The organism is Nocardia sp. NPDC049737 (genome assembly GCF_040674755.1).
Taxonomy (GTDB): domain Bacteria; phylum Actinomycetota; class Actinomycetes; order Mycobacteriales; family Mycobacteriaceae; genus Nocardia.
Map to the genome: position 1 here is coordinate 1 of NZ_JBFANH010000026.1, position 113420 is coordinate 113420.

A 113420-nucleotide genomic window follows, 5' to 3' on the forward strand; every position below is an offset into this window, starting at 1 on the left:
GTGTTCGCGGCCCCCTGGTGTCTCGCGTCCGAGCCGACGAGACTCGCGCCTACGGCGCATGCGCTTCGACGACTCGGACGCGAGACGGGCCGCGAACGGTCGCTCGTAAGACTCGCTCCGTGGTGCTTGCGTAGGGCATAACAGTGGCAGGCGCCCACGACAGCACGTCTTCAACAGAGTAATCCGCTGACAGCGTCTACTCTGTCTGATTTGCGACGTCTGATGGCTCTCGTCCGAGTGGCGCCACCACCGCGGTATCAGACCAGAAGCGACGCGTTATCAGACCTTGTACTGGTAGAAACCTGCGCCGGTCTTCTTGCCGAGTAGACCGGCCTCGACCATGCGCATCAGCAGCGGCGGCGCCGAGTACAGCGGCTCCTTGAACTCCTGGTACATGGAGTCGGCAATGGATTTCACGGTGTCGAGGCCGACCAGGTCGGTGAGCGCCAGCGGACCCATCGGGTGGGCGCAGCCGAGCACCATCGCCTTGTCGACGTCTTCCTTGGTGGCGAAGCCGGATTCGACCATCCGGATGGCCGAGAGCAGGTACGGAACCAGCAGCGCGTTCACCACGAAGCCGGAGCGGTCGGCCGAGCGCACGACCTGCTTGCCGAGCACCTCGCCGGCGAAGGCCTCGGCCCGCGCGGACACGGCCGCGCTGGTCTTCAACGTGGTGACCAGCTCAACCAGCGGCAGCACCGGCACCGGGTTGAAGAAGTGCATGCCGACCACGCGCTCCGGGTTGGCGGTGGCGACGGCGATCTTCATGATCGGGATGGAGGAGGTGTTGGAGGCCAGCACGGCGTCCGGATCGGTGACGACCTTGTCGAGTTCGGCGAAGATGGCGGTCTTCACCTTCTCGTCCTCGAGCACCGCCTCGACCACCAGCTGGCGGTCGGCGAAATCGCCGAGGTCGGAGGTGAACCGCAGCCGCCATGCGGCCTGTTCGCGCTCGCGCTCGGTGATCTTGCCGCTACTCACGCCGCGATCCAGCGAGCGCAGGATGCGAGCGCGGCCCGCGGCGGCTAGCTCCCGGGTCTGTTCGTAGACGAGCACATCGATATGCGCCCGCGCACACACTTCCGCGATTCCGGCACCCATCTGTCCGGCACCGATGATGCCGACGCGCTGAATCTTCTCGCTGCTCACGTCCCGCTCCTGCTGTTTTTGTCTGGCTGTCGGGTGGCTGATGACGAAGGGTGCTCCGATAAGAGTCGGCCTTCGATGGTCCAAGGTATAGGGATGCCCTCCCGGCTGGGGCTGTTCAGCCGGGAGGGCGGTGTTGGATGGCCGCGCTCCGCGCGGCATGTTCGCGGCCCCCTGATGTCTCGCGTCCGAGCCGTCGAGACTCGCGCCTACGGCGCATGCGCTTCGACGACTCGGACGCGAGACGGGCCGCGAACGTCGCTCGTAAGACTCGCTCCGTCGGGGTCGGTTCAGCGTCGAACGCTGGTACACCCCGGTGTTCGACCGACTCAGACCGAGCGATGGCCATCGTTCACTTCAGCTCAGTGGAACTGGCCCTCTTCGGTGGAACCCTTCAGGGCCGCCGTCGAGGTGTTCGGGTCCACGGTGGTGGCGATGGTGTCGAAGTAGCCGGCACCGACCTCACGCTGGTGCTTGATGGCGGTGAATCCACGCTCGGCGGCGGCCTTGAACTCGCGCTCCTGCAGGTCGACGAAGGCGGTCATGCCCTCGCGGGCGTAGCCGTGGGCCAGGTCGAACATGCCGTAGTTGAGCGAGTGGAAGCCGGCCAGGGTGATGAACTGGAACTTGAAGCCCATCGCGCCGAGCTCACGCTGGAACTTCGCGATGGTCGCGTCGTCCAGGTGGGCCTTCCAGTTGAAGGACGGCGAGCAGTTGTAGGCCAGCAGCTGGTCCGGGAACTCGCTGCGGACGGACTCGGCGAACTTGCGGGCGACCTCGAGGTCCGGCACGCCGGTCTCCATCCAGATGAGGTCGGCGTAGGGGGCGTAGGCCTTGGCGCGCGCGATGCAGGGCTCGATGCCGTTCTTCACACCGAAGAAGCCCTCGGCGGTGCGGGTGCCGTCCAGGAACTCACGGTCGCGCTCGTCCACGTCCGAGGTGATCAGGGTGGCGGCCTCGGCGTCGGTGCGGGCGATGATCACCGACGGCACGTCGGCGACGTCGGCGGCCAGACGCGCGGAGGTCAGGGTGCGGATGTGCTGCTGGGTCGGGATCAGCACCTTGCCGCCCAGGTGGCCACACTTCTTCTCGGAGGCCAGCTGGTCTTCCCAGTGCACACCGGCGGCACCGGCGGCGATCATGGCCTTCTGCAGTTCGTAGGCGTTCAGCGCGCCACCGAAGCCGGCCTCGGCGTCGGCGACGATCGGGGCCAGCCAGTTGGAGACGGAGGTGTCGCCCTCGACCTTGGCGATCTCGTCGGCGCGCAGCAACGCGTTGTTGATGCGGCGGACCACGGACGGAACCGAGTTGGCCGGGTACAGCGACTGGTCCGGGTAGGTGTGGCCGGACAGGTTCGCGTCGCCGGCGACCTGCCAACCGGACAGGTAGATGGCCTTCAGGCCGGCACGGACCTGCTGAACCGCCTGGTTACCGGTGAGGGCACCGAGGGAGTTGATGTAGTCCTCGTTGTTGACCAGATCCCAGAGGATCTCCGAGCCACGACGGGCGAGGGTGGCCTCTTCGACGACGGTGCCCTGCAGCTTCGACACCTGCTCGGCGGTGTAGTTGCGGGTGATGCCCTTCCAGCGCGGGTTGGTGTCCCAATCCTGCTGGATCTCCGCAGCGGTCTTCGGGGTGCCGGCGTTCGACATCTCTGACTCCACTTCTTCGTTTCGGTGCCCCACGGTCGAGCATCGCTCGAACTGCTGTGGCGGCAATTTGCAGGCTTGCTAGGCCAATGGGGTGTACTTCCACACGATTGCACACCAGGAAATAGCCGTCTACCTGTTGCAAGTGTGAATCGGAGCTAGGTTTCGACCGGCCTTTGCTAACCTTGCGAAATTTGCCTGCGAATTGCAAGCATGCAACCTACCCGCCGGTAGCTCTGACGTGCGGTTTTAGCGTAACGCTCGTACTGTTTGCGATCGCTCCCCGGCCCGCCATCCGACGCGCTCGGCATTCCGGGTTGTGAGCACCTTCACAAGCGTCTGTGTGGTCCCCGCCACCTCGAGATGGGCGCGATGGTTCGATTGACGGACCGAGTCCATCGGGGAGAGACGCTCAGCGTCCGAGAGGAGCTTTTTATGCGGAAACTGTGGCTCGCCGTTGCCGTCGTATGTGGCCTTGGCGTGCAGTCGCCCGCGGCGAGCGCCGATCCGAGCACGGTGGAATCCGTCGCGCCGCTGGCCGCGGTGGCGACGCTGCCCGGGTCGGTGGATTCCAGCCGCATCTTGTATGCGACGACCACCACGAACGATGCGCCGACGGTGGCCAGCGCCGCGGTCTATTTCCCGCCCGGGGAGGCACCCGAGGGTGGCTGGCCGGTGATCGCGTGGGCGCACGGCACCGTCGGGCTCGGCGACAATTGCGCCTACAGCATCGCCGGACCCAGCGCGGTCGAACGGGACTGGGCGTATCTGGGGACCTGGCTGCGACAGGGATACGCGATCGTGGCCGCGGACTATGCCGGACTCGGTACGCCGGGCGACCATCCCTACCTCGATGGACGCGTGGAAGCACACAATGTCGTCGACGCGGTCAAGGCCGCGACCAGACAGTACTCGTCGCTGGCGAAGAGGTGGATGGTCGTCGGGCAGTCACAGGGCGGCGGTGCGGCCGTGTTCACCGCCCGGTACGCGACCGAATTCGGCGGACCGGAACTCGATTACCGCGGCGCGGTCGGCACCGGCGTACCCGCGTATATCGAAGACATACTGCAGCTGCTCGGGCCGCAGGTGCCAGCTGTCGAGTTGAACCACCACAGCACCGCGTACCTGCTCTACATCCTGAACGGGTTGCGCACGACCTATCCGCAGCTTGACATCGAGTCCGTCCTGACCGACTCCGGCCGCGAATGGCTCGGCCGGGCCCGCGAGATGTGCGTCACCCCGCTGGCCGACGCGCTGGGCGCGAACGACGTGCTGGTCGGCGACCTGTTCGCACGGCCGCTCGCACAGATTCCGAACCTGCACGGACTGTTATCCGGGTATATGGGCCTGCCCGAATCCGGTTACGACAAGCCACTGTTCCTGGGCCAGGGCCTGCTCGATACGGATGTGATCGCCCCGCAGACACTGCGGTTCGCCGCAGTGCTCGCGGCCAATCAGCAGCCGGTCACGTTCTACGTCTACCCCTACGATCACGACGGGACGGTCAACGCGTCATTGGCGAATTCGCTGTCGTTCGTCCGCAATCAGTTTGCCTGACGCGATCCGAACGACCTATCCGTAACCGCCTTCGGTGTCATCACCGCGGAATTTGCGCGGTTGTCGGGCACACTCGCTGCCGCTAGTCGCGGCCGATCGGTTGGTGGGTACGGTGCCAGTGTTCGGCGATATCGATGCGTCGGGTGATCCAGACATCGTTATGAGACTGGACATGGTCGAGGAAGTGCTCGAGGGCGGCTATGCGAGCCGGACGGCCGACCAGACGACAGTGCAGACCGATCGACAGCATCTTCGGACTGCCCTCCGCGCCTTCGCGATAGAGCACATCGAAGGCGTCGCGGAGGTGGGCGAAGAATTGTTCGCCGCTCGGGAAGCCCGCGGGTGAGGCGAAGCGCATGTCGTTGGTGTCGAGGGTGTACGGGACGACCAGGTGGTTCCTGCCACGCACGGTGACCCAGTACGGGAGATCGTCGGCGTAGGAGTCCGAGTCGTAGACGAAACCGCCGTGTTCGACCACCAGTTCCCTGGTGTGCGGTGAATCGCGGCCGGTGTACCAACCGAGCGGGGCCGCGCCGGTTAGTTCGGTGAGGATGCGCACGGCCTCGGCCATATGCTCGCGCTCGATGTCGCGGTCGGTGAGTTGGTAGGACTGCCAGCGCAGGCCGTGACTGGCGATTTCGTGACCGAGTTCCTGAAAGGCCGCCACCGCCTCCGGATTTCGCTGCATAGCGTGGGCGACGGCGAAGATGGTCAGCGGTAGGTCGCGGCGTGCGAAGACGCGCAGTACGCGCCACAGTCCGGCGCGAGAGCCGTATTCGTAGAGCGATTCCATGCTCATGTGGCGATTCGGAAACGCTTGCGCGGGAGTCATTTCCGAGAGAAAAGTCTCCGAATGCGGATCGCCGTCGAGCACATTGTGCTCCGCGCCCTCTTCGTAATTGAGGACGAACTGGACCGCGATCTTCGCACCATCGGGCCACTGCGGATCCGGTGGCGTCGCGCCGTAGCCGACGAAATCTCGTTCACCCATGCCACTCAGCCCCCGAGTTCGCCGTAGAGGCGCAGCCGTGCGAGCCCGCCGTCCGGGTATATATCCAGTCGGACCTCCTCCACCGAGGCCGCCATCGGCGCAATCACGAAGCGGTGCCTGGTATCGGGCAGCAGTTCGGTGCGCGGGAGCAATTCGAGTTCGGTGCCGTCGGTGGTGCGGCCGGTGAGTCGGGCCGAGCCTGGGCTATTACCGAGGAAGTACGACGTATCGATCTCCGCGAGGCGGATGAGGCCGGGTCCGGCCAGCCGGATCCGCACCCAGTCGTTGCTGTCGTCGCGGCGGCGGGCGGTTTCCCAGCCGTCACCCATTTTTCGCGCGAGACCCGGGTAGAGCAGTTGGTTCGGCGAACTGTAGAAGCGGTTGGAACAGTCGAGGACCAGGGCGCCGTTTTCCAGGGCGGCCAGGTCCAGTGGGCCAAGGCCGAGCAGATTCGGGTCGGGCCTGCCCTCGCCGTGCACGCGCAGCCGGGCGACGCCGCCGTCCGGGTGCATGGTGAGTTTCACATGGGTCCAACGGTTTTCGTTCTCGATCGAGAATGGATTGCGGCTGTCACCGGTTACCGGGGCCCGGTCGATCAGGGTCACCCAGTCGTCGCGCTCGGCGATGGTTTCCGCGGATGGATAGCCGTCGATCTCGAGTGCTGAGAGCGAAACCGCGGGCGGATAGTTGCCCTTGAACCAGGCGGTGTCCACCACGATGCCGCGGATCACGCCGGGTACGCCCAGCCGCACGATGGCGCAATCGTCGCCGGGGCGGCCGCGGTGCCTGCGGGTTTCCCAGCCGTCGTAGATCTGGCCCTTGTGTCCGAAGGTCGACGGTCGGTATTCCGACGGTCCCGGATTGATCAAATTCTCTTTCTCGGCGAAGAATTCGTCGTTGGCCCAGATGACCGAGCCGCCGAGCGCCCGGACGGCAAGGTCGGGCAGCAGCGTGAAAACTGCGGCGTCGGGCCCACCCGTCGCCCGCCGATCACCGTCCACGGAATCGCTACGCGATGCTCCACTCATTACACCTCCTGCGTAGTTCACAGCGTCTCCTGCGGAATCGGCTCGCGCGCGACGAGTGCCCGCAGCACCCCGGGAGTCAGTACCGGTGCGAGCGCGCGCAGCTCATCGGCGGTGCGTGCGCCGCAGTTCAGGCCGCGTAAAACGGTGGCCGCCAAGGCTTCCGCGGTGGCGGGCTCGTCCATGACGCCGCCGCAGCGCCGGTCGAGGTAGGCGACCAGACGTGGCACCGCGACGTCGATGGCGCGACGGAAGAATTCGTAGGTGGCCAGCCAGCGGGTGATCAGGTGGCCCGGATGCATGTCCCAGCCCTGGTAGTAACCCAGGCGCAGCGCCCGGCCGACAAGCCGATGATGGTTGCGCAGTGCGGATTCCGGATCGCGGTCCGGCACGATCTGGGTGGAGCCGTCACAGATCCACACACCCGTCTGGGCCGCGGCCACCTGCATGATCGACTTCGCGTAGTCCGCCGTCGGATGGTCGAGCGCCTGATCGGGTGCGGCGATACCGCACGCTGCGGTGTAGTCATAGGTGCCGAAATGCAAAGCACTGCAACGGCCTTCGGACATGCGAAGCATCTTGGCGACCGGGACGCTGCCGTCGGCGGCGATAATCGCCTGCGGGCTCTCGATCTGCAGTTCGAATCGCAGGGTGCCCGCATCGAGCCCGCAGCCGCGCTCGAGTCCGTCACACAGGGTGACCAGCGCCGCAGCCTGGTGCGCCGCACGGATTTTCGGGACGGTGAAGACGAAACCCCGCGGCACACCGCCCGCGGCATCCAAGACCAGCTCGAGGGTGCGCAGGGCGCGAGTGCGTTCGATACCCGCCAAGCCCTTCATCCGGATGCCGAAGCTGGTCGGCCCACCGGGTTGCTGCGCCCACGCGGCGAGTGTCGCGCCGGCATCGGTGGCGGCCTGGTCCTCCTCGGCGTCGGCGCGGAATCCGTAACCGTCTTCGAAGTCGATGCGCAGATCCTGGATCGGCCGCTGCTCGAGTTGGCTGCGCACGGCGGGCAGCGCGGCTGTGCCGTCGATTCCGGCGAGCAGATCATGGTGGCGATCGAGCAGTTCTATCGCCGCCGCACCCCATTCGACGGGGGTCGTGGCCGTGGCCCGGTCGGCGGGGACGTAGGCGGTGTGGATCGGCTGGACCCGGCCGTCGGAGCCCGGATACCGGGTCCGCAACTCGGCGTCGACCGTGTCGAGCATCGCGTCGATGCGAGCGCGGGCGTTCTCGGGTAGCCGTGTCGAATTTGCGCCGCTCGCCGGCGCTGTGTTTCCCGGACCCGGGTGGTTACGCACGCTGCCTCCTCCGGGCCTGACGCTCACGTCGCTGAGTGCTCACCCCTGGTCTCCTTCCTGAAGGGCGCGCCAGATCCGGTCCGCCGTCATCGGCAAACCGGTCTGTCGTACCCCGACAGCATCGCGGATGGCATTCGCCAAGGCGGGGGCGACCGGGTTGTACGGGGATTCGCTCATCGACTTGGCGCCGAGCGGGCCCAGGTCATCGGCGGTTTCGGCGAAGTAGACCTCGGTGTGCGGCAGATCGGCGAACTGCGGGATGTGATAGTGCCGCAGCGTCCGCGTGGTTACCTCGCCTTGCGCGCAGCGCATGTCCTCGTAGAGCGCGGTGCCGATGGCTTGCGCCACGCCGCCGACCACCTGGCCGCGGCATTGCACCGGATTGAGCACCGTGCCCGCGTCGGCGGCCTGGACGGATTGCAGGATGCGCACCAACCCGGTCTCGGGCTGCACGGCGACCCGGAATGCCTGCACATTGAAGCTGACCGATCGCGGGCTGCCCGCGTGTTCGCCGTGTCCGGACAACTCGCCGTCGGCCAGGAGCTCGGTGGCGCCGATCAGTCGATCGCCGCAGCGGACGCCATCGGCAACCAGGACGCACTCCGCTTCGGCGCGACCGGTCAGCTTGGCGGCCCGGACCAGGATGTGCTCGCGCAATGCCACGGCTGCGGCATAGGAGGCCTTGCCCGCGACGGTGATGCCGGTGGATCCGAAGGCGCCGGTGTCGTGGCCGACGACATCGGTGTCCGATTGCCGGATCACAATGCGGCGCATGTCGGTGTGCAGTGCCGTTGCCGCGAGTTGGGCGTGCACTGTTGTGGTGCCGTTGCCGAATTCGACTGTGCCGACCCGGAGTTCGTAGCGTCCGTCGGGGAGCAAGGCGACGGTTGCCTCGGAGCGGTGGCCGCGCGGTGGGATGGTGGCGATCATGGCCAGCGCCATACCGGTACCTACGCGCCATTGCGGACCGGGAGCGCGAACACCATTGCCGCGCAGCAAGGATCGTTCGGCGAGGTCGAGGCATTGATCGAGGCCGTAGCTGCCGAAGTCCAGATCGCTGTCGCCCACTTCCGCGCCGACGAATGCGTCGCCGGGGACGATGACATTGCGGCGGCGGAATTCGAACGGGTCGATATCGAGCGCGCGCGCCAGTTCATCCATGGCCGATTCGACGCCGAAGATGATCTGGCCGAGGCCGTAGCCGCGGAATGCGCCGGAGGGAATGTTGTTGGTGTAGACCGTCTTCGCCTCGACGCGCTTATTGGCGCAACGGTAGACCTCGATGGATTCGCCGACGCCGTGGAACAGCACGCCCGCACTGTGATTGCCGTAGGCACCGGCATCGGCGAGCACGTCGATCGACAGTGCGGTCAGCACGCCGTCGGCATTCGCGCCCGCGGTGACCGCCACCCGCATCGGATGACGGCAAGTGGCGCTGGTGAATTCATCGGAGCGGGTGAATTCGTATTGCACGGGACGACCGGTGCGCAGTACCGCCAGCGCTATCAGGTCCTCGGCCAGCATCTCCTGTTTGGCGCCGAATCCACCGCCCACGCGCTTGGCGAATACGCGCACCCGGTCACGCGGTAGCCCGAATATCTGGCACACCTCGTCGCGCACCAGGAACGGGACCTGTGTGCTGCAGCGGATGACCAGCCTGCCGTCCGCGTCCAACCAGCCGATACCGCCGTGGGTTTCCAGATGTACGTGCTGGGCCCGCGGGGAGTGCCAGACACCACTGACCACCTGTGCCGCCGCGGCGAGGCCCGCCTCGACGTCACCGACCGCACCGTTGATCTCGGCGATCAGATTGCGTTCTGGATCGGCGATACGAGCCGAATCCGGTTTATCGGCATGCAGTTTCGGCGCGTCCGAAAGCAATGCATCGGCCGGATCGAATACCGCCGGCAGGATTTCGTATTCGACCTGTAGTGCTCGGCAACCTGCGCGGGCGATATCCAGGCTCTGCGCCACCACGGCGGCGACCCGCTGTCCGATGAATCGCACCGTGCGATCCAGCACATAGGTGTCATCCGGATCGTCGACTCGCAGTTCGTGGCGTGCGGTGGAAAAGGCGAGATCGGGGGCGTCCGCGTAGGTGAGCACCGCATACACGCCCGGCAGGTTTTCGGCGGCCGAGGTGTCGATGGAGACGATTCGCGCGTGGGGGTGCGGGCTCGGCAGGACGGCGATATGTAGCGGGGCCGTCGGAGGTGCGTCCTCGCCCTCGGGGCTGACGTCGAAGGTGAAGGGTTCTGCACCCGTGACAATTCGAGGTCCGGCGGGCGCGCCGACACCGGTGCCCGCTCGTCCAGTGGCCTCCTCCGATGAGACGTGCCGAGCAGCAGGGTTCAGGTATATGGTCGCGTCCGCACCATGCGCCGATACGCCATCAGGATCCGAGGGGGAAGCAGCGCCCAGGGCATCGGCAATCGTGCTATATCCGGTGCAGCGACAGAGATTTCCCTTCATGAGCTCTGGCAGTGCCTCGGGATCCGGGGCGCTCCGGCCACCGCAGCCGAGACCCGCGGCGGTGACCACCATGCCCGCGGTGCAGAAACCGCATTGGAAGGCCGCCGAGTCCACGAACCGCTGCTGGACGGGGTGCGGCTCTTCGGCGGTACCGAGGCCGGAAGCGGTGGTGATGGAGCGGTCCGCGGCACGATAGGCGGGAATGATGCACGAGTGCACCGGCACACCGTCCAGTTGCACGGTGCACGCACCGCAATCGCCCGCATCACAACCTTTTTTCACCGCGAAATGGCCGTGTTCGCGCAACAGCGAACGCAGGCATTGCCCCGGGCGAGGTTCGGCCCGCACCAAGTGACCATCGACCTCGAATCTCATTGCCTATCACCGGCTTCGGCGCGTAGCTCGGCCGCGACCTCGCGAGCGAGCACACCGGCGACATGGCGACGCCAGTCCGGTGCTCCGTGCGGATCGTCGAACCACAGTGTCGGATCGATGGCTGCTACCGCACCCCGCACCTCCGCATCACCGGGCGTCCCATCGAAATCCAGCACTATGGGGCGGGTCGTCGCCGCGGTTATGGTCAGTGCGCAGCGGCCGTCCGCCTCGCGCCGACCCATCACAACCGCACCGGAGCGACCGAGCGGAGCCAGCGCGATCTTCCGGAATGCGGTGCGCGCGTGCAGACTTCGAGTCGGAACGGTGATCGACCGCAACACCTCACCGGGACCGAGCACATTGCGTCCCGGCCCGAGCACGAACTCCCGCAAGGGAATCCGCCGATCATCGCCATCCGGCGACCACACCAGCGCGACGCCGTCCAATGCCACCAGCGCCCCCAACACCGCCCCGGCGGGCAACGACAAACACACATTCCCGCCCACCGTCGCCGTCCGCCATATCTTGTGCGAGGCCACCAACGCCCGACACGCACGCGCGAACAACGCCGTCCCCGGCCACTCCACCCGCAACACCGCCACCCCCAACTCCCGCCCGACCCCAGCCCCGGCCAACTCCGCCAACGTGCAGGTAGCCGCGATCTCCAACCCCTCCCCCGTCTCCGTCAGAGCAGCCCACCCGAGCGCGGTTATATCGACCAGCCGATCCAGCTCCTGCTGCGGCTCCGAGAACAAGAACGTCCCCCCGGCGAGTACCGCACAACCCCCGCCCACAACAGCCAGGTCGGCCCGCCCCCGCGCCACAATCACATCTCGAATCGTGTCCAGATCCACACCACACCTCGCTCCACTACCGCTACCGCCACAGTAGAAGCCGTGGGTTGCCGCGATGTTGCGCGACACCCGTCCCAGGTTGCGCGGTCGTTACCCACGGAACCGCGCAGTCCGCGACGTCTGTAGTTCCAGTATCCAGCAATACCGTCTGATCAGGACATTCGTCTTAACCACGGCAACTCGCCCGACCCACTGAATACGCGTTTGCCCCCGAAGACCAGCCAGGTCCGGTCTGCACACGACGGACCGGGCCCGGCGATCGGGTTGTGTATCCGGGTACAGCCGTCGCACGACTGGATCCGTCGCAGAAACCAAGGCGTTGCGGCATCGGAGCGCCGAACCGGATCCGCGTGGCGCTGCCGGGATACGGGTTGGTGGAGGTCGGCGCAGCGAGAGCCAAACCGGGCTGCAAACACACGTATCGACTTCAGTGACATCAGCAACGACTCAAGATTTCCGGTGGCACAGGCACTCTCGGCACATTGCGAGCTCGGGATACCGCGTGCGACCGTATACACCAGCTCAGACTTTCAGTCCTTTCCTGGTGACGTAGACGGTGTGAAAGGTCCACACCCCGGCAAGGACTACCAGCCATTGCAGGCTGCTCACCAGCGGGACCGAGTCGATCGGGAGCGTGTAGGCGAGCACAACGCGTACCAGTGCGTCTCCGGAGAAGGTTGACCCCCAGACCGCGGTCAGCACTCGCAGCTGGCGGCGGAATTGGGAGTCGTTATCCCAGCGTGCATCCCACTGCCGGTAGCCCTCCTCGCCGATCTTCGCCGTGACGATCGCGCGGGAAGTTGTGCGTATGAAGGGCTGCTGGGTGAACAGGGTGGCCAAGATCCACAGGCCTAGCACGCCGAAGATCCAGCTGTCACGCACCATCAGCGTGCGGGGATCACCGGTCACCAGCGACATCACCGCGCCCACCACGATCATGGTGAGAGTGAACAGCGCCACCGTGTCGACGCGGCGCTGCCGGATCGCGTGGTAGGTGAGGAATGGCACGGTGAGCGCGGCGGGCGCGATCAGCGCCAGCCACGGATTCACTCCCGCCGCACGCAAGCCGTAGTAGCCGCCGATCGGCAGCACCAGTTCCACGATCAATTGTCGCGCGACGAGGCGGCGCGCAGCGGCATTTTTCTGTCGCGACGTGCGATCCGCCGCAATCGACTGCTGCTGGTTCATCTCGGCTCGGGACGTGATCACGATTGCCTCCGTGTGGCGTAATCGAATAGGTCGGCCAGTTCGCGTGCGCAGGCCGCGGTATCGAAGTCGGGGTCGAGGCCGGCTCGGGTAATGGCCGCCTCCCGCGCGCCCCGGATGGCCAGCACCATGATGGCGGGATCGAAGTCGCGAAATGCGCCGGCCCGCTGCGCTTCTCGCATCCACCGCTCCTCGGCACGGGTGATCTCGGCCAGATGCTCGACCAGGCCGAACTTCTGCGGGTCGTCGGGACGGATGTTGGCGATGATGCTTGCCAGCGCCCGCTGATGTCGGGGGTACTCGCCGAGCAGTGCCAGGTTGGCCGTGAACCAGGTGCGTAATTGAGCGGTATATCCGGACTCGGCGTCGAGCTTGGCGACGACGAATTCCGTATTCACGCGCACGATCTCGGTGGCCACCTCGCGGATCAGATCATCTTTGCCCTCGAAGTGGTAGGAGATCATGCCGGTACTACTCAGCCCCGCCTGGTTGGCGATCTTCGCAAACGACGCATTCGGATAGCCGGCCTCGGCGATCACCTCGATCGCGGCCTCCACGATCTGCGCGCGGCGCGCGGTCTCGGTGAAGGTCCGCGCCTCACGCTTACCTGAGCCACTCCTTGCTTGCATAAGCAAAACATTAGTGCGTCTTGCTCAGCTAAGCAATATTCGGAACAGACGAGCAAACTCCGATGGGTATTGGTCGTAGTGTCTGCGCAGCGCCGATCGCCGCGCGCATCAAGCTCGCTCGATACGAAGGCGACAGCCGTGACGGCGCTATCCCGCCTTCGCGACGAGCGCCGCCTGCGCCCGCGCGACCTCGCCGCCGACCTTCGCCTCGTCCACCGTGCGCACCTCACCATCTCGAACGACCATGCGCCCGTTGACGATCAATGCCGCCAGTGGCGGTGCCGAGCCGAGAATCAATGCGGTCACCGGGTCATCGATGCCCGCGTGTGCGGGTGTATCGAGGCGCCACAGGGCGAGATCGGCAAGCTTGCCCGGTTCGATCGACCCGATTTCGGCTTCTCGCCCCAGCACCCGCGCACCACCGATAGTGGCCAGCTCCAACGCTTTTCGAGTGCTGATCGCACGCGGTCCGCCCTTGGCCCTCGCATAGAGCAGCGCATTGCGCGGCTCCTCGATCATCGAACTGGATTCATTGCTCGCCGCACCGTCCACGCCGAGGCCGACCGGCACGCCCGCCGCGACCAGATCCGCCGTGCGCGCCGTACCCGCGCCGATCCGCGCATTCGAGGTGGGGCAATGCGCCACTCCGGTACCGGTTTTCGCCATGGTGTCGATGGCAGCGTCGTCCAGGTGGATGCCATGTGCGTACCAGACATCCGAGCCGAGCCAACCGAGTCGCTCCATGTACTGCGCGGGTGTGCAGCCGAACTTATCCGCACAGAACTGCGCTTCATCGATCGTCTCGGCCAGATGGGTATGCAGGCGTACGCCGAGATCGCGTGCTAGTACCGCGGATTCGCGCAGCAACTCCGTGGTCACCGAGAACGGCGAACACGGTGCGAGTGCGATCCGCAGCATCGAGTCGAATGACGGATCATGCCAGCGGGCAACGGCATCCGCGCTCGCGGTGAGAATGGCGTCGAGGGTCTCCACCACCTCGTCGGGCGGCAAACCACCTGAGCTCTGCCCGAGATCCATCGAGCCGCGCGTCGGATGGAATCGCAAGCCGACCTCGGCGGCCGCGGCGATCTCCGCGCCGAGCAGGTCGCCACCTTCGCGCGGGAATACGTAGTGATGGTCGGTGGAGGTGGTGCAGCCCGTCCGGGCCAGCGCGGCGAGCGCACCGGTCGCGGCGACGCGAACCGCATCTTCATCGATACCGGCCCAGATCGGATAGAGCGTGGTGAGCCATTCGAACAGCGTGTTATCCGCGGCCAGACCCCGAGTGACCCACTGGTAGAGATGGTGATGGGTGTTCACCAGTCCGGGCGTGAGCAGGCAGCCGCGGCCATCGATGCGGTGCGTGTCCGCGCCGAGATCGGGCGCGTCACCCGCACCGACCGCGGTGATCCGGTTGCCCTGCACCGTCACATACCCGCGACGGTATTCGGTGCCGTTCGGATCGACGGTCGCCACGGCGCACCCGTCGATGACCGTCGTTGTCGTCATAGTGCCTACGGTAGCCATGCGGGCCCGGCTTCCGGGGCATCTTCCCGCTGCACAGTGGCATGGATGAGCCCGTAGGGCCGGTCATCGGCGTGAAAGACCTCGCCGTGGTTCGCGATGCCGAATCGAGCGAGGTCGTAGTCGAAATGATGCTTATTCGGCGCGGCCAGCCGGATTTCGGCGAGCACCGGAAAGGCCTCGAGTGCGGCCTTGCCCATTTCGAAGAGCGTCTGCTGCATAGCCTTCGAATGCAGCGTCGCGAAGACCTCGACCATCCGCTGCCGGACGCCCGCGTACACCGCATCCCAGTCCACGTCGGTCGTAGCGGCGAATCGCCACTGCGCGACGAGGGATGTCGCGAGCATCCGGTCGCTCGTCGGCGCGAGCACGGTGAAATCGTCGGTGAGGAAGTCGGCGAATTCCGAGCCGGTCGACTTGAGGATCACCAGATCCTTGACCCCGCCGATCACCCAGGCCTGCTGCCGCTCGCCCTTACCCGCGACCGTGACCGTCGCGGTCCGCACCTCTGGCCCCTGCCGCACCCAGGTGTGATCGTGCTCGCTGCCGTCGACGGTAACGCGCTGCCAGGCATACTCTTCGACCTCGATGCGCGCGCTGTCGACCGGTGCGATCTCGTCGACAAAATGTGCGGCGAGCGTTAGCGCATAGTCTTCGATCGGTTGCAGCCCAGGCTTTTTCGCGTACGCGTAGGCGGTCTGCTTCTGGCTATCGGTGGGCAATACCTTCGACTGGTCACCGGCGACATACGCATTGGCGAAATCGCCACGCAGCACCGTGGATACGTTCACATCGCGGATCTCGTGACGCGGCTGGTCCCGATAAATCCGGACGATGCGATTCTCCGCCTTTCCATACCGGTTGTCGGACAGCACGATCGGTCCGGTCAGCTCCATAGCCGGCTCAGCTCCCTCGGTAGGTGGAAAAGGCGAAGGGCGACAACAACAATGGGACGTGGTAGTGCCGCTCTTCGATGACGACGAATGTGACGCAGACCTCCGGATAGAACGATTCGATCTCCCGCTCGGCGAAGTATGCGCCGGTATCGAACACCAGCCGATACGTCTCGGGTGGCAGTGAAGTACCGAGGGAAGCGATCCGGCCGTCGTCATCGGTTGTTCCGGAACCGAGCACCTCGGTGTCCCGATAGAGCACCACTGCGATACCGGCAGCCGGCGCGCCGGCGGCGGCATCGAGCACATGTGTACTAAGCGTGCTCATTCGGCATCCCCGACCAGCAGCCGCGCCAACCGAATCCGATTGATCTTCGCCAATTCCCTTCGCATAACCAGCCTTTCGGTCTCCGGATCATTTCCGAGCCGGGCACTGAGCAATTCCAGCAGCTCGTCCCCGGACTTACCGGTCGCGCACACCAGGTAGATATGGCCGAACTTCTCCTCATAGGCCAGATTGCCCTCGGCCAGCCGCACCCGCACGGCATCCTCGGCCCCGGCGACCCCGGCCTGCTCCCGCGCGGATGCCGCAGTATGGGGCCGGGCACCGATACGCGGATGTCCGTCGAGTGCGCGATCGACCTCCGCCTCCGACAATTCCGCCAGCACCGCGTCGGCAGCATCGAATACGGCATCAGTATTCGCGTACGGCCGTCCGGCGACCAGAGCCCGCGCCCATTCCGGCGAAGCGCAACACACGAGCAAGGCCGCATTCGCCTTCGCTTCGGGCAATGCGTTGAATTCCGCGAGGCCCAACCCGTCGTGTGTCATCGGACCAGCATCGAATACGACCGACCCGGTCGCCAGTCGAATAGGGATAGATCACTTCCGGCGTGTCGTCGGCGTCCGGCCGTCGACGTCACAGCACTTTTCCGTAACCCATCAGCTACGCGGCCGGGCTACCGTCTGCTCATGGCTGTATCACCCGAACCGGTCTGCGCGGGCATCGTCCTGGCCGCGGGCGCCGGGACGCGCTACGGGATGCCCAAGGCATTGGCCGAGGGCGGCGCCTGGCTGCGGTCGGCGCTAGCGGCCCTGCGCGACGGCGGCTGCGATCCGGTGATCGTGGTGCTCGGCGCGACCGGACCGTCACCGGATGCGGTCGATCTACCCAAGGGTGTCGATCATGTGTGGGCAGCGGACTGGGCGACCGGCCTCGGGGCCTCACTGCGGGCGGGTTTGCGAGCCGTCGCGCATACGCCCGCCGAGTACGTCGCGATCATGCCGGTGGATACCCCCGACGTCGGAGCCGATGTGGTCGCCCGAGTCGTCGCCGCGGCCTTCGCGGCACCGACCGGCTTGGCGCGGGCTGTGTTCCACACCACACCCGGGCATCCCGTCGTGATGTCCCACAAGCATTGGACCTCGGTGTATCAGGCAGCCGTTAGAGATTCCGGCGGGCGCACCTATTTGGCCGGTAATAACGATATGGTGTGCGTCACGTGCGACGATTTGGCGACAGGCGATGATCGTGACTTCCCGGCCACGCCGCACGCGTGAGCGGAGCTGAACAGATGCGGGACATCGTCGACGACCTATTGCGGGTGTGGCATTCGGGCCGAACAGGTGGACTGGCCACCGTCGTGCGAACTGTTGGTTCCGGACCGCTGCCGGTCGGGACATCGATCCTGGTAGATGCCAATGGCGCGGTCTACGGTTCGCTCCTCGGCGGCAGCGTCGAGTCGACAGTGATCGAGGCCGCCGCCGATGCCGCGCGCAGCGGTCGACGCGGACTGCACCGCCTCGGTGTCCCGCCGGGCGAGCCCGGATTGGACTCCGGCGGCATGGTCGATGTTTTCGTCGAGCCGTTCTCACGCCGGGACTTTCCGGAATTCCCCTCCATAGCCGCCGAAATCGCCGCGCACCGCAGAGTTAGCCTGTTCACCGTGGTGTGGAATCCGGATCCGGATCTGATCGGACAGCATCTGATCACCCCGCAGCGGCATGCGACCGAACTGGTAGCGCTGCCCGAATCCGATGTGTTCGTGGCCTCGTTCCCGCCGCCGCCACGGCTGATCATCTTCGGCGCCAACGCCTTTGCCGCAGCACTGTCCGTACAGGCCAAACTGCTCGGCTACCGCGTCACGATCTGCGATTCCCGCGACACCTTCGCAACACCCGAAGCCTTCCCGGGCGCCGAGGTGGTCGTCGACTGGCCGCACCGGTACCTGAATACGCTCTCGGCGGCGGGCGAAATCGATGGCAGCACGGCGATTGTCGTCCTCGGGCACGATCCGACGTTCGAAATCCCACTGCTCACGGTGGCACTTCGGCTACCCGAACTGGGTTACCTCGCCGCCAACGGCTCCTGGTCCGCACACCTGAGACGCATCGAGGATCTGAGGGCGGGCGGTTTCGATGACGCGACTCTGGCCCGCCTGCACTCCCCCGCCGGTCTCGATATCGGGGCACGCACCGCCGCCGAAGTCGCCGTTTCGATCGCCGCCGAACTGCTTGTCGCCCGCTCCGGAGCCGGGCGTCAGATCACCGAAAACCGGAGCGCCGAACCGCAATTCAGGGAATTCCCGGCCAGCGCCCCGGTGGCACTTTAGCGCTACTTCAGGCCAGGATTCTCCGCGTACACCTCGCGCAGCACCGAGAGGTCGAACAGCTGGTCGGCCTTGATATCGATCTTGGCATTGCGCAGTGCGGCGATATTCTGCTCGATCAACTGATCAGTCATGGTCAGCAAACCATTGGCGGTCGAATCCGCGGAAACGACGAGGCCGTTCTGCGCGGTCGCCTCCTGAGTCTGTTCGTTCAGATCGAGTTTCTGATCCTTTCCGTACACCTCGACCGCCAGGCGCCCCGATTCGGCCGGATTCGCCACCGCATCCTTCCAGCCCTTGATCTCGGCGATCAGGAAGGCCTTCAGCTTGTCGCGTTCCTTATCGATGGTGGACTGCTTGACCGTCAGGGTCTCGGCCACCAGCGGCAGGTTGTAGTCCGCGAAGAGGAAATTGACATTCTGAAATCCCTTGGCGGTCAACGTGATCGGCTCATTGGTCACATAGCTGACCCAGCCGTCGACCTCGCCGTTGGCCAGCGGGGTCGGATCGTATTGCGCGGGCACGATGGTCACATCGCTGGGCTTCATACCGTTGGCGTTCAACAGGGCGTTGAAGATCAGCTGATTGGTGTCCTGGACGCCGATCTTGCGGCCCTTCATATCCTGCGGGGTCTTGATCGGCTTGGCGGCGGAGCTGACGATGCAGAACGGGTTCTTCTGATAGGTGGTCGCGACGATCTTGGCGGGTAGGCCCTCCAGGATCGCGGGGGCGGTGGTCTGCGGGGCCGAGGTGCCGAGCCAGACCTTGCCGGTGTCCAGGCCTGCCTCGACCGAGGTGCTCGCCGCACCACCGGCAATCAGATTCACCGAACCGAATCCGGCCTCCTTGTAGTAGCCCTTCGAATCGGCGAAGTATTCGCCCGCGAATTCGATGTTCTTGAGCCAGGACAGCTGGATCGCGACGGAACCGTACTTGGATCCGTCCGCCACCGACCCGCCCGACGAGTCTTTCGAATCATCGCCGCATGCGGCCAGCAGGCTCGCGCCGCCCAATGCTGCGCCGGCCAGCGCGGAGTAACGAAGCAGGGATCGCCGGTTCAGGTGCGGCCCGAACGAAGAGCGTTGTACGGGGTTCATGGGCCGAATCTAGGGGGATTCCGTTTCGATTTCTTTACTTTGGCGTTCCGAGCACTGATTTTACGAAAACTGACCGGTCAGCGGCGGCCCGCTTCGGGCCCGAAGCGCGCCAGTACCAGATTCTCGATGACGCCGACGATCGCGTACAGCAGCACCGAAACAATGGTCACGATAACGATCGAGGCCCACAGCTTGCTGTATTGGAAGGTCGGGATAGCGCGAATCAGACTGGCCCCCAACCCGGTTCCACTACCCAACCATTCACCGAGCAATGCGCCGATCAACGCGCCGGGCACCGAGATTCGCGCCGCCGCGAAGACCGAGGGCAGGGCGGCGGGCACGGCGACCATGCGCAGTCCGGTCCAGCGGGAGCCGCCGTATGCGGCCACCAGGTCCATCGCTTGCCGCGGTGCATTGCGCAAACCGGCCATGATCATGACCAGTGCCGGGAAAAACACCACGATCGCCGCGAGCACCGTCACACCGGCCAGTCCGCGACCGAACACCAGCACGATGATCGGGGTCAGCGCCACCAGGGGCACCGAACGCAAGAGCATGGCCACGGGCATGAATGTCTGCTCGACCACCGAGAACGAGACGAACAGCGCCGCGACGACGAGAGCCGCCAGCATGCCGACGCCGAAACCGATCGCGGCGTCACGCAGGGTGATCTGCAGGTCGTCGAAGATCGCCTGGCGTGCGGTGTGTGCGCCGGAAGAGTTGAACAGGTACTTCCAGATATCGCTGGGTGTTTTGCCTACTCGGGGGCCGACTTGAGGGAAGGCCTTCAGGAAGACGTACCAGATCACCAGCATCAGCAGCAGCGCGGTGACCAGGGGGAACAGGAAGCGGCCGATGCGGGTGAGGACGGCGAGGGCGGCGGCGCTGCGCTGGGGCCGCGTGCTCGCCTCGACGGGTGGCGGCGCGGCGGCAGTCACGTTGTCCATCGGCACGAGTTCGTCGGTCATCGCACTCCTCCAAACGGGCCGCGCGCGGTCTTGCCCAACGCGCACTGCTTTGCCCGACGTACGCCAACTCGCTGCGGAGTTCCGCCGAGCGGAGTCAAATGGTGGTCGCCCACGCCGTATTCGACCGCCATATCACTACAGTCGGCGAGCAAGCTATCTGGACGCGGCGCTAGTGCGCGGCTCATCTCGCCTCCTGGCCGGTCCACGGGGTGACCAATCGAGCGACAATCGCGACAATCGCGTAGCCGAGCCCTGCGAGTGCGGCGGCAGCCAGTGCCATGCCCCAGGTGCGCGGCACGTTATAGGCGGATTGCGCGGCGGTCAGTGCGACACCGATGCCGCTGTCCACCCCGCCGAGGTACTCGCCGATGATCGCACCGAGCACGGCCGACGGGGCGGCAATCTTCAACGCCGCGAACATATTCGGCAGCGCCGCGATCGCCTGCACCCGATAGAGCTGCTGCCAGCGACCACCGCCGTAGGCGCGGATCAAGTCGAGGCTCGTGACATCGGCCGAGCGCAGTCCGGTGACCGTGCCGACCATGGTGGTGAAGAAGCAGTACATCGCCGCGAGGAATACCGTCGGGGTGCGACCGCCGAAGACCACCAGGATGATCGGCCCGAGCGCGAGCAGCGGGATGCAGTAACTGAGGATAGCGAGCTGGGTGGCCAGCGGTTCGATCCACGGGATCAGCACGATCAGGAATGCCAGACCGATGGCCAACGCATTACCCCAGATGAACCCCTTCAGCGCGCCCAGCGCAGTGATCCGGAAGTTGGGGCCGTACAGATCCCAGCCATCGGTGTACATGTTGTGCAGAACGGTCCACGGGCTGGGGATGGTGCCGCCCGCGACCTCCAGCGCCGCCAGCAGCCACCAGATCGCGACCAATCCCAAGACGCCGATCAGTCCACCGATCCGTTTCATGCCGCACCCCCTCGGCGGCGTCGGCGGCATACCACCGGCTGCCGCGGCCGATCATGCCTGACCCGCTGCCAGCCCTGGCGTGCGTGGGCCAGGCATCTGGTCAGGTCACGCGACCGCGGCTCTCGAATGCCATTCATGCCCACACCTCACGGACCGTTCCGGTTGTGCACGACCGCACTACGATTCGCTCGGCTGTATTCAGCATTCGCTCGCTGCGCTCACTCATGCGACACCGCCCTTGCCGGACTTCCCGAACAACAGCTCGGAGAGGTAGTCGTGCAACTTGTGGAATTCCGGCGTGCGCATCATCTCGGGCGTGCGCGGGCGCGGCAGATCGATCTTCACCAGTTCCAGCACCCGGCCCGGCCGCGGACTCATCACCGCGACCACATCGGAGAGGAACACCGCCTCCGCGATGCCGTGCGTAACCATGAGGGTGGTCGCGGGCTTCTCGGTCCAGATCCGCAGCAATTCCAGATTCAGCCGCTGCCGGGTCATATCGTCGAGTGCGCCGAAGGGCTCGTCGAGCAGTAGGACGGTCGGCTTGACGACCAGGGCGCGCGCAATCGAAACACGTTGGCGCATACCGCCGGACAGCTGCGCCGGTTTGGCCTTCTCGAAGCCCTCGAGGCCGACCAGCCGGACCAGATCCGCGATCAGTCCCGGATCCGGTGAAATGCCCGCGACCTGCAGGGGCAGCTTGATATTGGATTCCACCGAACGCCACGGCAGCAGCGCCGAATCCTGGAAGGCGATGCCGAGTTCGTGGCGGCTGCGCAGTTGGGCGGGCGTTTCACCGTCGATGAGCGCCTTACCCGCGGTCGGTGTCTCCAGTCCGGCCAGGATGCGCAGCACCGTCGACTTGCCGCAGCCCGATGGGCCGAGCAGGGATAAGAACGCGCCCTGTTCGGTATGCAGCTCCACCTCGTCCAGCGCCTGCACCGTCTTCCGCCCGACCCGGAATGTCTTCGTCAAACCGCTGATGTGGATGCCCGTCCCGCCAGTGGGCTCCTCGGTACCGCTCGCCGTCATGACCAAAACACTAGGAGCAGGTCGTTGCACGGATATTGCGAATCGCCACCCCAGATTGCGCAATCGTTACGTGATTTCCGATCCGCCTGCGTCGAACCCGCAGGTTGGGATGAGATAGCGACCCGCTCGGGTTACAGCGGAGGTGAACCCACTTTTCGCGCTGCTCGACGCCAAGCTGCATATCGCGGGCTCGGAGATCCTCTGGCGCGAGATCATCGGCAATGGCTTCGGTCTGGCCTCCGCGGTCGGCGGTATGCGGCGGCGGGTGTGGGCCTGGCCGATCGGGATCGCGGGCAATGCCCTGCTGTTCACCGTTTTCGTCGGCGGAATCTTCAACACTCCACAGCATTTGAATATGGCCGGACAAGCCGGGCGTCAGCTGATGTTCATCGCGGTCAGCGTGTACGGCTGGTGGAGCTGGCATCGGCATGCTCGTGCCGAAACCGGACTCGAACACCGCGGTGTCGTACCGCGCTGGGCCAGTGGGCGCGAACGGCTGGTGCTGGTGGCCGCGATGTTGGTCGGCACGGCCGCATTCGCTCGATTGTTCGCGTTGATCGGTTCCTACGGGCCGTGGGCGGAGGCGTGGATCTTCACCGGATCGGTGCTGGCGACCTACGGGATGGCACGCGGGCTCGCCGAATTCTGGCTGATCTGGATCGCCGTCGATCTCGTCGGCGTGCCATTGCTGTTGAAGGCGGGCTATTACCCGTCGGCGACGCTGTATCTGATCTATGCGGGCTTCGTCGCGTGGGGCTTCGCCGTCTGGGTGCGCACCTTGCGCGAAGCCCCTGTCGTCGCTGATCTCGTGCCTTCGCGTTCCTGAAGCTTTTTTCCCAACCTCCGATGAATCGGCGCCACGGCGCCGGTATGTATCCGCACAACCCATCGGAGGAATGCAATGAAGATGACCACGGGGCAGCGCTGGGTGCTGGCGCTGACATCATTCGCGGGCCTGATGATCGTGCTCGACGCACTGGTCGTCACGACCGCGATGCATGCGATCCAGCTCGACCTGCACGCATCGATCGGCGAGCTGGAATGGACGATCAACGCATACAACCTCAGTTTCGCCGTGCTGTTGATGGCGGGCGCGGCGCTCGGTGACCGCTACGGCCGTCGGCGGGTGCTCGTCGGCGGGCTGGCACTTTTCAGTGCGGCGTCGGCCGGATGTGCGCTGGCACCGAATCTGGGTCTGTTGATCGCCGCGCGGACGGCACAGGGCATCGGGGCCGCCGCCATCATGCCCGTGGCGGTTGCCTTGCTCTCGGCGGCTTTCCAGCCGGAGCAGCGGACCAAGGCGCTCGGATTATTCGCGGCGGCAACCGGATTGGCCACCCTCGGAGGGCCGCTGGTCGGCGGTGCGGTGGTGCAGGGCCTGGCCTGGCAGTGGATCTTCTGGTTGAACCTGCCGATCGGTGCGGTGCTGATTCCATTGGTGCGCACGCGGCTCGCCGAAAGTATGGGCGAGGCGCGCAGACTGGACTTTCTCGGAATCGCATTGGTGAGCGTCGCCGCTTTCGGGATCGTCTGGGGCCTGATTCGCGGCAATGAATCCGGTTGGACCAGTATCGAAGTCGTGCTCGCCTTCCTGGTGGGCGCGGTGGCTTCAGTCGGATTCGCGCGCTGGGAACTGCGCGTCAGCGCGCCGCTGATTCCCATGCGCTTCTTTGCCTCGCGGGCCTTCTCCGCGGGCAATGCGGTCGGCTTCCTGCTGGCCGCCTCGATTTTCAGTGGCGCGTTCTTCTTCGCCCAGTTCCTGCAGATCGTGCAGCAGCAAGGTCCGCTCGGCGCCGGACTGCGGTTGGCGCCGTGGACGGTCACCCTGTTCCTGGTGGCACCAATCGCAGGCAAGCAGGTCAACCGGTTCGGTGAGCGTCCGTTGGTTGTCACCGGTTTGCTCATGCAGGCCGTCGGTTACGGGTGGATTGCTCTCACCGCTGGGCCGGACCTGCCGTACGCGGCGATGATCGCGCCCTTCGTCGTCTCCGGCATAGGCGTGTCGATGGCGATTCCCGCCGCACAAAGTGCGGTACTGCGCGCCGTTCCGATGCCCGCCGTCGGGGCGGCATCGGGCACCTACAACACTCTGCGCCAACTTGGCGGCGCCTTTGGAATCGCGGTTCCGGCAGCGGTTTTCGCGGCCGTAGGCGGCTTCGCCAGCGCTCGGGCCTTCAGTGACGGTTTCGCCGCCGCCATCGGGACCGCTGCCCTGCTTGCGCTCCTGGGCGCCGCGATCGGCCTGCTGATTCCGGCCGGTACGCCCGCACCGAACACCATGTCGGCCGACCCTACGGGCACACCGAGCGACGGGGTTGCCTCCGACTCGGCGGCCGATACGGGGGTGAAGGCATGACCAGCGCCACAGATTCCTCGGTAGGTTGTGCACCCATGACGGTCAGTGCGGATTTCGCGGCGCGCACCGCGCCCTACCGGCCCGAACTGCTCGCGCACTGCTATCGGATGCTCGGCTCGATTCACGACGCCGAGGATCTGGTTCAGGAGACGATGCTGCGGGCCTGGCGCTCGGCCGACCGTTATGACGAACAGCGCGCGTCGCTGCGCACTTGGCTGTATCGGATCGCCACCAACGCCTGCCTGACCGCGCTCGAACAGCGCGGCAGGCGGGCGCTGCCCACCGGACTTGTCGGGCCCAGCGAAACCTTGGTCACCAAACCGCAGCGTCATCCCGAAATCCCTTGGCTGGAGCCGATTCCCGACGCACTACTCGGCACCGCGTCCGACGATCCGGCAACCGTGATCGCGGCCCGCAGCGGCATCCGCCTCGCATTCATCGCGGCCCTGCAGTACCTACCCGCCCGACAGCGCGCGGTCTTGATCCTGCGCGACGTACTCGCCTGGTCCGCAGCCGAGGTCGCCGACCTACTCGAAACCTCCACCGCCGCAGTCAATAGCGCACTGCAACGCGCCCGCGCCCAATTGGAGAAAGACGCCCCCATGCTCGACCGCATCTCGGAATCGTTGAGCCCGGACGAACGCGCGATGATCGACCGCTACGTAACCACCTTCGGCAACGCCGACATGGCTTCTTTCGCCAAGTTACTGCGCGACGATGTAGTCCTCGAAATGCCGCCCGCCCTCCTCTGGTTCGCGGGCCGCGCCCACGTCGTCGCCTTCTTCACCGACAGATGTGGTTCCACCCCCGACCTCTGGCGCGCAATCCCGACCTCCGCCAACACCCAACCCGCCATCGCCTACTACCGGCGCGACCAAAACGACACCTACCAGGCACATTCCATCCACCTACTCACCCTCCGCGACGAAGCCATCGACCGCATCACGGTCTTCCTCGACGCCACCCTCTTCCCGGGCTTCGGGCTCCCTACCACCCTCTGAACAGAGGAGGCGAAGGGACAACGCCGAGCCTGTTCTCCGCGAGCGGATGCCGAAATTTGCGGCGGTATCGCCAGTGGTGAACGGCGCCTTTCAAGCGGCGCACCTGGCCCGATCACGCAGTGCCGTGACAGCGGGAAGGACGCGAGTTGCGGTATTGCGCAGTGCGATTCCGGCCTTCGTCGCCGGTATGAGCATCGATGCCGCGGTGGCCACGCCATTGAGTTTGGGGTCGACCAGCACCCGGTGCCGGGTCTCGTAGCGCTGGAACGCGGCCTGGTGGTCCTCCGGTGCGCCCGCCAGTTCCTCCGCCAACGTGTACGCCCCGGCGATCGCGAGGGTGGAGCCGTCGCCGAACAGTGAGACGCAGGATGCGGCGTCACCGAGCAGCGCGATGCGTCCGTGCGACCAGCGCGGGAGTTCACCCTTGCTGACGGCGTCGAAGAACAGGTCGTCGGTGTCGCGGACGCGGTCCAGCAATTCGGGAACCCGCCAGCCCTGGTCGGTGAAGGCCTCGATGACCAGGCGCTTGTGCAGTTCGATGTCGCGATGGTCGAAACCGGGAACCCCCTTGTGCCGGAACATGAATGCCGCGAGGGCGCGACCCTTCGTCGGGTGCACCGACAGTGCCCGTCCCGGCGTGTTGTAGATGAGGACTTCGCGGTCGCTGCCGAATGGCTCATCGACTCGGATGGTCGCGATGTAGATGCCCATGTGCCGGACGAATTCGGATTCATCGCCGAAGGTCAGGCGGCGCACCACCGAATGCAGGCCGTCCGCGCCGATCACGAAGTCGAAGCGGCGCGGATCGGCATGTTCGAAGGTGACATCGACGCCGTCGGTGTGCTGGGTCAGGCCGGTAATGGTATCGCCCCACAGGAATTCGGCGCTGTCGCGGCTGGCGTCGAGCAGGATCGCGGCGAGATCGGCTCGAGGGATCTCGACCTCGCGGTCGCCCGCCGATCCCTGGAAGGCCTTCAGATCCACCCCGGCGATGCGGCGGCCGCTCGCGTTGACGAAATTCATCTGGGACACAGCGGAATTCGCAGCGCGCAGGTGCGGCATGATGCCCATGCGCTCGGCCACATCGATGGCAGGTCCCTTTACGTCGACCGGATTGCCACTCGAGCGTTGGCCTGTCGCCCGCTCGACCACCGTGACCTGGAAGCCGCGGTCGGCCAGCCAGTACGCCAGGGTCGCACCGCCGATGCCCGCGCCGGAGATCAGAACCGTCTTGTTCATGACAACACCTTTCGATTAAGTGGACGAATTTCGTCCGGTTAATGGGGAGCGTACAGTAAGCGGAAGGATTTCGTCCACTTGAACTCGGAGGTGAGGGCGACGACCGGTCCGAAGAGGGCTGATGCCAGGAACAACCGGGATCAGATCATTGCCGCGACGCTGGTGACCTTCCGTGAGCAAGGTGTCGATGTGCCGATGAAGGAGATCGCGGATCGGGCGGGTGTGGGTGTCGGCACGCTGTATCGGCACTTCCCGGATCGGGATGCGTTGATCGCCGAGACTGCCCAGTCCTACCTCGCGGAACTGGCGCAGATGGCGGCGACCGCATTGGAGCAGGAGGATGCGGCGTGGCCCGCGCTTGCGCGGTTTCTGCACGAATGTGCGCAGCGACGGGTCGGGGCGCTCGCATCGGCGATCGAGCCGAATCTGCACGCCGAGATACAGGCCGATCCGCGGTTGCACGAGGTGCGAGGACGGATTGTCGAATCGGTCTCGCGGATGACCAGGCAGGCGCAGCAGGCCGGTGCTATGCGCGCCGATATCGAGCCCGGCGAGGTGGCCGGGCTGATGACCTTGCAGATCTACACCCGGCCCGGTGAGTCGTATGCGGACGCGGTCCGTCGGGTGGTCGATCTCGTGCTCGATGGATTGCGGGCGCGGTGATGAAGGTGTCCGACTTGGTAATACGGCGGCCGAATCTCTACGGTCGGCACGTGCCTGTGCTCAGATTGTTCGCGTGCGTGGAAAACCAGCAGGTCGCTCGCGTGGACGGGAAGGCTTGACATGACCGGACCGACGGACCGGCCGCAGCGATGGAACCGACTGCTGGAACTGCTCGCCGACACCGGGCGGCTTTCGGTAGAGGAGGCCGCCGAACGCCTCGGGGTTTCCACGGCGACGGTACGCCGCGACTTCACCGCACTCGCCGAACAGCAGTTGGCGACCAGGACACACGGCGGTGTGGTCGCGACTTCGGTCGCCTACGACCTGCCCGCGCGCTACCGGCAGGGCGCGGATGAGCCGAAGCAGCGGATCGCCGAACACGCTGCGGGACTTATCGAACCGAGTGCGGTAGTCGGAATGAACGGTGGGACAACGACGACCGCCGTGGCACGCGCATTGGCCGGACGAACCGATTTAGCCAATGCCGCCGGTGACCCACTGACCATCGTCACCAACGCGCTCAATATCGCGGGCGAGATGGTGTTGCGGCCACATATGCGCACAATCGTGCTCGGTGGGGTGGCGCGCCGGGAGTCCTATGAGTTGCATGGACCGTTGGCCGAGCGAGCACTGGCCGAATTGCGTTTGGACGCACTGATTCTCGGGGTCAATGCGATTTCCGCCGAGGGCGGCGCGCAGTGTCGGCATATCGATGAAGCCGGGGTGACCACCGAGATGGTCCGGCGGTCCGGTCAGGTGACGGTCGTCGCCACCGCGGACAAACTGGAGCGCTCAGCGCTGGCCCGGATCTGCGGGATCGAGCAGGTCGATGTGCTGGTGACGGATTCGGATGCGGATCCGGCCGCGGTGGCGACGATTCGAGCTGCCGGGGTTCGAGTGGACGTGGTTTAGCGCGGCGGGGACTTCGAAGTCCCGGATAGGCGTCAGAGGAACGCCAGGAGGTGGCGAGCGGTCTGCTCCGGGGCTTCCTCCGGCAGGAAATGTCCGACGTCGAGCGGACCACCACGGACATCGTCCGCCCAGCGGCGCCATACCTCCAGCGGCCTATGCCAACTGCCGACAGCGCCTGTGGCACTCCACAATACGAGCAGCGGACATTCGATCTGCCGCTGCCCGCGGTCAGCCTCGTCATGCGCATAATCGAGGGTCGCGGCGGCCCGATATTCCTCGCAAATCGCATGCACGGTATCCGGGTCGCGGAATTTCGCGATGTATTCCGTACGGATTTCATCCGAGAAAACACCGGGATCCTCTGCCCAGCTATCGAGCATATGATTCACCAGAATCGCCGGATCACCGGCAATGAGCCGTTCCGGAATCGGTGCCGGTGCGGCGAGGAAGGACCACACCCAGAATCCGAGGCTGAAGTCCATATCCGCCGCACGGAAGCTGTCAGCGGTCGGCACGATATCCAGAACCGCCAGACGCGTAACGATTTCCGGATGATCCAGCGCCATGCGATACGCGCACCGCGCGCCACGATCATGACCGACCACGCTGAACCGATCATGGCCGAGGCTCGCCATCACCTCGACCTGTTCGGCGGCGATGGCCCGCATGCTGTGCGGACTGTGGTCCGGCCGACTCGGCGGCGAGGCGCTGTCGCCGAATCCCCGCAGATCCGTTGCCACGATGGTGAACCGCTCGGCCAACCGCGACGCGACCTTATGCCACATGAGGTGTGTCTCGGGTATCCCGTGCAGTAACAAGACGGGCGGCCCGTCACCACCACGCCGCCCATGCACGCGACCCTCGGCGGTCTCGATATCGAATTCGACGAATCCCTCGAACACCATTGCTCTCACTATAACGGTTGGGCCCAAACCATTTTGGTTCGCTGATCAGTTCAACGCAAGTCCAGAATTCACGAAATACGCGATCTCCTCGCATATTTCATCCAGCGCCACCTCGGTGTCGGGATGTGTGGTCCGCACCAACTCCTGGGCCAGTGAATTCACCGCACCGATCACCGCGAGTGCGAACAGATCGAATCGCCGCGCCTTGGTCTCGCCGCGCTCGACGGCTCGCTCCGCCTCGCTGATCAGCAGTGATGAGAGCAGGCGGCGCTGCTGCCTGCGCCAATCCTCCACTGCCGAACTGACGCCGACGACTTCGACATAACACACTCGCGCCGAACGATGATCGGCACAAGTCACCTCGAGATAGGCGCGGAAAGCATCGACTACCCGTGTGGAAAGCGGTTGTCCTGCGGTCTTTGCCATACTTTCCAGCGCACGTTCGACCGCATGCGAGGTAATGCGATTGACCAGTGCGATCAACAATGCCTCGCGACTACCCATATCCTCGTAGAAACTGCGCGTGGAAACATTCGCGACGGCACACAGCCGTTCGATCGAGGTGGCCGCATAGCCCTGGGTGCCGAATAATTCCAGCGCGGCATCGATGAGTCGTGCCTGCCGCTGGGCTACCCGCTGTTGCTTGGACAGCCCGCCGTAACTGCGGCCCTCCTTGGGTTGATCATCCTGCCGTGCCACGGATTCGATGCTACCGGTCGGAAGCGCCTACCCCGGGCCACGGACATCGCAACGACTTACTTGACGCTGCCCGCGGTAAGCCCCGCGACCAGTCGCTTCTCGATGAACGCGAACAGGATGACCACCGGAACGATGCCAACAGTCGAGATCGCGAAGACGTACTGCCACGCCGTGTCGTACTGCCCGACGAACTTTGTCAGCGCCACCGAAAGGGGCTGATTCTCGGGGGTGGTCAGCACCACCAGGCTCGCCGCGAATTCGTTCCAGCAGGCCACCACAACGAAAATCGTCGCGGTGACAATGCCCGGCCAGACCAGCGGCAGACTCACCCGGATCAGGATCTGCCAGCGACCCAGACCGTCGAGCTGCGCGGCCTCCTCGATCTCCACCGGGATGGCGGCGAAGAAGCTGTGCAGAATCCACACCGCGAACGAGAGGTTGAATGCGGCGTTCACCAGGATCATGGCCAGCCAGGTGTCATTGATGCCGAGGGTGAAGAACTCTCGGATCAGGCCGGTGACCAATACCGTCGGCTGCAACATCTGGGTGACCAGCACCAGCGCGAGGAATATCGCGCGTCCCGGGAACTTGTGCCGCGCCGTGTAATACGCGGCCGGGATGGCCACGAAGAGCACCAGCAAAGTGGCGCAGACCGAGATGATGATCGTGCTCGCCAAGTTGTACGGCAGCGGCGTCTCCGGGGTATCCCACATGGTGGCGTAGTTGTCCGGATGCCAGGTCTCGGGCAGATATGTCGGCGGGATGCGCAGGATTTCGGCGCGGCTCTTCAGCGAGCCGAGCACCATCACCACGAACGGGGTCAGGAAGATGACGGCAAGCACCACCCCGACCGCGGTGAGTTCCCATCGCCGCCGCCGAGATCGGCCGGTCGGGGCCTCGGCAACCGTGGTGTCCGGCGGGATTTCCACACCTTCGATGTGAATGTCGGCCTGTGTCGTCATGCGTCCACCTGCTGGGTCGGCTTGATGACCTTCACATAGATCGCGATGATGACCACGATCAGCGCGAAGTTCAACACGCTCATGGCGGCAGCGGTATCGAGCTGTTGATTCTGTCGAATCAGCTTGAACGTCAATGTCGTTGTCGTATCCGCACCGAAGCCCGCGATGCTGCCGGTGATTACCTGCAGAATGGGCAGCGAGTTGAACACATTGATGATGTTGATGATCGTGGCCACCGCGATCGCCGGACGCAGTTGCGGCAGTGTGAGGTACCGATAGCGCTGCCACGCACTGGCGCCGTCCACCCGTCCCGCCTCATCGATCTCGGCCGGAATCGATTGCAGCCCAGCCAGAATCGTGTAGGTGGTGAACGGGATCGAGACGAAGACCGCGACACCGATCGCCACCAGGAAGGCTGGCGTCGGCTGCTTGGTGAAGCCGTAGCCGCGGTCCAGTAGCCCGATATCGACCAGGAACCGGTTGGCGATGCCGACATCGGGATCGAGCATGTAATAGAAGATGGTCGTCGTCATCACGACCGAGGCCGCCCACGGCACCAGAATCGCCATGCGCACCAGGGTGCGTCCCGGGAAATCCTTGTTCAGGAACTGCGCGAGCCCCGCCGAGAGCACCAGGGTGATCAGCACGACGCTGACCACCCAGACCACGGTATGCGCCAATACCGATCCCAATTCGCTGATATCGAAGAGGTTTCGGTAATTGGCCAGTCCGGCGGGACCGCGGTCCTGCCCGTAGGCGCTCAGGTCCCGGGTGCTGGTCCAGACCATATAGCCGACCGGGAACGCGACGATGGCCGCGATCAGCACCAGGGACGGCCCGATCCAGGGGACGGCCCGCAGTGTCGAATTCTTCCCCGCGAGTACCCGGGTAGCTCCGTTCAATTTGCGACCCTCCCGGGGCCCTCCCTGGTCACGCTGCGCTACCTCCTCCGGGCTCGTCGCTCGGGCCGCTGGGCGCCCCACGTTATTTCGCTGCTTCCTGAATCCGCTGCAACACCTGAGCCGGGTCCGCACCCTGCGCGATGGTGCCCATCTGCTGATGCATGGCACCCTGCGCGGCAGCCCAGTTCGGGTTATTGCTCGGGTAGAACTTGGCCACCGGCAGGGTCGCCGCGAAGGCCTTGGTCACCGGATCGTCGGCGAGCACCGCGGTGGCACTGGTGGTGATCGGGATGAAGTGCTCGTTCTTGACGAAGTTCGAGTACACATTCGCCGAGTAGAAGAAGTCGAGGAACTTCTTGATCGTCTCGGCCTTCTTGCCGTCCTTCTTGAAGGCCATCAGGTGATCGGCCACGCCGAGCGTGACCGGCGCACCGTCCTTGGTCGGTGTAGGCGCGGTGGCGTACTTCAGACCCGGATTCTTATCGGCGATCTGGGCGATGGTGGGCGGCAGGCCCTCGATCATCCCGATCTTGCCCTGGATGAAGGAATTGATGACGTCCTTGCGGTTTGTCGCACCCGGATTCGGCTGGGTGACACCGGCATCGAAGATCTCCCGCATGGCCTTGACCCCCTCCAGATTCTGCGGGGTATCCACGGTGATCTTGTCGCCATCGGACCAATTGCCGCCCGCACCGAAGGTCCACAGCGACGTCTCGGCCTGCGATTCCTCACTGCCCAGCGGCAAGCCGTAGCCGGAGACACCGCCGCCGAGCGCCTGGATCTTCTTGGCGGCATCGGTCAACTCGGCCCAGGTCTTGGGCGGCGTGCTCACCCCGGCCTTCGCGAAGAGATCGGTGTTATAGAACAGGGTGCGGGTGGAGGCGAACAGCGGCATCGCATACTGCGTGCCGTTCAGCGAGGCGTTCTTGGCGAAGCCGGGCTGCACGTCGGACAGCACATTCGGGGAAACGACCTCGGAGACCGGATAGAGCATGCCGTCCCCGGCGAAGCTGGCGTAGGCGTCGATATTCAGCAGATCCGGGGTGGTGGACTTGGACTGCAGTTTGGTCTTCACCACATCGTTGATCGACTCCCAGGACTCCATCTGCAGATTGACCTTGTAGTCCGGGTTCTGCTTCTGGAAGTCGTCGATGATGTGGTCCCATAGCGCCTTCGTGCCATTGGCACCGTCGCTGTAGGTGGGAGCAAGGAAGTTGATCGTCTTGTCGGAATCGGCCGAATCCTTGGAGCCGAAACCACAGGACGTGACGGCGAGCGCGAGGCCGGTGACCAGCGCGATCCCCGCGAGGACACCGTGGAGGGGTCTTTTCACGAGCTGAACCTTTCAAATTTTCACTCCGGGCGCTACCGCACCGCCGATGATGGAGCGAACGAATCGACTGTGCTGGCCCTTTCGAGCGACCTGCATGCAGTCGCTACGGATAGGCTAGACCCAAGAATGATCATATGTGACTGATTCGCTCGTAAATTTGACATGAACGATCATTCGGGGCGATTCTGTTGTGGTGCCGATCTCCGCTCGCCCCACCCCCGTGACTCATCTGGCCGCCGAAGTCGCCACCCAGCCCGACGACTGGGTCCGCGCCGAGACCACCGCCGCCGAACACCGCGCCGTACTGCCCCAACCGGGCGAGCGCGTCGCCGTTATCGGTTGCGGCACCTCGCTGTTCATGTCCCGTGCCATCGCGGCACTGCGCGAGAGTTCGGGCCAGGGCATAACCGATGCCTGGCCCGCGAGCGAGGTCCGCGCCGGTCGCGATTACGACCGCTACCTCGTCATCTGCCGCTCCGGCACTACCACCGAGGTGGTCGATGCGATGCGGGCGATACCGACCCGGATTCCGCGCACGGTCATCTGCAGCAGTCCGGGCACCCCGGTGCTCGACCTGGGCGATCCGATTCTGATCGACGAGGTCGACGAGCAATCGGTGGTGCAGACCCGCTTCGCCACCACCGCGCTGGCGATCCTGCGCTGGCATCTGGGCGCGGATCTGCGTCCGGCCATCGAACAGGCCAGGGCCGTACTCGCCGAAGCCCCGGCGACAGCACTGGCCGACGTGCGTCGTGCCGAGCAGATCAGCTTCGTCGGGATGGGTTTCGCGGCCGCTATCGCTGAGGAGGCGGGGCTCAAGCTGCGCGAATCCTGCCAGTCGTGGACCGAGTCGTATCTGCAGACCGAATACCGGCACGGCCCGATCAGCATCTCCACCCCCGGCCGCGCCGTGTGGGCGTTCGGGCCGCTCGTCCCCAATTTCGCGGAAGATGTGGCGGTCACCGGCGCGCACTTCGAACACCGCGATATCGATCCGATGGCCGATCTGGTCCGTGTGCACCAACTCTGCGTGCTGCGCGCCGCCGACCAAGGACTCGACCCGGACCATCCGCGCAACCTGAACCGTTCCGTCGTTCTGGATCGATGACCGGTCACTACCAGCAACTACTGTGCGGATATGGGAACGGAACAGCCCCCGGTCACGGCCTTGACCGATGATCTGCTGGTGCTCGGCCTCGATGTCGGCGGCACCACGATGAAGGGCGAGGTCACCGACGCCGCGGGCATGGTGCTCGCCGCGGGTGTGGTGGCCACGCCCCAGGGCGAGGCGGCCTTCGAAACCATCGGGGCACTCGGCGACCAGTTGCTCGCCGAGTTGACCGATGACCAGCGCGATCGCGTCGCACGCGCGGCGGTACTGCTGCCGGGCATTGTCGATCCGGTCCGTTCGATCGCGGTATTCAGTAGCAATGTCGGTTGGCGTGATGTGCACATCGGTGATCGGTTCACCGGTCGCTGGGGTATGCCGGTGCTGATCGAGCACGATGTCGCGGTGGCGGGCTGGGCCGAATGGCGGTTCGGCGCCGGGCGCGGTCACGATGACGTCTGCGTGGTCATTCTGGGCACCGGTATCAGCGGCACCCTTTCCGTCGGTGGCCGTTTGATGCGCAGCGCCTATGGACAGACCGGCGAATACGGCCATATCCCGGTTCGGCATGCGGACGGATTGCGCTGTCCATGCGGCAATATCGGCTGCGTGGAGACCGTGGCATCGGGTGCGTCCATCGCCCGGGCCTATGCGAAACGCACGGGACACGAAACAGCGAGCGCAGCCGATGTTTTCGCAATACTGGATACCGATTCCGACGCCAAAGCCGTCGTCGACGAAGCGATCAGCGCACTCGCCGACGGACTGCTCGGCCTCATCCACGCGGCCTGCCCCGAACTGATCATTCTCGGCGGCGGCTTGGCCGGGGCCGGAGCCGCACTCACCGAGCCCCTGCACCACACCATCGCCGAACGCCTGCGCGTGGTGCCCGCACCGAGAGTGGTGCTCGGCGAGTTCGGTGCCCGCGCGGGGCTCATGGGTGCGGCCCTGTTCGCCAGACAGGGAGCGCTCACGTGACTCGCGTCGAGACGGGTGCGCGTCCAGCGCGTCGGCTGCGGCGCATCCAGCCGATGGTTTCGCTCGCACGCTGCGAAACGCGCGTCGCCGATATGGCGCTGGCCCGAGCCCATACGAGGGTGCCCGCATGAGTCTCGACATTCGCGGCCGGATCGTATCGGCGACATCCGAATTCGACGACGGCGTCGTGTCCGTACGCGCAGGCCGGATCGATCGGGTGCAGTCACTCGCGGACTGGATTGCCGCACATCCGGATTCGACCGTGCCGCCGTTTTCCGGCACTGTACTGCCCGGCCTCGTCGATATTCACAACCACGGCGGCTTCGGCCACCGCTTCGACACCGTCGACGGCGACGAAGCCCGCGCGGCCGCCGAATTTCATCACAAGCACGGCTCCACCACCGTGCTGGCCACCGTTGTCACCGGCGCCCCGGCCGATATGATCGCGCAAGTCGCCACGCTGCGTACGCTTGCCGCGGACGGCACCATCGCCGGAATCCATGCCGAGGGACCATTTCTGGCCGCCGCACGGTGCGGTGCACAGGATCCCCGATATCTGCGCGACCCCGATCTGGAGCTGACCGAACGCCTGCTCGCCGCCGCCGACGGCCATCTGCGGGTCATGACGATCGCCCCAGAGCTGCCCGGATTCGACGAGGTAGCCCAACGTCTTTCCGACAGCGACGTGGTGGTGTCGCTCGGCCACAGCGATACCGATTTCACCCGGTTCCGACAGGCCCTGCGACCCAATGGGTTCGGCAATCTGGTCACGCACTTGGCGAATGGAATGCCGCCACTGCATCACCGAACGCCGGGCCCGGTGGCCGCCGCACTCGTCGCCGCGGCGCAGCGCCAGGTCGTCGTCGAGCTGATCGGCGATGGAGTACACGTCGACTCCGGTTTCGGCGCATTGGTTTTCGCGACCGCACCCGGACAGGTCGCGCTGATCACCGATGCGATGCAGGCCGCGGGGATGCCCGACGGCGAATATCAGCTCGGTCCGCAGGTTGTCCACGTCGCCGATGGCGTGGCCCGGATATCCAATGGATCCATCGCGGGCGGCACCGCACACCTCCTGCGCTGCCTCGCCTGGGCGGTCCGAGAATGCGGTGTGCCGTTGCGCGAGGCCGTGATTGCCGCCACTTCGGTACCGGCCGCGGCAGCGGGACTGACCGATGTGGGCGACTTCAGGACCGACCATTTCGCCGACCTGCTGATAGTCGATGACAATCTACAGTTGCGCCGGGTGCTCAGACGTGGACAGTTGTTGACGTGATCCTCACCGTGACAATGAATCCCGCCTACGACATGACCTACCGGGTAGAGCATTTCGAGCGCGGCCAGGCCCATCGGGTCCGTTCGGTCGAACAGCGCATCGGCGGCAAGGGCATCAATGTGACACGGGTGCTCAATCAGATCGGAAAATACGCTAGGGCGACGGGTTTCTCCGACCATGCCTTCGCGGCCGCAGCCGAGCTGGAGATGCCGGTCGACTTCGTGCACGCACTGCCCTGGGTTCGGCGCACTGTGGTGATCAGCGAATCCGGTGACGGAACCGCGACCGCACTGTGGGAACCGGGCGCGCGGGTCTCGAATCCACATGCTGCCGACCAACTCTCGGTTCGCGTGGCAGGCATGCTGCCCGATATCAACGGCCTGGTCATCTCCGGATCACTGCCGGGCGGTATCGCCCACAGCCTGCCCGCCGAAATCGCGCGCACCGCCATCGCCGCCGGTGTCCCGACCATCTGCGATGTCGACGGCGAGGCATTGCGCCTGGCCGCGCAGGTCCCCGGCATCGTGCTGATGCCGAATACCGAAGAGCTGGAACGGCTCACCGGACGCGTACCGGTGACCCCGGACGAAGTCGTCACGGCCGCATTGCCGCTCATCGAACGTGGGGTGCGCGCTGTCATCGCCACCCGCGGCGCCGAGGGCATGGTCGTGGTCACCGCCGATGGCGCGTGGTCAGCGGTGCTGCCCGAAGCGCTCGCCGGAAATCCCACCGGCGCGGGCGATTCCGCGACTGCCGCGGTGATCGCGGCACTGTCGGATGCGAAGGACACCCCGGACTGGCCCGCTGTGCTGGTCGACGCCGTAGCCACCTCGGCCGCCGCGGTCGTCATCCCCGTCGCCGGTGAAATCGACCGCCGCGTACGCACCCAGATCGCACCGACGGTGATCGTCGAACGACTAGCCACCCCGCAGGAGACCTCCCCATGACATCGAGACCCGTAGCGGACCTGATCGCGGCCGCCCGCCCGGGCGGACTCGGCGCCTTCAATGTGATCACCATCGAACATGCCGAGGCCATCGCCGCAGCCGCCGAGACGGCGAAACGGCCGGTGCTGCTCCAACTTTCGCAGAATACGGTGCACTACCACGGCACTCTTGCCCCGATCGCGTCGGCCTGCTTGCGAATTGCCGCTGACAGCAGCGCGGATATCGCCGTACACCTGGACCATGCCACCTCGTTCGAACTCGTCCGCACCGCGGTCGACCTCGGCATCGGCTCGGTCATGTTCGACGGTTCCACCCTCGATTACACCGAAAATGTCGCCGCCACCGCCGATATCGTCCGCTGGTGCCACGACCGCGATGTCTTCGTCGAGGCCGAACTCGGCGAGGTGGGCGGTAAGGATGGTGCGCACGCCCCTGGTGTTCGGACCGATCCGGATGAGGCCGTCGAATTCGTCGCGACGACCGGCGTGGACGCCCTCGCCGTGGCCGTCGGCTCCTCGCACGCCATGCAAAGCCGCACGGCCGAACTCGATAACGACCTGATTGCCCGACTAGCCGCGAAAGTTCCCGTCCCCCTTGTACTGCACGGATCCTCCGGCGTCCCCGATGCGGGTCTGAGTGCCGCCGTCGCGCACGGAATGACCAAAATCAATATCGCCACCAGGCTGAATGTCCTTGCCACCGAAGCGATCCGGACGGCGTTCGCGGACAATCCCACCATTGCCGATCCGCGCAGGTACCTGCGGCCCGCCCGCGATGCGATCCGGTCCGAGGTGGAACATCTGCTGCGGGTGCTGGCCCGGTAGCTCGCACCGACCCCGGAAAATTATGGGCAGCCGACGGTGAACAGCGATGATACGATGGATTGCCTTTAGTTTAGCTAAGGATTTGCTGTCCGCTCGAGCTGTATCACCTGATGAAGGAATAACAACTCCATGGCTGTCATCCTGCAAACAGGAGAACAGCGCGCTGCCGGTGTGGGGACGCAGCCCAAGGTCTCGCACAAATCAACGCTCAGTGCCGCAATAGTATTCGCCTCCCTGTCCATCGGCGCCTGGCTGCTATTTCTGCGGCCCAACTGGCAGATGTACTGGCACCAAGTCGATCTCCAGGTCTATATGTGGGGCGGTGCGGCCGCGGCGACTCATCCCGCACTGCTGTACGACGGCCGCGGACCGCTCGGCCTGCCCTTCCTGTATCCCGTCTTCGCCGCGTGGATCTGTGCCGAACTGTCGCGATTCCCGATCAACTACATCGGGACCGGCGTCACGGTGCTCACCATGGTGTCACTGTTCGTGAGCGTCTGGAGCGCCGCCAGACTTCAGCGAATCCGCCGTGGAACCGGTTTGCTGGCATTGAGCATCGCCGTCACCGGCGCCGCGATCTGGTTGGAACCTGTCCAGCAGACGTTCCGGTTCGGTCAGCTCAGCGCGATCCTCATGGCCTTGGTCCTGGCGGATCTCGCCATGCCCGAGCAGAGCCGATATCGGGGCATCCTCATCGGCATCGCGACCGGACTGAAGCTGACCCCGGCGGTCTTCATCGTCTATCTGCTCATCACCCGCCAGTTCCGGGCCGCCGCGACGGCCGCCGCGACCTTCGGCGCCACGGTGGCGATCGGCTTCTGGTACCGGCCGACCCAAGCGCTGCAGTTCTGGACCACGACCACGACCTCGCAGAACCGCATCGGCTTCGCCTATGTGCAGAATCAGTCGATCAACGGCATGTTCGGCCGCCTGGAATGGTCGACCTGGAACGACACCACATCCTCGTTCGTCTGCGCCGGACTGCTCGCGCTGGCCGGAATGGCGGCGGCGCGGATCGCCCACTTGCGCGGTGACGAATTGTTGGGCGCACTGCTCGCGGCCACGGTAATGCTGCTGGTCTCGCCGATTTCCTGGACCCACTACTGGGTGTGGATCGCCCCCGCCCTGTTGTGGGTAATCCATGTGCTGCGCCACCGTCCGCTCGCCGTCCGGATCGCCGTACCCACGCTCATCTATCTGTTCGTATTCGCCTGGCCGCTGCGGTCCGACCGGTTCGGCGCATGGGATCCGGAGCTGCCGCTGCTGCCGCAGGGGCTGATCTGGCAGGTACCGCAGACCGAGGGCCGCGAATTCCGTTGGACACTATGGCAATTCCTGCTCGGTGATTCGTATACCCTGCTCGCCACCATCGCGCTGATCGCCGCGATCGTCTGGCTGATTCCGCTCCGGCCGACCGCTGCGCAGCTGCCCGACGAGGAGTTCGCGGACCGGCGGCGCGAGCGAGGGGTGGGCGCCGCCGGTCGGCGGGAAGACGGTCCGAGCAGTGAACCGCCGGGGTCGAGCGAATTGGAAGCCGTGGGGTAAGGCCCCATTGCTGGAAGCCGCTTCTCGTTCGCCGACACCGATCATCCTGCTCCGATCACCTCGAGAATGCCGGCAATCCAGCTGTGAATCGTCTGGGAACCGATCAGACCGCGCTGCCGCCGGACGGCTAGGCCAGCCGCTGCCGCTCGCACCCGACGGAACTCGATCGGCCGTGCGCTAGCCGGCCGTTGGATCGGCAGATTCGGGATCGGTCAGTGGGGTCGCCAACGGCCAGCCGCCCGCCGCCAGATGTGAAGCGACCCTGGCGATATCGTGCGCGTCCGGCTGCTCCTTCGCCATCCGCGCGATCGCCGCCTCGATATCGGCGTGGCTGATCTCGCTGTCCGGATTGGAGTCAACCAACTCCTCGGCGATCGCCACCACCTCGTAATCGGTCAGATGGCGGTGCAGCACCGCGAACAGGGCCACATAGTCCGACCGCGGAATCCCCTGTGGATAACCGGCGCGCAACCAGCCGATCACCCGGCCGAGCAGATTCGGCCGGACCTGAGCGGATTTCGCTGGATCAGTCACGATTTCGCCCTCCTCATGCTCCGAACAGATGAATACCGAATTGAGCGGCCAGGAAGGCCTTCGCGGTGTACAGAATTCCGGTGACAATCGCGGCCAGGATCAACGCGAAGCAGGCGTAGGCCCCAACCAGTGCCGGGTAATTGCGCTGGGCGGCGCCACCTTCCGCGGGCACAGTATCGGCGACCGACCAGAGCCGCACCCCGACGGCGAAGACGATCGGCAGTCCGGCGCCGAGCAGCAGACCCGCGACGGTCACCTTCCATAGCGCGTTCAGATTCGTGACGAGTGTGTGCACGATGTGACTCCTCAGACCTGGGCCGAACGACTATTGGGTCCCGGCGCGGGCGCATTAGGTCCCGGCGCGGGCGATCCGTCGGGCGGCGCGAGCCCGTCCTCTGCGACCGGCGCGGTGTTCTTCGCAACCTCGGCGTCGGAGTCCGGCGTGTCGCCCGGCCACTCATTGACATTGGTGGTGTCCACCGGATCCCGCCGCGACCGCAGATACATCACCAACGACAGCGCGATCAGCAGCGCGAATACCACCAGCACACCGGGCAATCCGCCGATGAAATGCGCGATGGCCCAGCAGAGCGCACCGGCCACACCTGCCAGCGGCAGCGTCAACAGCCAGGCGACCGTCATCCGGCCCATCACACCCCAGCGCACCTCCACCCCCTTGCCGAGCCCGGTGCCGAGAATGGATCCGGTCGCGGTCTGTGTGGTCGAGAGCGGAAGCCCGAAATGGGCCGAGGTGAGGATGATGGCGGCGGAAGAGGATTCGGCGGTCAGCCCCTGCGGTGAGTCGATCTCGACCAGGCCCTTGCCGAGGGTGCGGATGATCCGCCAGCCGCCGAGGTAGGTGCCCGCCGCGATGGCGACGGCACAGGCCGCCATTACCCACAGCGGCATTTCGTCGTTCTTGGTCAAGGTGCCGTGCGCGACCAGTGCCAGGAAGATCACGCCCATGGTCTTCTGCGCGTCATTGGTGCCGTGCGCCAACGAGACCAGCGACGCCGACCCGATCTGGCCCCAGCGGAAGCCCTCGTTCACTTTGTCGGGATCGGCCCGACCGGTAATCCGGTAGACGCCCCAGGTGCCGATGGCGGAGACCAGCGCGGCCACGATCGGCGCGAGCAGGGCGGGCAACACGATCTTGGTCAGCACGCCGTCCGCGCCGTGCGCCCAGATCACCCCGCCCCAACCGAGTGCGGCGATGGTGGCGCCGATCAGGCCGCCGAACAATGCGTGCGAGGAACTCGACGGCAGGCCGAACAGCCAGGTCAGCAGATTCCACAGAATGCCGCCGACCAGACCAGCGAACACGATGATGAGCAGCGCCTCGCCCTGCACGGCGTCGAGCCGGACGATGCCCTTGGCCACCGTCGCGGCGACCGCGACCGACAGGAATGCGCCGAGCAGATTCAGGACCGCGGATACCGCGACGGCGATCCGTGGCCGCAGTGCGCCGGTGGCGATCGAGGTCGCCATGGCATTGGCGGTGTCGTGGAAGCCGTTGGTGAAATCGAATGCGAGTGCCGTGACGATGACGATAAGGAGTACCAAGAGGTCCGCGGTCACCCCTCCAGTGTGCGGCACTCGCGATCCGGATTGCCATGCGGTTGCCGCTTGTCGGGACACATTTCCGATCGGTTACCGTGAATCTGCGCTCTACCTGTTGATCTTCGAGCAGCCGACCGGAGCGGGCGCACCCGCGAAGCGTTGATCGATCCAGGAATCGGCGGCCCGAGCCCCGACATTGCCGACGATCAGATGCTCGCCGGGGTAGGCCTCGAAGCGCACCGGAACCCCCAACCGGCACCAGTCGTCGTAGAGGTGCTCGGCCCCGGCGAATGGCAGCCAGAACTCGTTGATGCCGTGATACAGGAAGACCGGCACTCGCGGTGCGGCGGTGCCGAGGCGGTTCTCGGCCAGGATCTCCCTGATCATCGGCAGCTTCGTCGGGTGCGGCACGTCGGTGAGTGTTTCCGCGGGTATCGGCGCGAGCGCACCGAGCAACGCGGCGTCCAGAAAGCAGAGATCCTTCGCGAAATGCGATAGCCGCCAACCGTTGTCGTTGAACAGCGCCATCATCTCCGGATACTCCCTGGCCAGCCCGAGGGTTGCGGCCAGGAAAACACCGGTGGCGGCATTGGCGCCGTTCATCGTGTCGATCAGCATGCCGAAGTCGGCGGGCACGCCACCGACCACCGCACCGACGAGATTCAGCTCGCCCGCGTATGCCGGTGCGAGTTGCGCCGCCCAGCCCGAGGCAATCGCACCGCCGGAGTACCCGGACACGATAGTGGGCGCATCGGGCGAGAGCCCCAACTCGGGCGTCTGTACGGCGGCGCGTATCGCGTCCAGCACGGCATGTCCGGCCATGCGACCAGCCGCATATGCCTGTCGCGGGCCCTGGTGATCGGGCACGATCACCGCGTAGTTCTTCGACAGCGGCACCTGCACCGAGCGGAGACCGGCCGCTAGCCCCATCTTGAGCTGCTGCGACGGCGCACAGAGGTTGCCGAGTGAATCGATCGGCACATTGTCGGCGACGAGCGGGCGGGGTCCCGAACCCTGCCACGGTGTCGATGGCACGAGCAAGGTGGCCACCACCGGCACCGGACGGCCCTTCGCATCGGTCGATCGGATCAGCAGTTCAGTGGCGGTGACCGGCGTCGGCTCCAACCCGATATCGACGACACGGGCCGCGACCACCGCGCCCGGACGTAGGTTTTCGAAACCCCGCGGCGGTGTGTAGAACGGGTCATCCAGCGGGGTAGGCATGACCGAGGCGGGATCACGCGCGGGATGCAGGAAATCGGCCGTCGGATTCGGGTCCGCCGCAGCCGTTCCCGGCGCCGCCATACCGACCGCCGCTACCACCCCGATACAGGTCACCGCACCGAGCAACGCCACCTTCCGCATCGGCCGACCGATGGGCGACCCCGTCTCTCGTTTTCGTGCTGTACCGAGCAACGCCGAGTCCCCGTTTCCGCGCGTGTACCGGACTGAACCGGAGCCAGTCTGGCCTATGACCAGCTCGAACACCGGGAACCGGACGGCACGGTCGGCATAACAATTCTGTTGGCGGCGGACACTCGACCGAACAACCATCGGTGCCCCGCCCAGAGAGGTTGCTTCGCTATCAGCTCCGGCTGCGCGCCGAGCGCAGTCGAAACGCCGCTCGTCGCGCCGTCCGACACCACGTTTCGACTGCGCTCGACGCGATGGTGCTCGGCAGCCACACAATCCGCCCGAGTTCGGATCCGGCAACTCGGCGGACGGGCGGCTACGGAGCCGACTCGTTCACGGCAGCAGCGCACGAACCGTTTCGATGGTGTCGACATCGGCGGCGGATTTATCCGGTCGATAGCGCACGACCCGGGCGAAGCGCAGTGCGACGCCGCCCGGATAGCGCGAACTCACCTGGACACCGTCGAGGGCGATCTCCACCACGAGTTCCGGCCAGAGGTAGACGGTGTGCTCGTCGCGGGCGCGCTCGTGCCGCGGGAATTCCGCGGTCTGCCACTGCAGTAGCGCATCGGTGAGGCCCTTGAAGGTCTTGCCTACCATTACCGGATCCCCGGTTTCCGGATCGCGCGCGCCGAGGTGCAGATTCGACAGATATCCGGTGCGCCGGCCGTAACCCCATTCCGCGCCGAGCACCAGTAGGTCGAGGGTGTGCGTCGGCTTGATCTTCTGCCAGGACCGGCCGCGGCGGCCCGCGGCATACGGTGCGATCAACGACTTGACCATCACGCCCTCGTGTCCGGCGGCCAGCGCGCCGTCGAAGTACTCCGCGGCCGCCTCGGCGTCGGGTCGGATAAGGGCCGGGATGCTGTGCGCGGCCGCCACACTGGTCAGCGCCGTGCGGCGCTTGTGCAGTGGGGCGTCGAGCAGATCCTCGCCGTTGAGATGCAGACAGTCGAAGAAGTACGGGTGCAGCAGCAAGTCCCTGGTCGAGCTGATCTCGGCGAAGCGGCTCATCGTCTCCTGGAACGGACGCGGCCGTCCGGAATCGTTGAGCGCCAACGTTTCTCCGTCCAGCACCACACTCGTGCAGTCGAGCTTGGCGACCAGATCGACCAGTTCCGGCACACCGGCGGTGATATCGCGCAGCGTCCTGGTGAATACCCACACCCGCGACCCCTCGCGGTGCACCTGGATGCGCGCGCCGTCCAGTTTGTGTTCGACACTTACCTCTTCGCCGAATTCGGTCATTGCCTCGTCCAGCGTCGCACCGGGCGAGGCGAGCATGGGCTGGATCGGGCGGCCGACCTCGAGCCGGAATTCGCTCAGCGCCTCGGCCCCGCCGGTCAGCGCGGCGACAGCCGTGACCGGCAGCTGGCCGGACAGCATGTACGCCCGCCGGACCAGCTCGATCGGCACGGCGGCGGCCACCGCGACAGCCTCGGCGACGATCGCGGTGAGCGCACCCTGACGCAACTCGCCGCCGAGCAGGCGCATCAGGAAGGCCTGCTGGTCGGCGGTCGCGGCGGTCCACAATCCGCGCAGCAATTCCCTGCGCCGGTTCGTGGAGCCGGGGCCGGAGGTGGTGGCCAATTCGCTGAGCATGTTATCCACCGACGAAACCGTCAGCGTCGCAAGCTCACTCGGCTCGCATTCGAGTGCGGTCAAGGTGCGCCAGCCGGTGCCGATGCGCCCCTGCCGTAGTTCGCCGGAAACCCACGCGACCACCGGCTCCAGCTCATCCGGGGCGGCCGCGGACAATAGCGCGGCCAGGGTCGCGATCTTCGTCTTCCGAGACCGGGTCGCCCGGACGGTCTCCGAGGCCTGCACGACATCCGAGAACAGCATCACTCGACGGTAACCGGCCCCTGTGACATATCGCTCAGCTCTGCTGCTAATTACCCATTGGCAGGTTTGCGAATTCGCCCATAAACTGGACATATGGCCAAGACTTACGTCGGGGCGCGGCTTCGTCAGCTGCGGACCGAGCGAGGACTGAGCCAGGTCTCACTCGCCCAGAAGCTGGAGATCTCGGCGAGTTACCTCAACCAGATCGAACACGATGTGCGCCCGCTCACCGTACCGGTACTGCTGCGGATCAGCGAAGTGTTCGGCGTCGACGCGACGTTTTTCTCTTCCCAGGACGACACCCGTCTCATTGCCGAACTCCAAGAGGTCGTAATGGACCAGGAGCTCGGCATCGAGGCCGATACCCAGGAGATCGCGGATATGGTCTCCGCGCATCCGAGCATGGCGCGGGCCCTGGTCAATATGCACAACCGGTACCGCAATACCTCCGCGCAGCTGGCCGCCGCCACCGAGGACCGCTTCGCCGACGGCTCCGGCAGCGCGGCCATCAGCAAACCGCACGAGGAAGTACGCGACTTCTTCTACCAGCGGCAGAACTACATCCACGAATTGGATACCGCCGCAGAGGAACTCACCGCCCGTATCCGCTTCCACGGCGGGGATGTGAACAGCGAGATCGCCCGCCTGTTGCGCGCACACGATGTGAACATTGTCGAGCGTATCGATCTCGGCGAGGGCGTATTACACCGTTACGACCCGCAGACCCAGCGGCTCGAGATCGCGCCACATCTGTCCGGCGGACAGCGCACCTTCAAACTCGCCGCCGAGCTCGCCTACTTCGAATGCGGTGATCTGCTCGAAAAACTGGTGGAGGAAGGCAATTTCGCCGCCGAGGACACCCGCAAGCTAGCCATGCTCGGCCTGGCGAATTACTTCGCCGCGGCAACCGTATTGCCCTACACGCACTTTCACGAGGTCGCCGAGGATTTCCGCTACGACATCGAGCGGCTGTCGGCCTTCTTCACCCAGAGTTATGAGACGATCTGCCATCGCCTCTCAACTCTGCAGCGGCCCAAGCTGCGCGGCGTACCGTTCTCCTTCGTGCGCGTGGACCGCGCGGGCAATATGTCGAAACGCCAATCCGCCACCGGTTTCCACTTCTCTTCGAGCGGTGGCACCTGTCCGCTGTGGAATGTCTACGAGACCTTCGCCTATCCAGGCAAGATCATGACGCAGATCGCCCAGATGCCCGACGGTCGCAAATACCTGTGGGTCGCCCGCACCGTCGAACGCCGCGCGACCCGATATGGCCAGGCCAGCAAGACCTTTGCGATCGGTCTGGGTTGCGAGCTGCGCCACGCCGGTCGCGTCGTCTACGCCGACGGCATCGATCTCGACGAGGCGAAGGCCACGCCGATCGGTGCGGGCTGCCGAGTCTGCGAACGCGCCAACTGCCCGCAGCGCGCCTTTCCCCCGCTGGGCAAAGTCCTTGATATCAGCGAGCATCGAAGCTCGGTTTCCCCGTACGTCCTCAAGTGAGACGGTGCCGCCTACGCGGCATGGGAACCCTCGCAGTCTGAAATTCAGTTGCGTCCGAACGCGCTCGGCCGACATCGGCGAATCCGATGTCGGCCGAGCGCATTCGACTAAGCAGGCAGCGACGAACGCTGGATCCGTACCCCGAACAGAGTTAGGCCGAGCGCCGCGACCAGCAGGATGGCCAGGGTCCACGCCAGCACCGAAAAGCCGTGTGGCGCGGCGGCCGCGGCCACCAGCGGTCCGGCGGTGGCACCGACGTAGAAGCTGAACATGGCGACCGAGGATGCGGCGGCGCGAGCCTCACCGCCCAGCTCCCCCGCCGTCTGCAAGACCGCGGGCGCGATGACGCCGAGCCCGCCGACCAGCACGGCGAGCAGGATGGTCAGGACCGCGAGGTGGGTGCCTTCGAAAGTGGCGATCACCATGGCGGTCGCTGCGACCAACACGCCCAGCACCATCTGGCCCGGCTTGGTCAGGCGCGAGAGCGGGATGGCCAACAGCGGCAGTGCGAACATCACCGGCAGCGCACCCGCACGCAGTGCGAGCAGCTCACCGGAACTCCTGACCAATCCAGTGATTTCGATGCCGGTGTACACACCGACCATTACCGCCATGGCCAGCGCGCCCGCGGCCAGCATCGGCAGCAGCGCCTTGATGCGCAGCACCGCCGGAATCGCGGCGTAGCTGTGCACGAGTGGCTTGTCGCGGCCGGTGGGAGCGTCATCGAGCATGACCGCACGCAGCACGAATGCGAGCGCTACGAACACGACCGACGAACCGATGAACATGGTGCGCCACGGGAACGCGGCGACGACGGCCTGCGAGGCGATCTGCGCCAGCACCGTCGCGGCCAGGAAAGAGGTGGCCACCGACATGGTGACCACCGCACGATGCGCCGGCGCGATGCGGGTGGCGATATAGGCCATGATCGCGGGCGGTATCGAACCGACAACAAGTCCCTGCGCGACGCGCAGTCCAACCGCGATCGGCGCACTGAACGATAAACCGGTCAACAGTGTGACCACCGCAGCGGTGATCATGCCGGTGACCAGTACCCGGCGGTGGCCGTAGCGATCCGACAGCGGGCCGAACAGCACGAAGCCACCCGCATAACCGAAGGCGAAGGCGCTGATGATCCAGGTCATTACGCCCGCACCCACATTCCAGTCGGCCTTCATGGCCGTAAACAGGGGGATCGGGATGTACATCTGGCCGGTGGCCAGCAGAGCGGACAGGACGAAAACAGGGAGGGTACGCCCGGTGTGCGCGCGTGGTGACGCGCTGCGAGTACGTGCCCGAGCCGGGATACCGGCCGGAAGCTGAAGAGTCGGCGTTGCCATGTGGACGAAGTTAGGCCCATTGCCTGGCAGTTGTCAACCAAATAGTTGGTTTAATGAAATGGTAAAGTCGCGGTCATGACGGTCACGATGAAACGCAGTGACGCGACCAAGCAGGCCCTGCTGCGTGCCGCGCGCGACGAATTCGCCGAATACGGCCTGGCCGGCGCGCGGGTGGACCGGATCGCCGAGGCGGCCGGGGTGAACAAGGAGCGCATCTACGGCCTGTTCGGCAGCAAGGACAAACTTTTCGACGTCATCCTGATCGACACCATGCGCGAATTCATGGATGTGGTCCAACCCCTGGCCGAGACCGAACCCGGTGAGTATGTGGGCAAGCTGTTCGACTATCACCGCGCAAATCCGCAACTGCTAAGGCTTTTGCTCTGGGAGGGGCTGCACCGCGGCACCGACGCGCACGATATCGACGGCTGGCGCGCCCAGCACTACCTGCGGAAATTCGATCGAGCCAAAGAGCAGTTCGATGTCGACGCCAGCCACGCGGGCCGACTGCTGCTCGCACTGTGCGGACTGTCCAACTGGAGCCTCGCGGTCCCGCAGACCACCCGCCTGCTGCTCGGCGCGGATGCCGAGAATCAGGGTGCGACCCGCGAATTCATGATGGAGTTCGCCAGGGCAGCGATGCGAACGGATAAGTCGGTCCCGCACCGCGAGCCGGTCAATGAGTTGACCACCGAATCGAACAGCGGGGTTGACGGCGCTGCCACGGGCGTCGATCCCGTAGACCGCGCGGCCCAACGGCTACGCGCGGCCCAGGCCGCCGCCGATGCGGCCCGCAACGAACTCGCCGCCGCCCTGCGCGACGCCCACGCCGATGGCACCAGCGCCAACCAACTCGCCCGCCAGGTCTCGGGCACCCTGTCCCGCCCTGTCGTCCTGAAGCTTCTAGCCGACTGATTGCATTTCGCCGATCTGGCCATACCTGCGACAACTCGGCTGCAAAGCCACTCTCCTAGCACTGGTGTACGGGATGGTCGCCTGGACCGCGCTGTGGGTTTCGATCGCGATCGTGGCGAACACCTCAACCCGACTTCGGCGACCCCGCCGTGACCATCGGCGGCCTCATGTCGCGGTCGCACTACACGATTCCGCTCGCGCTGATCGTGAAATACTTGCTGACCGAAGAGTCAATCCCGCACCGCACGTGAGAGTTTCGTGAACTCGATCGCCTGCTGGGCACGCGCGAGTACGTGCGTTCGCGAGCTTCGGATGTGTGCGGTGAGGGTGCGCAGCGCGGCACTCGGATCACCGGCGAGCAGGTGTTCGGCGATCGCGATGTGCTCGGCGGTCATGGTGGTGATCCGCTCCGGCGTCGGCAGGTCCAGGGTGCGTACCGGGCGAACCCGGACGTACACGCCGGTCAGTGCGTCCGCCAGCGCCGCATTGCCCGCCGCCGCGAGCAGACTCGTGTGGAACTGTTCGTCCGCGGCGACCAGCGCCGGTCCCGGCTCGGGCGGATCGTCGCGAAATCCGCGCCAGATATCGAGTTCCGCACGCACCAGCGACGAGTCGTGCACCGGTGCTGGTTCGCCGACGATACCGATGACGCGCTGAATTCCCCTGGTCTCCAACACAATTCGTAGCTCGTAGAGATTGCCCAGCTCCTCCAATCGCGGTCGATACGGATACAGCCCATCGGCATGCCGCTGCACCAATCCATCGGCCTGCAGCCGGGCGAGCGCTTCCCGCACGGGGGTGCGCGAAACCCCGTAGATCTCGGCCAGGCGTTCCTCGCCGAGCCGTTCGGTGGGCACGATCGCCCCTGTGGCCAGGTCCCGCCGCAGCGATTCGTAAACCCGCTCGCTGAGCGGAACCCGCCCCCTGCGCGTCATGGCGGCCAGCTCAGATCGCCATCGCCGAGCGAACCGAGGCCTCCGCGGCCGCTCCGCCTTCGCCGGTGGAGCTCACGCGGCCGGACTGCAGGACGTAATAGCGTTGCGCCGCTTGCAGTGCGAAGCCGATGTGCTGTTCCACCAGCAGCACGCTGAGTCCGCCGCGACCGGTCAAATCGATTATCGTGCGCTCGATTTCGGCGACCACGGACGGTTGGATGCCCTCGGTCGGCTCGTCGAGAATCAGCAGCTTCGGCTCGGTGATCAGCGCCCTGGCGATCGCCAATTGCTGGCGCTGCCCGCCGGACAGCAGGCCCGCCTTGCGATTCAGCAGTTCGCGCAGTGCCGGAAACAGGTCGAGCGATTCGTCGATCAAGGCCTTACCGCGTTTTCGGCCGTCGGCGACGACCTGCAGGTTCTCGGCGGTGGTCAGCTGCGGGAAGCTCTGCTGTCCCTGCGGCACATATGCGATACCGCGTTTGACCCGACGTGACGGCGACATCTTGGTAATCGCCTCACCGTTGAAGTTGATCTGTCCGGATCTGGTGCCGATCAGACCGACGGCCGTGCGCAGCAGCGTGGTCTTGCCCGCGCCGTTGTGCCCCATGATCGCCACCACGCTGTCGTCGGCGACGGTGATCGAGACGCCGTGGATCACCTCGGTCCGGCCGTAACCCGAATGGATATCAATGAGCTCGAGCATCGGCGGACTCCTTCGCGGTCAGTTCCTGCGCGGTCCGCGCATCTTCGAGTTCGGTGCCGATAGCAGCGGCGGTGCCGAGGTAGACCTGCTGCACCTTCGGATCGGCCTGCACCTGTTCGACGGTGCCCTCACTGAGTATCTTGCCCGCGGCCAGCACGGTGACAGAGGTCGCGAAGGACCGCATGAAATCCATATCGTGCTCGACCACCAGGACGATGCGTTCACCGCCGATGCGCCGCAACAGATTTCCGGTCTCCTCGCGCTCTTCGGCGCTCATACCCGCAACCGGTTCGTCGAGCAGCAGCACCGAGGCGTTCTGCACCAGCAGCATGCCGATTTCCAGCCACTGCTTCTGCCCGTGCGCCAGCACACCGGCGGGCTTATCGCGCAGCTCGCCCAGGCCGGTGATCTCCAGCGCCTCTTCGATACTCGGCAAGACCGACTTTCGACGGCGCAACAGCGTCAGCGCCGAACGCCCCGCACCCGCCGCGATATCGAGATTCTGCAGCACACTGAGTTGCTCGAAAACGCTCGCCGTCTGGAAGGTTCGGCCGATGCCGAGTCGGGCGATCTGGTGCACCTTCTTGCCGAGGAATTCGACACCGGACTTCTGTACCGATCCGGTAGCGGGCACCAGGCCGGTGATCGCATCGATGAGCGTGGTCTTTCCCGCACCATTGGGTCCGATCAAGAACCGCAGATCACCCTGCAGCACAGTGAGATCCACATCTGAAACGGCGTGGAAACCGTCGAAACTCACCGAGAGACCGCGGATTTCGAGGTACTCGCTCGACATACCCGCATTGCCGCCCGGCTTCGGGTCGTGTGCGCTCATCGGGATTCCACCTTCTCCTCGGTCACGACTTCGGGCAGCGGTTCATCGACCACCGCCGGAGCAGGTGCGGCAGTCTTGGGAAACTTACTGTCCAGCAACCCCTTCAACATCGGCCACAGCCCCGCCAGCCCCGCCGGGATGAACCCTACGACCACGATGAACAGCACGCCTTGCAGATAGGTCCAGCTGGACGGGAACTCCTCCGAGAGCGCCGTCTGCGCCCAGGCGACGCCGATCGCGCCGAGGACCGGCCCGAGCAGTGTGGTCCGACCGCCGATCGCGACACCGATAATGAATGCGATGGACGGAACGACACCGATATCAGCGGGCGAGATGATGCCCACGATCGGGGTGAACAGCGCACCCGCGATGCCCGCGAAGAATGCCGCGACGACATACGCCACGATCTTGATATTGGCCGGATCGTAGCCGAGGAAGCGCACCCGTTCCTCCTGATCACGCACGGCCACGAGCAATTCGCCGTAGCGGCTGTGCATGAGCTGGCGCACCGCGGCGACCACCAGCAGCAAGGTGCCGGCCGCGATGAAGAACAGCATCTGCCGGTTGACCGGATCCGAGAGCTTGAAGCCGAAGAAGGCGCGGAAGTCCGACAGTCCGGTGAACCCGCCGATCTTCTGCTGTCCGGTCAGCAGAATCGCCAGCGCCGCGGCCAAGGCCTGACTCAGGATCGCGAAATACGTGCCCTTGACCCGGCGCTTGAATACGCCGTAACCGAGTGCCGCCGCGATCAGCGCCGGCAGCACCAGAATGCCGATCAGGGCGACCGGAGCCGACGCGAAAGGCCGCCAGAACGAGGGTAATTCGCGAATACCCGCGATCTCCATGAACTCCGGAACCTCGTTGTGCAGCCGGGCCGCATCGGCCATCTGTAGATGCATCGCCATGATGTATGCGCCGATGCCGAAGAACACTCCTTGCCCCAGCGTCAGCATTCCACCACGGCCCCAAGCCAATCCGATGCCTGCCGCCACAATCGCGAAGCACAGGAATTTGGCCAGCAGGTTGAGCCGGAAATCGCTGAGAACTGCGGGCGCGACCGCGAACAACACAATCGCGGCGACGATGAAGCCGCCCCACGCGGTCACGGAAGGATATGCGCGCCAACGTTGTCCGAGTGTGGTCATGCCAGGCTCCTCGTCCGAACGGTGAATAGCCCCTGCGGACGAACCTGCAGGAAAATGACGATGATGACGAAGACGATCACCTTCGCGATCGAGGCCGTAGTCGAGTATTCGATATACGAATTCAGCAGGCCGAGCGCGAAGGCCGCGATCACGGTGCCCTTGATCTGCCCGAGCCCGCCGATCACGACGACCAGGAAGGCATCGATCAAATAGCTCTGTCCGATGGTCGGGCTGGTCGAACCGATCAGGGTCAGCGCGACGCCCGCGACTCCGGCCAGGCCGGAGCCGATGAAGAAGGTGCTGATGTCGGTGACGCGGCTGGAGACGCCGCTGGTCTCGGCCAGACCCCGGTTCTGCACGACCGCGCGGATGCGCCGACCCAGCGGGGTGGTCTTGAGCACGGTGGCCAGCGCGGTCACCGCGACGAGCGCGAGCACGAGAATGAAGATGCGGGTCTTCGGCACCACCGCACCGAGAATGGTGACACCGCCGCTGAGCCAATCGGGTGCGAGTACGTTCTTGGCGGGCGCGCCGAAGATGTCACGCGCGGCCTGTTGCAGCACGAGTCCCACACCGAAGGTGACGAGCAGGGTATCCAGCGGCCGGTCGTACATCCACCGGATCAGACCAATTTCCAGGGCCGCGCCGAGCAGGCCGCCGACCAGGAAACCGACAAGCAAGGAAACGACCAGCGATACCCCGGCCGACGAGATGACCTTCTGCACAACATAAGTCGTGTAACACCCGGCCATGATGAATTCGCCGTGCGCCATGTTGATCACGCCCATCTGACCGAAGGTCAGCGAAAGGCCCAGCGCCGCAAGCAGAAGAATGGATCCCAGACTCAGCCCGGTGAAGAGCTGGCCGATCAACACGTCCATATTCGGATTCCTAACGGGGTCGGCCGGGTGCGGGCCCCCTCACAGACCCCGCACCCGGCGCCAGTCGACTACTTGAGGCCCTTGGCCCACTCGTAGGACGTCAGGTACGGGTCCGGCGTCACGGCCTTGCCCGAGTCCCACACCGTGTAGATCAGGCCGTCCGGGCGGATTTCGCCGATGCGGGCGGTCTTGGTGATGTGGTGGTTGGAGCCGTCGACGGTGACCAGGCCCTCCGGGGCATCGAAGGTCACGCCGTCGGCTGCGGCCTGAATATCGGCCACCTTGAACGACTTCGCCTTTTCCACGGTGTTCTTCCACAGGAAGACCGAGGCGTAGGCAGCCTCCATCGGGTCCGAGGTCGGCTTGTCGGCACCGAATGCGGCCTTGTAGTCCGCGACGAACTTCTTGTTAACGGGTGTGTCGACGGTCTGGTAGTAATTCCACGCGGTCAGCTGTCCGGCGATATTCTGCGCGCCGATACCGGCGACCTCTTCCTCGGCGATGGATACCGAAACCACCGGCATATCAGCGGCTTTCAGGCCCGCATTGGTGTACTCACGGAAGAAGGCCACATTCGAGTCGCCGTTAAGGGTGTTGAATACCGCGCCCGCCTTGGCATTACGGACCTTGTTCACAATGGTGGAGAAGTCGGTGGAACCGAGCGGCGTGTAGTCCTCACCCTTGATCTCGATGCCGTTCGCGGCCGCGTAGGCCTTGATCTCCCGGTTGGCGGTCTGCGGGAAGACGTAGTCCGAGCCGACCAGGTACAGGGACTTGATGCCCTTCTGCTTCAGATAGTCCAGCGCGGGCAGGATCTGCTGGTTGGTGGTAGCGCCGGTGTAGAAGATGTTCTTGCTGTCCTCCAGGCCCTCGTACTGGACCGGGTAGTAGAGCAGCGAGTTCAGGCTCTCGAACTTCGGCTTCATGGCCTTGCGGCTCGACGAGGTCCAGCCGCCGAATACCGCCGCGACACAGTCGGAGCTGATCAGCTTCTCGGCCTTCTCCGCGAAGGTCTTCGGATCCGAGGCGCCGTCCTCGAGTACCAGGTCGAGCTTCTTGCCGAGTACACCGCCCGCGGCATTGATCTGGTCGACGGCCAGCTTGGTCGAATTGGCGACGGTGACTTCGGAAATCGCCATGGTGCCCGACAGCGAGTGCAGCGAGCCGATCTTGATCGAGTCCTTGGAGCTATCGACGCAGGACGAGGCGTTGGAGCCGCTGGCCGAGGCGTCATCCTTGGCGCCGCAGCCGGTCAGCAACAGTCCGGCGAGTGCGACGGCCGTCGGCGCGACCAGCGCCTTGCTGACGCGGCGTGAGCGCGATCGACGGGTATCACGGGATTCTGGCATGGAGCACCACCCTTCTCACTTCATCAGGTATTCGGCGACGCTGCGTGCGCCGCGCCGAATACGCCCGCCTTTTGCCCCGGTCACGGCTGTAGACCGGGTTGTATACAGCGGCTGTATTCGTGGTGCGAACGTTAGACAGAAGTTGTTGCGCCGGAATATCTCTCGGTGACGAGTCCATTGCGCACGTTTCCGCCGTGTGAACGTTTGCGGAAATCGGTCGGCAAACCGCTGTGAGGAGGCCGCCCTGCCTACGGTTGCGTAGCAAGACAGCGGTACGGCAGGCTCTTTTTGTACAACGTCAAAACGCCGATTCCGCGGCTGCCCGGCCGTGGAGGCGTGAGTCCGAGGAGGACCGGTGGGTCACTACAAGGCGAACGTTCGGGATATCGAGTTCAACCTGTTCGAGGTGTTAGGACTGGACAAACTCCTTGATACGGGTGCCTATGGCGATCTCGATTCGGAAACCGTGCGCGAGATCCTGGCCGAGGTGAAGCGGCTCGCCGAGGGGCCGGTGGCGGAATCCTTCGCAGCGGCCGACCGCGACCCGGTGGTCTACGATCCGGCCACCTACTCGGTTTCGGTGCCCGAACCGCTACGCCAGACCGTCCAGGCCGTGCACGAGGCCGATTGGAGTCGGCTCGGCATGCCGGAGGGAATGGGCGGCACGCCGGCGCCCGCGGCGGTGATCTGGTCGGTCAATGAGATGCTCACCTGCGCCAATCCGGCGGCGAGCTTCTTCAATATGGGCCCGGTGATGTCCTCGGTGCTGTTCAATGTCGGCACCGAACAGCAGAAGCAGTGGGCCACAAAGGGTTACGACCGCGGCTGGGCGGGCACCATGGTGCTGACCGAGCCCGATGCCGGTTCCGATGTCGGCGCGGGACGCACCAGGGCCGTCAAGCAGGAGGACGGCTCCTGGCATATCGAGGGCGTCAAGCGCTTCATCTCCGGCGGTGATGTCGGCGAGACCGCCGAGAACGTCTTCCACCTGGTACTGGCTCGTCCGGAAGGCGCCGGTCCGGGCACCAAGGGCCTGTCGCTGTTCTACGTGCCGAAATTTCTGTTCGATCACGAGACGCTGGAGTTGGGCGACCGCAATGGCGTCTACGTGACCGGTGTCGAGCACAAGATGGGTCTGAAGTCCTCGCCCACCTGTGAGCTGACCTTCGGTGCGACCGATGTGCCCGCCAAGGGCTGGCTGGTCGGCGAGGTGCACAACGGCATCGCGCAGATGTTCCAGGTGATCGAGAACGCTCGCATGGTGGTCGGCATCAAGTCCGCCGGCACCCTGTCCACCGGATACCTCAATGCGCTCGACTATGCCAAACAGCGCGTGCAGGGGGCGGACCTGACCCAGATGACCGATAAGGCCGCCCCGCGCGTCCCCATCACCCACCACCCGGATGTGCGGCGTTCGCTGGCAATGCAGAAGGCCTACGCCGAAGGTCTGCGCGCGGTATACCTTTACACCGCTGCTCACCAGAATGCCGGTGTGGCACAGCTGGTTTCGGGCGCGGACGCGGAATTGGCGCACCGAGTGGACGATCTCCTGCTGCCGATCGTGAAGGGGGTCGGTTCCGAGCGGGCCTACCAGTACCTGACCGAATCACTGCAGACACTGGGCGGTTCGGGCTATCTGCAGGATTACCCGATCGAGCAGTACATCCGCGATGCGAAGATCGACTCGCTCTACGAGGGCACCACCGCGATCCAGGCGCAGGACTTCTTCTTCCGCAAGATCATTCGGGACAAGGGTGTGGCGCTCGCGCACGTCAACGGGCAGATCGCCGCCTTCTTGGAGGCCGAGACCAGTCGCTTCGAGACCGAGCGGGCGCTGCTGGCCACCGCGGTCGAGGATGTGCAGGCGATGACGGCCACGCTGACCGGCTATCTGATGGCGTCCCAACAGGATCCGAAGCAGCTGTACAAGGTCGGACTCGGTTCGGTGCGCTTCCTGCTCGCGGTCGGCGATCTGCTCATCGCCTGGCGACTGCTGGTGCAGGCCGAGATCGCGGCCGCCGCGCTGGCCGCCGAGGCACCGGCGAAGGATCGGGCGTTCTATTCCGGAAAGGTCGCCGTCGCAAGCTTTTTCGCGAAGAACGCACTGCCGGAGTTGACCGCGGTGAAGAACATTATCGCCGCGATCGATAACGACATCATGGAGCTGGACGAAGCCGCGTTCTGAATCAGCAGTTGGTCTGCAGGGGCCAGCACTCGGTCGGATGGTGCGGCGGCGGCGAAGGCGTCACGCTCGTTGTCGAGGTATCCGGTTCGCGGGCCGGATCGGTCGAATCGTGGGCGAGTGAGCTCGCGATCACGATGAGGACCACAACCATTCCGACCAGGGCAACCGCGAAGACCGCCCACCCCGCCGCCGTCTGCCGCTTACTCGGCGGCAGCGGCGCGGGGATGACGTGCCGGCGCAGCTCCCGCGCCGACGGCGACGGCGCTTTCGGCTGCACCTCGTCGAAGCCATCGGCGAGCAGCTCGGCGCGCGAAGGCTTTTCGGTGGCGCCGAGTGCATCGCAGGCGGCGCCGACCCGATCCGCGGTCCAGCTGCGCGGTCCGGCGGAGAAACCCTCGAGGTAGATGCGGAGTTCGGTCGCGTCACGGGCATTCGAGACGAGGATATCCATGCCGGGACGCAGGTTGGTCCGGGCAGGTCGCACCGCGACCCCGCGGAACGGCACGAGTACGACGGCGCCGCAGATGTGGCCCGGATCGATCAGCGCCCGCTCCAGCCGGGTTTTCACCGCGTGCACGCTGTGTTCCAGCTGATCGATGGGATTGCCGGAGATCTCCTCGTCCAGGTCGGCAGGCTCGGCGCTGATCATCCATCGGCCGTCGCCCGGAATGTTCAGAATCCCGCTCTGGCGGCGTCGGAAGCCCTTGATATCGGTCACGGTAATGCCGCGAGGGGTCAGGATGACCGCGTCGACCCGACGGGATCCGTGCTCGCCGATCTCCAGGCCGACCAATGCGACTGCGGTCGTCGGATACAACCGCAGGCATTCCACGAACTCCTGTTCGGCCCCGGAGAGATTCGCTCCGGTCTTGATCTTCACCAGCATCGCGTATTTCCTACCCTCATCCGGTTCACCCCGGCGCCCCACATCCACCGCGCCGGTACTGATGATGACCCGCCGTCGCCGCGAAGACCACCGGAAAGCGCAACTCGGTGCCGCCGACCCGCCGATCGCGGACCTACCCGCTAGTACGCTCGGATTCGTTCCGGCAGGACGGATCCCGCCGCCGGCGGCGAGCAAGGAGGCACAGGCATGGTTTCGGCGTTGCGACCACGCATTTCACCGGGTCGACTCCGGGAGTTGGGCCCGATCAATTGGGTTGTCTGGCAGGTACTTTCACGCGCTGCGGGGACGGACGACGCACATCTGTTCAGCACGCTCGGCCGCACCAAGGGACTGTTTCGCGGCTGGCTGCACTTCTCCGGACGGTTGATGCCGGGTGGCCGACTGCCCAGGCATGAATCCGAGCTGGTCATCCTGCGCGTCGCCCAACTGCGCGACTGCGCCTACGAGATGGACCATCACATTCGCCTCGGCAGGCGAGCTGGCATCACGCCGCAGATCCTGGACCGAGTTCGCACCGGGCCCGCCGCCGAGGGGTGGTCGGACAAGCATCGCGCGCTGCTCACCGCGGTCGACAAGTTGGTCGAAACCCGCGATATCGACGACGCCACCTGGACCGCCCTTGCCGAGCACTACGACGAGCGCAGCCTGATCGAAATCGTGCTGCTCATCAATCAGTACGAAGGACTGGCCGCGACCATTACCGCGCTGCGGATCCAGCGCGACGGCATCTGACCTACCGCGGCGTCGGTGCGCAGTTCGCCTCTCGCCAACGCCGTCCATTCTCGATTTAGCAATTCCAGAGCGATCACCCCCGACAGCCCCTAAACTGAAACGCGACACGCACAGAATGACGATTTCCGTGACCGTCGTCATGCCGCACCACAGCTTTCGAGACAATAACCGATGTGTGTCGCACGCCATAGTGTGACGGCACCAGGATCGGAAACCCCTCCATCAAGCTAGCTGACAGTTAACTGTCGGCTCGACAGGAGAAAGGGGCCGTCATGACCGTCAGCCTCGTGTTGATCGTGGCGGGATTCATCCTTCTATCCATCGTGATCACAAGCTTCATGCTTCCCGGCGGCGCGGACGCCGCACGGCATCCGAAACCGCATAACGAGCCCGGCGATCAGTAACCCTGCGGCTCAGCGGTTTTCGATGAGCTGGGCCAAGCCGTCCAGGACTCGCGCCAGACCGAATTCATAGGCATGGTCGGCGCTGTAGGCGCTGTCGTACGCCTGCCCCGCGACCGCGCCGATGCGGGCGGCGAGCGGGTAGCGCTCGTCATCGAAGAATTGGGCCAGCAGCGGTGCGGCGCGCTCCCACCATTGCCGGTCGGACATGGCGCTATCGGCGGCGGCGCGCTCGGTGTCGATGGCGATTCGCGCCACCGAGGTGACGAAGCCGAGGACGTAGGTGACGGCGGCGTCCATCTCGAGATCGTCGAGGCCGAGGCCGTCGAAGGCGCGCAGTTCGTGTTCATATTTGGCGGCGACGCCGGGGCCGAGCGGCGGCCGCGCGGTCGGCAGGTAGGCGACCCACGGGTGGCGGACCAGCATGGCGCGATTCTCGGCGGCGATCGTAGCGACACGATCGCGCCAGGGCAGCTCGGCCAGGTCGGCACGCGACATCTCCTGGTAGACCGCATCGAGCATGAGGTCGACGAGTTCCGCCTTGCCCGGTACGTAGGTGTAGGTGGCCATGGGGGTCAGCCCCAGCTTGGTGGCGACGGCTCGCATGGTGAGCGCGCCGATCCCATCCGTATCCGCGATTCCGATGGCCGCCGCGACCACGGCATCCACACTGCTGCGCTGTTTCGGTCCGCGTACCGATGCGACGGGCACGCGCCAGAGCAGTTCCAAGGTGCGCACGGGATCGCCCGCGCTGCTGCGGTCCCGTGATTGCTCGGCCATGCCGCCTCCTCGTTTCGCGAGATCCTTGTGCGAAAGCCGATCGTATCGGCGTGTCACACGCAACAGTTCGGCCGCTCGGAAATTTCTCTACAAAGTACAGCATACTTAGTATAGTATTTGAGTCCTGCTTCAGAGGAGGATCTAGTGAACATCACCGCTTCCGCCATCTCGCTCAATGTGGCCGACCCGCAGGCCTCGGCCAAGTTCGCCATCGACCACCTCGGCTTCACCGAGCAGATGTCGGCCGACGGCTTCGTGTCCGTCACCCGGCCCGATGCCGGTTTCACCCTGTGCTATCTGCGCACCGGTCTAGACAGCTTCAGGCCGATAGACAAAGCGGGGAGCGCGGGCGAGGGCCTACTGGTCGCCTTCGTCGTGGACGATATCGAGGCCGAGTACGAACGGCTCCAGCGCGAGGGCGTACCGATCGTCACCCCGATCGAAACCGAGCCCTGGGGCGAGCGGTACTTCCAGACAGCCGATCCGAACGGCATCATCCTGCAATTGGTGCAGTGGGTCTGATGCGGATCGAGGTCGCATGCCGTGCCGCAAGCAAGGCGTGCGACCTCGATAGCCTCAACTGACCAATTCCGTTGGACACCGGGCTGATACGCCTGCCAATGCCTTGCGGCGGTGCGCAAGCCCGGTGGACCCCGCTGAATGCGCGCTGGGACGGCGGGCGAATCCGACACCTCGGCTAGCCAATTCCATTGGCGTACAACGCGCTTGCACGCGGTAACGAGGAGCACGGATAACACGCTGCCGCATGGAAAACCCGGTGTGCATGCATCACGCTAGGGCGGCAGATAACCTCGGCACCTCAGCTACCAATTCCTTTGACGCACAACGCGCTTGCATGTCACATCGACGAGCGCGGGTAACACGCGGCCGCACGCAAGTCCGGTGAACCCATTTTGGATGCGTCGCACTCGGACGGCGCACGGTTTCAGCGCCTCAGCTGACCAGTTCATTTGATAGACAACGGCTTGCACGCCGTCTCGCTACATTGCGACGGCGGCGTGCAAGCCCGATGAACTCACCCTTGGATGCGTCAGGCGAGGGCGGCGCGGAAGACCTCTACCGCGGGAGTGGACGGGCGACCGAGCAGTTTCTGGAGGTCGCCGGAGTCCACATCGAGGATGCCGTCGCCGACGCCGGCGTCCGCATCAGCGAGCACAGCGGCGTAGTCGCCGGGCAGACCGGCCTGCTCGAGCGCCGCGCTGTAGTCCTGCTCGGACAGGTTCTCATAGCGCACCGGCTTGCCGGATGCCTGCGAAATCACCTGGGCGAGTTCGGCATAAGTGAGGCGCTCATCGCCGCCGAGTTCGTAGATCCGGCCCGCGTGGCCGTCGGTGGTCAGCACCTTGGCGGCCGCCTCGGCGTAGTCGGCGCGCGCGGCACCGGCGACACGACCGGCACCCCCGGCGCCGTGCAGCACGCCGGACTCGACCGCGTGCCCGAGCGCACCGAAGTAGTTCTCCCAGTACCAGCCGTTGCGCAGGAGTGTGTGCGGGACAGTAGATTTCGCGAGCGCCTCCTCGGTGCCCCGGTGCTCCTGGGCCAGGATGAGCGGATTCTCGGTGGCGCGCGGAATGCTGGTGTAGGCAAGCAGTTCCACACCCGCGCGCTCGGCAGCCCGGATTACGTTGGTGTGCTGGGCGACTCGCGCACCGAATTCGTTACCGGAGACCAGCAGCACCCGGTCGACACCGTCCAGCGCGCGGTCGAGCGCTTCCGCGTCGTCATAGGAAGCCTGTCGGACCTCAACGCCCCGCTCAGCCAGATCGGCGACCTTCTGCGGATCACGCACGATCGCGACCACCGGCGTGGTCCCCTCGCGCAATAGCGCCTCGATGACGAGACGGCCCAGCTGCCCACCAGCTCCGGTTACGGCGACGCTCATGACTTACCTCCATGGTCTATACGTTCATCAAGTACTAACTAATAGTAAGCACTATGCATTCCGTAGCCACTTTGGTCAAGTTGGGTACTATCGATTCCATGACCACTCAGCGCACGCCGTTGGTGGATACCGACGATCCGACGCTGGAATCCGACGTATTCGCCCGAAACTGCACGTCACGTCCGGTGCTCCAGAACGTGGTCAGCCGCTGGGGCACCCTCGCCCTGGTCGCGCTGCGCGAAGGGCCGTACCGGTTCAGTGCCCTGCGCCGCCGCGTCGACGGTGTCAGCGAGCGCATGCTCTCCCAAACCCTGCAAGCCCTCGAGCGCGACGGCATGGTGCACCGCGAAGTGCAGGAAACCATCCCCCCACGAGTCGAGTACACCCTCACCGACCTCGGCGCCCAAGTCGCCGAACGCCTCGAAGACCTCATCCAAATCATCGAAACCAACATGCCCCGAGTCCACGAAGCCCAAGCCACCTACCACCGCGGCTGACCAGACGACGAAGATCATCATGTACTGGTGGAGTAGGTCTCTCGGCCGATGCCGCAACCAATACACAGTGCACAACCGACCAGCGGGAAGGTCGGGAGGTTGTGGTGGGTTGGTGTGGGTATGGAAATTTCCTCAGCTGTTGATTTCGCGCGGACAACCAAGCGGTCCGTGCTCACCACTATTCGGCGCAACGGTCGCCCACAGCTGTCCAATGTGCTGCATGTGGTCGATGACGACGGGATCATTCGCATCTCCATCACCGCCGACCGGGCCAAGTACCACAACCTGGTGCGCGATCCGTGGGCCGCGATCCACATCACCCGCGACGACTTCTTCGCCTACGCCGTCATCGAGGGCACCGTCGACCTCACCCCGGTTGCCGCCGACCCCAATGACTCCACCGTCGACGAACTGGTCGCCTACTACCGAGCGGGCTCAGGCGAGCACCCCGACTGGGACGAATACCGCAAGGCCATGGTCACCGACCGCCGCGCCCTCGTCCGCCTGACACCCACCCACGCATACGGCATGCTCTGACGATCCTCAGTGCCGCAGCAGCTCCGACACCGTGACGAATTGGTAACCGGCGGAACGGAGTTCGCTGACGATGCGCGGTATTGCGGCGAGGGAATCGTGCCCCTGCCCCATGACGTGCAGTAGGACAATGGAGCCCGGCCGCACTTTGGCCACGGTTTCGGTGACGATCGCGTCGGTGCTCGCCTGTTGGCCCGAGTCGGGTTCCACATCCCAGGTGATCGTCGTGCGGTCATGGTCGGACAGGTACTTCGGCAGAGCCCAGAGTTTCTTGCCGTAGGGCGGGCGGAAGGTGACCGGGCCCTGGTAACCGGTTTTCGCGATTTCCGCTTCGGTTCGTTCGATCTCGTCGCGGACGGTATCGCCGGAGACGAGCACCATGCGGCGATGGTTGTAGGTGTGATTGCCGATTTCGTGACCGGCCTGCGCGATCGCCCTGCCGTATTCGGGATGCGCGGCCAAGTCCCGGCCCATGAGATAGAAGGTAGCTGGAATCCCGGCTTCGGCAAGAACTTTCAACACTTCGGGCGCTTTGTCGGTCGGGCCGTCGTCCAGGGTCAATGCGACCACCCTGTCGGTCGTATCGACCCGGTTCACCAACCGTCCCGCCAGTTGGAAGGTGCGCGAGTTCATCAGGTAATAGCCGCCGACCGCCAGCGCCAACACCACCACGAGCACCAGCGCACCACCGATCAACCACTTGCGTCGCATCATCAGCTCCTATGAAAAACAGTGGCGCCCGGACCTTTCGGTCCGAACGCCACCGTCTTGGACACGGATCAGAAGTTGATCATGTGGCCCGCGAGGCCGTGGAACGCTTCCTGCAAGGCTTCGCTCAACGTCGGGTGGGTGTGGACGTTGCGGGTCAGCTCATTGACGGTCAGGTCCCACTTCTGGGCCAGGGTCAGCTCCGGCAGCAGCTCGGAGACATCCGGACCGATGAGGTGGCCGCCGAGCAGTTCGCCGTACTTGGCGTCGGCTACCAGCTTGACGAAACCGGTCGGATCGCCGAGGCCGTGCGCCTTGCCGTTGGCGGTGAACGGGAAGGTGGCGACCTTCACGTCGTAGCCCTCGTCGCGGGCCTGCTGCTCGGTGAGGCCGAAGCTGGCGACCTGCGGCTGGCAGAAGGTGGCGCGCGGCATCATCCGGTAGTCGCCGAGGGGGACCGTCGGCGCTCCGGCGATGGTCTCCGCGGCGACGACGCCCTGAGCCTCCGCTACGTGGGCGAGCTGCAGCTTCGCGGTCACGTCACCGATCGCGTAGATGTGCGGCACATTGGTGCGCATGTTGTCGTCGATGACGATGGCGCCACGTTCGAGCGCGACACCGGTGTTCTCCAGGCCGTAGCCCTCGACTCGCGGCGCGAAGCCGACGGCCTGCAGCACCTTGTCGACGGTGACCGTCTCCAGGTTGCCGGTCTTGTTGTCCTTGATGGACACGGTGACCTTGGAGCCGTCGTCGTCGATCGACTGCACGGCCGCACCGGTGGTGATGGTGATGCCGAGCTTCTTGTACTGCTTGGTGATCTCCTTGGAGACGTCGGCGTCCTCGTTCGGCAGCGCACGGTCCAGGAACTCCACGATGCGCACGTCGACGCCGTAGTTCTTCAGGACGTAGCCGAACTCCATGCCGATCGCGCCGGCGCCGACGATCAGGATCGAGCCGGGCAGGTCGCGGGTGAGGATCTGCTCCTCGTAGGTCACCACATTCGCGCTGAGCGAGGTGCCCGGCAGCAGCTTGGTGACGGTGCCCGCGGCGATGATGACATTGCTGAAGGTGATCGTCTCGGTGCCGCCGCTGGACAGGGCGACCGAGAGGGTGTTCGCGTCGGTGAAGGTGCCCTTACCGTCGAACTCGTCGATCTTGTTCTTCTTCATCAGGAAGTGGACGCCCTTGACCCGGCCGTCGGCGACCTTACGGCTGCGGTCGAACGCGACGCCGAAGTCGAAGCTCACATCGCCGGAGATGCCGAAGGTCTTGGCTTCCTTGGTGAAGATATGCGCGAGTTCCGCGTTGCGCAGCAGCGCTTTGGAAGGGATGCAGCCCACGTTGAGGCAGACACCACCCCAATACTTCTGCTCGACGATGGCGGTACGGAGGCCAAGTTGTGCCGCACGGATGGCGGCGACATAACCGCCAGGACCGGCACCGAGAACGACAACGTCGTAATGGGAAGTCACGTCGTCGAGCCTAACTCTGTCGGGCGAACTTCACCCACCCTCCCCCGGCAACTATGAGACGCGCGCCACATGGCACCGCGGCTTTCGTGCGACCGGGCAGCTGCGCGGGGCTGCGATACCTCGGCTGGCGGCTGCGGCACACGGCAGCGGTGAACTAAACCCCCTCGGGCCGCCAGCAGCAGCGATAGCCATCAGCTCTTGAAATGGAAATGCATCCATCGGTGTGCGCACCACGGTCAGGTGAACATTATTTACACGACAGCAGCCGTAGCCGATTCGGCTCGGCCGACGATAATCGGTCCGGTGGTGACCTCCGATGACGTGCGACGGATCGCGTTGAGCCTGCCGCGAACGACCGAGGCGCTGGTGCGAGATCGGGCGAAGTTCCGGGTGGGCCGCATCGTGTACCTGGCGCTGTCCACGGACGAGACCCGCATGGGTTTCGCCTTTCCCAAGCAAGAGCGGGCGGCACTGGTCGCGGGTGAGCCCGACAAGTTCCTGATGCCGCTGCCGCGCGACGAGCGATACAACTGGGTCCGGGTGCGGCTCGATGCCATCGACGAGACGGAGTTGACGGAACTGGTCATCGAGGCATGGCGCATGGTCGTCCCCAAGCGCGTCGCCGCCGCGCACCTCGGTGGCTGAAGCACCGCGCTAGTTACGCCAGACCTGCTGTGCGATCCGGGCGAAGTTGCCACCGAATACCGCCGCCCGGTCCCCGGCACTGAAACCACGACCGGCAAGCTCGGCATCCAGTCCGGGTAGCTCGTTGAGCCCGAGCAGATCCTCCGGCGGCACCCATTGCAGCGGTCCCCACTTCGTATACGCGTCGGAAAACGCCCCGGGATCCTGGGTGAGCATTTCATTGAAATCCTCGGCATCGAAGGAGTAGTCCGACCCGATGCCGAGATGTTCGATTCCAACCAGTTCCGCACCGTATTCGATATGCGCGGCCATTGCCGCGACCCGCTCGGCTCGGCCATCGATCGCGTTCTGCCCCAGGAAGATGCCCACGCCATTGATACCGATAACTCCGCCGGTCCGCGCACAGGCCAGCGCCTGCTCATCGGTGATATTGCGCGGATGCGCCCACAGTGCGGCGAAATTGGAATGGCTGTAGATCATCGGAACTTCGGTGCATTCGGCCAAGTCGAGTCCGGTGCGCCGGGAGCAGTGCGAACCGTCGACGAATATGCCGACCTCGTTCTGTTTGCGCACCAGATCTCGGCCGTAGGCGGTGAGTCCGGTGTCGTCGGTATCCAGACAACCGCAACCAGCCGCATTGGCGTGGTTATAGGTCGGCAGCATTGAACGAACGCCCAGTTCGTAGAAGATCTCGAGGTTATCCGGATCGCCGCCCAGCGGCCCCGAATCCTCCAGGTCGAAGGCCAGCGAAATGGTATCGGCGGCACCGATATCGGCGAACCGCTCGATCAGCCGGAAACGGCCATTATCCAGCGCATCCCGGCGGAACTTGTGCAGCAGCGCCAGCGAATCCTCGGTCGACTGGCGTGAATATCCGACGTTCACCGATAAATACGACCCGAGCGGATAGCGCGCCAGATCCGCGATCCGCGCGGAATGCAGTAATGGCAGGCAGCAGTGCTGCTCCCAGAGAAACTGTGGCAAACCGGCCACCTTCCGCCTCGGTTCGATATCGGAGCAGCGATCCTACTGAGCCGACCGGCACGTATGTCAGACCTTGACTCGATGTCGAGCAACCGGTAACAGCGCGCCCGAATTGCCCGATTCACCGAGTGATATCTCACCTTTGAAGCCTCTCGGCAACAATGTGGACATGACGGGCGTTGAGCAAACTGTGACCGATCCCTACCTGTGGCTGGAAGAAGTAACCGATGAGCGGGCCCTCGACTTCGCCCGCGCGCACAACGAGGTGGTTGTCGAGCGTTTCGCCAGCTCCGATCGGTTCACCGAGCTCGAGCGCCGCATCCTGGACATGCTCGATACCGATACCAAGATCGCCTACCCGGGTCGGCGCGGCCGCTGGCTCTACAACTTCTGGCGCGATGCCGAACATCCCCGCGGGTTGTGGCGGCGCACCACCTTCGCCGAATATGCCAAGGAAGCGCCGGACTGGGATGTGCTGATCGACCTGGACGCGCTCGGCACCGCGGAGGGCGAGAACTGGGTGTGGGGCGGCGCCGCGGTGCTGCGGCCGGAGCAGTCGCGTGCGCTCATCAGCCTGTCCCGCGGCGGCGCGGATGCCAAGGTCGTGCGCGAATTCGATATCGAGACAAGAGAATTCATCGATCTGGCCGACGGCGGTTACTTCCTGCCCGAGGCGAAATCCGAGCTCCGCTGGATCGATATCGACTCGGTGTACGTCGGCACCGATTTCGGACCGGGTTCGCTCACCGATTCCGGCTATCCGCGTATCGCCAAGCGCTGGCGGCGCGGCACCCCGCTCGCCGCGGCTGAAACGGTATTCGAGGGCGAGGCAGGCGATGTCGCGGTATCGGCCGGGTACGACCGGACTCCCGGCTATGAACGGCATTTCGTCGGCCGCGCCACCGACTTCTTCAACGAAGAGGTGTACCTGCTCGAAAGCGACGGCAGTCTGCGGCATCTCGATGTACCGACCGACGCAAGCGAATCCTGGTACAAGGATTGGTTCCTGGTGCGATTGAAGTCGCCGTGGGAGATCGGCGACAAGACCTACCCGGCCGGTGCGCTACTGGCCCTCGACTTCGAGAAATTCCTTTCCGGTGCACGGGAATTCGAGGTGATCTTCACCCCCGACGAGCACACCTCGCTGCACGGATACGGCTGGACCGAAAACCATCTGCTGCTGATCACCCTCGAGGACGTGCAGACCAAGCTCTATGTCCTCACGCCCGGTCCGGACGGCTGGCACAAGGAGCCGCTCGCCGATACCCCGCCGATGGCGACCACCAGCGTGATGAATCTGGACCCGCTCGAGGGCGGCGACGAATTCATGCTGACCACAAGCGGATTCACCACTCCGGCCACCCTGCTCGCCAGCGCGGTCGGCGGCCGTACCGAACAACTCAAACAGGAACCCGGCTTCTTCGACGCCGAGGGCATCGAAACCGAGCAATTCTTCGCGCGCTCCGACGACGGAACCATGGTGCCCTACTTCGTAATCCGCCACCGCGACCACAAGGACACCCCCGGTCCGACAGTGATGTCCGGCTACGGCGGCTTCGAGGTATCCCGAACCCCGGCCTATAGCGGCGCCTCCGGAATGGGCTGGCTGGAACGCGGCGGCACCTGGGTGATGACAAATATCCGCGGTGGCGGCGAATACGGCCCGCAATGGCACACCTCGGTGCAGAAGGCCAACCGGCACAAGGTCTATGAGGACTTCTCCTCGATCGCCAAGGATCTGGTGGCCCGCGGCATCACCACACATGAACAACTGGGCGCGGTCGGCGGTAGCAATGGCGGCCTGCTCATGGGCGTCATGCTGACCCGCTATCCGGAACTGTTCGGCGCCATCGTCTGCCAAGTCCCGTTGCTCGATATGCAGCGATATCACCTGCTGCTGGCGGGTGCGTCCTGGGTGGCCGAATACGGCGATCCGGATAAGCCGGAAGAGTGGGCGTACATCAGCAAGTACTCGCCCTATCAGAACGTCCGCGCCGACGCGCCCTACCCGCCGATCCTGCTGACCACCTCCACCCGCGACGACCGAGTCCACCCTGGCCACGCCCGCAAGATGGCCGCGCTGCTCGAGGAGCAGGGGCACACCGTCTGGTACCACGAGAACATCGAAGGCGGCCACGGCGGCGCGGCCGACAACAAGCAATCGGCATTCCAGGCCGGACTCATCTACGAATTCTTCACGCAGATTTTGATGGAGCGGTAATCACGTACAACCGGGCCCGGTGCATCCTGCACCGGGCCGAGTTCTTGCGGCGGTATGTCTACGCCGTAGACTTGGTCTACGTTGTAGACAAGGAGCTGTAGTGGCCGAACCCGTGGTACGAATCGTCGAAACCGCTGGCGCGCGACTGCATACCGAAGCAGCCGGAACCGGGCCGGACCTGATCCTCATTTCCGGAGGCGGCGGTGATGCCGGAATGTACGAAGCTGTCGTGCCGCTGCTGGCCGACATCTTCCGCGTGATCACCTTCGACCGGCGCGGCAATTCGCGCAGCCCGCTCACCGAGCCACACGCCGCAATCAATGTCGCGACGCAGGCCGCGGATGTCATCGCGATCCTCGACGCCTACGCGATCGAGCGCGCCCACATCTTCGGCAGCAGCGGTGCCGCGATCATCACGCTCGAACTGCTTGCCGCATCCGAAGATCGGCTCATCGATGCGATCGTGCACGAACCGCCGCTGGTCCAACTGCTGCCCGTCGAAAGCCCTGCGCGGCAGGAGATCGCCGACATCGGCGAACTCGCCGTTGCCAAGAGTCCGATGCGGGCGTTCGCGGCATTCGGCGTTCTGACCATGCCGAATGTGCCATGGATCCTCCGGTCGAGTCCGGGACAAACTCTGCTGGCCGGTGCAAGTCGCGTATCGCTCGCGATCGGAGCCGCACTCCGCCGGATCACCCGAACCCAGCCCTCGACCATGACCCGCCAACTGAACAATGCCGACCTGCTGCTGCGCCGCGAGCTTCCCGCCTTCTGCTTCGACTACCACCCGGACCTGGCCGCCCTGCGGAAGGTCGAGGTGCCGTGGCGGCTGACGACCGGACGCGAGAGTGTCGGCAAGCCGTACTACGTTGCCGCGCATGCGCTGGCCGACGAACTCGACCGGGACTGTGTGGAATTCCCTGGCGGACATGTGCCCTACCAGTTGCAGCCGGAGCAGTTCGTCGCCCGACTGGTGGCGCTGTTCGACGAGATGAGCGCATGAGCAAGCCGAAGCCGACCACCCGGATCGCATTGAATCGCGACTACATCGCCGCGACGGCGCTGACCGTCATCGATACGGCGGGGCTAGACGGCTTCACCATGCGGAAATTGGGTGCGGCACTCGGGGCGGACCCGATGGCGGCCTACCGGCACTTCGCCGATCAGCAGGACCTGTTCGACGGCATCGCCGAAGCAATGTTCGACGAACTCGAGATGGAAACCCTACCGTGGCAGGAAGATTGGCCGGAGCTGATGAGCGCCTACGCCCATCGCCTACGTTCCACACTGCGCCGACACCCGAATGCCGTGCCGATCTTCGCAACGCGACCGGTCCGCAGCGCCGCGGCAATCGAAACCGGAAACTGTATGCTCGAACGTCTACAAGGCGTCGGCTTCACCCCCGCGGCAGCCCTGCAATTCGCCCGATGCCTACGCGAATACGTAGTCGGCCATATCCTGAGCCACACCGTCGCCGCCGTAGCATCCCAGCGCAGCCGCAAACCCACCCCGAACGCCCCCGACTACAACACCCTCGCCGCAGCCGCCGACGCCACCGCCGACACCGACCACTTCGATATCGGCCTCACGGCGATGCTCGACGGCTTCAGCAACCATCTCGGCGAAATCTCCGATCACACTTAGCACCTTCCGAAGGTCGCAGCTGATGCAGCGCCTTTTCGCCAACCCATCCGCGGCTCTGACCTCGAGGTCGAAAAGGTCGTGCACCGCTGTTGTACGGTTGGCCGATGTTCGCGCTCGTGGTGAAGTTCGATCTGTTCGACGTCGATAAAGCGGCGGCGTTCGATGAACTGGTCGCGGAAACCGTTGGGCGCATCACCGAGAATGAACCCGGCACGCTGGTCTACGCGACTCACACGGTTGACGGTGAACCACTTTCGCGGATCTTCTACGAGGTCTACCGTGACCGAGCCGCATTCGAGGAGCACGAACGCCAGCCGCACACCCGCCGATTCTTGGACCAGCGTGGCGAATACGTCGAGTCTTTCCGTGTCGAGTTCCTGGCACCGGCGGTAGCGAAGGGTCTCCCCGCTGCGGGCTGATTACAGGCGATCGGTGATGCCATAGCGGTGAAATCCCTGCTGCTCTCCGCATTTTAGACGGCGAGAGCGCGCGCAGCCGCTTCGTCTAGTTGCCGAACCGCATTGAGGAAGAGGACGTTTACGGTGCTATTGGTGGACGGTGCCCCTTGGCCGGAATGGTTCCGTGGGTTGCGGCGCAGCGCGTTCCACCTCGAAGTCCGGGACTCGTACGCGGAGCCTGCCGAGAACAACCGTCTGCGAGCGTTCCTCAACGGGGAGCCACCACCAGATGAGCCGCCTGTCCCGTGGCATGGGCTCATGCGGGAAACCACGGACAGAGGCGTATCAGTAAGTCGGGTCCGCATCGTCACCGTGCCACATAGCGACTACCACCGTTGGCTACTGTCGATCACTGGCCGGAACATCGAGTCCGGGGAGAACATCCGTTATCTGCCCCGTCATCTCGCCGGAGAGGTCCCACCAGATGACTGGTGGTTGTTCGATGACGAACGTGTCGCTTTCAACCTGTCCGACGCCAACGGCAAACCGGCTGGCGCAGCGGTGACAAGCGATCCACGGATCGCGGAGTACTGCCGGCGCGTGCAAACGCGGCTGTGGGACCTGGCGACGCCGTACGCGGAGTATGTCACCACGTGACGGGTTCGATTCAGCGCTAATGCCTATGAATTGCCGTTGGTGGGAGCCAGGATGACCACCGGAATCTGCCAGGACACCTTCGCCTGGAAGTCGGCGAGGAACGGCGCGTCCACCAGCTTGCGTTCCCAAAGTTGTTGCCGTTCTTCACCTTCCGCGAAGGATGCGGTCACGGGCCAAGATTCGATTCCGACCTCGACGACGGCTTCGGGATCCGCCGTCAGATTGTGGTACCACCCCGGACGATTCGGCCGCCCACCGTTGGCGGCGTAGACCACTACCCGGTCACCGTCGCGCTGATATGCCAGCGGCCAGGTGCGGGGTTCGCCGGTGCGGGCACCGGTGGTGGTAAGCAGGAGCAGCGGTATGTTCGCGAACTGTCCGCCGACCTTTCCCGCATTGGCGCGGAATTCCGCGATGACATCCAGATGTAGTTGCCGCCGTTGCTCATTCGACACAAACACAGCCTAGGACGGGTTGGGGGATTGCGCTTCGTTGAAGGCGCGCGGTCGTCCGATCAGCGGTCCCGCAGCCACTTCTCCAGTTGATCGACCGTGCTGCTGTATTGACGGATCCAACCGTTGTGCCCCAACGGTTCCGGTTGCACCCAGGTGGTCACCTCGGCCTTGGGCATCTTGGCCAGCAGGTGGGCGGCCGAACTGCTGGGCGCGAGATCGTCGCCGGTCATGGTGATCGACAGCACCGGCAGCTTCAGTCTGGCGATCCGCTCCTCGTAGTCGATATCCGCATCGACCGGCGCGAAGCGGCCGGTGCGGGCCAGCCGCGCCCAGTCCGACATCAGCACCTTCGACTGGCGTCCGAAGCCGCCGAGCGAGATCCGGTCGCCGGGCCAGAAGCCGGTCAGATTGGCAGTCAGCGACATTGCCGCGGTGCCGACCAGCATGCCCGGACCCGAAATGCCCCGGAACCCGCGGTGATACGGGGTGCCGGAGGCGATCAGGATCAGCCCGCCCAAGCGGCCGCGGATCCGCGACGCGTACAGCACCGCGAGTTGGCCGCCCATGCTGTGACCGAGCAGATACGGGGTGCTGTCCGGGAATCGGTCGCGCACCACCGAGAAGATCGCCGGGAAGTCGACCGAGGCCAGTTCGTGGTAGCCGAACGTGCTCGCGGCGCTCGGACGCGGACGACTGTCACCCACGCCGCGCAGCTCACCGATCGCGACATCGAAGCCGCGCGCGGCCAGCGCCTGGGCGAACGGTTCGTAGTACCCGGCCGGAACACCGAGGCCGGGCACCATCACCACCACCGGACGCGGCGCATCCGGGCGCACTGGATGCCGATGCGCACCGGTCGCCGCGAACAGCCGCACCGGTACGGTGGTGCCGTCCGGCATCTGGATGGGAACGGTCTCCATACAGCGCACGCTAGCCGACGGCTGGCGGAACTACGCGCCGACCGCACCCATGATCACGCGGCTGAGCACTCGGATCACGTCGTCCAGTGGTGGTCGCGGGTCCGAACCGCTCCACGAATCCACCACGTAGTTGACCGCGCCGATTATGGCCAGCACCCGCATCTCGTAGTCGCCCGTTGGGATTTCGCCGTGCAAGGCGGCATCCTCCGCGGCGCTGGCTAGTAGCGAACCCCAGACGCGACGCAGCTCCAGCCGGAACTTCTCCACCTTCGGCCCGGCGCCGACGACCTCTACCAGCGCCACCCGCGCCTTGCGCGGATCGGAGCCGATGGATTCGACGTAAGCGCGCACCGCGGCAACGATGATCTCCAGCGCGGTCGCGTCGGATTTCTTCTCCAGGGCGGCGGTCACCGCTTCGCGCGATTCCTTATCGATCTGCTCGTAGAGCTCGAGTAGGAGGGATTCGCGGCCAGTGAACTCCTCATAGAACTGCCTCGAGGAGAGTCCCGCGTCCTTACAGATAGCGCCGACCGAACTATTGGCGTAGCCATCGCGCGCGAAGACCGTCAGGCCCGATTCCAGAAAACGCGCACGCCGCTGACGTTGCCGGTCCTCTACGGGTTGCCCGGCATACATTCGTCCCGTATTCGCATCCTGTGACATTGGGGCAGACAATACCGAAGGGCCCGATCCCCTCGTCATGGATCGGGCTGTTCGTCTCAACCTTCGGCGAAACAGGCGTTAGCCGAAAGTTGGCCGCGCGGTTGCTATTGCGCTTACGGGAGGCTGCTATCCGATCTAACTACCCCTACAAGGGTTGTCACTGATTGTTTGCCACATCGGAGGATGTCGAGAGGTTCGGCACGCCGAAAGTATTTTGAAGGACTTTTTTAGAATTATTCTTTCGACAGACCTTTCATCAACGCGGGCAGTTCCGCGACGGAATCGATGACGTGATCCGGTGTGGCCGAAGCCGTCGCCAGAACGGCGGGCCGGAATTTGCCGGTGCGCACCAGAACTCCGGTCATACCGACCCGTTGGGCAGCGAGTACATCGGAATGCAGATCGTCGCCGATCATCAGCACCTCGACCGGATCGAGGCCCATGAGGTCGGCACAGGTTCGGAATCCGGCCGCCGCGGGCTTGCCGACCACCGCGATCTCGGCATTGCCCGCCGCCTCCAGACCCGGCAGGTATGCGCCCGCATCGATGCGGAGCCCGGTATCGGTAGCCCAAGTCAGGCCGCCGTGCATCGCGACGACCGGTATACCGTCCAGCATCAGCTCCGCCACCCTGCTCAGCGCATCATGCGTGAATTCCGCACCGGCGCCGCCGATTACGATGACGTCCGGATTTTCGTCGTCGAGAGTCAGCTCGGCGAGGTCGGCCTCGATATCGCCATGATTGAGCACCCACACTGCCGCATTCGGGTAGCGGCGGCCCACGTATTCGCCGGTGAGCCGGGCGGCGGTGACGATCTCCGCGGTATCGACATCGAATCCGGCTGCCCGCAGCCGCTCGGCGATCTCGTCGCAGGTCCGGGAGGTGGTGTTAGTGAGAAACCTTCGGCGCAAACCACTTTCGCGCACGCGGCGCACGGCCTCGACCGCGCCGTCGATCTCGTGCCACGAGGTCACCAGCACACCGTCGATGTCGTAGAGCACACCGCGTATGTCGCCAGACATGGGTTCAGCCTACGACTGTCGAAGGGAGTCGTCCGCCGCATCTGTTCGATACGGCGCGTCAGCGGGCGAAACTGCGGGCGGCGCGCGCGAGCATCCATGGCACGAGCCGACGGTGAAATGGCCGCACAATGGCGAAATACCTTCGGCCCCAGCGATTTCGATACTTGACCAGAGACGTGATGGTGACCGTGCCGTCGTCGACGAGAACAGAGACGACAAAGTCGAGAACCGTCATCGCATCGGCGGTCACGTGCTCATGTTCGTCGCTTTCGCGATCGGGAAAAGGCTTGCCGAAGAATATCTTTCGGGTCCATTCCCGCGGATCGATAGGAGCGCCGGACGGCAGCACTATTACATGGGAATCAATGTAATCCCAATCGATTCCCGGCGAGCGCGCCAGGGTGGCTCGTTCGGGAATCTCATAAGTCGGCATTGCATTCCTCCGATATCCCATACGGGAGCGTATGGATTGACCATACGGTAGCGTATGGGAATGGCACAAGGGGATGCGAAGGCACGGCTCAGCGCCGACGATTGGGCACAGGCCGCACTGGACGCGCTGGCGGAGGGCGGTCTGGCGGCGGTGTCCGTCGAGCCCATCGCCAAGCGGCTCGGCACCACCAAGGGCAGCTTCTACTGGCATTTCAAGGACCGCGCGGCCCTCATCGATGCGGCGCTGGCGCGCTGGGAGCAGCGCAGCACCGACGATGTGATCGCCGAGATCGCCGTCGAGACAGACCCGGCCGAGCGGTTGCATCGACTCTTCGCCCAGGTCATCGATTACGCGGCCACCGGACGCATCGAATTGGCCCTACTAGCCTCGGCGGACCAGCCGCCGGTCGCCGCGACATTGCGCCGAGTCGCGGACCGACGCATCGAATACGTCGCGGAACTCCTGCGTGAACTCGGACTGACCACCGCGCAGGCGCGGACCAGAGCAGTTGTCGCCGTGAGCATTTACCACGGTTTCAACCAACTGGCCCGCGTCTCCCCCGACACCCTCCCGAGCACCGAAGCACAGCGAAGAGCGTTGGTGGACAGCGCATTCGAGAGTCTGCTACCGAAGCGGCGCTGAATCAGCTGCCGCCGCCGCAACCACCGCCGCCACCACAGCCGCCGCCCCCGCAGCCCGAGCCGCCGCCGCAGCTGGATCCACCGCCACAACTCGAGCCGCCGCCGCAACCACCGCCGCCTCCATCGCCACCACCACTGCCCGCGGCCCATCGATTTCGTCTGCGGCGGTTGCGGCGCCCCCGACTGCCACGGTTCGCGTAATGGATGATCGTGATCGTGCCGTACAGCGCCAGGACACCGATCACGACAAAGATTCCGTCCATTGCCCCCACCCCTGAGTGACGTTCGAGTCTTCACCCCAAGTGCACCCGCTACGGGACCGCCCGTAAAGCCAATACTTTTGGGGCGTTTGAACCGCTCAACGGACGCAGACAGCGGGCACCTCGGCTCACCGAGACCCGGTTTGAGTGAACGATTGCCCGGTCAGGATTGCGAGCCGTTGATGATCGCATCGAGCAGGCCTGGAAAACGCTCGTCCAGATCGTCGCGCCGCAGTTCGACGAGCCGGTTGCGGCCGGAAACGTAGGTGGTCGTGACACCCGCGTCGCGCAGCACCTTCCAGTGATGTGATGCGGTCGCGGCGGTGATTTCGACATCGAATTTGTCGATGGCGCAGCTGAGCGGCTCGCGGACCCCCGCGAGCGCACGAATCAGCTCCAGCCGGATCGGATCGGCGATGGCGCTGAGCACCCGGATCAGGTCCAGGTCGCCGGTGCTCGGCTGCGGTAGCTGACGCACGTTCATCCTCCGATCGTTTGACAACCATCGAATTATATCTCAGCATCATAAGATGCTTCGACAATCATCGAACAATCTGTATCGGTCCCTGATTCCGCTCGCCGTCGGCACCTTCGTGCTGGGTACCGACGGTTTCGTGCTCAATGGCATGCTCCCGCTCATCGCCCGCGATTTGGACGTTTCGGTGGCCACCGCGGGCCTGCTCACCACCATGTTCGCCTGGACCTACGCCATCGCCTCACCGGTCATCGCGGCCGCCACCGGATCCTGGGACCGGCGTTGGGTATTGGGCGGTGGTGCGGTTCTCTTCGTCCTCGGCATGATCGGACAGGCTGCGGCGCAGGACTTTTCGGTGATGGCCTGGGCGCGCATCATTGCCGCGATCGGCGCGGCGGCGTTCCAGGCCAATGCCTTCGCCGTGGCCGGGGTGGTCGCCGACGATGCGTACCGCGGCCGCGCACTATCGGTCGTCACCGCCGGAATCACGCTGTCCGCCGTCGCGGGCGTGCCGATCGGTATCTTCGTGGAGCGCTGGATCGGATGGCGCGGCGTGCTCTGGGCGATTGCCGTGGGCGGCGCCATCGCGGCCGCGCTCGTGGTGCTGCTGCCGCGGGTCACCTTGCCGAGCACCGGATTGCGCGATCGCGTCGGCGTGCTCGCCCGGCCCGCCGTACTGCGGGTTCTGCTGGTGACGACACTGCAGATGACCGCGGGCTATACGACCATCGTCTACCTGCCGGTCGTCATCGCACCATCGGTGCCGCAGGGGCAACTCGCCTGGCTGCTGCTGGTCATGGGTATCGGTCAGGTCATCGGCAACTCGCAGGCCGGCAGAGCTGTAGACCGCTTCGGCCCGGCCCGCACGCTGACCATCGGACTCGTCGGCAGCCTCATCGGCCTGCTCCTGCTCGGCCCGGCCACCCACGCCAACTGGGCGGTCTTCGCGGTACTCGGCCTGACCGGTCTCTTCGGATCCGCGATCCTCATCCCGCAACAGTTCCGACTCTTCGCCATTGCGCACGACGCGCCGACCGTCGCGCTCGGACTCAACGGCTCTGCCATCTACCTCGGCAGCGGCATCGGTTCGCTGCTGGGCGGCACGGTGCTGGATTCGTCGGGCGCGAGCTGGCTCCCGTGGACCTCGGCCGCGGTCGGCTTCCTCGCCCTCACACTCGGCGTCGCGACCTTGCGCCGACCGGCCCACACCGAAACGGCGGTAGTCGCCGCGGTGTGAAATCGCCTGTATCCCAATGGCTCCCGGGTCGATCCGGGAGCTATTTTTTCGGCGCGGATTCGGGGCGAATGGAGTCGAGCAGGTCGGCGCAGCGGGTGAGCAGTTCGCGCAGCGCGGCGTGTTCAGCCTCGGTGAATTCGTCGGCCAATGCGCGTTCCACGCGCACGGCACTCGCGTCCGCCTCTTGCGCGAGCGCCGCGCCCGCTTCGGTGAGGCGGGTCTCCAGGACGTTCTTGTGCCAGGCGTGCGGGGTGCGCTCGATGAGGCCGCGGTCCTGGAGATTGGTCAGGATCGTATTCATGGTCGGCGGGGTCACCCCGCACAGCCGGGCCAGCGCGGCGGCGTTGATACCCGGGTTTTCGATGAGGAACAGCAGGGCCCCGTACTGGGGAACGGTGAGGCCCGCCGGTTTGAGCGCCGCGCTCTTCGCCGAGTTGAGGGCCTGTTCGGCGCGCTTGAGATACGAGCCGAGGCGCTCGGAGGAGTGCATGGACGTCATATCCGCATGGTAACTGCCCGTCTGCTCATTAGAGCCTTGACGTTGATTAGAGTTCTAATATATGTTCGTGCACGTTCCAAGATGTGAACACATCTGGATGTTCGACTACCAGGAGCCACGAGCATGTTCCGCACCATCTCGTCCATGGCCATCGCCATTGCCTGCACCGCAGTCGCGGCATGCGGTACGGCGACGGAGGCCGTGAGCCAACCAGCCATCCACATCAGCACCGCCTACGAACTGCCCGGTGATCGCGTCTATCCGGAGGGCATCGCCGTCGATCCGCGCACCGGTGACACCTACGTCGGCTCATACGCCAACGGCGCCGTCTACCGCGCGACACCCGGTGCCACACGGGCCGAAATCTTCTTGCCCGAGGGGGCCGACGGCCGCAAGACCGCGAATGGACTGAAAGTCGATGCGGCGGGGCGACTGTGGGTTATCGACTCGACGGCCGGAGTCGCGGTGTACGACACCGGCAGCCGTGCGCTGATCGCCCGCTTCGATGTCACCGGCGCCGGACCGAGGCTGGTCAATGATCTGGCCATCACACCGGACGGCAGCGCATATCTGACCGACAGCCTGCGACCGGTCGTCTACCGGGTCACCCCGGAGCAGGTCATCGCGGCACACGGCGGAAAGGCCGATCTGACAGCACAATTCGACCTGAGCACCAGCATCAGCCCGCATACGCCGGACGCGTTTACCTTGAACGGCATCGCGTCCGACGATTCCGGTCGCTATCTGCTGATCGTTGACATGAACTCCGGTGAGCTGTATCGCGTTGCGACCGCGGCGAATTCGCCGGCCCCGATTAGCCGGGTGACCATGCACGGCGCCGATCTGAAACACGGTGACGGACTGGAATTGCACGGCAGCACGCTGTGGGCGGCCCAGAATGCCAGCAACGCCATTACCCGCTGGAAGATCACCGACGATGGCGCGACCGTCGAACTGGAACGCAAAATCGCCGACGAATCCCTGCGAATTCCCACCACATTGGTGCGCAGCAATGATCGGACGCTAGTGGTCTCTTCCCAATTCGATAAGGGCGGGCCGATGGGACCGGGCACCCCGACCATGCCGTTCGCCGTCCTGACGGTCGACGGATTCTGATCCCGTCGCGCGGCCGGTCCGTTCAGCGGACCGGCCATCGGCTTATTCACGGCATGACGACTTGATCTAAATCACAACGAAACGCGCGCACTCATCGCGGGTATGCCGTCGCGATGACGTAAGCTCGGCCGACTGACCGGGCACGAGGCTGGGGTGGCGACCTTCGGTCGAGTGTCATACGCTTCGCCGCGGAGGAAAACCGCCTCATGGAGGGACAATTGACCACTCCGAGCCATGGCGATGTCGGAACCGGCGGCCTACAAAAGGTTCCACTGTCGCAGCTGATCCACTTGATGGCCGAATATCAGAAGCTCGGCACGCACCGACAGACGTTTCTACCGGCGCCGGCGAGCGACAGCCTCGTGCGCGGCTACGGGATCGTCGCGGGCGGGTTCGCGGCGGTCGGAGTTATCTGTGTGACGGTCGGGGCATATCCCGGTGCGCTCGCGATCGGTCTGCTCGCCCTGGTGCCCGCGTCCCTGGCATTCTTCCGTGGGCGGCGCAATCGTCGGCACCGCACGGCTCGGCTGGATCTATTCGAATTCGGCATGACCGTGTATCGCTCGGGGGAGCAGGTGGCCGGATTCCGCTGGAACAGTGCCGAAGTGCGCCAACAGGTCATCCCTTTCCAGAATTCCGCCCACACCGAGTACTCACTGCGGATGTCGGGCCCCGACGGCGCCGAGGCCGCATTCGACGACACCCTGTTCGGCGAGGCGCGTGAATGGGGCAGGGCCATCCAATCGGCCGTCACCCTGGCCCAACTCCCCCGTGCCGTGGCCGCCATCGATGACGGTGCGACCGTCCATTTCGGCGAAATCGCCCTCGACCTGGCCGCACTCTATTTCCGCAGCCGGGCCTACGCCTGGGAACAGATCCAATTGATCGACGCCCGAAGCGGTTTGGTCCGCATGAAGGTAGACGGCAACTGGGTCTCGCTCACCCCCGTCGGCCAGATCCCCAACTTCTACATCTTCAACGAACTCGCCGAACGTTTACGCCTGGCCGCCGCAGCAGAATCGGCCGCGATCGAACCAGCGGATCCCGAACTGCCCGCCATCACACCGGCCGTCGAACCCGATCAACGCACGCTGGTAGTCGAACCCCACCCACCCACGCCGGTAATCGACTCCGATCCAATGGTCGGCAATGCTCCCGAGACATCCGCCGATCAACAAATCGAACCCCCAACCCAACGACCAACGGCACCCGCAAAGCAGCCGATGGCCCCATCGAAATAGCCCCCGCCCCAATACCTTCCACCGAATCGGTAGCTACAGTGCTTTGATCCGCTCGCGATCGCCATTCCGTTCAACGCTGTCGAATAGCAGCGGCGAAATCGAAATCCCCCTCCGATAACCACCCACACACAACCCGCAGGCAAACCCATAGCGCCCTTAGAACTTCCGCCAGACCAAGGCTGCCGTTCAGATAGACCGAAGGCCGGTCCACCATTGGTGGACCGGCCTTCGGGTCTAGAAGTGGTGCTGGGGGGCGGGACTCAGAAGTCCATGCCACCCATGCCACCGGTCGGGTCGCCAGCGGGAGCGGCGGCCTTCTCCGGCTTGTCGGCGACGACGGCCTCGGTGGTGAGGAACAGGGCCGCGATGGAGGCCGCGTTCTGCAGGGCCGAACGGGTGACCTTGACCGGGTCGGCGACACCTGCCGCCAACAGGTCCTGGTACTCGCCCGAGTCGGCGTTCAGGCCGTGGCCCGCCGGCAGGTTCGAGACCTTCTCGGCGACAACGCCGGGCTCGAGGCCCGCGTTGAAGGCGATCTGCTTCAGCGGAGCCGACAGCGCGACGCGCACGATGTTCGCACCGGTCGCCTCGTCACCGGTCAGCTTCAGGTCGTCCAGCGCCGGAGCCGACTGCAGCAGGGCCACGCCACCACCGGCGACGATGCCCTCCTCGACGGCGGCCTTGGCGTTGCGCACGGCATCCTCGATGCGGTGCTTGCGCTCCTTGAGCTCGACCTCGGTCGCGGCACCGGCCTTGATCACCGCGACACCGCCGGCCAGCTTGGCCAGACGCTCCTGCAGCTTCTCCCGGTCGTAGTCCGAGTCCGAGTTCTCGATCTCGGTGCGGATCTGCGCGACGCGGCCCTTGATGGCCTCCGCGTCACCCGCGCCCTCGACGATGGTGGTCTCGTCCTTGGTGATGACGACCTTGCGAGCCTGGCCGAGCAGCTCGATGCCGGCGGTCTCCAGGGACAGGCCGACCTCTTCGCTGATGACCTCGCCACCGGTCAGGATGGCGATATCGGCGAGCTGCGCCTTGCGACGGTCACCGAAGCCCGGCGCCTTGACGGCAACGGACTTGAAGGTGCCGCGGATCTTGTTCACGACCAGGGTCGACAGGGCCTCGCCCTCGACGTCCTCGGCGATGATCAGCAGCGGCTTACCGGCCTGGATGACCTTCTCCAGCAGCGGCAGCAGGTCCTTGACGGTGGAAACCTTGGAACCGACGAGCAGGATGTACGGATCCTCGAGGACCGCTTCCTGACGCTCCGGGTCGGTCACGAAGTAACCCGAGATGTAGCCCTTGTCGAAGCGCATACCCTCGGTGAGCTCCAGCTGGAGCCCGAAGGTGTTGCTCTCCTCGACGGTGATGACGCCTTCCTTGCCGACCTTGTCCATGGCCTCGGCGATGAGCTCACCGATGGACGAGTCGCCGGCCGAGATGCCCGCGGTAGCAGCGATCTGCTCCTTGGTGTCGATCTCCTTGGCCGAGGCGAGCAGGCGAGTCGTGACGGCCTCGACGGCCTTCTCGATGCCGCGCTTCAGGCCCAGCGGGTTGGCGCCGGCGGCGACGTTGCGCAGACCCTCACGTACGAGCGCCTGGGCGAGCACGGTGGCGGTGGTGGTGCCGTCGCCCGCGACGTCGTCGGTCTTCTTGGCGACTTCCTTGACCAGCTCGGCGCCGATCTTCTCGTACGGGTCCTCCAGCTCGATCTCCTTGGCGATGGAAACACCATCGTTGGTGATCGTGGGGGCGCCCCACTTCTTCTCCAGGACAACGTTGCGCCCCTTGGGGCCCAGCGTCACCTTGACCGCGTCGGCGAGGGCGTTCAGGCCCCGCTCGAGGCCGCGACGGGCCTCTTCGTCGTACGCAATTGTCTTGGCCATTGCGTTGAGATCCTCCACATGTATATGGCTGACACACAGGACGATCGCAGGTTGGATCGTCCCATTTACGCTGGCCAGGTTCGGTGCCCGCGACGGACGACCGAGGGTGTCGATGGAACCCGGTCTCACCGTCCCGACCTGGCACTCACACGTCGAGAGTGCCAAGCCCTTTTTAGCACTCAGGGGTGTCGAGTGCAAGGTCCGCCGCGCAGCTCAGCCCCGACTCAGGCCGAGCTGCGGTCGTCCACCCGGAGTATCAGTGCGACGAACGCATCGGCCCGGCGCTCCTCGGGCGTGCGTGGTTCACCCTCATCGACCGTTACGAGTTCGGCGTCGTTCAGCAGCAACTCCGCCTCCACCCGCATGATCGCCCGAATGAACGGTGGCGCGACATCGGGCGGCAGGTCGCCGTTGATGATGTAGCTGCCATCGGGCTGCGATTCGGTGGAGACATAGGTCAGCGCACGCTCGAGATCAGCGCGTCGTTCCCCCGCAACCAGGTCGGAATCCATCTCATCCGCCATTGCTATAGCTTACCGGTGCGGCGGAACAGCCCTTTCCCGACAGGCCGACCAGTCCGGAATCCGCCGCGCCGCCCCGGATCGCGCGACCGGCAAATGGCTGCTCGCCAATGACTATCCATGTGGCGCGGCGCATGATCGGCGCCGACCTTATGGTGTCCAGGTGAGTGAAAGTCCCGGCTGGAACGCTATCGACGCCGCGTTGGAACAGCTGTACCACGACACCGCACCCAGCCATTGGGGGACGGGGGTCCCCTGGTCGCTCGGCGGGCCCGATCCGCTGGACGGCATCAGCGCTTATCCGCGCACCGAACCGGTCCCACACTGGCACTACATCAGCTACGGCATGACCGAGCTGTACGAGAAGGAATGGGATAGCCCCGACGAATCGGGCTGGGGATTCGAATTCACCTTCCGGCTGCTGCGCACCCCGGCCGACGAGAAACCGCCGGTCTGGCCCGCGAACTTCCTGCAGAATCTGGCCCGGTATGTGTTCCAGTCCGGGAATTGGTTCGCACCCGGCCACACCATCAAGTCGAACGGTCCGATCGCCGCGGACCATCCGGATTCGGATATCCAGGCCGTGGCCTTCGCCGTCGACCCGGAGCTCGGCGCCATCGACACACCGCACGGGCGGGTGCAGTTCCTGCAGATCGTCGGCCTGACCATACCGGAGTACCGGGCCGCGCAGGGCGGTCACACCCAGGCCGTGCTCGACGTACTCGCGCCGCGGCTGCCGCTGTTGGTCACCGATATCGAACGCGGCCCGCTCATGGAGGAGCCGAAGACGAAGGCGAAATGGCCGCGCTGGGGCGGGGGTCTGCGCGGGCGGGCGTAAATTTCGAAGTGCAGGAAGATCAACGATCCCGAAAGGGGACGCCCGTGCCCGCACTGCCGTTCAACTCGCTCTATCGGCACGGGTTCGCACGGGTGGCGGTCGCGGTGCCGCGGATCCGGGTCGCCGATCCCGCGTTCAATGTCGAGCAGACACTCGAGCTCGCTCGGAAAGCGGCCGCCGACGGCGTCGTGCTGACGGTCTTTCCCGAACTCGGACTCGCCAGCTACACCGCCGACGATCTGTTCCACCAGGACGCGCTCGATGATGCGGTCGGCACGGCAATCGAGCAGATAGTCGCGGCGAGCAGGGAAATCGACACGGTGCTGTTGGTCGGTGCGCCGGTGCGGACCCAGGGTCGGCTGTTCAACTGCGCGATCGCGGTATGCCGCGGCAAGGTACTCGGGGCCGCGCCGAAGAGCTATCTGCCGAACTACCGCGAGTTCTACGAGAAGCGCCAATTCGCGGCGGCGCGTGAGACCTTGGACGATCACATCACGATCGCCGGTCAGCGAGTGCCGTTCGGTTCCGACCTGTTGTTCACCGCGACCAATCTCGACGGCTTCGTATTCCACCTGGAGATCTGCGAAGACGGCTGGGTTCCGTTGCCGCCCAGTGGGTATGCCGCACTGGCCGGTGCGACGGTGCTGGTCAATCTGTCGGCGAGCAATATCGTCATCGGCAAGGCCGACTACCGGCGCGCGTTGTGCACCTCACATTCCGCGCGTTATCTGGCCGCATATCTATATTCGGCTGCGGGACACGGCGAATCGACTACCGATATGGCCTGGGACGGACAGGCACTGGTATGCGAGAACGGCGACCTGCTCGCCGAGGGCGAGCGGTTTTCCGACCACCCCCAGTTGATCACCGCCGATCTCGATCTGCAGCGGCTGGCCGCGGATCGCATCCGCACCACCAGTTTCGCCGACAATGTGCACGATCACCGCGACCGTCTGCTACGGCTGCGGCGCATCGAAGTGGAGTTGCCTATTCCGACGAGCGTCATTGCCTTGCGCCGCGAAATCCAGCGGTTCCCTTACGTTCCCAGCGATCCGGTCGCCCGCAACGAACGCTGCGCCGAGGTGCATCACATCCAGGTCGAGGGTCTGAGCACCCGCTTGCGCGCGACCGGCAGTCAGCGGTTGGTCATCGGCGTCTCCGGCGGACTGGACTCCACCCAGGCACTGATCGTCGCGGCCAAAACCATGGACCGGCTCGGACTGCCGCGCACAAATGTACTGGCCTACACCATGCCCGGCTTCGCGACCAGCACCCGAACCCGCACCGACGCGCACGCACTGATGGACGCACTCGGCGTGACCGCGCAGGAGATCGATATCCGCCCATCCGCTAACCAGATGCTGCGCGACCTGAATCATCCTGCTGCCGAAGGTATCGCGCAGTACGACGTGACCTACGAGAACGTGCAGGCGGGCGAGCGCACCTCGCATCTGTTCCGACTCGCCAACCAGCACAACGCACTCGTGGTCGGCACCGGCGACCTCAGTGAACTCGCCTTGGGCTGGTGCACTTTCGGCGTCGGCGACCATATGGCGCACTACAGCGTGAACGCCTCGGTCCCCAAAACACTGATCAAATATCTGATCGCCTGGGCGGTCGATACCCATCAGTTCGGCGCCGAGGCAAGCCGCGTGCTGTCATCTATTCTGCAAACCGAGATCTCGCCGGAGCTGGTGCCCAGCCACGATTCCACTACCCCGGGCCAGAGCTCCGAGGCCACCGTCGGCCCCTATGAACTGCAGGACTTCCACCTCTACTACCTGCTGCGCTTCGGCTACCGCCCGAGCCGGGTCGCCTACCTGGCCCGACACGCTTGGTCCGAGCTCGAGCGCGGCAGCTGGCCGGACCTCATTCCGGCCGACCAGCGCAACACCTACGACCTGCCGACCATCAAACACTGGCTCGCCGAATTCCTGCGCCGCTTCATCCAGACCAGCCAGTTCAAACGCTCCACCCTGCCCAATGCCCCGAAAGTCGGTTCGGGCGGCTCACTTTCACCCCGCGGCGACTGGCGTGCGCCGAGCGATGCCTCCGCCGCCGCCTGGTTGGACGAACTCGCCCGCAACGTGCCGGAGCACTGAACCGCCGTCACGCCGCAACGGGCGCAGGGTATTCGAGCGGTATCCGTGAGGCGCGCCGCGCCGACGTCCCCCGCGATCGGATGGCCCGCCGCTGCCGCGCCCTGGCCGCGTGCGCGCATCGAATGCCGAGGACTATCCAGGCAATTCGACGTCGTCCGGCGACGAACGCGGCCCAGACGTTCATGACTTCTCGGCGGCGATCACCGACAGCAGTTCGGCCAGATCGGCTTCGGCTTTCGCCTTGTCGACGCCGAGAGCGGAAAGGATCCCCGAACCGTTCTCCTGTTCGAGCAGTGCGAGCAGAACATGTTCGGTTCCGATGTAGTTGTGTCCCAACCTAAGTGCCTCACGGAAGGTCAGTTCCAGCACCTTCTTGGTCTCGGCTCCGAACGGAATGAGCGCGGGCAAATTCGCAGGGTCGGCGGACCGCTGGGCGATGGCGGCTGTTGCCGCGTCCCGGACCGCATCGAGTTTTACCCCTTGGGCGATGATCTCCCGGGCCCCGAGGCCTTCCGGCTGGGACAGCAGGGCCAGCACCAGATGTCCGACGGCGATCTCCGGATGACCGGAGGTGCGTGCCGCTTCCTGGGAGGCCACCACCATCTTCCGTGCGCGCGGGGTGAACTTCGCGAAACCCGCACTGGGATCCATGGCCGCGGCTTCCGCCGGATCACCCGGCCCCTTCGGCACGAACCGCTTCTGCGCCGCCTGTTTGGTGACACCCATGCTCGCGCCGATATCGGTCCACGAGGCGCCGGAGCGGCGGGCCTGATCTACGAAGTGACCGATCAGATGATCGGCCACTTCGCCGAAATGCCCGGCCGTGACCACGGCATCAGAGAGTTGGTCGAGCACATTGTCCGGACGTGCCTTTTTGATGCCCTCGATCAGATCGTCGAGTCGTACGTTGATTGTCATGCGTCAACCATAAGTTGACGATCCGGTCTCGTCAACCAATAGTTGACGATATTCAGGGACGCGCCGCCGAGGACAGCCGACCGATCCCTGACAGCCTCGGATAATGACCCGCGTCACTCCCGCCCGATATGGGTCAGCTTCTCCGGGTTGACGATCAAGCGCAGCGCGGTCACCACATCCTCGAGGGTGTCCACACCGACCACCAGCGCGGGCTCCCCCGCCAATCGCACGACGACCGCGAGCGCGCCGTTGATCTCCTCCAGCGCCATCACCATCCCCGGCACTTCCCAGCGGAAAAGTCCGGCCACGTACCGCGCGACCGCGGGAGCTCCGACAATCGGCCGCCGCGCCGCGGTGACCTGACCGCCACCGTCCGCGGTCGAGACGACATCGGCCGCGAGCAGCCGCTCCAAGGCCTCGATATCGCCGACCCGCGCCGCCTTCAGGGAGCGTTCGATCAGTTCGCGGGCCTGATCGGCCGGAACATCGAAACGCGGCCGCCCCTCGCGCACCCGGATACCGGCCCGGCGGAAGATCTGCTGCGAATTGGCCTCCGACACCGCGAGCATGTCCGCGATCTCCCGGTGGGCGTATCCGAACGCCTCGCGCAGTACGAAAACCGCCCGCTCGATCGGGCTCAACCGCTCCAATGCCGTCAGCAGCGCCAGCGATACCAGCTCACGCTCCTCCACCGTCTCCAGCGGCCCGAGCTCACCGCGCGCGGTCGGCACCGGCTCGGGCAACCAGGGCCCGACGTAAGTCTCGCGGCGCGCCCGCGCCGAAACCAGCCAGGTGCGGCAGAGATTCACGACCGTGGTGGTCAGCCATGCCTCGACCGAACGAATCGTGCTGCGGTCGGTGCCATCCCAGCGCAGGTAGGTCTCCTGGACCGCCTCCTCGGCCTCGGACGCGGAGCCGAGCATCCGATAGGCGAGTGCGAACAGACGCGGGCGATGCGCCTGGAATTCGCGCAATCCGTCCGGTTCCACCGCCACCTTCTTCCGTGCTCGGCCGCCGAAGATGGCGGTACCGGTCGCGATCCTCCCGGCCTTCGAGAGTTCGCCGGCCGATCCGATGGTCCGGCCACCACCGAAAACCCGACCCAGATCGAATCCCCAGAATCCCAAACCACCAAGTGCCGCAACGCTGCTCATAACTGCAGCATTCCCGTGCGACCTAGATGATTCCTAAAGGAATACCTGGCAACCCGCAACGGCTCAGTGGTGCAGGTCGTCCAATCGATGTTCCTTACCCGGACTACGCAGCCGCAGGCGGCTCGCCCCGCGGATCACCGGACGCCGCAGCGCCGGCCGTCGCCGCTGTGCCCGCCGCTGCGCCCGCCGCTCGGACGGCTTGTGCTGCCAGGTTTCCGGACGCGCGGCCACCCAGCGCTGCGAATGCCAGGCGAACGGGATATGCCCGAGATACAGCGCGACCAGCACCAGCAGCAGCACGATCGGATAGGTGATCAGCGCCGCGGCCGCGAGCGCGGTCAGCACCAGCAGCCCGGCCGCAGCCTGCGGCGCCACCGATACCGACTTCATGGCCAGCGTCGGAATCGTGCTGACCGCCAATGCCGCCGCGAAGATCGTCCAGGCGGCGACCTCGTAGTAGCCGACCCACCAGCCGTCACCGAACTGCACGTACAGCCCGATCGGCACCAGCGCGATCAGCGCCGCCGCGGGAGCGGGCACGCCGACGAAATACTCGCGCGACCACTCCGGTCGAGTGTCGTCGTCGAGCAGGGTGTTGAACCTGGCCAGGCGCAGCACAATGCTCACCGCGAAAACCAGCGCGATGATCCAGCCCGCGCTGTTGCTGTCCAGCAGCGCGATGTAGATCACCAGACCGGGCGCGACACCGAAGGAGATGGCGTCGGAGAGCGAATCGAGTTCGGCGCCGATCTTGGTGGTGGCGTCGAGCATCCGGGCCAGCCGACCGTCGAGGGTGTCCAGTACGGCCGCCGCGCCCACCATCGCCAGAGCGATGTCGAGCTTGTCGTCCAGGGCGAATTTCACCGCGGACAATCCGGCGCACAGCGCCATGATTGTCACGATGCTCGGCAACAGCCGGATGGACCGGCGCCTTCGCTGCGGTGTGGGCAGGGCCTGCTCCATCATGAGTCGGTGGCAAGTACGGCCAGCACGGTCTCGCCCCCGATCGTGCGCTGTCCGGGTTCGACGAGTAGTTCGGTACCCGCCGGGAAGTACGTGTCGACCCGGGATCCGAAACGGATCAGGCCGTAGGTGTCGCCGATGGTCAGTTTGTCGCCGGCCTGCGCGTCACAGACGATGCGCCGCGCCAAGAGACCCGCGATCTGCACGACCACGAGCTGTGCGCCACCGGGGGTATCGATGACCATGCTGTTGCGCTCGTTCACCGCACTGGCCTCCGGCAGATCCGCCGAACGGAACTGACCGGATTGGTGCAGCACGGTGCGCACGGTGCCGGAGATGGGCGTGCGCTGCACGTGCACGTCGAGCACCGAAAGGAAGATGCTCACGCGCGGCATCGGCGCATCGCCGAGGCCCAGTTCGGCGGGCGGAGTCGCGGTATCGACCAGGGCGATCTCACCGTCGGCCGGTGCGACGACCACGCCCGCCCGATTCGGCGGCACCCGGTTCGGATGCCGGAAGAAGGTTGCGCAGGCCGCGGCGGCCAACAGCCCCGTGCGGCGCACCCACTTGCGCTTACCCCCGATTACCGCCACCGCGAGTGGAGCCGCGACGAAGGGCAGCCCGGCGGGATGCAGTGGGGGAATCGCGGCCCGGACCAGATCGACGACATGGCCGACTCCGGTCGTTTCGGGCGTGCCGGGCGGGGTGGGACGGCGTGCCACAGGCTCCTCTTTCGTGCTCGATGCAGACGGTTTGCGCCCCTCAACGATAGGTCCGGCGCAAGCGTTCACACCTTACGGGAACCGAGCCTGTGGCACTGCGGCGTTTGCGTCGGGCCCGGAGGAGGCAGCCCGTGTGACCACGGATGGCCCGCAAACGCCACAAATCCGACACAGTTGTCAGCTCATGGCTTTACGGCCGGTGAACAACCGCACCAGGAACAGCAGAATCACCGCGCCACCGAGGCAGGTGAAGAAGCTGAACCAGAGTCCGCCGCCCTCGACGTCCACGCCGAGCACCTTGAGCAGGAATCCGCCTAATAGGCCACCGACCACCCCGACCACGATGTTGAGTAGGATGCCCTGTTGCGCATCCGTCTTCATGATCTTGCTGGCGATCCAGCCGGCGAGACCGCCGATGATGATCCACCCGATTATCCCGAGTCCGAGCATGGTGTCCTCGAATCACTAGTTGGGTCAGCGCCGCACCACAGGGCGCGCTTCAGGGGTATACCCGCCAAATGTGAGAATACGCACTCCCAAGACGCGCGACTCGGGCTAATATGAGGGGGCCTCATGTCTACGGTGACGTAGGCGGCCGGCCGATGAGGGACTCATATCTTTGCTTTCGGGGTAGCACCCGGCGGCGCCGCCGCAGGTACATAGGAGACGCATCATGGCTGCTCGAATCGCCCAGACAACAGGGGCTGAGCACACGGCGATCCTCGGGCTCGGCGTTTACCGCCCCGCCCGAATCGTCACCAACGACGAGGTGGCCGGACCCATCGACTCGAGTGACGAGTGGATCCGCACCCGTTCCGGAATCAAAACGCGGCGCTTCGCCTCCAAGGAAGAGACGATTCACAGCATGAGCGTGGCGGCCTCCCGCGGCGCGCTGGAATCCGCGGGAGTCGAAGTCGATCAGGTCGACTGCGTCATCGTCGCCACCTCCACCCACCTGTTGCTGACTCCTGCGGCCGCGCCGCAGATCGCGACCGAGCTGGGCATGAACGGCACCGCGGCGTTCGATATTTCGGCCGGATGCGCGGGCTTCTGTCACGCGCTCGCGCTGGCCTCGGATCTGGTGCGTGCCGGAACCGCCGGACATGTGCTGGTGATCGGCGTCGAGAAGCTGACCAACACCATCAATCCGAAGGACCGTGCGACCGCCTTCCTGTTCGCCGACGGCGCGGGCGCGGTGGTGGTCGGACCATCCGAGGAGCAGCGCATCGGGCCGACGGTATGGGGGTCGGACGGCACCCAGCACCACGCGATCCGACAGGACAAGGACTGGATCGAATTCTTCGAAGAGATCGAGGAGAAGGGCCTGGACGCGGTGCGGCCCTACCTCGCCATGGAGGGTACGGCGGTATTCCGCTGGGCCGCACATTCATTGGAGAAGGTGTGCCGCGACGCCATCGATCGCGCGGGCCTATCCACCGACGACCTGGACGCGATGATCCCGCACCAGGCCAACGGCCGGATCATCGAGATCATGGCCCGGGTGCTCAAGCTGCCCGAGCACTGCGCACTCGCCAACGACATCGAGGAGACCGGAAATACCTCGGCCGCCTCGATTCCGCTGGCCATGGAGGCGCTGCTGCGCAAGGGTGAGTCGAAGCCGGGCGATACCGCGCTGCTGATCGCCTTCGGTGCCGGTCTGTCCTACGCCGCGCAGGTCGTGACGCTGCCCAACTGGCAGTAACCCAGCCCAGCCCCCGGTGACCTTCACCGTCTCGGTCCGCAACAACAACTGCCGCCTGCCTAGAGTCGACCTGCCGGGCAGTTACTTCTCGCATACCTTCGTGGTTGGGACGCGGCGTTTCGTGGGGTGAGTCGGTGCACGAAAGGTGTGCGAGGGCAACGATTGACGGGCCCTGCGATCAACACGACAGGGTGTTCCCGACGCTCGCGATACAACGGAGGCCTATGCGGCTGCCTCGACCGCGGACTTGATCTTGTCGAGCGTCACCTTCATCCCGCGCTCGAGCTCTTCCTCGAACAGCGCCTCGCCGCCCATCGCGGCATCGATGGACTTGCGGGAGAACCAGGTGGTGCCGTTGGGCACATCGCGGCGTTCGATCAGCCGGGTGCCGGTATCGGTCGGCTCCAGCGTGTAGCTCCAGATGCTGCGGTTCTCGTTGATCCGAAATGCGAAGGCCTGGTTGGGCTCATAGCGCACGATGCGCGCGGTGGTCGGCCAGTATTTCTTGCCGTCGGTATTGAGGTTGATCGTCCAGGTGCCCGCCTTCGGGGTGCCGAGCGCGAGCATCCGTACGCACTGCGGGCTGAACTCCGGCATCCGCTTGAGATCGGCGACAACGGCCCAGACCTGTTCCGGCGGTGCCGCGATCTCGATCGTGGCTTCGATATTTTTCGGCAACGTTGCCTCCGAGGAACTGTGTGAGGGATGTCCGTCTAGCACGACTTGTCGGTTCGGCAAACAGCCTAGTCGGCGGCTGTTGGAAGACAAATGTGTCACTTTTTCGCGATTTGTTCACCCGGCTTTGTAATGGCGCGCGCACAATGTCGGATAGACGAAGCATCAGACACTGCCACAAGCTTTTCCGTCAAGCGTGAGGTGATCGGCCGTGAAACTGCGCTCGCTCTTACATCGACGCCACCTGGATCAGGTTCCGCTGCTTCCCGCCATCGCACCCGAGACACCCGCAACTCGAGACATCTCCACGCCACGCTTCGCACACCCTATAGACGAACAACTCGAACGCCTGCTCACGCCCACCGAACTCGACCTGGTGCGCGATCATCGCGTTTGACGAGCGTTCCATACTCGATAGGTGACTGCATCCGCTGCTACGAAACCGGCCATCCTCAGTGTCGACGACGATCCGGGAGTTTCCCGCGCGGTCGTCCGCGACCTGCGCCGCCGTTATGGGGCCGAGTACCGGATTCTGCGCGCGGAGTCGGGCCCGGACGCGCTCGACGCACTGCGTGAGATGAAACTGCGCGGCCAACCGGTCGCGGTACTGATCGCCGATTATCGGATGCCGGGCATGGACGGCATCGAATTCCTCGAGCAGGCCATGGATCTGCACCCGTACGCGCGCCGCGTGCTGCTGACCGCCTACGCCGATACCAGCGCCGCGATCGATGCGATCAATGTCATCGACCTGGACCACTATCTGCTCAAACCGTGGGATCCGCCGGAGGAGAAGCTGTATCCCGTCCTCGACGGACTGCTCGAAGCCTGGCGCAGCAACGACCACAAACCCGTCACCGAGACCAAGGTGGTCGGTAACCGCTGGTCGCCGCGGTCGTCGGAGGTGCGCGAATTCCTGGCCCGCAATCAGCTGCCCTACCGCTGGTACCTGGCCGAGGAACCCGAAGGCGCACGGCTGCTCGAGGCCGCGGGTGCCGATCCCAATATCTGTCCGGTGGTGATCACACCTGGTGGGCAGGCGCTGGTGCAACCGAGCGACGGCGAACTGGCCGAAAGCGTCGGGCTCAACACCAATCCGACCGGTGACTTCTACGACCTGATCGTGGTCGGCGGTGGACCCGCCGGACTCGGCGCGGCCGTCTACGGCGCCTCCGAGGGCCTGCGCACGGTGCTAGTCGAGCGCACCGCGACCGGCGGCCAGGCGGGCCAGAGTTCGCGCATCGAGAACTATCTCGGCTTCCCGGACGGGCTGTCCGGCGCTCAGCTGGCCGATCGGGCGCGGCGGCAGGCCGCGAAATTCGGTGCCGAGGTGATCACCACACGCGAGGTGGTCGGGCTCGAGGTGAACGGGTCCGCGCGCACCGTGCGGTTCGCCGACGGCGGACGGCTCTGCGCGCACACGGTGATCATCGCGACGGGTGTGGACTACCGGCGTCATCCCGCACCCGGCGTGGACGATTTCACCGGGCGCGGTGTCTATTACGGCTCGGCCATGACCGAGGCCTCCGAATGCGCCGACCACGATGTCTACATTGTCGGCGGGGCGAATTCCGCGGGGCAGGCGGCAGTATTCCTGTCCCGCAACGCGCGCACGGTGCATCTGGTGGTCCGCGCGGATTCGCTGGAGAAATCCATGTCGCACTATCTGATCCAGCAGATCGGGCAGATACCGAATATCCGGGTGCACACCGATAGCGAAGTGATCGCCGCCGACGGCGACGATCACCTGCAGCAGATCGTGCTGCGCAACAACCGAACCGGCGCGGAAGAAAAAGCCGAGGCCGAACGGTTGTTCCTGTTCATCGGTGCCGCACCACAAACCGACTGGCTCGATGGCGTGGTCAAGCGGGACGAGGCGGGCTATGTGCTCGCCGGTCCCGACCTGCTCGTCGACGGAACCAGACCCGCGGGCTGGGAGCTACCCAGACCGCCGCATCACCTGGAGACCAACGTCCCCGGCGTTTTCGTCGCGGGTGACGTGCACGCCGACTCGGCGAAGCGGGTCGCCTCGGCGGTCGGCGAGGGTGCGATGGCGGTCATGCTCGTGCATCGGTACCTGGCGTGATAGGAGGCTGGACCATGAATTCGAAGGAGACAGCGGATCGCAGCAGTCATCTGGTCTGCGATCCGGCGGAGCTGCGCAGCCTCTTTCTGTTCGAGAAGCTCACCGACGAACAGCTGGAGCTGCTGTGCGCCCATGGCCGCATCGAGATCATCGAAACGGGACTGGTCTTCCGGGAGGGCGATCCGGCCACCTGCTTCTACGTGATGATCGAGGGCGAGGTGCAGCTCACCAAGCTCTCCGGCGGCGCGGAGATCGAGACGACGCGCACCGACTACCGCGGCGCGTACGCGGGCGCGTGGACCGCCTACCTCGGCGACAAGGTCGACCAGACCTACAACGGCTCGATGTATGTGACTCGCAGGTCGCGGTTCTTCGTGCTCGACGCAGGCAGTTTCGCGCGCATGATGCACGACTGGTTCCCGATGGCCGTGCACCTGCTCGAGGGCGCGTTCTTCGGCAACCGCAAGAGCAACGAGCGGATCGCCCAGCGCGAACGCCTGCTGGCGCTCGGTTCGTTGTCGGCTGGTCTAACCCATGAGCTGAACAACCCGGCCGCCGCCGCCGTGCGCGCCACGTCCGGGCTGCGCGATCGGGTCGCCGGCATGCGGCACAAGTTGGCCATGATGGCGCAGGGCAAGTTCGACACCGCGTCCCTGGAGGCGCTGGTGCGTCTGCAGGAGGAGGCCGCAGCCCAGGTCGCGAAGGCCCCGGAGCTGACGACACTGGAGGCCTCCGAGCGCGAGGACATCCTCAGCGAATGGCTGGAGGATCACGGCATAGCGGACGGCTGGAACCTGGCCCCGAATTTCGTGCAGGCGGGTTTCGATGTGGACTGGCTGGAACGGGTTTCGGCTACCCTCGAGGGCTGCCCCGACCAGGTGTTCCAGGGCGCGATCCGATGGCTGAACTACACCATCGAGACCGAACTGCTGATGAACGAGATCGCCGATTCGACCACCCGCATCTCCACCCTGATCGGTGCGGCCAAACAGTATTCGCAGATGGATCGGGCACCGTTCCAGGTGGTCGACATCCACGAACTGCTCGACAGCACACTGGTGATGCTGAGCCGCAAACTCGGCGACGGCGTCGAGGTGGTCAAGGAGTACGACCGGACACTGCCCGAAGTGCCCTGCTACGCGGCGGAATTGAATCAGGTGTGGACCAACCTGATCGATAACGCGGTGTACGCGATGAACGGCCAGGGCAAGCTCACCATCGGCACCAGGCACGAAAACGATTGCGCCGTCATCGAGATCGGCGACACCGGTCCCGGCGTCCCGGCCGAGGTGCGCAGCCGCATCTTCGAACCATTCTTCACCACTAAGCCGGTGGGCGAGGGAACCGGTCTGGGCCTGGACATTTCGTTCCGGATCGTGGTGAATAAGCACCACGGCGATATCCAGCTCGATTCCGAGCCGGGCAATACCAGATTCACGGTCTGGCTCCCGCTGCATCCTCCCGAGGACATGCCGGAGTCCGGCGACCGTTCCGAAGCCGATGCAGGAGGTCAGTCATGACACAGGAGTTGGAAGGTATCGATCCCGCGGTCGCGCCGAGCGGTTCGGGTTGTCTGGAATGTGAAGCGGCCCAGGGCTGGTGGGTGCATCTGCGGCGCTGTGCGCAGTGCGGGCATATCGGCTGCTGCGACACCTCGCCGGAGCAGCACGCCTCCAAGCACGCCAAGGACACCGGACATCCGTTCATACAGAGCTTTGAGCCGGGCGAGGATTGGTTCTTCGACTTCCGCTCCGATGAGATGTACAGCGGCGGACCGGAACTCGCACCGCCGACGCATCATCCGGTGGACCAGCCGGTGCCCGGGCCGCGCGGTCGAGTGCCCGCCGATTGGCAGAGCCGCATCCACTGACCATCAGGGATCGTTTGGCAGAACGCAACGAAAGGCCCGCACCGCACTGTGGGCTCCATGACAGCCGAACGATCTCACCCGGTACCCTGCTCCGGACGCGCCGGAGACTCCGGCGCCGCGAGTTACCGGGGAACGCACGTGATCAAGCGAGTTACCGCCATCGTCCTGGCCACCGGGGCGGTGGCCGTCGCGCTGGCCGGATGTGGCAGTTCGGACGATTCCAGCTCCGACGCGAACGGTCTGCGCAAGGGCGCGACAGGCACCAGTACGCCTGCGAGCACCACGTCCGCGACCAGCGCCGCACCGACCACGGCCGCCGACGCACCGACCACCACCAAGACCACGGCGAACTACCCCTCGCTGGGCCCGGCCTCGAGCACCACCTGCGGTGAATTCAAGAAGTTGGACAGCACCGAGGAGAAGTCGCTGATCGAGAAGGTGCTCGCGGAGAATCCGGGCAGCGAGTTCGAGGGCAGCCCGAATGTCGCCCTCGGCACCGCCAAACTCGTTTGCCTGGCCCCCAGCTACGTCGATACTCCGGTCGCGGTGGCCGCCGGGATCGTCGAAAAGGACAAATAGGCTCGCGCTGCTCGGTCGCAGCACCAGCCGCCGCATGCACACAGAACGCGCGTACGCAGCGGGCAGGCGCTGCGTACGCGCGTTCTATTCAAGAGGTTCACGGCCGCGCGGGTGCGCAGGCGGGAATCACCTACGCACCCTCACGGAGTCGCTCCGTCGGATCAGGGCTGACCGGTGGCGAACGCGATCACGGCGTCGAGGAACTCCTGGCCGCCCATGACATATCCGCCGATCAGCGCACCGGCCGGGATGCTGATGATCCACAGGAAGGGGATGAAAGCCCCGATAACGGCACCGATAACGATGCCCGGCAGGTTCTTGTTGACCTGCTCCATGAGCCGGTCGTAGGAGCTGATGTCCTTCAGCCCGGCAATGTCCTTCAACTTCGCGGTGTCCGTCGGGGTCATCGTCGAAGTCAGCGCGAGGGTGTGGCCGTCCGCGCTGATCTGCTGGCTCACCGCGATCGGAAGTCCCGCGACCTCGGAGTGCAGCGGCACCTGGTCCACCGTCGCGCCGTCGTTGGACTTCAGCAGCACTGCGGCACCGTCCGAGGCGAGCTCGAACCGGCCGCTGTCAACTGCCCAGGTGATGGACTTATCAGTTGGGGAAACCGTTGTGTGGTAGTTGATTCCGTGTGCAACACCAGAAGTCACGCCCCCCTGGGTCACTGCCGCCGGCTGGTCAGTCGCCACGGCGGGCTGCCCATTGGCGGTAGCCGCGGTAATCCCCACCGCGGTGACAGCCATAAAGACAGCAGTAGTGATCTTTCCGAACTTCATTTCTTGAATTCCCTCCACTTTGTTGTCCCGCCCGACAAGGGGCAGGACCCGAACGTTAGCGTGCGGAATTCGTTGTCGCACATTGGGGTTCGTCAATCATGAAATCGTGACAATTGCCGAAGTTTAGCTATGCACAGTTCCGCGGATCGAGCGCTACCACCGGATCCTCGGCGCGGGCGGGCGCGCGGGCATCATCACCGCACTCACTCTCGATGCGGTCGATATCGATTTCTGATGCGGTCGGGCCGCATGATGGATGCCCTGCATTTGCTCGAGCCGAGCTTCGAACTCCGCAACAGTCGCCCGTTATATCGCAAGTGAGCGGTAGGCCCCGGTCGATCCGCGGTGGCGGTGTCATTGGCCGAGGCCGGTGAGATCGACTCGGACACGCGTACCAATCTCCGGCGCTAAATTACTGGTCAGAGCGCACTGCCGCGATTGCACGTCCGATCGGCGATATCGACGACGATCCAAGGCCGTTTTCGGTTCCGTGATTACATTCACAATTTCGGATGCCAGCCGGAAATAGCGGATCGGGGCACTCGCCATCGAGGATTTTCCGCTTATCTGCGAACTATCCGACGGTCCGCCGACCAACGAGGGCCGGACGCGGGCAGAATGACACAGTGGCAGAACTCGCGCTCACCGCACGACTGAATCCCTCCGCCGCAGATGCCAGGCGCGGAGTGGTCCGGTTACATCCGGAGGCACTGACCGCGCTCGGCCTGCGGGAATGGGACGGAATCGCACTGGTCGGGGCACGACGCACCGCCGCGGTGGTCGGGAAGGCTCCAGCTGGCACACCGGCCGGTGTGGCACTACTCGATGACGTGACATTGTCCAACGCGGGGCTGCGTGAGGACGCGAATGTCGTGGTCTCCCCCGCGACCGTGTACGGCGCCAAGCAGATCTCGGTGAGCGGTTCGGTGCATGCCACCAGGACCATTCCGGCGGCGACGCTGCGGCAGGCGCTGCTGGGCAAGGTGGTCACGGTCGGTGACGCGGTATCGCTGCTGCCCCGCGACCTCGGCCCGGATATCAGCTCTTCGGCTGCCACCCAAGCCCTTTCGCGCACCTTCGGCATCGCGTGGACCACCGAGTTACTGACCGTCACCGCGACCGATCCCGGTCGCGCTCCGGTGAGCGTGCAGCCGAATACCGCGGTGGTCTGGGGCGCGAGTGCGGTGGCGGCCCGGGTTTCCGCCGATCGGGCGGCGGCCGGGTTGCCGGTCCCGGCGGGTGAGGCCGCGCGTGGGGCCACCGAGGCCGCGGCGCTGGCCGCGACCAATGGGACGGGCGCGGGCTGGACCGCGACCGTCGGCGAGTCGGCCATTCCGGTCGAGGATCTGGCGGGTGCGCACGGGCAGGCCACGAAACTCCAGGAGTGGCTCAGCCTGGCACTCGACGAACCGGAATTGCTGAAGGCCCTCGGCGCCACACCACACCTCGGCGTGTTGATCACCGGCCCGGCCGGAGTCGGCAAAGCCACGCTGGCGCGTGCGGTGGCCGCGCCACGGCGCATTGTCGAACTGGATGGCCCGACGGTCGGCGCGGCCGAAAGCGGTGCGCGGTTGCGCGAGGTCGCGGCCGCAGTATCCGAAATCGGTTGCGGGCGAGGCGGAATCCTGCTCGTCACAGATATCGACGCACTGCTGCCTGCACCGGCTGAACCGGTCGCCACGCTGATCCTGGACCAGTTGCGCGCCGCGATCGCCGAACCCTGCGTGGCACTCCTGGCGACCACGGCACATCCGGCCGGTATCGATCCACGGCTGCGCGCGCCCGATCTCTGCGATCGCGAACTCGCACTCGCGCTGCCGACCGCCGCCGTACGCAAGGCTCTGCTCGAGCAGCTGTTGCGCAAGGTACCGACCAAGGATCTGAAGATAGATGAAATCGCCTCGCGCACACCCGGATTCGTGGTGTCGGATCTGGCCGCGCTGTGCCGCGAGGCGGCACTGCGCGCGGCTTTGCGGGCCAGTAAACAACAGTCGGAACCGGAGCTGACCCAACCCGACCTGCTCGGTGCCACCGAGGTGATCCGGCCGCTATCGCGTTCCGGGACCGAGGAACTCGCGATCGGCAGCCTCAGCCTCGATGACGTCGGGGACATGGTCGAAACCAAAGAGGCACTCACCGAAACCGTGCTCTGGCCGCTGCGCCATCCGGATTCGTTCGCCCGCCTCGGCATTCATCCACCGCGCGGCGTACTGCTCTACGGCCCGCCGGGCTGCGGTAAGACCTTCCTGATCCGCGCACTGGCCGGGACCGGTCAGCTCAGCGTGCATGCGGTCAAAGGCGCCGAATTGATGGACAAATGGGTCGGCGCCTCCGAGCGCGCGGTGCGCGAATTGTTCCAGCGCGCACGCGATTCCGCGCCTTCGCTGATCTTTCTGGACGAGGTGGACGCGCTGGCGCCGCGCCGCGGTCGCAACAGTGACTCCGGCGTCGGTGACCGCGTGGTCGCGGCACTGCTGACCGAACTCGACGGCGTGGAACCGCTGCGCGATGTGGTCGTGCTCGGTGCGACCAACCGTCCGGAGCTGATCGATCCCGCACTGCTTCGCCCCGGCAGGTTGGAACGGCTGATCTTCGTGCCGCCACCGGATGGCGACGCCCGACTGGAAATCCTGCGGGCCGCCGGGAAGTCGGTACCACTGGCCGCCGATGTCGACCTGGCCGCGCTCGCCGCCGATCTGGACGGCTATTCCGCAGCCGATTGCAGTGCGCTGCTGCGCGAGGCCGCATTGACCGCGATGCGCCGGGATATGGACGCCGCCGACGTCACCGCCGGGGATGTCGCGGCGGCCAGGGCGGTGGTGCGGCCGTCGCTGGATGCCGAGCAGGTCGAGTCGCTGCGCCGGTACGCCGAAAGTCGCCGATAGCCGATTGAAGCAATCGTCCGGTAATTGCTGTCTTCCTGCATTTTCCGCAGATCCGACATATTCGGGCAATTTGGGCGCAATCATCGGATCCCGCGTCGAGCGCGAGTAAGTTCGACGAGGTGCGCAAGATCGGCAATGCGATCGATACGATCACGGCCTTCTTCGGGGCCGCGGTCGCGGGCACCGCACTGTTCCTACCGATCAGCTTCAGTTGGACCGCCGACAGTTCGCCGTATCGGTTGGCCAGCCTGAACAACAGCGTCCCGCGCGGCGCCGCGACCGGGGTGATCGTCGCGGTGGCCGTCGCGGTGATGGTCATCACCTTCCACAAGCCGCTGGTGGCATGGGCGGCGGCACTATTCGGCGCGATCGCAATGGACATCAATCACATTGCCGGACGCCATGTCTCCTCAGCCGACCTGCTGACCACCCAGAACTATCTGGATTCGATTCTGGCCGGTGTGCTGCTCGGTGCGTTGGGTGCGGCGGTGCGGCGCCGATCGGGTCCGGCGGTCGGATTCGCGATCGGCGCCGCGGGCTTTTTCGTCTTCGGTGATCTCGCGGAACTATTGGAGATCTCCGAAGACAATCCGTACGCGGTGCTCGAGACGCCGCCACGCTGGCTCGTCAGTGTTGCCGTGGTGCTGCTGATCGTCAGTACGCTGCGCAATCGGTCCAAGGCCGAGGAATCGAAGCCGCCGCGGATCGCCGTCGAACTTCCGGTCACGCCGATCCTGGCCTCGATGGTGCTGGCACTGGTGATCCTGGCCATCACCGAATGGCTGGCGCGCCAGTATCAACATGCGCCGAACGTCAGTCATGCGGTCGAAATCGGGATGGCGGTCGCCGCGACGGTCATCGCCGCCACCGCCGCGGCCATGTTGCTACCCGCGCGCGACGGCACCGGGGTGTATCTGGCGGTGGCTCTGGTCGCCGCCGCCGAGGCGATCGGCGGGGATCCGCGGCCCGGGTGGAGCATCGCCGCGTTGATCGCGGTCACCGCCGTCGGACTGCTCATCGGGATTCGCCTGCCCTCGACCTTCATCGCCATCTCGCTGATCACCGGACTCGCGGTATTCGCCCTGGTGAAACCCACCCACGACCATGGCTACGTGACCGCGGCGGGCAGTGCGGCACTGGCACTGACAGCCGGTTACTGCTGTGGCACCGCGCGTCCCCGATACGCACCGAGCGGGGTGCTCGCCCTCTCCGCGCTGTATCTGCCGTCGATCATCACCGCATTGCCGCACGACACCGCCGAATGGCCGCTGAACGGGGGTGCCGACCATCAAGCCCTGGCCGGCCGGACCGCGCTCGCGATAGCCTGCGGTTCGGCCCTCGGGTTGGTAGTGCTGCGCCGATTCCGACCGCGCAGCCGACCCAGGCCGGGGCAATCCGTCGACGAGGAAACGTTAGCGGACATATAGCCCATCCGCGCGGAGATGGCATACGCCATATTCGCTCGGCCGACGAAAGTCGCAGGCTCCAAGTAAGGTCATTCGGTATCACCCCGCCGCAACTACCCGACGGAGTGCAGTTTGCTCGGAATCCTGCTCGCGCTCGTGATAGCCGCACTCGCGGCACCGCTGTGCGTGCGGGCGTTGGGGCGCAACGGTTTCTACGTACTCGCACTCGTCCCGTTCGGCTGTCTCGGCTGGGTGATCGCGAATTGGGGTAGCACACAGCGGGTTCGAGTCGCTTGGGCGCCGAGCATCGACATGAATATCGAGCTGCGCTTCGATTCGCTCGCCGCCCTCATGTCCGCGCTGGTGCTCGGCATCGGCGCGGTGATTCTGGCTTATTGCGCACGGTATTTCGAGAACGACGAACCGCGGCTGCCGGTGTTCGCGGCCCAGTTGGTCGCCTTCGCCGGGGCCATGTTCGGCCTGGTCACCAGCGATAATATGTTGCTGCTGTTCGTCTTCTGGGAAATGACGACAGTGTTGTCGTTCCTGCTGGTCGGCCACAATGCCGAACAGGCGGTGAGCAGGCGGGCGGCGATCCAGGCGCTATTGGTGACCGGTGCGGGCGGGCTGGCGATGCTGGTCGGGATCGTCATCCTCGGTCAGGTGAGCGGCAGTTATCTGCTGTCGGATCTGCTCGCGGGGCCGCCTTCGGGCATCGCGGTGGATGTCGCGGTGGTGCTGCTGCTGGTCGGGGCGTTGAGCAAATCGGCAATCGTGCCGCTGCACTTCTGGCTGCCGGGTGCGATGGCGGCGCCGACACCGGTGAGCGCGTATCTGCATGCGGCGGCCATGGTGAAGGCGGGTGTCTATCTGGTGGCGCGGCTGGCGCCGGTATTCGCGGAAAGCCCAGCCTGGCATCCGCTGATCCTCACGCTCGGTATGGCGTCGATGCTGCTCGCCGGGTTGCGGTCATTGCAGGTGACGGATCTGAAGCTGGTGCTCGCCTTCGGGACGGTGAGCCAGTTGGGGTTGCTGATCATGCTGGTCGGGCTCGGTACACCGGATGCGGCACTGGCCGGTTCAGCCTTGATCGTGGCGCATGCGCTGTTCAAGGCGTGTTTGTTCATGGTGGTCGGGATCATCGACCACGGGGCCGGTACGCGGGACCTGCGGGAGTTGTCCGGGCTGGGGCGGCGGGCGCCGGTGCTGTGCGGTGTCGCGGTGTTGGCGGCGCTCAGTATGGCCGGGATTGCGCCGCTGCTCGGGTTCGTGGGCAAGGAAAGTGCGCTGGCCGCGGTGTTGGATGCGGATGTCCTTGCCGCACCGGCTAAGGCCGCGTTGGCCGTCGGTGTAGTGCTCGGATCCATGCTGACCGTTGGCTACAGCATTCGGTTCATTTGGGGAGCTTTTGCGGATCGAGAGGTGCTATCCAGTGGTGAGCACGTGCGCCCTGCGGAGCACGGTTATTCGGAAAATGGCCATTGGCGTGCGCCGGGAGCGCTGTTCACGGCGGCGCCCGCCTTGCTCGCGGTTGGGGGCTTGATCGCGGGTCTCGGCGCGACATGGCTGGACGAACTACTCACCCCCTACGCGAAAACCCTGCCCGGCGTACTCGATTCGCATCTCGCACTCTGGCACGGCTTCAATGTCGCGCTGACGCTGACGATCCTGATCATCATCGCGGGCATTGTGGTGTTCGGGCTGCGTGGTCGTATCGGCGAATCCGCGACCATGCTCGGCAATGCCGACCGTGCCTACGACGCCACCCTACGGGCCATGGACCGGCTGTCGCTACGAATGACGGGCGCGGTGCAGCGTGGTTCGCTGCCGCTGAGTCAGGCGGCGATTCTGGTGACCTTGATCCTGCTGCCGACCGTACTGCTCGCGATCGGCACCCGCACCGGAGTTCGCCTGCGCCTGTGGGATTCGCCATCTCAGCTCGTCATCGGCACGATCATGGCCGTCATGGCACTGGCCTCGACGGTGCTGCGCAACCGGTTGGCCAGTGTGCTCGTCGTCGGCGTCACCGGTTACGGCTGCGGTGTGATCTTCGCGATGCACGGTGCGCCGGATCTTGCGCTGACCCAATTCCTGATCGAGACACTGACTTTGGTGATCTTCGTGCTGGTGCTGCGGGCCTTCCCCGCCGAAATCGACGAAAGTCGCACCGCCGCATTCAAAGTGCGGCGGGCGATTCTGTCCGCACTGGTGGGTGCGACGGTCGCGGTGCTGGCCGCCTTCGCCGTCGCCGCCCGCTCCACCGAACCCATCTGGCACCTGATCCCCGATGCCGCATACACATTCGGCGGCGGTAAGAACGCCGTCAATGTTCTGTTGGTCGATATCCGAGCATGGGACACCCTCGGCGAGATCTCGGTGCTTGTCGTGGCCGCGACCGGGGTGGCATCGCTGGTATTCCGCAGCCGCCGTTTCGGCAGCGCCCCGCGTGCGGCGGACTCCCCGAACTACGATCCGGACCTGATCAGCTGGTTGCCCGCCGGGCGGCTGGTGGACCGGCGCGACCGATCGATGGTCCTGCAGGTCACCACCCGACTGGTCTTCCCGACCATCATGGTGCTGTCGGTGTACTTCTTCTTCTCCGGCCACAATGCGCCGGGCGGCGGTTTCGCGGGCGGACTGACCGCCGGACTCGCACTGACGCTGCGCTATCTCGCCGGCGGCCCCTATGAACTCGGCGAGGCGCTGCCCGTGGATGCGGGGCATTTGCTCGGCGGCGGGTTGACGCTGGCCGCCGGAACCGCGAGCACCTCACTGCTATTCGGCGCGCCGCCGCTGTCGTCGGCGATTGTCGAAGTGACGCTGCCGGTGATCGGGCACATCAAGGTGGTCACCGCACTGTTCTTCGATCTCGGTGTCTATCTCATCGTGGTCGGGCTGGTCCTGGACGTGCTGCGCAGCCTCGGCGCGCGCCTGGACAGCGAGCTGGCCACCGACGAGGACGAATCCGCCTCGTTACGTGGAGGTTCCCAGTGAGTGCGAATCTGACCCTGCTGATCCTGATCGGGATTCACGTCGCGTGCGGTGTCTATCTGATCCTCGAACGCGCGGTCTCGAAAATGCTGCTCGGCATGATCCTGTTCGGCAATGCGGTGAATCTGCTGATCCTTACAGTCGGCGGACGGGACGGTCGGCCACCCATCCGGGGCGAGGGCGAGGATACGGCCGATCCGCTCGCCCAGGCCATGGTGCTCACCGCGATCGTGATCACCATGGGTCTTGCGGCCTTCGTGCTCGCCCTCGCCTACCGCTCCTACATCCTCACCACCACCGACACCGTGCACAACGACCCGGAAGATGCCGAGGTCGCCGCCCGGCGTGAGAGAGAGGATCCGGAGGATTGAGTGTGCTGACCGCGCTCGCACCGCTACCGGTCCTGGTGCCCTTGCTCGGGGCGGCGGGCACGCTGGTGTTCGGACGGCAGCCGCGCATCCAGCGCTTCGTCATGCTGTTGGTGCTGTCGGTCGTGGTGGGCATCTGCGGGGTGCTGCTGTATCTGGTCGATCGCGACGGCACCACCGCGCTGCAGGTCGGCGGGTGGGGTACACCGATCGGCATCACGCTGGTGGTTGATCGACTATCCGCGGCCATGCTGCTCGTCTCGGCGATCGTGCTGCTCGCGGTCTCGATCTACGGTGCGGGCCAGAACATTCGCGACGGTGACGACCGCCAGCCGACCTCGATCTATCGCCCGACGTATCTCGTACTCACCGCGGGTGTTTCGGCCGCATTCCTGGCCGGTGATCTGTTCAACCTGTTCGTCGGCTTCGAAATTCTGCTCGCCGCATCGTTCGTACTGCTCACCGTCGGCGCTACCGCGGACCGGATCCGGGCCGGTATCGCGTATGTGATGGTCTCGATGGTGTCGTCGCTCATCTTCCTGACCGGTATCGCGCTGGCCTACGCGGCCACCGGAACACTGAACCTGGCGCAGCTGGCGGTGCGAATGGGCCAGGTGCCCAATGGTATTCGGATGGCCATCTACGCGGTGCTGTTGGTGGCCTTCGGCATAAAGGCGGCGGTCTTTCCGCTGTCGAACTGGCTGCCCGACTCCTACCCCACCGCACCCGCGCCCGTGACCGCGGTTTTCGCGGGCCTGCTGACGAAAGTCGGTGTGTACGCGATCATCCGGACGCACTCCCTGCTGTTCCCGGACGGCGGATTCGACGATGTGCTGCTGGTCTGTGGTCTGCTCACCATGGTGGTCGGAATCTTCGGTGCGATCGCGCAGAGCGATATCCGACGCCTGCTGTCGTTCACCCTGGTGAGCCACATCGGCTACATGGTGTTCGGTATCGGACTCTCCACCGCCGCGGGTCTTTCCGGCGCGGTTTTCTATGTGGCGCACCACATTCTGGTGCAGACGGCGCTGTTCCTGGTGGTCGGACTGATCGAGCGGCAGGCGGGATCGGTATCACTGCGACGATTGGGCGGTTTGGCAGCGGCCAGTCCGCTGCTGGCGATCCTGTTCCTGGTGCCCGCCTTGAATCTCGGTGGTATACCTCCGTTCTCGGGATTCATCGGCAAGGTCGCACTGCTGCAGGCGGGTGCGGCGGCCGGCAGTGTACTGGCCTGGGTGCTGGTCGCGGGTTCGGTGGTGACCAGCCTGCTGACGCTGTACGCCATGGCGCGGGTGTGGAGCAAGGCATTCTGGCGGCCGCGCGTCGAGGCGCCGGAGGGACATCTCACGGCGGCGAAACCACCGACGCTGGTGGAGGATTCGACCGATGTGCGCTATGACGAACGCACCGATCCGGGGCGCATGCCAGTGCTGATGGTCGGCTCGACGGCGGCGCTGGTGGTGGTCGGTCTGTGCCTGACGGTATTCGCCGGTCCGATTCTGCGCATCGCGGACCGCGCCGCCGACGATCTGAGCAATCCCGCGGTGTATGTCGGTGCGGTGCTCGGCAATTCGTACGCCGGGGCGAAGGGAACCATCCGATGAGCACCGTCCGTCGACTTGTCCCGACTCGATCGACCGCCGTGCGCATCGGCGTGCTGTTGTGGCTGACGGCGGTGTGGTCGACGCTCTGGGGCGAAGTCAGTGTGGGCAATGTGCTGGCCGGTCTCGTCGTCGGCGCGCTGATCATGCTGACCTTGCCGCTGCCGCGCGTTCCGGTATCCGGGCGCATACATCCGCTGTCGCTGATCGAATTGGTCGTCGTCGGTTCGTATTACGCGCTGGAATCCAGTCTGCAGGTGGCCTGGTTCGCGATCCGTCCGGCAGCACCGCCGGCCTCCGGCGTGCTGCGGGTGAATCTGAATATGCGATCGGATCTGGTGCTGGTGTTGTGCGCCGATGTACTCAATCTGATTCCGGGCACCATGGTGTTGGAGATCGACCGGCAGCGCTGCGTCTTCTATGTGCACGTCCTGGACGTGGGCAGCGAGAAGGCGGTTGCCACGTTCTATCGAACCACCAGGCGGCTGGAGCGGCTGCTCATCTCATCGTTCGAGCGCCCCACCGAATGGCGTTCGGCCCGAACAACTCCGGAGGTGGACCCGTGAGCGAGCGTAGCGAGGGAACCAATAACACAGCACCGCCGGTCACGGCGGAACCGAGCGCCGGCGAGGTGCAGACGTGATCGTTGTCGCGATTGTGGCCGGCATCATGCTGATGGCCGCCGCCGTGATCGTCAGCTATCGCATCCTGGCCGGGCCGAGCATCCAGGACCGCGTTGTCGGCATCGACTCGCTGATGGCCATTGCCGCCTCCGGCCTGGCGGTCTGGGCCGCATACAGCGACGACACCACGGTCGTGCCCGCGATCGTCGCGTTGGCACTGGTCGGCTTCCTCGGCTCCGCCGCGGTCTCCCGATTCCACATCCGGGACGACACATGAATCTGTGGCACGTGGCCTCCGGGGTCCTCATCCTGAGCGGCGCGACACTCGCGCTGACCGCATCGATTGCCATCGTGCGCTTTCCGGACACGCTCTCGCGCATGCACGCCGCCACCAAACCCCAGGTGGTCGGCCTGATCCTGGTTCTGGAGGGTGCGGCGATCCAATTGCGCGGCCACGGCAATATCGGGCTGCTGTTGCTGGTCGGGCTGTTCACTCTGCTCACCGCGCCGGTGATCGCGCATCTGATCGGCCGGACGGCATATCGGGAGCAGCGCTACCGTGACGGGCTGTTGCGGGTGAACGAGTTTCGCGACGATACGTTGTGAGCCGAGGGACCTCGGGGGCGGTCGGCCCTGCCCTGAGCGCCCATTCTCGCGCCGAATCCGCGGGAGCTCAGGCTATCGAGCCGCGCCGACGGGAGTCTCTTGCGCCGCGACCACCGGAGCCCCGGCAAACCACGTCGCATGGAACGCCGCAGCCATCGCGGCCAGCAGCGCGAGCACGGCCGTCCCGGCCAACACCGGATACTCGGCCATCGGAACAGCGAGATAGCGGAACGAAAGCAACAGCGCGCCGAGGATCACCGCGCCCAACAGCACCAGCCGCACCCGGAACCATCCCCAGCCGCGCTCGGGAGCGCGCAGCGCGGACTCGATCGTCAGGCACAACACCGCACCGGCCACCAGATCGACGCCATAGTGGTAGCCGAAGCCCAGCGTCGCCGTCAGCGTGGCGGCCAACCAGAACGCGCCGAGGCAGCGCAGCCAAAGCGGAGCACGCGAACCATCGGCGTCCCTGCGAGTGTGCAGAAAGACCGACAGCGCCCAAGCCGTATGCATGGAAGGCACGCAGTTGCGTGGCGTGAAGGAATCGAACGGCAGCGGTGCCGGATTGCGATCGATCGGCGGGACGACACCGGGCCAGAAATTGCCGACCTGCATACTGTGGCCGTCCGGACCGAAGGCGAACATCGGGCCGACCACCGGGAAGATCACGTAGATGACCGGGCCGATCAGTCCGAGCACCAGGAAGGTGCGCACCAGATAGTGGGTCGGCCATATACCGGTCGATACCACCCGACGCAGCTGCCACACCGCGACGACGATCGCCGCCACCGGCAACTCGATGTAAACCCAGTGCAGCACCGCGTAGACGGCTGGTCCGAGCGCATCCACCACGCGACCCATCACCCAGGACGGATCACCGAGCGCGTGATCGGCCAGCGCCACATAGATGTCGTAGACCTGTGGCCGGCTGACGACCGTAACGTGCAGCCACACATCACCGACCTTGGTGGCCAGTACCAGCAATGCGCCCAGCGCGGCGGCGTGCAGCGCATTGCGTCGATCCACCCCGTTCCAGCGGAATCCGGCGATCAGCGCCAGACCGGTGAGCACGAGCGTCGGCCCATTGCCGATTGCGAACGACTCGCCGCTCAGCAGTCGAACACTCGCCCACACCACGTCGATACCCGCCGCCGTGCCGACCGCGATTATCCTGCGGCGCTTGGAGATTCCGACCAGCGCAAGTATGAGTCCGGCCCACGGCACCGACATGGACTTGGGTGTGCCGACATAGTCGTGCCACAGACTGCCGAGCGGCCCCTCGAAATCGTGCCCGATCGAACCCACCTGTAGGGCGATGAGCAGTACCGGCACCGCCGCGATCGCGGCTGCCGTCCAGATCCGCGAACGCGGCGCGCGCGCCCGCTCGGTATTCGATTTGCGGCGCTCCCGGGTCCCGCCGTGGTGACGCTCCGCTACCGCCTCCGGGCCCGTCGCTCGCGCCGCGGGGACGCTGCCACCTTTTTGACTCGGATCTTCGACAAGCACGTCGACCATAGTAAACGGCGGATGAACGCCATCCCCCTGACCAGCTGAACGTCAGCCGACCGTTCAACCAGGCAAAACTACTGGTCCAACTCCTTGACCAGGGCATCGACCACCGCGACCAGATCGCCCTGGGTGCTCGCGGCCACTTTGCGCTGCCGCTGATAGGACGCGCCGCGCCGTGGGATCTCCGCCACCAGGGCGAGTTCGTCCGCACAGCCGAGCCGCTTGGCCGTCGGTTCCAGCCGCTGCAGCAGATCCATCAGATCATCGGTGACCAACCGCTCATTGCTGTCGTCGTCCACGATGACGATCGCGTCGAGACCGTAGCGGGCCGCGCGCCACTTGTTCTCCTGAACATGCCACGGCGGGATGGTCGGCAGTGTTTCGCCGTTGTCGAGGCGCTGATCGAGATCGACGATCAGGCAGTGAATGAGCGCCGCCAAGGCCGACAGCTCCGCGTGGGTCGAGACCCCATCGCAGACTCGCACCTCGATGGTGCCCCATTTCGGCGCGGGCCGAATATCCCAGTGCATGCCGCCGAGTTGTTCGAAGACCCCCGTCTTCATCTCGTCGTGCACGAAATGCTCGAACTGGGACCAGTTTTCGAATTGGAACGGCAGACCGGCGGTGGGCAGCTGCTGGAACATCAACGTCCGGTTGCTTGCATAGCCGGTATCGGAGCCCGCCCACATCGGCGAGGACGCGGACAGCGCCAGCAGATGCGGATACGACAGCAGCAGCGAGTTGAGGATCGGAAAAACCTTCTCGGCGTGCGAAACTCCGACATGCACATGCACGCCCCAGATCATCATCTGGCGGCCCCACCATTGGGTTCGATCGATCAGCTCGTCGTAATGCGGTGAGCGCGTTAGTTGTTGGGCCGACCACTGGGCGAATGGGTGGGTGCCCGCGCAGAACAGATCGACGCCGAGCGGATCGGCGGCGCGGCGCACGGTATCCATGGTGCCGCGCAGATCGTCGACCGCCTCGCCGACCGTGTTGTGCACACCGGTGACGAGTTCGACGGTATTGCGCAGCAGTTCCTTGGTGACTTGCGGGGTTCCGTCGTAGGAATGTAAGTCACCGAGCGAATCGAACACGGCCGCAGCAGTATTCGACAGATCGCGGGTCACCTTGTCGACGAGCGCGATTTCCCATTCGATACCGATGGTCGGCCGGGGCGACCCGGGGAAGGGAACCCGCGCGATTGCTGGTCCGGCCATATCGGTGACCTTGCTACTGGATTACACCGCAGGCGATGCGACCACCCGCGTCGCCGGTCGCCAGTGTGGTGTCGTCCGGGCCGGCAACGCCGTCGGCGCGGACATAACGGTTGGGGATATTGCCGAAGTTATCGGCATCGGCGTGGATCATCAGGGCCTTGCCCTTGATGTCTTCCAACGTCACCGCATCGGTGGTGGTGACCAGTTTGGCCGTACCGTCGGCACGGACCTCGAGCGAGGTCAGATCGCCGCTGGCCGGATGGGCATTGGCGCTGCCGACCTGCAGGTGGCCGCCGGCCGACAGGAAGTCACCCGCCGGACCGCCGGTGGGCGCGACCGAGTTGGGCTCGCACTTGCCGACCTGGTGGATGTGCAGGCCGTGGAAGCCGGGGCGCAGGCCGTGCGCCTCGATGCTGACCTGCAGGTGGTTGCCGTCCTTGGTGATATTCGCGACGGCGACCGCGGAACCCGCGGGGTCCTTCAGGTCGACCTTCACGCCGGTGTTGGCATTCGGGGCGCCCGTCTCGGTGCCGGATTCGCTGGCCGCCGGGGCGGACGCACCGGTCCACACGGGCGGCGTAGTTCCCTGGACGTCGCTCGACTCCTGGCTGTTCGAGCAGGCGGCGAGGCCGAAGACCGCGACAGCGAGCACCGGGGTCACAGTCCGCCAGGACGGGCGAAGAGTTGTGGACGGGGCCATCGGGGGAACTCCTTTACGAGTACCGAGTTTACGAGTAAGGGCGGGTGGACACGTTCGTTACCGGACAAGATGATGCCACGTTCGCCGTGTCGCTCCCGTGACCGGGCCGTGTCGCGAGCCCCCGCACTGGTCAGTTACCGGTGACAACCACTGTCACACCCGAACCCGACCCACCGGGACGCGGCTCGGCGGTCGCGCCCAGTTCATCGGCTATGGCCAGTGCGGCTTCCTTCTCGCCGGCGTTATTGCCGTAGTACACAGTCGTATTCGTGATATTGGGGCCGGGATAGTTGCCGACCTCGGCAACGTTCCAGCCATTGGCGGCGAGCTCGCTCGCGGTGCGCGCGGCCAGTCCGGCAACGGTGCTGTTGTTCATAACATGTACCGGCACAGCGCGATTCGCCGTGGTGGTCGCGGCCGCCGTCGTCGACGGTTTCGTGGTGGCCGACGCCGAACTGCTCAGTGCCGAACTCGTGGTCTGCACCGGTGGGTTGGTCGTCGCGACCGCCGTGGTAGCGGCGGCCCGACTCGTTGTGCTCGAAGTATCACCCGCCCCCGAGGTGTCGGAATCCGAACTCGATAACGACATCGCGCCGAGCCCGGCGAAAACGATGGCCAGCGCGATCAACACCATCGCCAGCGCGCGCAACGGCGGCCCGCCGGAGGTGGGATTCGGGTAGCTCACGAATATGACCCTATCCGCAAACCGGACCCTATGGTCGTTGCGCTCGCTCCGGTTTTACGGCGGCGCGTCATACCTGGAAACCGAGCCTCCGAGCGGCTCGCGCCTTCTGCCTGCTCGCCCGCAGTCGACGCAACCGCTTCACCAGCATGGGATCGGCGGCCAAAGCCTCAGGCCGATCCACCACTGCGTTGAGTACCTGGTAATACCTGGTCGGCGACATGCCGAACAGTTCACGAATGGCCTCTTCCTTAGCCCCGGCGTACTTCCACCATTGCCGTTCGAAAGCCAGGATGTCGTGTTCGCGACGGCCGAGACCGTCACCGTCGCCATCGACCTGCGGGGCTGCCGTGACATCTTCGCTCGCAGAAGGGCCGTCCTGGATCGCGGAAAGATTCCGAGCCGCTGCGCCGTCCATCTTGCTCCCTCGCCGAGTAATCACCAGACGAAAATGATGCTTGTACGTCGCGGATCATTCAACCATGGGCCGCGGGATTGCCCCCAGCACCGTCGCGGCGTGTTCGCTACCGGTCGGTAGCGCGTCATGACCACCCGCGATCGCGGCGGCTGCGACCCGTTCGAGCCCATCGGCAATAATTGCCCCCATGGCAATCCTCCCCATCGTGATCGTCGGTGACCCGGTTCTGCACAATCCGACCGAGCAGGTCACCCAGACGCCGGAGGAACTGGCCCAGCTGATCACGGATATGTACGAGACGCTCGATGCCGCCAACGGCGTCGGACTGGCCGCGAACCAGGTCGGCGTGCCGTTGCGGCTGTTCGTCTACGACTGCCCCGATATCGACGCCAAGGGTTCGGCTGTGCGCCGCAGGGGCGCGGTGATCAATCCGGTGTTGGAAACCTCGGAGATTCCGGAGACCATGCCGGATCCGGATGACAATGACGAGGGCTGCCTGTCGGTGCCCGGTGAGCAGTTCCCCACCGGTCGGGCCGAATGGGCGCGCGTCACCGGAACCGATGAGCACGGCGAACCGGTGGAGATCGAGGGCAAGGGTTTCTTCGCCCGCATGCTGCAGCACGAGGTCGGACATCTCGACGGCTTCCTCTATGTGGATGTGCTGATCGGCCGCAATGCCCGCGCGGCCAAGAAGGCGATCAAGCGGAACGGTTGGGGCACACCGGGACTCAGCTGGATTCCCGGCACGGTGCCCGATCCGTTCGGACACGATGACTGATCCTGCGGGTGATTCGCTACTGCCCGATATCCAGTTGGGTCGGCGGGTGGTGCTGCGGTACCGGTTGCCGGCGGGTTATCCACAACCGCTCACAGATGTAATCGGCGAACTGATTTCGTTGGATCCGCCTACCGTGCGTGCCGCCGACGGGCAGGTCGTCGCGGTCGCGGTGGATCGCGTTGTCGCGATGAAAGCGTTGGGGCCGAGGCCGATTCGCACCAAGGAGATCCGGGCGCTCGAAGCTGCGGCGGCGTACGCCTGGCCAGGTATCGAGCAGGGTTGGATCGACGGCTGGCTCTTGCGGGCCGGAAACGGCTACACCAACCGCGCCAATTCCGCTGTGCCGC

General features: G+C 65.2%; 114 protein-coding genes (1 of these 114 running past the window's edge). 51 read left to right on the forward strand and 63 right to left on the reverse strand.

Going from position 1 to position 113420, the window contains the following annotated elements; all coding sequences use genetic code 11:
• Nucleotides 1-279: 279 nt before the first annotated feature.
• Together AB0J47_RS29945 and aceA are read right to left on the reverse strand one after the other, a co-directional pair.
• The gene (locus AB0J47_RS29945) at nucleotides 280-1149 is read right to left on the reverse strand and encodes a 3-hydroxybutyryl-CoA dehydrogenase (protein ID WP_364353397.1); all 870 of its coding nucleotides are present in this window, start codon (nucleotides 1147-1149) and stop codon (nucleotides 280-282) included.
• 359 nt (nucleotides 1150-1508) lie between these two features.
• Complete coding sequence (gene aceA / locus AB0J47_RS29950; RefSeq protein WP_364353400.1) at nucleotides 1509-2798, reverse strand: isocitrate lyase; 1290 nt, start codon at nucleotides 2796-2798, stop codon at nucleotides 1509-1511.
• 432 nt (nucleotides 2799-3230) lie between these two features.
• On the opposite strand from aceA, the gene AB0J47_RS29955 reads away from it, so the two are divergent.
• A complete protein-coding gene (locus AB0J47_RS29955) occupies nucleotides 3231-4352 on the forward strand; it encodes a lipase family protein (RefSeq protein ID WP_364353403.1) in 1122 nt (373 codons plus the stop codon).
• An 82-nt stretch (nucleotides 4353-4434) separates the two neighbouring features.
• Here the strand turns inward: AB0J47_RS29955 and puuE are convergent, their stop codons facing one another.
• The 11 genes from puuE to uraD form a co-directional block, all read right to left on the reverse strand.
• Nucleotides 4435-5343, reverse strand: a complete 909-nt coding sequence (gene puuE, locus AB0J47_RS29960; RefSeq protein ID WP_364353406.1) for an allantoinase PuuE — start codon at nucleotides 5341-5343, stop codon at nucleotides 4435-4437.
• 5 nt (nucleotides 5344-5348) lie between these two features.
• Nucleotides 5349-6371 (reverse strand): allantoicase, encoded by a 1023-nt coding sequence (gene alc, locus AB0J47_RS29965; protein WP_364353410.1) that lies wholly within the window; start codon nucleotides 6369-6371, stop codon nucleotides 5349-5351.
• Between the two features lie 17 nt (nucleotides 6372-6388).
• Nucleotides 6389-7576 carry an aldolase/citrate lyase family protein gene (locus tag AB0J47_RS29970; RefSeq protein ID WP_364353413.1) on the reverse strand — a complete coding sequence of 396 codons (1188 nt, stop codon included), beginning with the start codon at nucleotides 7574-7576 and terminating at the stop codon, nucleotides 6389-6391.
• Between the two features lie 132 nt (nucleotides 7577-7708).
• Nucleotides 7709-10516 (reverse strand): molybdopterin cofactor-binding domain-containing protein, encoded by a 2808-nt coding sequence (locus tag AB0J47_RS29975; protein WP_364353416.1) that lies wholly within the window; start codon nucleotides 10514-10516, stop codon nucleotides 7709-7711.
• Nucleotides 10513-11370, reverse strand: coding sequence for an FAD binding domain-containing protein (locus AB0J47_RS29980; protein ID WP_364353419.1), 858 nt, complete (start codon nucleotides 11368-11370; stop codon nucleotides 10513-10515). Before AB0J47_RS29980 ends, AB0J47_RS29975 begins: the two co-directional genes overlap by 4 nt.
• A 522-nt stretch (nucleotides 11371-11892) precedes the next feature.
• Nucleotides 11893-12579 (reverse strand): VC0807 family protein, encoded by a 687-nt coding sequence (locus tag AB0J47_RS29985; protein ID WP_364353422.1) that lies wholly within the window; start codon nucleotides 12577-12579, stop codon nucleotides 11893-11895.
• Nucleotides 12576-13205, reverse strand: coding sequence for a TetR/AcrR family transcriptional regulator (locus AB0J47_RS29990; RefSeq protein WP_364353425.1), 630 nt, complete (start codon nucleotides 13203-13205; stop codon nucleotides 12576-12578). Before AB0J47_RS29990 ends, AB0J47_RS29985 begins: the two co-directional genes overlap by 4 nt.
• 147 nt (nucleotides 13206-13352) lie before the next feature.
• Entirely contained in the window at nucleotides 13353-14714 is a 1362-nt protein-coding gene (locus AB0J47_RS29995; protein ID WP_364353428.1) for an 8-oxoguanine deaminase, read from the reverse strand.
• A 5-nt stretch (nucleotides 14715-14719) separates the two neighbouring features.
• Complete coding sequence (gene pucL, locus AB0J47_RS30000) at nucleotides 14720-15625, reverse strand: factor-independent urate hydroxylase (RefSeq protein WP_364353431.1); 906 nt, start codon at nucleotides 15623-15625, stop codon at nucleotides 14720-14722.
• Nucleotides 15626-15632: 7 nt separating this feature from the next.
• Complete coding sequence (uraH, locus tag AB0J47_RS30005) at nucleotides 15633-15950, reverse strand: hydroxyisourate hydrolase (RefSeq protein WP_364353434.1); 318 nt, start codon at nucleotides 15948-15950, stop codon at nucleotides 15633-15635.
• Nucleotides 15947-16453 carry a 2-oxo-4-hydroxy-4-carboxy-5-ureidoimidazoline decarboxylase gene (gene uraD, locus AB0J47_RS30010; RefSeq protein ID WP_364353437.1) on the reverse strand — a complete coding sequence of 169 codons (507 nt, stop codon included), beginning with the start codon at nucleotides 16451-16453 and terminating at the stop codon, nucleotides 15947-15949. The genes uraH and uraD overlap by 4 nt, the downstream gene beginning before the upstream one ends.
• 141 nt (nucleotides 16454-16594) lie before the next feature.
• On the opposite strand from uraD, the gene AB0J47_RS30015 reads away from it, so the two are divergent.
• Entirely contained in the window at nucleotides 16595-17182 is a 588-nt protein-coding gene (locus AB0J47_RS30015; protein ID WP_364353440.1) for a nucleotidyltransferase family protein, read from the forward strand.
• A gap of 14 nt (nucleotides 17183-17196) precedes the next feature.
• Nucleotides 17197-18234 (forward strand): XdhC family protein, encoded by a 1038-nt coding sequence (locus tag AB0J47_RS30020; protein ID WP_364353443.1) that lies wholly within the window; start codon nucleotides 17197-17199, stop codon nucleotides 18232-18234.
• Nucleotides 18235-18236: 2 nt separating this feature from the next.
• Here the strand turns inward: AB0J47_RS30020 and AB0J47_RS30025 are convergent, their stop codons facing one another.
• The 4 genes from AB0J47_RS30025 to AB0J47_RS30040 all read right to left on the reverse strand — a co-directional run bounded on the left by AB0J47_RS30025 (nucleotide 18237) and on the right by AB0J47_RS30040 (nucleotide 22256).
• Nucleotides 18237-19328: an ABC transporter substrate-binding protein gene (locus AB0J47_RS30025; RefSeq protein WP_364353445.1), complete on the reverse strand. Its 1092-nt coding sequence runs from the start codon at nucleotides 19326-19328 to the stop codon at nucleotides 18237-18239.
• Between the two features lie 77 nt (nucleotides 19329-19405).
• Entirely contained in the window at nucleotides 19406-20143 is a 738-nt protein-coding gene (locus AB0J47_RS30030) for an ABC transporter permease subunit (protein WP_245672143.1), read from the reverse strand.
• A 334-nt stretch (nucleotides 20144-20477) separates the two neighbouring features.
• Nucleotides 20478-21224 carry an ABC transporter permease subunit gene (locus tag AB0J47_RS30035; RefSeq protein WP_364353448.1) on the reverse strand — a complete coding sequence of 249 codons (747 nt, stop codon included), beginning with the start codon at nucleotides 21222-21224 and terminating at the stop codon, nucleotides 20478-20480.
• A gap of 222 nt (nucleotides 21225-21446) precedes the next feature.
• Nucleotides 21447-22256 carry an ABC transporter ATP-binding protein gene (locus tag AB0J47_RS30040; RefSeq protein ID WP_364353451.1) on the reverse strand — a complete coding sequence of 270 codons (810 nt, stop codon included), beginning with the start codon at nucleotides 22254-22256 and terminating at the stop codon, nucleotides 21447-21449.
• A 142-nt stretch (nucleotides 22257-22398) separates the two neighbouring features.
• Between AB0J47_RS30040 and pnuC the strand changes: the two genes are divergently transcribed.
• The 3 genes from pnuC to AB0J47_RS30055 all read left to right on the forward strand — a co-directional run bounded on the left by pnuC (nucleotide 22399) and on the right by AB0J47_RS30055 (nucleotide 25613).
• Nucleotides 22399-23082, forward strand: a complete 684-nt coding sequence (gene pnuC, locus AB0J47_RS30045) for a nicotinamide riboside transporter PnuC (RefSeq protein ID WP_364353454.1) — start codon at nucleotides 22399-22401, stop codon at nucleotides 23080-23082.
• A 75-nt stretch (nucleotides 23083-23157) separates the two neighbouring features.
• On the forward strand, nucleotides 23158-24612 hold the full coding sequence (locus tag AB0J47_RS30050) for a DHA2 family efflux MFS transporter permease subunit (protein WP_364353457.1): 1455 nt from the start codon (nucleotides 23158-23160) through the stop codon (nucleotides 24610-24612).
• A 35-nt stretch (nucleotides 24613-24647) separates the two neighbouring features.
• The gene (locus tag AB0J47_RS30055; protein ID WP_364353460.1) at nucleotides 24648-25613 is read left to right on the forward strand and encodes a sigma-70 family RNA polymerase sigma factor; all 966 of its coding nucleotides are present in this window, start codon (nucleotides 24648-24650) and stop codon (nucleotides 25611-25613) included.
• A 90-nt stretch (nucleotides 25614-25703) separates the two neighbouring features.
• Here AB0J47_RS30055 and AB0J47_RS30060 read toward each other — a convergent pair whose 3' ends face one another.
• On the reverse strand, nucleotides 25704-26852 hold the full coding sequence (locus AB0J47_RS30060) for an FAD-dependent monooxygenase (protein WP_364353463.1): 1149 nt from the start codon (nucleotides 26850-26852) through the stop codon (nucleotides 25704-25706).
• Between the two features lie 78 nt (nucleotides 26853-26930).
• Between AB0J47_RS30060 and AB0J47_RS30065 the strand changes: the two genes are divergently transcribed.
• Entirely contained in the window at nucleotides 26931-27515 is a 585-nt protein-coding gene (locus AB0J47_RS30065) for a TetR/AcrR family transcriptional regulator (RefSeq protein ID WP_364353466.1), read from the forward strand.
• 120 nt (nucleotides 27516-27635) lie between these two features.
• Nucleotides 27636-28427, forward strand: coding sequence for a DeoR/GlpR family DNA-binding transcription regulator (locus AB0J47_RS30070; protein WP_364353469.1), 792 nt, complete (start codon nucleotides 27636-27638; stop codon nucleotides 28425-28427).
• Between the two features lie 32 nt (nucleotides 28428-28459).
• Here the strand turns inward: AB0J47_RS30070 and AB0J47_RS30075 are convergent, their stop codons facing one another.
• The 5 genes from AB0J47_RS30075 to AB0J47_RS30095 form a co-directional block, all read right to left on the reverse strand.
• Nucleotides 28460-29332 (reverse strand): alpha/beta hydrolase, encoded by an 873-nt coding sequence (locus AB0J47_RS30075; RefSeq protein ID WP_364353472.1) that lies wholly within the window; start codon nucleotides 29330-29332, stop codon nucleotides 28460-28462.
• A 45-nt stretch (nucleotides 29333-29377) separates the two neighbouring features.
• Nucleotides 29378-30031, reverse strand: coding sequence for a TetR/AcrR family transcriptional regulator (locus tag AB0J47_RS30080; protein WP_364353475.1), 654 nt, complete (start codon nucleotides 30029-30031; stop codon nucleotides 29378-29380).
• A gap of 56 nt (nucleotides 30032-30087) precedes the next feature.
• Nucleotides 30088-30993, reverse strand: coding sequence for a carbohydrate ABC transporter permease (locus AB0J47_RS30085; RefSeq protein ID WP_364353478.1), 906 nt, complete (start codon nucleotides 30991-30993; stop codon nucleotides 30088-30090).
• Nucleotides 30990-31895: a sugar ABC transporter permease gene (locus AB0J47_RS30090; protein WP_364353481.1), complete on the reverse strand. Its 906-nt coding sequence runs from the start codon at nucleotides 31893-31895 to the stop codon at nucleotides 30990-30992. The genes AB0J47_RS30085 and AB0J47_RS30090 overlap by 4 nt, the downstream gene beginning before the upstream one ends.
• Nucleotides 31896-31977: 82 nt before the next feature.
• Nucleotides 31978-33228, reverse strand: a complete 1251-nt coding sequence (locus tag AB0J47_RS30095) for an extracellular solute-binding protein (protein ID WP_364353484.1) — start codon at nucleotides 33226-33228, stop codon at nucleotides 31978-31980.
• A gap of 193 nt (nucleotides 33229-33421) precedes the next feature.
• Between AB0J47_RS30095 and AB0J47_RS30100 the strand changes: the two genes are divergently transcribed.
• The 7 genes from AB0J47_RS30100 (at nucleotide 33422) to AB0J47_RS30130 (ending at nucleotide 39906) form a co-directional block, all read left to right on the forward strand.
• Nucleotides 33422-34336 carry a sugar isomerase gene (locus tag AB0J47_RS30100; protein ID WP_364353487.1) on the forward strand — a complete coding sequence of 305 codons (915 nt, stop codon included), beginning with the start codon at nucleotides 33422-33424 and terminating at the stop codon, nucleotides 34334-34336.
• 30 nt (nucleotides 34337-34366) lie between these two features.
• Complete coding sequence (locus tag AB0J47_RS30105) at nucleotides 34367-35314, forward strand: ROK family protein (protein ID WP_364353490.1); 948 nt, start codon at nucleotides 34367-34369, stop codon at nucleotides 35312-35314.
• A complete protein-coding gene (locus tag AB0J47_RS30110; RefSeq protein ID WP_364353493.1) occupies nucleotides 35311-35445 on the forward strand; it encodes a hypothetical protein in 135 nt (44 codons plus the stop codon). The genes AB0J47_RS30105 and AB0J47_RS30110 overlap by 4 nt, the downstream gene beginning before the upstream one ends.
• Nucleotides 35442-36590 carry an amidohydrolase family protein gene (locus tag AB0J47_RS30115; protein WP_364353496.1) on the forward strand — a complete coding sequence of 383 codons (1149 nt, stop codon included), beginning with the start codon at nucleotides 35442-35444 and terminating at the stop codon, nucleotides 36588-36590. Before AB0J47_RS30110 ends, AB0J47_RS30115 begins: the two co-directional genes overlap by 4 nt.
• The gene (locus AB0J47_RS30120) at nucleotides 36587-37537 is read left to right on the forward strand and encodes a hexose kinase (protein WP_364353500.1); all 951 of its coding nucleotides are present in this window, start codon (nucleotides 36587-36589) and stop codon (nucleotides 37535-37537) included. Before AB0J47_RS30115 ends, AB0J47_RS30120 begins: the two co-directional genes overlap by 4 nt.
• Entirely contained in the window at nucleotides 37534-38361 is an 828-nt protein-coding gene (locus tag AB0J47_RS30125) for a class II fructose-bisphosphate aldolase (protein ID WP_364353503.1), read from the forward strand. The genes AB0J47_RS30120 and AB0J47_RS30125 overlap by 4 nt, the downstream gene beginning before the upstream one ends.
• A 129-nt stretch (nucleotides 38362-38490) precedes the next feature.
• Nucleotides 38491-39906 carry a glycosyltransferase 87 family protein gene (locus AB0J47_RS30130; protein WP_364353506.1) on the forward strand — a complete coding sequence of 472 codons (1416 nt, stop codon included), beginning with the start codon at nucleotides 38491-38493 and terminating at the stop codon, nucleotides 39904-39906.
• Nucleotides 39907-40083: 177 nt separating this feature from the next.
• Here AB0J47_RS30130 and AB0J47_RS30135 read toward each other — a convergent pair whose 3' ends face one another.
• The 5 genes from AB0J47_RS30135 to AB0J47_RS30155 all read right to left on the reverse strand — a co-directional run bounded on the left by AB0J47_RS30135 (nucleotide 40084) and on the right by AB0J47_RS30155 (nucleotide 45258).
• Nucleotides 40084-40440, reverse strand: coding sequence for a DUF3349 domain-containing protein (locus AB0J47_RS30135; protein WP_364353509.1), 357 nt, complete (start codon nucleotides 40438-40440; stop codon nucleotides 40084-40086).
• 13 nt (nucleotides 40441-40453) lie between these two features.
• On the reverse strand, nucleotides 40454-40735 hold the full coding sequence (locus AB0J47_RS30140) for a hypothetical protein (protein ID WP_364353512.1): 282 nt from the start codon (nucleotides 40733-40735) through the stop codon (nucleotides 40454-40456).
• Nucleotides 40736-40746: 11 nt separating this feature from the next.
• The gene (locus tag AB0J47_RS30145) at nucleotides 40747-42018 is read right to left on the reverse strand and encodes an inorganic phosphate transporter (RefSeq protein ID WP_364353515.1); all 1272 of its coding nucleotides are present in this window, start codon (nucleotides 42016-42018) and stop codon (nucleotides 40747-40749) included.
• A 90-nt stretch (nucleotides 42019-42108) separates the two neighbouring features.
• Entirely contained in the window at nucleotides 42109-43365 is a 1257-nt protein-coding gene (locus tag AB0J47_RS30150; RefSeq protein WP_364353518.1) for a lipase family protein, read from the reverse strand.
• Between the two features lie 381 nt (nucleotides 43366-43746).
• Nucleotides 43747-45258, reverse strand: coding sequence for an ATP-dependent DNA ligase (locus tag AB0J47_RS30155; protein ID WP_364353521.1), 1512 nt, complete (start codon nucleotides 45256-45258; stop codon nucleotides 43747-43749).
• 93 nt (nucleotides 45259-45351) lie between these two features.
• Here AB0J47_RS30155 and ramB point away from each other — a divergent pair, with 93 nt between their 5' ends.
• Entirely contained in the window at nucleotides 45352-46758 is a 1407-nt protein-coding gene (ramB, locus tag AB0J47_RS30160) for an acetate metabolism transcriptional regulator RamB (protein ID WP_364353524.1), read from the forward strand.
• A gap of 107 nt (nucleotides 46759-46865) precedes the next feature.
• Here ramB and AB0J47_RS30165 read toward each other — a convergent pair whose 3' ends face one another.
• A complete protein-coding gene (locus AB0J47_RS30165; RefSeq protein ID WP_364353527.1) occupies nucleotides 46866-48098 on the reverse strand; it encodes an MFS transporter in 1233 nt (410 codons plus the stop codon).
• Between the two features lie 75 nt (nucleotides 48099-48173).
• On the opposite strand from AB0J47_RS30165, the gene AB0J47_RS30170 reads away from it, so the two are divergent.
• A complete protein-coding gene (locus tag AB0J47_RS30170; protein ID WP_364353530.1) occupies nucleotides 48174-49013 on the forward strand; it encodes a TetR/AcrR family transcriptional regulator in 840 nt (279 codons plus the stop codon).
• Between the two features lie 230 nt (nucleotides 49014-49243).
• Here AB0J47_RS30170 and AB0J47_RS30175 read toward each other — a convergent pair whose 3' ends face one another.
• The 6 genes from AB0J47_RS30175 to urtA all read right to left on the reverse strand — a co-directional run bounded on the left by AB0J47_RS30175 (nucleotide 49244) and on the right by urtA (nucleotide 54861).
• The gene (locus AB0J47_RS30175) at nucleotides 49244-49948 is read right to left on the reverse strand and encodes a GntR family transcriptional regulator (RefSeq protein WP_364353533.1); all 705 of its coding nucleotides are present in this window, start codon (nucleotides 49946-49948) and stop codon (nucleotides 49244-49246) included.
• A 10-nt stretch (nucleotides 49949-49958) separates the two neighbouring features.
• Nucleotides 49959-50651 carry an urea ABC transporter ATP-binding subunit UrtE gene (urtE, locus tag AB0J47_RS30180; protein WP_364353535.1) on the reverse strand — a complete coding sequence of 231 codons (693 nt, stop codon included), beginning with the start codon at nucleotides 50649-50651 and terminating at the stop codon, nucleotides 49959-49961.
• Nucleotides 50635-51486, reverse strand: coding sequence for an urea ABC transporter ATP-binding protein UrtD (urtD, locus tag AB0J47_RS30185; protein ID WP_364353538.1), 852 nt, complete (start codon nucleotides 51484-51486; stop codon nucleotides 50635-50637). Before urtD ends, urtE begins: the two co-directional genes overlap by 17 nt.
• On the reverse strand, nucleotides 51483-52631 hold the full coding sequence (gene urtC / locus AB0J47_RS30190) for an urea ABC transporter permease subunit UrtC (RefSeq protein ID WP_364353541.1): 1149 nt from the start codon (nucleotides 52629-52631) through the stop codon (nucleotides 51483-51485). Before urtC ends, urtD begins: the two co-directional genes overlap by 4 nt.
• Nucleotides 52628-53512 (reverse strand): urea ABC transporter permease subunit UrtB, encoded by an 885-nt coding sequence (urtB, locus tag AB0J47_RS30195; protein WP_364353544.1) that lies wholly within the window; start codon nucleotides 53510-53512, stop codon nucleotides 52628-52630. Before urtB ends, urtC begins: the two co-directional genes overlap by 4 nt.
• Before the next feature lie 68 nt (nucleotides 53513-53580).
• Complete coding sequence (urtA, locus tag AB0J47_RS30200; RefSeq protein ID WP_364353547.1) at nucleotides 53581-54861, reverse strand: urea ABC transporter substrate-binding protein; 1281 nt, start codon at nucleotides 54859-54861, stop codon at nucleotides 53581-53583.
• A 355-nt stretch (nucleotides 54862-55216) separates the two neighbouring features.
• On the opposite strand from urtA, the gene AB0J47_RS30205 reads away from it, so the two are divergent.
• On the forward strand, nucleotides 55217-57046 hold the full coding sequence (locus tag AB0J47_RS30205; RefSeq protein ID WP_364353550.1) for an acyl-CoA dehydrogenase: 1830 nt from the start codon (nucleotides 55217-55219) through the stop codon (nucleotides 57044-57046).
• Nucleotide 57047: 1 nt separating this feature from the next.
• Here AB0J47_RS30205 and AB0J47_RS30210 read toward each other — a convergent pair whose 3' ends face one another.
• On the reverse strand, nucleotides 57048-57932 hold the full coding sequence (locus tag AB0J47_RS30210) for a nuclease-related domain-containing protein (RefSeq protein ID WP_364353553.1): 885 nt from the start codon (nucleotides 57930-57932) through the stop codon (nucleotides 57048-57050).
• A 219-nt stretch (nucleotides 57933-58151) separates the two neighbouring features.
• Between AB0J47_RS30210 and AB0J47_RS30215 the strand changes: the two genes are divergently transcribed.
• Together AB0J47_RS30215 and AB0J47_RS30220 are read left to right on the forward strand one after the other, a co-directional pair.
• On the forward strand, nucleotides 58152-58685 hold the full coding sequence (locus AB0J47_RS30215; RefSeq protein ID WP_364353846.1) for a carboxymuconolactone decarboxylase family protein: 534 nt from the start codon (nucleotides 58152-58154) through the stop codon (nucleotides 58683-58685).
• A 272-nt stretch (nucleotides 58686-58957) separates the two neighbouring features.
• Nucleotides 58958-59089 (forward strand): hypothetical protein, encoded by a 132-nt coding sequence (locus AB0J47_RS30220; RefSeq protein WP_364353556.1) that lies wholly within the window; start codon nucleotides 58958-58960, stop codon nucleotides 59087-59089.
• A gap of 9 nt (nucleotides 59090-59098) precedes the next feature.
• On the opposite strand, the gene AB0J47_RS30225 is transcribed toward AB0J47_RS30220, so the two are convergent.
• Nucleotides 59099-59866: a TetR/AcrR family transcriptional regulator C-terminal domain-containing protein gene (locus tag AB0J47_RS30225; protein WP_364353559.1), complete on the reverse strand. Its 768-nt coding sequence runs from the start codon at nucleotides 59864-59866 to the stop codon at nucleotides 59099-59101.
• Nucleotides 59867-60010: 144 nt separating this feature from the next.
• Here AB0J47_RS30225 and AB0J47_RS30230 point away from each other — a divergent pair, with 144 nt between their 5' ends.
• A complete protein-coding gene (locus AB0J47_RS30230; RefSeq protein WP_364353562.1) occupies nucleotides 60011-60388 on the forward strand; it encodes a VOC family protein in 378 nt (125 codons plus the stop codon).
• Nucleotides 60389-60917: 529 nt separating this feature from the next.
• Here the strand turns inward: AB0J47_RS30230 and AB0J47_RS30235 are convergent.
• Entirely contained in the window at nucleotides 60918-61769 is an 852-nt protein-coding gene (locus tag AB0J47_RS30235) for an SDR family oxidoreductase (protein WP_364353565.1), read from the reverse strand.
• Between the two features lie 98 nt (nucleotides 61770-61867).
• On the opposite strand from AB0J47_RS30235, the gene AB0J47_RS30240 reads away from it, so the two are divergent.
• Both AB0J47_RS30240 and AB0J47_RS30245 read left to right on the forward strand, forming a co-directional pair.
• Complete coding sequence (locus tag AB0J47_RS30240; RefSeq protein WP_364353568.1) at nucleotides 61868-62266, forward strand: helix-turn-helix domain-containing protein; 399 nt, start codon at nucleotides 61868-61870, stop codon at nucleotides 62264-62266.
• Between the two features lie 120 nt (nucleotides 62267-62386).
• Nucleotides 62387-62803: a PPOX class F420-dependent oxidoreductase gene (locus AB0J47_RS30245; protein WP_364353571.1), complete on the forward strand. Its 417-nt coding sequence runs from the start codon at nucleotides 62387-62389 to the stop codon at nucleotides 62801-62803.
• 6 nt (nucleotides 62804-62809) lie between these two features.
• On the opposite strand, the gene AB0J47_RS30250 is transcribed toward AB0J47_RS30245, so the two are convergent.
• Both AB0J47_RS30250 and lpdA read right to left on the reverse strand, forming a co-directional pair.
• Nucleotides 62810-63511: a polysaccharide deacetylase family protein gene (locus tag AB0J47_RS30250; RefSeq protein ID WP_364353574.1), complete on the reverse strand. Its 702-nt coding sequence runs from the start codon at nucleotides 63509-63511 to the stop codon at nucleotides 62810-62812.
• Nucleotides 63512-63579: 68 nt separating this feature from the next.
• Nucleotides 63580-64980: a dihydrolipoyl dehydrogenase gene (gene lpdA, locus AB0J47_RS30255; RefSeq protein WP_364353577.1), complete on the reverse strand. Its 1401-nt coding sequence runs from the start codon at nucleotides 64978-64980 to the stop codon at nucleotides 63580-63582.
• 303 nt (nucleotides 64981-65283) lie between these two features.
• Between lpdA and AB0J47_RS30260 the strand changes: the two genes are divergently transcribed.
• Entirely contained in the window at nucleotides 65284-65625 is a 342-nt protein-coding gene (locus tag AB0J47_RS30260) for an MmcQ/YjbR family DNA-binding protein (RefSeq protein WP_364353849.1), read from the forward strand.
• 9 nt (nucleotides 65626-65634) lie between these two features.
• On the opposite strand, the gene AB0J47_RS30265 is transcribed toward AB0J47_RS30260, so the two are convergent.
• Complete coding sequence (locus tag AB0J47_RS30265; RefSeq protein WP_364353580.1) at nucleotides 65635-66609, reverse strand: membrane dipeptidase; 975 nt, start codon at nucleotides 66607-66609, stop codon at nucleotides 65635-65637.
• A 169-nt stretch (nucleotides 66610-66778) separates the two neighbouring features.
• On the opposite strand from AB0J47_RS30265, the gene AB0J47_RS30270 reads away from it, so the two are divergent.
• The 5 genes from AB0J47_RS30270 to AB0J47_RS30290 all read left to right on the forward strand — a co-directional run bounded on the left by AB0J47_RS30270 (nucleotide 66779) and on the right by AB0J47_RS30290 (nucleotide 71529).
• A complete protein-coding gene (locus AB0J47_RS30270) occupies nucleotides 66779-68830 on the forward strand; it encodes a prolyl oligopeptidase family serine peptidase (protein WP_364353583.1) in 2052 nt (683 codons plus the stop codon).
• A gap of 100 nt (nucleotides 68831-68930) precedes the next feature.
• Nucleotides 68931-69833, forward strand: coding sequence for an alpha/beta hydrolase (locus AB0J47_RS30275; RefSeq protein ID WP_364353586.1), 903 nt, complete (start codon nucleotides 68931-68933; stop codon nucleotides 69831-69833).
• Complete coding sequence (locus AB0J47_RS30280) at nucleotides 69830-70474, forward strand: TetR/AcrR family transcriptional regulator C-terminal domain-containing protein (RefSeq protein WP_364353589.1); 645 nt, start codon at nucleotides 69830-69832, stop codon at nucleotides 70472-70474. The genes AB0J47_RS30275 and AB0J47_RS30280 overlap by 4 nt, the downstream gene beginning before the upstream one ends.
• Nucleotides 70475-70578: 104 nt before the next feature.
• Nucleotides 70579-70893: an antibiotic biosynthesis monooxygenase gene (locus AB0J47_RS30285; protein ID WP_364353592.1), complete on the forward strand. Its 315-nt coding sequence runs from the start codon at nucleotides 70579-70581 to the stop codon at nucleotides 70891-70893.
• Nucleotides 70894-71025: 132 nt separating this feature from the next.
• Entirely contained in the window at nucleotides 71026-71529 is a 504-nt protein-coding gene (locus tag AB0J47_RS30290; protein WP_364353595.1) for a DUF6879 family protein, read from the forward strand.
• 23 nt (nucleotides 71530-71552) lie between these two features.
• Here AB0J47_RS30290 and AB0J47_RS30295 read toward each other — a convergent pair whose 3' ends face one another.
• From AB0J47_RS30295 to AB0J47_RS30315, 5 genes are all read right to left on the reverse strand, one after another.
• The gene (locus AB0J47_RS30295) at nucleotides 71553-71984 is read right to left on the reverse strand and encodes a nitroreductase family deazaflavin-dependent oxidoreductase (RefSeq protein ID WP_364353598.1); all 432 of its coding nucleotides are present in this window, start codon (nucleotides 71982-71984) and stop codon (nucleotides 71553-71555) included.
• Between the two features lie 59 nt (nucleotides 71985-72043).
• Nucleotides 72044-72904 (reverse strand): alpha/beta fold hydrolase, encoded by an 861-nt coding sequence (locus tag AB0J47_RS30300; RefSeq protein WP_364353601.1) that lies wholly within the window; start codon nucleotides 72902-72904, stop codon nucleotides 72044-72046.
• 30 nt (nucleotides 72905-72934) lie between these two features.
• Nucleotides 72935-73567: a TetR/AcrR family transcriptional regulator gene (locus AB0J47_RS30305; RefSeq protein ID WP_364353604.1), complete on the reverse strand. Its 633-nt coding sequence runs from the start codon at nucleotides 73565-73567 to the stop codon at nucleotides 72935-72937.
• Nucleotides 73568-73800: 233 nt separating this feature from the next.
• Entirely contained in the window at nucleotides 73801-74589 is a 789-nt protein-coding gene (locus AB0J47_RS30310; RefSeq protein ID WP_364353607.1) for an HAD-IIA family hydrolase, read from the reverse strand.
• A gap of 58 nt (nucleotides 74590-74647) precedes the next feature.
• Complete coding sequence (locus tag AB0J47_RS30315; protein WP_364353610.1) at nucleotides 74648-74938, reverse strand: DUF2867 domain-containing protein; 291 nt, start codon at nucleotides 74936-74938, stop codon at nucleotides 74648-74650.
• A 144-nt stretch (nucleotides 74939-75082) separates the two neighbouring features.
• Here AB0J47_RS30315 and AB0J47_RS30320 point away from each other — a divergent pair, with 144 nt between their 5' ends.
• On the forward strand, nucleotides 75083-75664 hold the full coding sequence (locus AB0J47_RS30320) for a TetR/AcrR family transcriptional regulator (RefSeq protein WP_364353613.1): 582 nt from the start codon (nucleotides 75083-75085) through the stop codon (nucleotides 75662-75664).
• Nucleotides 75665-76086: 422 nt separating this feature from the next.
• Here AB0J47_RS30320 and AB0J47_RS30325 read toward each other — a convergent pair whose 3' ends face one another.
• Entirely contained in the window at nucleotides 76087-76407 is a 321-nt protein-coding gene (locus AB0J47_RS30325; RefSeq protein ID WP_062983430.1) for a helix-turn-helix domain-containing protein, read from the reverse strand.
• Between the two features lie 46 nt (nucleotides 76408-76453).
• Here AB0J47_RS30325 and AB0J47_RS30330 point away from each other — a divergent pair, with 46 nt between their 5' ends.
• Nucleotides 76454-77635, forward strand: coding sequence for an MFS transporter (locus AB0J47_RS30330; RefSeq protein WP_364353617.1), 1182 nt, complete (start codon nucleotides 76454-76456; stop codon nucleotides 77633-77635).
• Nucleotides 77636-77675: 40 nt separating this feature from the next.
• On the opposite strand, the gene AB0J47_RS30335 is transcribed toward AB0J47_RS30330, so the two are convergent.
• Nucleotides 77676-78134, reverse strand: a complete 459-nt coding sequence (locus AB0J47_RS30335) for a MarR family transcriptional regulator (RefSeq protein WP_364353620.1) — start codon at nucleotides 78132-78134, stop codon at nucleotides 77676-77678.
• A gap of 123 nt (nucleotides 78135-78257) precedes the next feature.
• On the opposite strand from AB0J47_RS30335, the gene AB0J47_RS30340 reads away from it, so the two are divergent.
• Together AB0J47_RS30340 and AB0J47_RS30345 are read left to right on the forward strand one after the other, a co-directional pair.
• On the forward strand, nucleotides 78258-79250 hold the full coding sequence (locus AB0J47_RS30340) for a superoxide dismutase (protein WP_364353623.1): 993 nt from the start codon (nucleotides 78258-78260) through the stop codon (nucleotides 79248-79250).
• Nucleotides 79251-79468: 218 nt separating this feature from the next.
• On the forward strand, nucleotides 79469-80491 hold the full coding sequence (locus AB0J47_RS30345; protein WP_364353626.1) for a DUF6585 family protein: 1023 nt from the start codon (nucleotides 79469-79471) through the stop codon (nucleotides 80489-80491).
• Between the two features lie 260 nt (nucleotides 80492-80751).
• Here AB0J47_RS30345 and groL read toward each other — a convergent pair whose 3' ends face one another.
• Complete coding sequence (gene groL / locus AB0J47_RS30350) at nucleotides 80752-82377, reverse strand: chaperonin GroEL (protein WP_364353629.1); 1626 nt, start codon at nucleotides 82375-82377, stop codon at nucleotides 80752-80754.
• A 224-nt stretch (nucleotides 82378-82601) separates the two neighbouring features.
• Nucleotides 82602-82901 (reverse strand): hypothetical protein, encoded by a 300-nt coding sequence (locus AB0J47_RS30355; RefSeq protein ID WP_364353632.1) that lies wholly within the window; start codon nucleotides 82899-82901, stop codon nucleotides 82602-82604.
• Between the two features lie 160 nt (nucleotides 82902-83061).
• Here AB0J47_RS30355 and AB0J47_RS30360 point away from each other — a divergent pair, with 160 nt between their 5' ends.
• Both AB0J47_RS30360 and AB0J47_RS30365 read left to right on the forward strand, forming a co-directional pair.
• Entirely contained in the window at nucleotides 83062-83736 is a 675-nt protein-coding gene (locus AB0J47_RS30360; protein ID WP_364353635.1) for a suppressor of fused domain protein, read from the forward strand.
• Between the two features lie 44 nt (nucleotides 83737-83780).
• On the forward strand, nucleotides 83781-85838 hold the full coding sequence (locus AB0J47_RS30365) for an NAD(+) synthase (protein WP_364353638.1): 2058 nt from the start codon (nucleotides 83781-83783) through the stop codon (nucleotides 85836-85838).
• 180 nt (nucleotides 85839-86018) lie between these two features.
• On the opposite strand, the gene AB0J47_RS30370 is transcribed toward AB0J47_RS30365, so the two are convergent.
• The 5 genes from AB0J47_RS30370 to AB0J47_RS30390 all read right to left on the reverse strand — a co-directional run bounded on the left by AB0J47_RS30370 (nucleotide 86019) and on the right by AB0J47_RS30390 (nucleotide 90045).
• The gene (locus tag AB0J47_RS30370; protein ID WP_364353640.1) at nucleotides 86019-86756 is read right to left on the reverse strand and encodes a Clp protease N-terminal domain-containing protein; all 738 of its coding nucleotides are present in this window, start codon (nucleotides 86754-86756) and stop codon (nucleotides 86019-86021) included.
• 113 nt (nucleotides 86757-86869) lie between these two features.
• Nucleotides 86870-87910: an RNA polymerase sigma-70 factor gene (locus AB0J47_RS30375; protein WP_364353644.1), complete on the reverse strand. Its 1041-nt coding sequence runs from the start codon at nucleotides 87908-87910 to the stop codon at nucleotides 86870-86872.
• Between the two features lie 63 nt (nucleotides 87911-87973).
• Complete coding sequence (locus AB0J47_RS30380) at nucleotides 87974-88876, reverse strand: phosphatidylcholine/phosphatidylserine synthase (protein WP_364353647.1); 903 nt, start codon at nucleotides 88874-88876, stop codon at nucleotides 87974-87976.
• A complete protein-coding gene (locus tag AB0J47_RS30385) occupies nucleotides 88873-89595 on the reverse strand; it encodes a phosphatidylserine decarboxylase (protein ID WP_364353650.1) in 723 nt (240 codons plus the stop codon). Before AB0J47_RS30385 ends, AB0J47_RS30380 begins: the two co-directional genes overlap by 4 nt.
• A gap of 177 nt (nucleotides 89596-89772) precedes the next feature.
• Nucleotides 89773-90045: a GlsB/YeaQ/YmgE family stress response membrane protein gene (locus tag AB0J47_RS30390; protein WP_364353653.1), complete on the reverse strand. Its 273-nt coding sequence runs from the start codon at nucleotides 90043-90045 to the stop codon at nucleotides 89773-89775.
• A gap of 223 nt (nucleotides 90046-90268) precedes the next feature.
• On the opposite strand from AB0J47_RS30390, the gene AB0J47_RS30395 reads away from it, so the two are divergent.
• A complete protein-coding gene (locus AB0J47_RS30395; RefSeq protein ID WP_364353656.1) occupies nucleotides 90269-91297 on the forward strand; it encodes a beta-ketoacyl-ACP synthase III in 1029 nt (342 codons plus the stop codon).
• 222 nt (nucleotides 91298-91519) lie between these two features.
• Here the strand turns inward: AB0J47_RS30395 and AB0J47_RS30400 are convergent, their stop codons facing one another.
• The gene (locus AB0J47_RS30400) at nucleotides 91520-91975 is read right to left on the reverse strand and encodes an SRPBCC family protein (RefSeq protein WP_364353659.1); all 456 of its coding nucleotides are present in this window, start codon (nucleotides 91973-91975) and stop codon (nucleotides 91520-91522) included.
• Between the two features lie 208 nt (nucleotides 91976-92183).
• Here AB0J47_RS30400 and AB0J47_RS30405 point away from each other — a divergent pair, with 208 nt between their 5' ends.
• The 5 genes from AB0J47_RS30405 (at nucleotide 92184) to AB0J47_RS30425 (ending at nucleotide 96507) form a co-directional block, all read left to right on the forward strand.
• Nucleotides 92184-92369: a hypothetical protein gene (locus AB0J47_RS30405; RefSeq protein WP_364353662.1), complete on the forward strand. Its 186-nt coding sequence runs from the start codon at nucleotides 92184-92186 to the stop codon at nucleotides 92367-92369.
• A gap of 21 nt (nucleotides 92370-92390) precedes the next feature.
• A complete protein-coding gene (locus AB0J47_RS30410; protein ID WP_364353665.1) occupies nucleotides 92391-94058 on the forward strand; it encodes an FAD-dependent oxidoreductase in 1668 nt (555 codons plus the stop codon).
• A gap of 14 nt (nucleotides 94059-94072) precedes the next feature.
• Nucleotides 94073-95578, forward strand: coding sequence for an ATP-binding protein (locus AB0J47_RS30415; protein WP_364353668.1), 1506 nt, complete (start codon nucleotides 94073-94075; stop codon nucleotides 95576-95578).
• Nucleotides 95575-95928: a UBP-type zinc finger domain-containing protein gene (locus AB0J47_RS30420; protein WP_364353671.1), complete on the forward strand. Its 354-nt coding sequence runs from the start codon at nucleotides 95575-95577 to the stop codon at nucleotides 95926-95928. Before AB0J47_RS30415 ends, AB0J47_RS30420 begins: the two co-directional genes overlap by 4 nt.
• A 138-nt stretch (nucleotides 95929-96066) precedes the next feature.
• Entirely contained in the window at nucleotides 96067-96507 is a 441-nt protein-coding gene (locus AB0J47_RS30425; protein WP_364353674.1) for a hypothetical protein, read from the forward strand.
• A gap of 161 nt (nucleotides 96508-96668) precedes the next feature.
• Here AB0J47_RS30425 and AB0J47_RS30430 read toward each other — a convergent pair whose 3' ends face one another.
• Nucleotides 96669-97160 carry a hypothetical protein gene (locus tag AB0J47_RS30430; RefSeq protein ID WP_364353677.1) on the reverse strand — a complete coding sequence of 164 codons (492 nt, stop codon included), beginning with the start codon at nucleotides 97158-97160 and terminating at the stop codon, nucleotides 96669-96671.
• 752 nt (nucleotides 97161-97912) lie between these two features.
• Here AB0J47_RS30430 and AB0J47_RS30435 point away from each other — a divergent pair.
• The 8 genes from AB0J47_RS30435 to mnhG all read left to right on the forward strand — a co-directional run bounded on the left by AB0J47_RS30435 (nucleotide 97913) and on the right by mnhG (nucleotide 107766).
• Nucleotides 97913-100171, forward strand: coding sequence for an AAA family ATPase (locus AB0J47_RS30435; RefSeq protein ID WP_364353680.1), 2259 nt, complete (start codon nucleotides 97913-97915; stop codon nucleotides 100169-100171).
• 119 nt (nucleotides 100172-100290) lie between these two features.
• Complete coding sequence (locus tag AB0J47_RS30440; RefSeq protein WP_364353683.1) at nucleotides 100291-101598, forward strand: hypothetical protein; 1308 nt, start codon at nucleotides 100291-100293, stop codon at nucleotides 101596-101598.
• Nucleotides 101599-101709: 111 nt separating this feature from the next.
• Nucleotides 101710-104571: a Na+/H+ antiporter subunit A gene (locus tag AB0J47_RS30445; RefSeq protein WP_364353686.1), complete on the forward strand. Its 2862-nt coding sequence runs from the start codon at nucleotides 101710-101712 to the stop codon at nucleotides 104569-104571.
• Nucleotides 104568-104939: a Na(+)/H(+) antiporter subunit C gene (locus AB0J47_RS30450; protein ID WP_364353689.1), complete on the forward strand. Its 372-nt coding sequence runs from the start codon at nucleotides 104568-104570 to the stop codon at nucleotides 104937-104939. Before AB0J47_RS30445 ends, AB0J47_RS30450 begins: the two co-directional genes overlap by 4 nt.
• Nucleotides 104936-106540, forward strand: coding sequence for a Na+/H+ antiporter subunit D (locus AB0J47_RS30455; RefSeq protein WP_364353692.1), 1605 nt, complete (start codon nucleotides 104936-104938; stop codon nucleotides 106538-106540). Before AB0J47_RS30450 ends, AB0J47_RS30455 begins: the two co-directional genes overlap by 4 nt.
• Entirely contained in the window at nucleotides 106537-107103 is a 567-nt protein-coding gene (locus AB0J47_RS30460; protein WP_364353695.1) for a Na+/H+ antiporter subunit E, read from the forward strand. The genes AB0J47_RS30455 and AB0J47_RS30460 overlap by 4 nt, the downstream gene beginning before the upstream one ends.
• A gap of 73 nt (nucleotides 107104-107176) precedes the next feature.
• Nucleotides 107177-107437, forward strand: a complete 261-nt coding sequence (locus AB0J47_RS30465) for a monovalent cation/H+ antiporter complex subunit F (protein WP_364353698.1) — start codon at nucleotides 107177-107179, stop codon at nucleotides 107435-107437.
• A complete protein-coding gene (gene mnhG / locus AB0J47_RS30470; protein WP_364353701.1) occupies nucleotides 107434-107766 on the forward strand; it encodes a monovalent cation/H(+) antiporter subunit G in 333 nt (110 codons plus the stop codon). Before AB0J47_RS30465 ends, mnhG begins: the two co-directional genes overlap by 4 nt.
• Nucleotides 107767-107838: 72 nt before the next feature.
• Here the strand turns inward: mnhG and AB0J47_RS30475 are convergent, their stop codons facing one another.
• The 6 genes from AB0J47_RS30475 to AB0J47_RS30500 form a co-directional block, all read right to left on the reverse strand.
• Nucleotides 107839-109125, reverse strand: a complete 1287-nt coding sequence (locus AB0J47_RS30475; protein WP_364353852.1) for a DUF5933 domain-containing protein — start codon at nucleotides 109123-109125, stop codon at nucleotides 107839-107841.
• Between the two features lie 224 nt (nucleotides 109126-109349).
• Nucleotides 109350-110495, reverse strand: a complete 1146-nt coding sequence (locus AB0J47_RS30480; RefSeq protein WP_364353704.1) for a glutamate--cysteine ligase — start codon at nucleotides 110493-110495, stop codon at nucleotides 109350-109352.
• A gap of 13 nt (nucleotides 110496-110508) precedes the next feature.
• Nucleotides 110509-111195 (reverse strand): superoxide dismutase family protein, encoded by a 687-nt coding sequence (locus AB0J47_RS30485; RefSeq protein ID WP_364353707.1) that lies wholly within the window; start codon nucleotides 111193-111195, stop codon nucleotides 110509-110511.
• A 130-nt stretch (nucleotides 111196-111325) separates the two neighbouring features.
• Nucleotides 111326-111880, reverse strand: a complete 555-nt coding sequence (locus tag AB0J47_RS30490; protein WP_364353710.1) for a LytR C-terminal domain-containing protein — start codon at nucleotides 111878-111880, stop codon at nucleotides 111326-111328.
• Between the two features lie 67 nt (nucleotides 111881-111947).
• Nucleotides 111948-112295 (reverse strand): DUF3263 domain-containing protein, encoded by a 348-nt coding sequence (locus AB0J47_RS30495; RefSeq protein ID WP_364353713.1) that lies wholly within the window; start codon nucleotides 112293-112295, stop codon nucleotides 111948-111950.
• A 54-nt stretch (nucleotides 112296-112349) separates the two neighbouring features.
• The gene (locus AB0J47_RS30500) at nucleotides 112350-112484 is read right to left on the reverse strand and encodes a hypothetical protein (protein WP_364353716.1); all 135 of its coding nucleotides are present in this window, start codon (nucleotides 112482-112484) and stop codon (nucleotides 112350-112352) included.
• Here AB0J47_RS30500 and AB0J47_RS30505 point away from each other — a divergent pair.
• Nucleotides 112483-113073 carry a peptide deformylase gene (locus AB0J47_RS30505; RefSeq protein WP_364353719.1) on the forward strand — a complete coding sequence of 197 codons (591 nt, stop codon included), beginning with the start codon at nucleotides 112483-112485 and terminating at the stop codon, nucleotides 113071-113073. The two genes, AB0J47_RS30500 and AB0J47_RS30505, sit on opposite strands and share 2 nt — an antisense overlap.
• On the forward strand, nucleotides 113066-113420 hold the 5' portion of the coding sequence (locus AB0J47_RS30510; protein ID WP_364353722.1) for a GNAT family N-acetyltransferase. 635 nt of this gene lie beyond the right edge of the window; the window shows 355 of its 990 coding nt (coding positions 1-355); its start codon is at nucleotides 113066-113068; the stop codon falls past the right edge of the window. Before AB0J47_RS30505 ends, AB0J47_RS30510 begins: the two co-directional genes overlap by 8 nt.

Excerpts from the sequence above, each read along its gene's own strand:
- aceA (WP_364353400.1), bottom strand. The coding sequence starts at position 2,798 with ATGTCGAACGCCGGCACCCCGAAGACCGCTGCGGAGATCCAGCAGGAT.
- AB0J47_RS29955 (WP_364353403.1), top strand. The coding sequence starts at position 3,231 with ATGCGGAAACTGTGGCTCGCCGTTGCCGTCGTATGTGGCCTTGGCGTG.
- puuE (WP_364353406.1), bottom strand. The coding sequence starts at position 5,343 with ATGGGTGAACGAGATTTCGTCGGCTACGGCGCGACGCCACCGGATCCG.
- alc (WP_364353410.1), bottom strand. The coding sequence starts at position 6,371 with ATGAGTGGAGCATCGCGTAGCGATTCCGTGGACGGTGATCGGCGGGCG.
- AB0J47_RS29970 (WP_364353413.1), bottom strand. The coding sequence starts at position 7,576 with ATGCTCGACACGGTCGACGCCGAGTTGCGGACCCGGTATCCGGGCTCC.
- AB0J47_RS29975 (WP_364353416.1), bottom strand. The coding sequence starts at position 10,516 with ATGAGATTCGAGGTCGATGGTCACTTGGTGCGGGCCGAACCTCGCCCG.
- AB0J47_RS29990 (WP_364353425.1), bottom strand. The coding sequence starts at position 13,205 with ATGCAAGCAAGGAGTGGCTCAGGTAAGCGTGAGGCGCGGACCTTCACC.
- AB0J47_RS29995 (WP_364353428.1), bottom strand. The coding sequence starts at position 14,714 with ATGACGACAACGACGGTCATCGACGGGTGCGCCGTGGCGACCGTCGAT.
- pucL (WP_364353431.1), bottom strand. The coding sequence starts at position 15,625 with ATGGAGCTGACCGGACCGATCGTGCTGTCCGACAACCGGTATGGAAAG.
- uraH (WP_364353434.1), bottom strand. The coding sequence starts at position 15,950 with ATGAGCACGCTTAGTACACATGTGCTCGATGCCGCCGCCGGCGCGCCG.
- uraD (WP_364353437.1), bottom strand. The coding sequence starts at position 16,453 with ATGACACACGACGGGTTGGGCCTCGCGGAATTCAACGCATTGCCCGAA.
- AB0J47_RS30015 (WP_364353440.1), top strand. The coding sequence starts at position 16,595 with ATGGCTGTATCACCCGAACCGGTCTGCGCGGGCATCGTCCTGGCCGCG.
- AB0J47_RS30020 (WP_364353443.1), top strand. The coding sequence starts at position 17,197 with ATGCGGGACATCGTCGACGACCTATTGCGGGTGTGGCATTCGGGCCGA.
- AB0J47_RS30025 (WP_364353445.1), bottom strand. The coding sequence starts at position 19,328 with ATGAACCCCGTACAACGCTCTTCGTTCGGGCCGCACCTGAACCGGCGA.
- AB0J47_RS30030 (WP_245672143.1), bottom strand. The coding sequence starts at position 20,143 with ATGCTGGTGATCTGGTACGTCTTCCTGAAGGCCTTCCCTCAAGTCGGC.
- AB0J47_RS30035 (WP_364353448.1), bottom strand. The coding sequence starts at position 21,224 with ATGAAACGGATCGGTGGACTGATCGGCGTCTTGGGATTGGTCGCGATC.
- AB0J47_RS30040 (WP_364353451.1), bottom strand. The coding sequence starts at position 22,256 with ATGACGGCGAGCGGTACCGAGGAGCCCACTGGCGGGACGGGCATCCAC.
- AB0J47_RS30050 (WP_364353457.1), top strand. The coding sequence starts at position 23,158 with ATGAAGATGACCACGGGGCAGCGCTGGGTGCTGGCGCTGACATCATTC.
- AB0J47_RS30055 (WP_364353460.1), top strand. The coding sequence starts at position 24,648 with ATGACGGTCAGTGCGGATTTCGCGGCGCGCACCGCGCCCTACCGGCCC.
- AB0J47_RS30060 (WP_364353463.1), bottom strand. The coding sequence starts at position 26,852 with ATGAACAAGACGGTTCTGATCTCCGGCGCGGGCATCGGCGGTGCGACC.
- AB0J47_RS30070 (WP_364353469.1), top strand. The coding sequence starts at position 27,636 with ATGACCGGACCGACGGACCGGCCGCAGCGATGGAACCGACTGCTGGAA.
- AB0J47_RS30075 (WP_364353472.1), bottom strand. The coding sequence starts at position 29,332 with ATGGTGTTCGAGGGATTCGTCGAATTCGATATCGAGACCGCCGAGGGT.
- AB0J47_RS30085 (WP_364353478.1), bottom strand. The coding sequence starts at position 30,993 with ATGACGACACAGGCCGACATTCACATCGAAGGTGTGGAAATCCCGCCG.
- AB0J47_RS30105 (WP_364353490.1), top strand. The coding sequence starts at position 34,367 with ATGGGAACGGAACAGCCCCCGGTCACGGCCTTGACCGATGATCTGCTG.
- AB0J47_RS30115 (WP_364353496.1), top strand. The coding sequence starts at position 35,442 with ATGAGTCTCGACATTCGCGGCCGGATCGTATCGGCGACATCCGAATTC.
- AB0J47_RS30125 (WP_364353503.1), top strand. The coding sequence starts at position 37,534 with ATGACATCGAGACCCGTAGCGGACCTGATCGCGGCCGCCCGCCCGGGC.
- AB0J47_RS30130 (WP_364353506.1), top strand. The coding sequence starts at position 38,491 with ATGGCTGTCATCCTGCAAACAGGAGAACAGCGCGCTGCCGGTGTGGGG.
- AB0J47_RS30150 (WP_364353518.1), bottom strand. The coding sequence starts at position 43,365 with ATGCGGAAGGTGGCGTTGCTCGGTGCGGTGACCTGTATCGGGGTGGTA.
- AB0J47_RS30155 (WP_364353521.1), bottom strand. The coding sequence starts at position 45,258 with ATGCTGTTCTCGGATGTCGTGCAGGCCTCGGAGACCGTCCGGGCGACC.
- ramB (WP_364353524.1), top strand. The coding sequence starts at position 45,352 with ATGGCCAAGACTTACGTCGGGGCGCGGCTTCGTCAGCTGCGGACCGAG.
- AB0J47_RS30165 (WP_364353527.1), bottom strand. The coding sequence starts at position 48,098 with ATGGCAACGCCGACTCTTCAGCTTCCGGCCGGTATCCCGGCTCGGGCA.
- AB0J47_RS30170 (WP_364353530.1), top strand. The coding sequence starts at position 48,174 with ATGACGGTCACGATGAAACGCAGTGACGCGACCAAGCAGGCCCTGCTG.
- AB0J47_RS30175 (WP_364353533.1), bottom strand. The coding sequence starts at position 49,948 with ATGACGCGCAGGGGGCGGGTTCCGCTCAGCGAGCGGGTTTACGAATCG.
- urtE (WP_364353535.1), bottom strand. The coding sequence starts at position 50,651 with ATGCTCGAGCTCATTGATATCCATTCGGGTTACGGCCGGACCGAGGTG.
- urtD (WP_364353538.1), bottom strand. The coding sequence starts at position 51,486 with ATGAGCGCACACGACCCGAAGCCGGGCGGCAATGCGGGTATGTCGAGC.
- urtC (WP_364353541.1), bottom strand. The coding sequence starts at position 52,631 with ATGACCACACTCGGACAACGTTGGCGCGCATATCCTTCCGTGACCGCG.
- urtB (WP_364353544.1), bottom strand. The coding sequence starts at position 53,512 with ATGGACGTGTTGATCGGCCAGCTCTTCACCGGGCTGAGTCTGGGATCC.
- urtA (WP_364353547.1), bottom strand. The coding sequence starts at position 54,861 with ATGCCAGAATCCCGTGATACCCGTCGATCGCGCTCACGCCGCGTCAGC.
- AB0J47_RS30210 (WP_364353553.1), bottom strand. The coding sequence starts at position 57,932 with ATGCTGGTGAAGATCAAGACCGGAGCGAATCTCTCCGGGGCCGAACAG.
- AB0J47_RS30220 (WP_364353556.1), top strand. The coding sequence starts at position 58,958 with ATGACCGTCAGCCTCGTGTTGATCGTGGCGGGATTCATCCTTCTATCC.
- AB0J47_RS30225 (WP_364353559.1), bottom strand. The coding sequence starts at position 59,866 with ATGGCCGAGCAATCACGGGACCGCAGCAGCGCGGGCGATCCCGTGCGC.
- AB0J47_RS30235 (WP_364353565.1), bottom strand. The coding sequence starts at position 61,769 with ATGAGCGTCGCCGTAACCGGAGCTGGTGGGCAGCTGGGCCGTCTCGTC.
- AB0J47_RS30240 (WP_364353568.1), top strand. The coding sequence starts at position 61,868 with ATGACCACTCAGCGCACGCCGTTGGTGGATACCGACGATCCGACGCTG.
- AB0J47_RS30245 (WP_364353571.1), top strand. The coding sequence starts at position 62,387 with ATGGAAATTTCCTCAGCTGTTGATTTCGCGCGGACAACCAAGCGGTCC.
- AB0J47_RS30250 (WP_364353574.1), bottom strand. The coding sequence starts at position 63,511 with ATGCGACGCAAGTGGTTGATCGGTGGTGCGCTGGTGCTCGTGGTGGTG.
- AB0J47_RS30270 (WP_364353583.1), top strand. The coding sequence starts at position 66,779 with ATGACGGGCGTTGAGCAAACTGTGACCGATCCCTACCTGTGGCTGGAA.
- AB0J47_RS30280 (WP_364353589.1), top strand. The coding sequence starts at position 69,830 with ATGAGCAAGCCGAAGCCGACCACCCGGATCGCATTGAATCGCGACTAC.
- AB0J47_RS30285 (WP_364353592.1), top strand. The coding sequence starts at position 70,579 with ATGTTCGCGCTCGTGGTGAAGTTCGATCTGTTCGACGTCGATAAAGCG.
- AB0J47_RS30300 (WP_364353601.1), bottom strand. The coding sequence starts at position 72,904 with ATGGAGACCGTTCCCATCCAGATGCCGGACGGCACCACCGTACCGGTG.
- AB0J47_RS30305 (WP_364353604.1), bottom strand. The coding sequence starts at position 73,567 with ATGTCACAGGATGCGAATACGGGACGAATGTATGCCGGGCAACCCGTA.
- AB0J47_RS30310 (WP_364353607.1), bottom strand. The coding sequence starts at position 74,589 with ATGTCTGGCGACATACGCGGTGTGCTCTACGACATCGACGGTGTGCTG.
- AB0J47_RS30320 (WP_364353613.1), top strand. The coding sequence starts at position 75,083 with ATGGCACAAGGGGATGCGAAGGCACGGCTCAGCGCCGACGATTGGGCA.
- AB0J47_RS30325 (WP_062983430.1), bottom strand. The coding sequence starts at position 76,407 with ATGAACGTGCGTCAGCTACCGCAGCCGAGCACCGGCGACCTGGACCTG.
- AB0J47_RS30330 (WP_364353617.1), top strand. The coding sequence starts at position 76,454 with ATGCTTCGACAATCATCGAACAATCTGTATCGGTCCCTGATTCCGCTC.
- AB0J47_RS30335 (WP_364353620.1), bottom strand. The coding sequence starts at position 78,134 with ATGACGTCCATGCACTCCTCCGAGCGCCTCGGCTCGTATCTCAAGCGC.
- AB0J47_RS30340 (WP_364353623.1), top strand. The coding sequence starts at position 78,258 with ATGTTCCGCACCATCTCGTCCATGGCCATCGCCATTGCCTGCACCGCA.
- groL (WP_364353629.1), bottom strand. The coding sequence starts at position 82,377 with ATGGCCAAGACAATTGCGTACGACGAAGAGGCCCGTCGCGGCCTCGAG.
- AB0J47_RS30355 (WP_364353632.1), bottom strand. The coding sequence starts at position 82,901 with ATGGCGGATGAGATGGATTCCGACCTGGTTGCGGGGGAACGACGCGCT.
- AB0J47_RS30370 (WP_364353640.1), bottom strand. The coding sequence starts at position 86,756 with ATGACAATCAACGTACGACTCGACGATCTGATCGAGGGCATCAAAAAG.
- AB0J47_RS30375 (WP_364353644.1), bottom strand. The coding sequence starts at position 87,910 with ATGAGCAGCGTTGCGGCACTTGGTGGTTTGGGATTCTGGGGATTCGAT.
- AB0J47_RS30380 (WP_364353647.1), bottom strand. The coding sequence starts at position 88,876 with ATGATGGAGCAGGCCCTGCCCACACCGCAGCGAAGGCGCCGGTCCATC.
- AB0J47_RS30390 (WP_364353653.1), bottom strand. The coding sequence starts at position 90,045 with ATGCTCGGACTCGGGATAATCGGGTGGATCATCATCGGCGGTCTCGCC.
- AB0J47_RS30395 (WP_364353656.1), top strand. The coding sequence starts at position 90,269 with ATGGCTGCTCGAATCGCCCAGACAACAGGGGCTGAGCACACGGCGATC.
- AB0J47_RS30415 (WP_364353668.1), top strand. The coding sequence starts at position 94,073 with ATGAATTCGAAGGAGACAGCGGATCGCAGCAGTCATCTGGTCTGCGAT.
- AB0J47_RS30420 (WP_364353671.1), top strand. The coding sequence starts at position 95,575 with ATGACACAGGAGTTGGAAGGTATCGATCCCGCGGTCGCGCCGAGCGGT.
- AB0J47_RS30460 (WP_364353695.1), top strand. The coding sequence starts at position 106,537 with ATGAGCACCGTCCGTCGACTTGTCCCGACTCGATCGACCGCCGTGCGC.
- mnhG (WP_364353701.1), top strand. The coding sequence starts at position 107,434 with ATGAATCTGTGGCACGTGGCCTCCGGGGTCCTCATCCTGAGCGGCGCG.
- AB0J47_RS30480 (WP_364353704.1), bottom strand. The coding sequence starts at position 110,495 with ATGGCCGGACCAGCAATCGCGCGGGTTCCCTTCCCCGGGTCGCCCCGG.
- AB0J47_RS30485 (WP_364353707.1), bottom strand. The coding sequence starts at position 111,195 with ATGGCCCCGTCCACAACTCTTCGCCCGTCCTGGCGGACTGTGACCCCG.
- AB0J47_RS30495 (WP_364353713.1), bottom strand. The coding sequence starts at position 112,295 with ATGGACGGCGCAGCGGCTCGGAATCTTTCCGCGATCCAGGACGGCCCT.
- AB0J47_RS30505 (WP_364353719.1), top strand. The coding sequence starts at position 112,483 with ATGGCAATCCTCCCCATCGTGATCGTCGGTGACCCGGTTCTGCACAAT.
- AB0J47_RS30500 (WP_364353716.1), bottom strand. The coding sequence starts at position 112,484 with ATGGGGGCAATTATTGCCGATGGGCTCGAACGGGTCGCAGCCGCCGCG.